Origin of the sequence: Amycolatopsis sp. 195334CR (assembly GCF_017309385.1) — a bacterium.
In the GTDB taxonomy this organism is placed as follows: Bacteria; Actinomycetota; Actinomycetes; order Mycobacteriales; family Pseudonocardiaceae; genus Amycolatopsis.
Window position 1 is genome coordinate 1,803,322 of the sequence record NZ_JAFJMJ010000001.1, and the last position, 111,271, is coordinate 1,914,592.

Below are 111,271 nucleotides of genomic sequence, written 5' to 3' on the forward strand. Positions count from 1 at the left end.
CATGTCGTTTTCCGCGGGCAGTTCCAGCTTCGGCAGCGCGGCCTCGATCTGGTCGCGGGTCGGCTCCAGCCACGGCGGCAGCTTGAGCGCGCGGCCCAGCTCCAGCAGCGGCTCGTCGATCGAGAAGCCGGGCTCATCGGTGGCCATCTCCAGCAGCGTGCCGCCCGGCTCGCGGAAGTAGATCGAGCGGAAGTACTGGCGGTCCAGGATCGAGGTGACGTTGACCCCGCGGTCGACCAGTTCCTCGCGCCAGGCCACCTGGGTCTGCTCGTCGGGCACCCGCCAGGCGACGTGGTGCACCGTGCCGGAGGCGACCAGGCCGCGCGGCGCGTCCGGCGTGACCAGCACGTCGACCAGCGCACCCGGGCCACCGTCACCGGCGGCGAAGCGGAACCGGTTGCCGTCCTGCTCGGTGAAGCTCAGGCCGATGCCGTCGGTCAGCATCTCCGCGGTCGCGTCCTCTTTGGACACCGAGAGGGTGACCGAGTGCAGGCCGCGGATGGCGTGCTCGGCGGGCACCAGCGGGGTGTCCCACGGGTCGCGGGGGTCGCCCTGCGGGTGCGCGACCAGCGCGAGCTTGAGCCCGTCCGGGTCGGCGAAGGTCAGCACGTCCTCGTTGTCGCGGTTGGTCACCCGGCTGGTCCGCAGGCCGGTGCCCTCCAGGTGCTGCCTCCACCAGCCGATCGAGTTCTCCGGCACGGAGAACGAGGTGGTGGTCGCCTGGCCGGTGCCGTGCCGTCCGCCGGGCGCGTCCTTCCACGGGAAGAAGGTCATCAGCGTGCCGGGCTTGCCGGACTGGTCGCCGTAGTAGAGGTGGTAGGTGCCGGGGTCGTCGAAGTTGACCGTGGTCTTCACCAGCCGCAGGCCGAGGGTGCGGAGGTAGAAGTCGGCGTTGCGCTGGGGGTCTCCGCCGATGGCGGTCACGTGGTGGAGGCCGCTGGTCTTGATGGACATCGCTACTCCTCGGGAAGCGGGGGTGCACTCAAGCTAACCGGTAAACCTCTCGCGCGCAAGATATATTCCGGCGAGAGATCTGGGGTACACTGGCGCCCGTGACGCGACCGGATCCGAGTACCGACGACGACGAGATCGTGACCTGGTGGGGCCTGGTGATCGAGGGCTACCTGGCCACGCAGAACAAGTTGATGGGCGAGATCGCCGAGCGCTTCGGCCTGGCGCCCGCCTCGTTCGACATCCTGCTGCGGCTGGTGCGTTCCCCGGAGAACCGGATGCCGATGACCCGGCTGGCCGGTGAGGCGGCGTTGTCCAGCGGCGGGTTCACGAAGGTGGCCGACCGCCTGGTGGCGGCCGACCTGATCTGCCGCGTCCCCTCCCCGGACGACCGGCGGGTCACCTACGCGGTGCTCACCGACCACGGCCTTTCGGTGGCGCTGGAAGCACGCCGGGCCTGTGCCGAGATCCTGCGGAAGATCGTGCTGGCCCCGCTCGGCACGGAGGCGTCGACCTCACTGGCCGACGCCATGCGCACCCTTCGGACGCACAACTCCTAGGCGCTGAGCGCCTCCGCGCGAGCCGCGGCCTCGGTGCGGATGCCGACCGCTACCCAGACGACGAAGGCCCACACGACCAGCGAAGAGAGCAGGTCGGTGAAGATCGTGGCGAACCAGAAGGCCGGGATGTCGGGCACGCCGAAGAGGAAGTGGCCCAGGCTCGCCAGCCCCGAGAGCGAGAAGACCAGCAGGTAGGCGTTCGCCGCCCAGTACCGGCGTCGCTGGTAGGCGACGAACGCGAGCAGGGCGAAGGCCGCGAAGAGGAACCACCCGGCGCCGACGAAGATGCGTGTGGCCAGGAGGCTCATCCCTTCGACCGGCGGGTAGTCCTCGGCGCGGATGGTGTTGTGCGCGTAGTGCAGGCCCGTGGTGAGCAGGCTCCCCAGCAGGACCCAGCGCAGGATCCGGAACCCGCGTTCGTGCCGGACATCCATGGCCGCCTCCCAGATTTGATAGATCGCTCTAGCGCCGAGAGTAGGCGGCCGAATGGGCCTGGCACAAGGGCCGGGGACGCTCCCGGTCAGCGAGCCGGGCGCCCAAACCAGGACACCACCCAGACTCCCCCTTCCCCATCCCGGTCCAAAGCCAAAACACGGCGAAGACCCCGATGTCAAGGCATCTTTCCCGCCTTGACATCGGGGTCTTCGCCGTAGTCACACTGAAAAACCGGGGTGGGGGGTTCAGCGTTGGCGGCCGTAGAGGCGCATGGTGATCGGGCCGAAGATGGCGATCAGCACCGCACACGAGCCGAACACCCACAGCAGGTCCGAGCCGGCGACCGTGCCGTGCATCAGGCCGCGCACCGAGCTGACCAGGTGCGTCACCGGGTTCACCTCGACCACCGCGCGCAGCCAGGACGGCATGGTGGCCGGGTCGACGTAGATATTGCTGCCGAAGGTCAACGGCATCAGCACCATCATGCTCCAGCCCATCACCGACTTCGACGTGGACAGCTTCAGCCCGAACATCGTCCACACCCACGACAGGCTGAACGAGAACACCAGCAGCATGGCCACCGCGGCGACCACGCCGACAAACCCGCCGTCCGGCCGGAAACCCAGCAGCAGCCCCAGAAGAATGGTGATGGTGGCCCCGAGCAGGTACCGGACGGCGTCCCCGAACAGGGCACCGACGATCACCGACGGCCGCCAGATCGGCAGCGAGCGGAACCGGTCGAAGATGCCCTTCGAGATGTCCTCGTTGATCCCGATCCCGGTGTACATGGTGATCATCACGACGCTCTGCACCAGGATGCCCGGCAGGAAGAACTGCAGGTAGTTCTCGGTCGACCCGGCCAGCGCACCACCGAACAGGTAGGTGAACATCAGCGTCATCATGATCGGGAACGCGGTCACGTCGAACAACTGGTCCGGCACGTGCTTGATCTTCAGCAACGCACGCCAGCCGAAGGTGAACGAGGTGGACAGCGCGCTCGGCTTCGGCGGCCGCTCGCGGGTCGCCAGCGCCTTGAGCAGTGCGTCGTCGACCACCTGGGAACTGGTGGCCTGCGCGGACGTCGTGGTCATGCCACGCTCCCCTCGAGCTCGTCCTCGGCTTCTTCGGCGGTGTGCCCGGTCAGCGCCAGGAACACCTCGTCCAGGCTCGGCTGCCCGAGCGAGTAGGCGGCCACCCGCACCCCGGCGGCGGGCAGTTCGGCCAGCGCCGCGGCCACCTTGTCCGGGTCGGGCACGCGCACGGTCAGCGCCACCGGGTCGGAATCCAGCTCGACCGGCACGTCGAGCACCCGCCCGAGCACCCGGCCCGCTTCCTCGCGCATTTCCGGTTCGCTCACGCGGACGTGCAGCGCGCCGGTGCCGACCGAGGCCTTGAGCTGCCCCGAAGTGCCCTCGGCGATGATCTTGCCGCGGTCGATCACCGCGATCCGGTCGGCCAGCTGGTCGGCCTCCTCCAGGTACTGCGTGGTCAGCAGCACCGTGGTGCCACCGGCGACCAGCGCGCGCACGATGTCCCACACCTGGTTGCGGCTGCGCGGGTCGAGCCCGGTGGTCGGCTCGTCGAGGAACATCAGGTCCGGCGCGATGACGATGCTCGCGGCGATGTCGATCCGCCGCCGCATGCCGCCGGAGTACGTCTTCACCAGCCGCTCGGCGGCCTCCTCCAGCCCGAACGCCTCGAGCAGCTCGCCCGCCCGCTTCTTCGCCCCCGGCCGGGAGAACCCGAGCAACCTGGCCAGCAGCACCAGGTTCTCCAGCCCGGACAGGTCCTCGTCGACCGAGGCGAACTGACCGGTCAGGCTGACCCGCCTGCGGACCGCGTCCGCCTCGGTGGCCAGGTCGTGCCCGAACACCCGCGCCGTGCCGCCGTCCGGTTTGAGCAGGGTGGCGAGCATGCGGATGGTGGTGGTCTTGCCCGCGCCGTTCGGCCCGAGGAAGCCGTAGACCCGGCCCTCGGGCACGGCCAGGTCGACCCCGTCCACCGCTCTCGTCTTGCCGAACGTCTTCACCAGGCCGTTGGCCTCGATCGCCAAATCCATCGAACCCCCATCGGGTAGAGCGCCGAAATCGATCATGAAGTTCCACGCAGCAGGTCGGCGAACAACTGCTCGAGCCGTTCCTGCCAGGCGGCAAGGACGGTAGCGCGCACCCCCGACAATTTCGCCGGAATTGTCTGGGTCAGCTCCACGTAGGTGGCGAGTTCGGGGTCGTGGACGAGGCGCCAGCGCACCAGCCCGGCGTTCTCCCCGTCGTGCCGCCACCGGTAGGTCAGGTCCCGCGGCGCGTCCACCGCCACGACCTGTCCGGCGGGCACCGGGCCGATGGTGAACGGTAACGGCGGCTCCTGCCCGATTTCAACCGTTTTCCCCCCGCTGAGCGCGGCCCACACGGTGTCGAACGGGCGCCACACCACGTCGAGCACGAAGCGCACCCCGTCCTCGGTCTCCTCGCCCCGCGCCAGTTCGAATTCCCGCAGGTAGGACTGCATGAGCGGGCGGTGGTCGAGCGGTTCCTCGGTGCGCCCGTCGAGCCGCGCCACCATCGCCGCGAGGCACACGTCCCAGCCCGCCGCGGTACGCGCCGCGGTGAACCGCGCCCCGGCGTCGACGGTGTGCGTGAAAACCAGCACGCAACCGGCTTCCGCGGGCAAAAGCTCGAACCGGAGCACGTCGGAGTTCCAGCGGAAGGCGTGGACCTTCGGTGGGTCGTATTCGAGCACCTCACCGTAAGTCGTTTCTTCCTCACCTTCGAAGGCGAATTCCATCTTCGCGCCCGGCTTGGGTTCGGCGGTGATCAGCGCCGGGAACCAGTGCGCCATTTCGGCGGGTTCGCTGATCGCGCGCCAGACTTTCGCGGGCGAGTGCCGGAGCGTGCGTTCGAACCGCAGCACGGGCTTGCCCTCGACGGTGTTCAGTTCGGATTTCACGACGGGTCCTCCATGGTGTCCAGGTGTCGTTCGAGCGCGTCGAGGCGCGACTCCCACAACGCGCGGTAGGGCGCGAGCCAGGCGTCGATCTCGGCGAGCGGCTCGGGGCACAGCCGGTACCACCGCCGCTGCGCGTCCTGGCGCACTTCGACGAGACCCGCCTCGCGCAGCACCTTCAGATGCTTCGACACCGTGGGCTGGGTGAGCGTCAGCCGGTCGACCAGGTCCCCGACCGGGCGTTCCCCGGCGCGGAGCAGGTCGAGGATCTCGCGGCGCCGGGGCTCGGCCAGCACTTCGAACGTAGTTGCCACCCGGGCAATATAGCCGACGAGGCATTTGCGATGTCAAGGCGCGGCCCCGCAAGCTGGACTGCACAACCTGCGGGGCCTCGGCCGAGTAAGCGCCCGGGCACAAACTCAACCTGTGATCGGGATACCCGCCACCGGGGCTGATCACACACAAGGACTCGCGAACCGCCGGGGTGGCGGACAGAATGGGGCGATGGCCGACCTGAAACCACGCAGCCGGGACGTCACCGACGGAATGGAACGAGCGGCCGCGCGCGGCATGTTGCGTGCCGTCGGCATGGGGGACGAGGACTTCGCGAAACCGCAGATCGGCATCGCGTCCTCGTGGAACGAGATCACCCCGTGCAACCTCTCCCTGCAACGGCTGGCGCAGGCGAGCAAGCAGGGCGTGCACGCCGGCGGTGGCTTCCCGATGGAGTTCGGCACCATCTCGGTGTCCGACGGGATCTCCATGGGGCACGAGGGAATGCACTTCTCGCTGGTGTCCCGCGAGGTGATCGCCGATTCGGTGGAGACGGTGATGCAGGCCGAGCGGCTGGACGGCTCGGTGCTGCTGGCCGGGTGCGACAAGAGCCTGCCGGGCATGCTGATGGCCGCCGCCCGGCTCGACGTGGCCTCGGTGTTCCTCTACGCGGGGTCGATCCTGCCCGGCACGGTGGACGGCCGCGAGGTCACCATCATCGACGCCTTCGAGGCGGTCGGCGCGTGTGCGCGCGGGCTGATCTCCCGGGAGGAGGTCGACAAGATCGAGCGCGCGATCTGCCCCGGTGAGGGCGCGTGCGGTGGCATGTACACGGCGAACACGATGGCGTGCGCGGCCGAGGCGCTGGGCATGTCGCTGCCGGGTTCGGCGAGCCCGCCGTCGGTGGACCGCCGCCGCGACCGGTTCGCGCGCGAGAGCGGTGAGGCCGTGGTCGGCTTGCTCGGCGCGGGGATCACCGCGCGGCAGATCCTCACGCGCGAGGCCTTCGAGAACGCGATCGCCGTGGTGATGGCACTGGGCGGGTCGACGAACGCGGTGCTGCACCTGCTGGCCATCGCGCACGAGGCCGAGGTCGAGCTGACCCTGGACGACTTCACCCGGATCGGCGACCGGGTCCCGCACCTGGCCGACGTGAAACCGTTCGGGCGGCACGTGATGACCGCGGTGGACCGGGTCGGCGGGGTGCCGGTGGTGATGAAGGCGCTGCTGGACGCGGATCTGCTGCACGGTGACTGCCTGACCGTGACCGGGAAGACGCTGGCCGAGAACCTGGCCGAACTGGCGCCGCCGGAGTTGGACGGCGAGGTGGTGCGCAAGCTGTCCGACCCGATCCACCCGACCGGCGGGCTCACCATCCTGCACGGCAGCCTCGCCCCGGAGGGCGCGGTGGTGAAGAGCGCGGGCTTCGACTCGACGCGTTTCGAAGGCACCGCAAGGGTTTTCGACGGCGAGCAGGCCGCGATGGACGCGCTGCCGACGCTGCAACCCGGTGACGTGGTGGTGATCCGGTACGAGGGGCCGCGTGGCGGGCCGGGCATGCGGGAGATGCTCGCGGTGACCGGCGCGATCAAGGGCGCCGGGCTGGGCAAGGACGTCCTGCTGCTCACCGATGGCCGGTTTTCCGGTGGTACCACGGGTTTGTGCGTCGGGCACGTGGCACCGGAGGCGGCGCACGGCGGGCCGATCGCGTTCGTCGCCGACGGGGACCCGATCGTGCTGGACCTGACCACGCGCACGCTGGACGTGGTCGTGGCCCCGGACGAACTCGCGCGACGGCAGGAAGGCTGGACGCCACCGGTGGGGCACCGAACCGGGGTGCTCGGGAAGTACGCGCGCCTGGTCGGCTCGGCCGCCCAGGGTGCCGTCTGCTCCTAGCGAGTGCGGTGAATGTGGCTTTCACTGCGGATTTCGCTGTGAAAGCCACATTCACCGCATCGGTCAGGCGCCGTGGAGTTCCAGGATCCGGCTGACTTCGGCGGCCAGCCGGTCCCGTCCGGCGGCCAGGTAGGCACAGGGGTCGTGCATCGACGGGTTCCGGTGCCGGTACTCCATCACCCCGTCCGCGAACACCCGCCGCACCAGGTCGGCGCAGGTCAGGCGCATCACCCCGGCGCGCACCGCGGCGGCCAGCTCCTCGTCCGTCCCCACCGGACAGTCGGCCAGCGCCAGTGGAACCCCGGTTCGCTGGCGCAGCCGGGAAATCAGGTCCAGGTCGGGCTGGCCGTCCCGCGCGCCGACGGCCAGCGTGTCCACCCCGGTGGCCGCCGCGAACTCGCCGGCGTTCACCGGGTCGACCCGGCCGCCGAGCCCAGCCTCCACCCAGACCCCGTTGCGGTGGCAGTACTCCACCACCTCCCGGGTCACCGCCAAGTCCGAAGTGGACACCCGGAACAACACCGAACCGAAGCCCAGTTCGACCACCTCGGTCATCCGCGACAACGAGTCCACGTGGTCGAAGTGCAGCGCCACCGGCACGGTCGCCGACTTCGCCGCGGCCAGCGCCGCGGCCGCGATCGGGGCCAGCGCGCCGTGGTACCGCACCGCGGCCCGGCTGATCTGCAGCAGCACCGGCGAGCGCACCGCCTGCGCCCCGTCGATCACCGCGCTCAGCTGCTCCAGCTGGATGACGTCGAACGCGACCCGCCCCGGCCGCAGGATTTCACGCGCCGATACCAGCGGCATCCGTCACCTGCCAGGCGAGCAGCCCCGCGCCGAGGCAACCGGCGCGATCCCCGAGTTCGGCCATCCGCAGTTCCGGCGCCCGCTGGAAGGTCAGGTACCCCGTCAGCGCCTCGCGCACCGGATCGACCAGGAACTCCCCCGCGCTGAACAACCCGCCCCCGAGCACCACCACCTCCGGCGCGAGCACCGTGGTGAGCAACCGGAGTCCGCGCGCGAGCGCGTCCACCGCCTCGTCGAAGACCGCCTTCGCATCCGGGTCACCGGCTCGCGCCGCGTCGACCACACCACGCGCGCCTTCGTCGGGCCGCCCGGTCCGTTCGGCGAACCGCCGCCCGATCGCCGAAGCCGACGCGACCGCCTCCAGGCATCCGACCGCCCCGCACGCGCACGGCACCCCGTGCCCGACGTCGGCGTGCCCGATCTCCCCCGCGTAACCCCCCGACGCGTACGGCTTGCCGTCGATCATGATCGCCACCGCGATCCCGGTGCCCACCGGGAGGAACGCGGAGTTGGCCACCCCGCGCGCGGCGCCGACGGTCGCCTCGGCGAGCCCGCCCGCGCGCACGTCGTGGTCGAAGGCGACCGGCACGCCCAGCCGTTCGGCGAGGATCGCCTCGAACGGCACGTCCCGCCAGCTCAGGTTGGACGAGTAGTGCGCCACGCCCCCGTCGACGATGCCCGGCACGACCACGCCGACCCCGGCCGGCTTGCCGCCGCCGGTCAGCTCCGCGGTCAGCGCCACCACCTGCTCGGCGACCGCCGCCGCGGTGGTGTGCCCGCCGAGCGCCCGCGCCGTCGGCTGCCGCAGCACCTTCAGTTCGGCCAGGTCACGGTCGAGCAGGGCGGCCTTGATCGCCGTCCCGCCGATGTCCAGTGCCACCACCGCAGAATCCATGCGCTGATTCTGCCGCCTCGCCGATCATGCCGGGAGTGGGCGTCGCCCCTCGATCAGCACCGCGATCCCGTCCAGCACCCTGGCCAGGCCGAACTCGAAGGCCTGGCCGAAATCGGCGACGCCGGGCTGCGTCGCCATCAGCGCGGAGAGCTGGGGATGGGTCGCGTCGGCCACCACGTCCCGCGAGATGTCGCGGCCGGTGCTCTCCCACCAGTCGGCGAGTTCGACGCCGGAGGCCCGCCGCGCCTCCAGGTCGTTGGCCATCAGCAGGCCGACCCCGCTGGTGTAGTTGGTCACGGTCATCACCAGCTGGAACTTCTCCACCGGGGTCAGGTCGTACCCGTCGAACGAGGCCAGCGCCCACTCCACCTCGCTGGACATGTTCTGCAGCAGCACCGTCCGCGGGCTGGTGACGAACGGCAGCACCCACGGGTACCGCTGGTAGAGCGCCCAGTCGTTGCGCGCCACCGCGGTCATCCGCTCCCGCCAGCCGGTCAGCTCCGGGGTGCGCGCCGACCCGCGCGCGATCACCTCTTCGACCATGTGCAGGAGCAGTTCCTCCTTGTCGGCCACGTACCGGTAGAGCGACATCGTGCCCGCGCCGAGTTCCGCGGCGATCCGGCGCATCGACAACGCCCCCGCGCCCTCGGCGTCGGCCACGTCGATGGCCGCCTGCACGATCGCCGCGACGGTCAGCGACCGCTCGGGATCGGCGGGCGCGGCCCTGGTCACCGTCGCGCCCGCGGCCACCCGCGCGCGGTACGCCTTGGCCTGGCAGGACCGCGAGCAGTACCGCGGCCGACGACCGCGCGCGGGCACCGCCAGTGGCTCACCACATTCCACACAGGTCATTTCCGCACACCCCAATCTCGTGACGAAAAGATACCACAGCACCGTGACGAAAACAGCTGCGTGACGTATCTACCAGCGGAAATGCTGCTTGCCTGACCGATTTCGGCATGCGTATCTTGTACGCAACCGCATCGCGTACACCGTATTCCGAGGGGACCAGAAATGACCGCCAAAGCCAGCCGCAAGGACTGGTTCGGCCTAGCCGTACTCGTGCTGGCCTGCCTGCTCGTGTCGATGGACATGAGCGTGCTGCTCTACGCGATCCCGTTCCTCAGCGAGGACCTGACGCCGAGCAGCACCCAACTGCTGTGGATCATCGACATCTACGGCTTCCTGCTGGCCGGGCTGCTGATCACGATGGGCTCGCTCGGCGACCGGATCGGCAGGCGGCGCCTGCTGCTCTCCGGCGCGGCCCTGTTCGGCCTGGCCTCGGTCGCCGCCGCCTTCTCCACCAGCCCCGAACTGCTGATCACCGCCCGCGCGCTGCTCGGCGTCGCCGGCGCCACGCTGGCACCGTCCACATTGGCCTTGATCAGGAACATGTTCACCGATCCCGATCAGCGCCGGGCCGCGATCGGCATATGGACCGGCGGCTTCGCCGGCGGCGTGATGATCGGCCCGATCGTCGGCGGCTTCCTGCTGGAGCACTTCTGGTGGGGTTCGGTGTTCCTGATCAACGTGCCGGTGATGGTGCTGCTGCTGGTGCTCGCGCCGCTGGTGCTGCCCGAGTTCACCGATCCGCGGCCGGGCCGGTTCGACCTGGTCAGCGCCGGTCTCTCGCTGGCCGCGGTACTGCCGATCATCTACGGCATCAAGGAGTTCGCGGCCGGGGCGAGCGGCTGGGAGGCGGCCGCGTCGCTGGCCGCCGGACTGGTCGTCGGCGTGGTCTTCGTGCACCGGCAACGCGCGCAGGAGGATCCGATGATCGACCTGCGCCTGTTCGCCAACCGCCGGTTCAGCACCGCCATCGGCACCACCACGGTGACCCAGTTCGCGATGATGGGCCTGGCCTACTTCAGCACCCAGTACCTGCAGTCGGTGCTCGGGTTCAGCCCGCTCGAGGCGGCGCTGTGGACCCTGCCGACGATGGTCGGCATGTTCATCGGGCTGGCGCTCGGCGGCACGCTCGCCACCCGCGTCCGCCCGGCCTACCTGATGGGTGGCGGGCTGGCGATCGGCGCGTCGGGGTATGTGGTGTTCAGCTTCTCCACCCCGGACAGCGGGCTGCCGCTGCTGCTCACCGGCGGTGGGCTGATGACGCTCGGCGTGGGCATCGTGACCGTGCTGGCCACCGAGGTGGTGCTGGCCACCGCGCCGCCGGAGCGCGCGGGCGCGGCCTCGGCGCTGTCCGAGACCAGCACCGAATTCGGTGGGGCGCTGGGCATGGCCGTGCTGGGCACGATCGGCGCGGCGGTCTACCGGTCCGCTGTGGACGTTCCGGCCGGGTTGCCGCCGGAGGCCGCGGCGGCCGCGCACGACACGCTCGGCGGCGCGGTCGCCGTCGCCGCCAACTTGCCGCCCGGACTGGCCCCCGGATTCCTGCGCGACGCCTACGAAGCGTTCACCGACGGCATGAGCGTGACCATGCTGATCGGCGCGGGTGTGCTGCTGGCCGCCGCCGCACTGGTCGCGGTGCTGCTGCGCCAGGTCAGCCTGTCACGAGTCGAAGTCCACGGTTAACGCGTCGGCCGCCGGGAAGGTCTGGCAGGTGAGCACGAAGCCCGCGTCCACTTCGGACGGTTCGAGGGCGAAGTTGCGCCGCATGTCGGCCTTCCCGTCGGTCACCTTCGCCCGGCAGGTGCCGCACACCCCGCCCTTGCAGGCGAACGGCAGGTCCGGCCGCAACCGCTGCGCACCGTCCAGAATGGACTCCTCGCGGGACAGCGGCACGGTGGTGGCGCGGCCGTCCAGCACGATGGTCACGTCGCTGCTGGGCCCCTCGATGCTGGCGTCCGGGTGCCGGACCGGCGCCGGCGGCAGGTCGTCCACGTAGAACAGCTCCTGGTGCACGCGCTCCCGCGGCACACCCCGGCGTTCCAGCACGTCCTGCGCGTCGGTGACCATGCCGTACGGACCGCACAGCCACCAGTGGTCCACCTGCTCGGCCACCATCAGCCGGTCGATCAGCGCGCTCAGCTTCTCCCCGTCCAGCCGCCCGCTGAACAACTCCGCCTCACGCGGTTCCCTGGACAGCACGTGCACCAGTTCCAGCCGCTCGCGGTAGCGGTCCTTCAGATCGGCCAGTTCGTCGGCGAACATCACCGTGTCGCTGCGGCGGTTGCCGTAGAGCAGGGTCGCCGAGGACGACGGGTCGGCCAGCACCGAGGCCACGATGGACAGGATGGGCGTGATGCCGGAACCCGCCGCGATCAGCACGTGGTGCGCGGCCTGGTCCAGGTCCGGGGTGAAGTTCCCGGTCGGCGGCAGCACCTCGACGGTGTCCCCGGCGGCCACCTCGTGCACCAGCCAGCTGGAGAACACCCCGCCCGGCACCTCGCGCACACCGATCCGCGGCTTCGCGCCCGCCGCCGCGCAGATCGAGTACGACCGCCGTTCCTCGCGGTCGTCCACGATCCGCCGCAGGGTCAGCGACTGCCCCGGCCGGAAGGCGTACTCCTCGGCCAGTTCCGCGGGCACGTCGAAGGTGACCGCCACGGCGTCGGCACACAACCGCTCGACCCCGGCCACCCGCAGCGAGTGGAACTCCGAGCGCCGGCGGGTTTTCGTCGTCGTCACTCAGATCTCCTTGAAGTGCTCGAAGGGTTCGGCGCAGGCGCGGCAGCGGTTCAGCGCCTTGCACGCGGTGCCGCTGAACTCCGACAGGCGCTCGGTGTCGGCGGAACCGCAGTGCGGGCAGGTGACCAGCAGGCGCGGTGCGCTCAGCGTCAACGGGATCGGGCCGGACGGCCGGACCGGCGCGTCACCGGGCGGCGCGATGCCCGCTTCGGCGAGCTTGCGGCGGCCGGATTCGCTGATCCAGTCGGTGGTCCACGCCGGGTGCAGCACGGTGCGCACCTCGACCTCGCGGTACCCGGCCCGCCGCAACGCGTGTTCCAGGTCGTCGCGCATGGTGTCCATGGCCGGGCAGCCGGTGTAGGTGGGCGTGATCGCCACCGTCACCCGTCCGTCCTCTTCGGACACCTCACGCAGCACGCCCAGCTCGGCCAGCGTCACCATCGGCAACTCGGGATCGGTGACCGTCTCGGCCACCGAGCGCGCGTCCAGCATGGTGTTCACCAGGTGGCCCCGGGATTCGCGCGGGCCACGCTCTGCATTTCGGCGAGCAGCGAGTCCAGCTCGGCGGTGTGCGAACCGTCCCGGCCACCCCCTTCGGCCTCGGCCACCACCGGGAGTCGCAGCGTGGCAGCGGAAAGCACCTGCGCGAGCACGTCGTCGAACTCCGCGCGCACGCCGGATTCCGCGCCCGCGAAGAGTTCCGCGGTGTACGGCCACACCGCGTCCAGACCGGCCTGCATCTTCTCGTGCGACAGCTCGGTCCCGTCGCCGAGGCGGACCGTCCACTGTGCCGCGTAGTCGCGGTGGTAGACCAGTTCCTTGATCGCCTTGGCCGCGATCGCCGCGAGCACCTGGTCGGGTGACGAGGTCAGGCGCTGGAACACCGCCAGCCGCCAGGTGCTGAACACCAGCAGCCTGGCCACCGAGAAGGCGAAGTTCCCATTGGCCAGTTCGACCAGGCGGACGTTGCGGAACTCGTGGCTGTCGCGGAGGAACGCGAGGTCGTCCTCACCGCGCCCGGTGCCGTCGGCCTTGCCCGCGCGGGCCAGCAGCAACCGCGCCTGGCCGAGCAGGTCGAGGCCGATGTTCGCGAGTGCGACCTCGTCCTCCAGCTCGGGCGCGTTCGTGCACCACTCCTGCAGCCGGTGCGACATGACCAGCGCGTCGTCCCCGAGCATCAGGCAGTGCGCGGCCAGCTCCCCGGCGTCCAGCCCGTCGGGCACCGTGGTGTCCACTCCGGACAGCGGATCGTCGAAACCGGTGCCGAACGCCCAGCGGGAGTCGTCCGAGCCCTCGGTGAGCGCTTCGTAGGCGTTGTCAAAGGACATCAGGCACTCACATGTGGGGGACGTTGTCGGGGATGTCGTAGAAGGTCGGGTGCCGGTACACCTTGTCGCCGCTGGGCGCGAAGAACGGGTCCTTCTCGTCCGGGCTGGACGCGGTGATGTCGGCGGCCTTGACCACCCAGATGCTCACACCCTCGTTGCGGCGGGTGTACAGGTCGCGCGCGTGCCGCACGGCCATCTCGTCGTCGGCGGCGTGCAGCGAGCCCACGTGCACGTGGTTGAGCCCGCGCTTGCCCCGAACGAACACCTCGTACAGCGGCCAGTCGTGCTGCATCACGCCGCCCCCTTCGCTTTCTTCGCCGCGTGCGCGGCGGCTGCCTCGCGCACCCAGGCGCCTTCCTCCTGCGCCCTGCGCCGCCGCTCGATCCGCTCGGCGTTGCACGGGCCGTTGCCCGAGATCACCCGCTTCAGCTCGGACCAGTCGATCTCGCCGAAGTCGTAGTGCCCGCGCTCGGCGTTCCACTTGAGATCGTCGTCGGGGAAGGTCACCCCGAGCGCCTCGGCCTGCGGCACCGACATGTCCACGAACCGCTGGCGCAGTTCGTCGTTGGTGTGGCGCTTGATCTTCCAGGCCATCGACTGCGCGGTGTTCGGCGAATCGGCGTCCGGCGGGCCGAACATCATCAGCGACGGCCACCACCAGCGGTTCACCGCGTCCTGCACCATCTCGCGCTGCGCCTCGGTGCCGCGCATCATGGTCATCAGCAGTTCGTAGCCCTGCCGCTGGTGGAAGGACTCCTCCTTGCAGATCCGGATCATCGCCCGCGCGTAGGGCCCGTAGGAACTGCGGCACAGCGGGACCTGGTTGCAGATCGCCGCGCCGTCCACCAGCCAGCCGATCACACCGACGTCGGCGAAGGTCAGCGTCGGGTAGTTGAAGATCGACGAGTACTTCTGCTTGCCGCTGATCAGCTTGTCGGTCAGGTCGGCGCGGTCGGCACCCAGCGTGGTCGACGCCGAGTACAGGTACAGCCCGTGCCCGGCCTCGTCCTGCACCTTGGCCAGCAGGATCGCCTTGCGGCGCAGCGAGGGCGCCCGGGTGATCCAGTTGCCCTCCGGCTGCATGCCGATGATCTCCGAATGCGCGTGCTGCGCGATCTGCCGGATCATCGTCCTGCGATAGCCCTCGGGCATCCAGTCCCGCGGCTCGATCCGCTGGTCGCGCTCGATGGTGTGCTCGAAGTGGGCCTGGAGGTCCGCTTCGGACAGTTCGGCGAGGGTGGTCACTTCGCCTCCTTCTCCACCAGCGTGAGCACGTCGTACCTGGCGACCGACGTACCGTCCTGTTTGGTCACATCCGCATCCCACCGCACTTCGCCGTATTCGGCATTTTCGCGCGGGGTGATCTGCTTGGCGGTCAGCGTCACGGTGAGCGCGTCACCGGGGAACACCGGCGTCAGGAAACGCAGGTTCTCCAGGCCGTAGTTGGCCAGCACCGGGCCGGGCTCCGGGGAGACGAACAGCCCGGCGGCGAACGACACGATCAGGTACCCGTGCGCGACCCGCCCGCCGAAGAACGGGTTCGCCGCGGCGGCCTCCTCGTCCATGTGCGCGTAGAACGTGTCCCCGGTGAACTCGGCGAAGTGCTCGATGTCCGCCAGCGTGACGGTCCGCGGCCCGGCGGTCACCGAGTCACCGATCTTCAGCTCCGCCAACGACTTCCGGAACGGGTGCACCTCGGCGGCGGCCCGGTCCGCACCCTCGACCCAGCGGTTGGTCACCGCGGCGAGCACCTTCGGGCTGCCCTGCACGGCGGTCCGCTGCAGGTGGTGCAGCACGCCGCGCATGCCGCCCATCTCCTCGCCACCACCGGCGCGGCCGGGACCACCGTGCACCAGCTGCGGCATCGGCGAGCCGTGCCCGGTGGACTCCTTGGCGTCGTCGGCGTCGAGCACGAGCAGCCTGCCGTGCCACGGCGCGACCCCGATGACCACCTCGCGGGCGAAGGCCGCGTCGCCGGTCACCACCGAACCGGCCAGGCTGCCCTGGCCGCGCGCGGCGAGGTCGATCAGCTGGTCGGTGGAGGTGAACGGGATCAGCGTGGACACCGGGCCGAACGCCTCGACCTCGTGCGGCTCGGCGCGGTCGGCGTCGTCGGCGCGCAGCAGCACCGGCGAGATGAACGCACCCCGCTCGGCGTCCGCGTCCACCACGTCGACGCGCTCGGGGTCACCGAACACGATGCGACCGGCGTCGAGCAGGGACTTCAGCGACCGGCGCACTTCCTCGCGCTGCTCCAGGCTGGCCAGCGCGCCCATCCGCACGCCCTCGCTGGTCGGGTTGCCGACGGTCACCTTGGCCAGCCGCTCACTCGCGGCCTGCGCGACGTCGTCGATCAGCTCGGCGGGCACGAAGGCGCGGCGGATCGCGGTGCACTTCTGCCCGGCCTTGACCGTCATCTCGGTGCACAACTGCTTGACGAAGAGGTCGAACTCGGTGGTGCCCGGCTTGGCGTCGGGGCCGAGCACGGACAGGTTCAGCGAGTCGGCCTCGGCGTTGAACCGGACCGAGTTCCGCACGATCGCCGGGTGCGCGCGCAGGTGCTGCGCGGTCGAGGCCGAACCGGTGAACGAGACCAGGTCCTGCCCGGTGACGTGGTCGAGCAGGTCACCGACGCTGCCCGCGACGAACTGCAGCGAGCCCTCCGGCAGCAGCCCGGACTCGATGATCAGCTCGACCAGCCGCGCGGTCAGGTACGCGGTCTGGCTGGCCGGTTTGACCAGGCTCGGCACCCCGGCGATGAAGGCGGGCGCGAACTTCTCCAGCGGCCCCCACACCGGGAAGTTGAACGCGTTGATCTGCACCGCGACGCCCCGCAGCGGGGTGGCGATGTGCTGGCCGGCGAAGGTGCCGCCCTTGCTCAGCGGCTCCACCGCGCCGTCCACGTAGACGGTGTCGTTCGGCAGCTCGCGCTTGGCCTTGCTGGCGTAGCTGAGCAGCACGCCCATCCCGCCGTCGACGTCGAACTTCGAGTCGCCGAGCGTGGCGCCGGTGCGCGCGGAGAGCGCGTACAGCTCGTCGCGGTGCTCGCGCAGGTGCAGCCCGAGCGCCTTGAGCAGGTTCGCGCGCTGGTGGAAGGTCAGCTCGCGCAGCGCCGGGCCACCCACGCGGCGGCCGTGCGCGAGCGCGGCGCCCATATCCACCCCGGCCGAGGAGATCCGGGCGACCTCGTCGCCGGTGACCGCGTCGTGCAGCGGGACGCCCTCCGCGTCCGGCGTGTGCCAACCACCGGAGACGTAGCTGCGCAGCAGTGCCATCGAGTCCGACCTCCCGGAATTACCAACCGTACGTTCAGTAAGTACTGTAACCGGGCGAGCCGGTGAACACCAGGCCGCTCACCAGCGCAGCGGCAGGTGGAGCAGGCCGTTGATGAAGTTCGACGTCAGGTGCTTCGCCTGCCCACCCAGCTCCACCTGCGGCAGCGCGCGGAGGAACTCGGTGAAGAAGATCCTCATCTGCAACCGGCCGAAGTGCGCGCCGAGGCACAGGTGCGGGCCCTGTCCGAAGGCCAGGTGGTCGTTCGGCTCGCGGGTGAGGTCGAAGGTGAACGGATCGCGGAACGCGCGTTCGTCGTAGTGCGCCGACGCGTGGTAGACGACCACCTTGTCGCCCTCGCGGATGAGCTGCCCGCCCAGTTCGACGTCCCGGCTCGCGGTCCGGCGGAAGCTGAGCACGGGCGGGTGCCAGCGCAGCATCTCCTCGATCGCGCTCGGCAGCAGTTCGGGGTGGGCACGCAGCCGCGCGTACTGCTCGGGGTGTTCGACCAGGGCGAGCACGCCGCCGGGCAACGCGCTGCGCACGGTGTCGTTGCCCGCGATCACCACCAGGAAGAAGAACATCTCCAGCTCGGCGCCGTCGAGGTCGGCGCGGACGAGCGCGGTCATCAGGTCGTCGCCCGGTTCGGCCCGCTTGCGCTCGGCGAGCTGCCGCGCGTAGGCGAACATGTCCGCCAGCATCGCCGGTGACCGCGGGTTCAGCGGTTTGCCGTCGTCACCGAGGATCACCTCGGCGTGTTCGGGGTCCTGGTAACCGATCACCCGGTTGGTCCAGTGCAGCAGCAGTGCCCGGTCCTCGGCGGGCACGCCGAGCAGATCGGCCAGGTTGAGCAGCGGGAAGTCGTCGGTCACCTCGACCGGCAGATCGCATTCACCCTTGGCCGCGACCGCGCCGATCAGCGTGCGCGCGCGGTCGGCGATCCGCTCGGCCGAGCGTTCGAGCCGCCGCCGGGTGAACACCGCGGCGACCACCTTGCGCAGCCGGTTGTGCTCCGGCGCGTCCATGTTCAGGATCATCCGGCGGATGAACGCCAGGTCGTCCGGCTCGGGATCGCGGATCTGGGTGGCCCCGAGCCACGACGAGAAGACCTCCGGCGCGCGCAGCACGTGCTTGACGTCGGCGTGCCTGGTCACCGCCCAGTAGCCGGGACCGGCGGGCCAGCCCAGCACCTCCGGCTCCTCCTGCCAGGCGACCGGTGCGGTGTCCCGCAGCTCGCGGAAGGCGTCGTGCGGCAGGCCGCCGGCGAAAACCGTCGGATCGAACACGTCCGGCATGGTTGTCAGCTCCAGTCGTGGAAACCCTTGCCCGTCTTGCGCCCCAGCTCACCGCGATCGACTTTTTCCCGCAGAAGCCGCGGTGGCGCGAAGCGGTCCCCCAGCTTGCTCGCCAAGTATTCGGCGATGGCCAGCCGCACGTCGAGGCCGACCAGATCGGTGGAGCGCAGCGGGCCCATCGGGTGGCGGTAACCCAGCTCCATCGCGCGGTCGATCGACTCCGCGTCGGCCACGCCCTCCTCCAGCATGCGGATGGCTTCGAGGCCGAGCATCACGCCGAGCCTGCTGGTCGCGAAGCCCGGCGAGTCCCGCACCACGACCTCGCTCTTGCCGAGCCGGCCGACCCAGTCGAGCACCTGGTCGCGCACCGCGGCGGCGGTCTCCGGCCCGAGCACCACCTCGACCAGCTTCGAGGCGGGCACCGGGTTGAAGAAGTGCATGCCGGCGAACCGGTCCGGCTTGGTCAGCGCGGCGGCCAGTTCGGTGATCGAGAGCGAACTGGTGTTGGTGGCCAGCACGGTGTCCGGGCCGACCACCCGTTCGGCGGCGGTCAGCACGTCGAGCTTGAGCTTGACCACCTCCGGCACGGCCTCAACCACCAGCGCGGCGTCGGACGGCAGCTCCTCGATCGCCGTACCCACCCTCACCCGTTCGATGACCTGTTCCGGCGTGCCCTCGAGCTTGCCCCGCTCGGCGGTGGCACGCAGCCCGGCGAGCACGCGTTCGTGTGCCGCCTCGGCCGCCTCGGAGTCGCCTTCCACGACGAACACCCGCGCCCCGGTCGCGGCGAACACCTGCGCGATCCCGGCGCCCATCCGGCCCCCGCCGATCACCCCGATCGCTTCCACCCGCACCTCCGCACTTGACACCCACACCGGCCGGAAACATTATTAACCGTCCATTCGGTCAGTTAGCAAGAGTAGGGAGCCGATGGATTCCACCGCCGCCCACCGGATGTTCGAGGCCGACGAAGCGTCGCGAGCACTGGGCATCGAACTCGTCGAAGCCGCCGACGGCCACGCCGTCGCGCGGATGAAGGTCACCTCGGCGATGGTCAACGGGCACGACATCGCCCACGGCGGCTACCTCTTCCTGCTCGCCGACACCACGTTCGCCTGCGCCTGCAACAGCCACGGCCCGGTGACCGTCGCGGCGGGCGCGGAGATCAACTTCGTGGCCTCGGCCCGGCTCGGTGACGAACTCACCGCGACCGCCGCCGAGCGCACCACGTACGGGCGCAACGGGATCTACGACGTGACCGTGTGCCGGGCGGACGGCGCGGTGATCGCGGAGTTCCGCGGCCGCAGCCGCGTGATCGGACAGAAGGACCAGTCGTGAACAGAACCGAGCTCCAGGCCGTCCAGTTGGAACGTCTGCAGTGGACACTCGAGCACGCGTACCGCAACGTGCCGCTCTACACCAGGAAGTTCGACCAGGCCGGGGTCAAGCCGCAGGACTGCCGCACGCTGGCCGACCTGGCGAAGTTCCCCTTCACCACGAAGAACGACCTGCGGGACAACTACCCGTTCGGCATGTTCGCCGTGCCGCAGGACCAGGTCCGCCGCATCCACGCCTCCAGCGGGACCACCGGCAAGCCGACCGTGGTCGGCTACACCGAGCGCGACATCGACACCTGGGCCACCGTGATGGCCCGCTCGATCGAGGCGGCGGGCGGCCGTCCGGGTGACAAGGTGCATGTGGCCTACGGTTACGGCCTGTTCACCGGCGGCCTCGGCGCGCACTACGGCGCGGAGAAGCTCGGCTGCACGGTGATCCCGGCGTCCGGCGGCATGACCGCGCGGCAGGTGCAGCTGATCACCGACTTCCGGCCCGAGATCATCATGGTCACCCCGACCTACCTGCTCACCCTGCTCGACGAGTTCGAGCGGCAGGGCGTCGACCCGCGGTCCACCTCGATCCGGGTGGGCATCTTCGGCGCCGAGCCGTGGACCGAGCAGATGCGCGCGGAGATCGAAGAGCGGATGAACATCCACGCGGTCGACATCTACGGGCTGTCCGAGGTGATGGGGCCCGGCGTGGCGCAGGAGTGCGTGGAGACCAAGGACGGGCTGCACATCTGGGAGGACCACTTCTACCCCGAGGTGATCGACCCGATCGACGAGGACGTGCTGGGCGAGGGCGAGCGCGGGGAACTGCTGTTCACCTCGCTGACCAAGGAGGCGCTGCCGATCATCCGGTACCGCACGCGGGACCTGACCCGGCTCCTGCCGGGCACCGCGCGGCCGGAGTTCCGGCGGATGGAGAAGGTCACCGGGCGCACCGATGACATGATCATCCTGCGCGGGGTCAACCTGTTCCCCACCCAGATCGAGGAGATCGTGCTGCGTGCCGAGGCGCTGGCCCCGCACTTCCAGCTGGTGCTGACCCGGCCGGAGCGGATGGACCACCTGACCGTGCGGGTGGAGGCGCGCGAGGGCGCCACCACCGAGCAGCGCGCGGAGGCGGCCGCCGACCTGGTGCGCCAGGTGAAGGACCGGGTGGGGGTGACCGTCGGGGTGTCGGTGGTCGATCCGGACACGTTGGAGCGTTCGATGGGCAAGATGCGGCGCGTGGTCGACCGGCGAGAGCGGGCATGACCACGGCGAAACCGGGCCGCCGGGGCCGGCCGGGCTACGACCTGGAGTCGCTGCTGACCGTCGCGGTGAAGCTGTTCAACGAGCGCGGCTACGACGGCACCAGCATGGAGGATCTGTCCAAGAAGCTGGGCATCACCAAGTCGGCGATCTACCACCACGTGCCGAGCAAGGAGGAGATGCTCCGGCTCGCCGTGGACCGGGCGCTCGACGGGCTGTTCGCGGTCGCCGACGAGGTGGCCGCCGGGGACGGCCGCGCGATCGACCGGCTGGAGCGGCTGGTGCGCGGGAGTGTGGCGGTGCTGGTCGAGCGGCTGCCGTTCGTCACGCTGCTGCTTCGGGTGCGCGGCAACACGAAGGTGGAACGAGCCGCGCTGGCCCGCCGCCGCGAGTTCGACCGGATCGTCACGGACCTGGTGAAGGCCGCCGAAGCCGAAGGGGACGTGCGGCCGGACGTGGATCCGGCGGTGACCAGCCGCCTGCTGTTCGGCATGGTCAACTCGCTGATCGAGTGGTACCGCCCGCGGGGTGGTGCCTCCGGCGAGGAACTCGCGGACGCCATCTGCAAGATCGCCTTCACCGGCCTGCGACAGCCCTAGCCAGGTGCCGTAAAGGTGGCTTTCACAGCCGAACGTGCCGTGAAAGCCACATTCACGGCGTCGGCGGGTGGAGCCGGGGGATGATGTTCCGGTGGAGATAGCCGCTCAGATCGTCGGGCTCATCGTGGCCGTGCTCGTGGTGACCGCGATCGCGCGCCGGTTCGACTGGTCCGAGCCGTTGTGCCTGGTGCTCGCGGGCGTCGGCGCCTCGTTCGTGCCCGGTGTGCCCGACTACGAACTGCACCCCGAGGTGGTCCTGCTCGGGCTGCTGCCCCCGTTGCTCTACGCCACCGCGATCCGCACGTCGCTGGTCGACATCCGGCGCAACCGCGGGCCGATCGGGTTGCTGTCGGTCGGGCTGGTCGCGTTCACCACGATCGGGGTCGGGCTGGTCACCTGGCTGGTCATCCCCGGCCTGCCGCTGGCCGCCGGGCTGGCGCTGGGCGCGGTGGTCGCGCCGCCGGACGCGGTGGCCGCCACCGCCGTCGCCCGCCGGGTCGGCATGCCCCGCCGGATCGTGCGCATCCTCGAAGGCGAGAGCCTGCTCAACGACGCGTCGGCGCTGGTCGCCCTGCGCACCGCGATCGCGGCGATCGCCGGTTCGGTGTCCCTGCTGGAGGTCGGCGGCGACTTCCTGCTCGCCGCCGGTGGCGGGGTGCTGGTCGGCCTGATCGCCGGGAAGGTCGCCTACCTGCTGCGCGCGCGGATGGAAGACCCCGTGCTGGACACCGCGACCTCGCTGGTGGTCCCGTTCGCCGCGTACCTGGCCGCCGAGGAGATCCACGGTTCCGGGGTGCTGGCCGTGGTGATCGCCGGGTTGATGCTCGGCAACCACGAACCCCGCATGCTCTCCGGCTCGTCCCGGCTGGCGAACCGGCTGAACTGGCGGACCGTGCAGTTCCTGCTGGAGAACCTGGTCTTCCTGCTGATCGGCCTCCAGCTGCGGCGCATCCTGGAGGCAGCGGGCCGGTCCGAGCTGGGCATCGGCGCGCTGGTCGGGGTGTGCGCGGCGGTGCTCGCGGCCACCGTGTTGACCCGCATCGCCTGGATGTTCGCCATCGGCGGCATCCGACGGCTTCTGCGGGGAAAAGCCTGGCCGTGGTCGTACTCGGCGGTGATCTCCTGGGCCGGGATGCGCGGGGTGGTCACGCTGGCCGCCGCGTTCGTGCTGCCCGCCGACACCCCGCACCGGGCGGTGCTGGTGCTCGCCGCGTTCGTGGTGGTGGCGGGCACGCTGCTGCTCCAGGGCATGACCCTGCCCAAGCTGGTCCGGTGGCTCGGGCTGCCGCCGCCCGATCCCGCCGAGGACGCGCTCCAGGAGGCGGCCCTGCTGCACGACATGACCCGCGCCGCGCTCGACGAGCTGGAGAAGGTGCGGCGCCCGGAGGATCCGCCGGAGGTGGTCGAGCGGCTGCGCGACCGGTTGAGCCACCGGTCGGATTCGGCCTGGGAGCAGCTCGGGCGGCAGAGCGAGCTGACCGAGACCCCGAGCGACGTGTACACGCGGTTGCGCCGGGAGATGCTGGAGGCCGAGCGGGTCGTGCTGCTCGAAGCGCGCTCCTCGGGCCGCGTCGACGACGACGTCCTGCGGCGTGTACTGGAGGCGCTCGACATCGAGGAGTCCATGCTCACCGAACCGGAAGACGTCGACCTGGACGAGGAGCGCGAGTTGAGCACACCGGCCGCCACCGCGGGGAGTTGCAAGCACCTGGCCAAGGCCCCCGACGACACCCGACCCGAAACCCCGGACGGCTGCGAAGAATGCCTCCGCGACGGTGGCACGTGGGTGCACCTCCGGCTGTGCCTGGAGTGCGGGCACGTCGGCTGCTGCGACTCGTCGGTGGGCAAGCACGCGACCGCCCACTTCCACGACACGCGGCACCCGGTCATGCGCAGCTACGAGCCCGGCGAAACCTGGCGCTGGTGCTTCGTCGACGCGAATCTGGGCTAGTTAGGCTGGACTCGGTGAAATCATGATCGATAGCTTGGCGACCGCCCTGATCATCGCGACCCTGGTGGGGGCGGTGTGGGCGCTGGTGCACGTGCTGCGCGACCGGCCGCCGAACCGGCCGCTCTACGGTGCGCTCGCGGTGATCGAGGTGGCGCTGCTGGTGCAGACCGTCGCCGGGATCGTGAACTTCGCGAACACCGACCGGCCGGTGAACGGACCCGAGTTCATCGCCTACCTGGTCGGAATCCTGGTGATCCTGCCGATCGCGGTGCTGTGGTCGATGACCGAGCGCACCCGGTGGGGTACCGGCGTGCTGATCGTGGCCTGCCTGGCGCTGCCGGTGATGATCGTGCGGATGCAGCAGATCTGGGAGTTGCGCGGTGCCTGAGACCCAGCCGACCACCAGCACCGGGCCCGGGCGGGTGCTGGTGGCCGTGTACGCGATCTTCGCCATCGGCGCGACCTCGCGCTCGGTGGTCCAGATCGCCACCCGGTTCGACGAGGCGCCGCTGGCCTACGCCCTGTCGGCGGTGGCCGCGGTGGTGTACATCCTGGCCACCTTCGGCCTGGCCAGGGGCAGCCGCGGCGGGCGGAAGGTGGCCACCGCGTCGTGCCTGTTCGAACTGGCAGGCGTGCTGGCGATCGGTACGTTCAGCCTGGTGGACGCGGAAGCCTTCCCGCATGCGACGGTCTGGTCCGCGTACGGGAAGGGCTACCTTTTCATCCCGCTGGTGCTGCCGGTGCTGGGCCTGCTCTGGATCCGCCGGACCCGCGCCGCCTGAAGCCGCGCCCGGCCGCGCGAGCGGCAACCCTCCACGTCGGACCCCAGCTACGAGTGGGCTGGGTCCTGATGCCCCCAGTTACGAGTGGGCCGGGTCCTGATGCGAATGATCCGCCGTCCCCGCGGGTGAGTCCGTGCGCTCGGCTGGTCTCTGCTCCGCGGCCTGCTGCTGCCGCGGCTGCTGCTCCACCTCGTGGTGGTGCGCCTCGGCGAGTTCGTAGTCATGCCGGCACCGGCGGCCGAACCGCCGGGCTCCGCCCGTCATGACCCCCGCCCCTTGTTCCCGGTGACCGTCCTCATGACGCCTCCTTCGCCGCGCCGATTTTACGCCCGCCCGGCCCGCCGGCGCGCGTTCATTTCGCGGTGGATTACCCGGCCGGGAATCGGTAAACCCGCGCCGCTGTTGCACCGGTCAGGAAAGCACCGGAGGCGAATCATGATCGAATTGGCCGAGCGCCTGCTCGCCGAGCACCGCACCATCGCCGTGGTCGGGCTGAGCACCAATCCCGAGAAGGCCGCGCATTCCGTGCCCGCCGCGATGCGGGCGGCCGGGTTCCGCGTGCTCGGCGTGCACCCCAGCGCGCCCGAACTCCTCGGTGAGCCCGCCTATCGCGAACTGGCCGAAATCCCAGAACCGATCGACATCGTGAACGTGTTCCGCCCGGCCGCCGAAGCACCCGAGATCGCGCGGCAGGCGGTGGCCATCGGCGCCAAGGCCTTGTGGCTGCAACAGGGAATCGTCTCCCCCGAAGCACGCCGGATCGCCGAAGAGGGTGGCCTCGATTACGTCGAGGACCAGTGCATGGCCGTGGTCCGCGCCCTCTCCGGTGCCAGGAAGAACTAGGCGACCCTCCGCTTCGCCGCCGGCGGCTGGTGCCGGTCGCTCTTCGCCCGGCGACGCGGGCGGGACGACTCCGCGTCCTCACTGGCGGTGAAGAGCTCGGCGTCCTCCCGCACGTGGCTGCCGGGCTCCGGCGCCCGCCACCGGCCGAAGCCGAGCAGGAGCGTGCACAGCACCCCGAGCAGCAGCGGCACGTGCCCGCTGAGCCGGTACCAGCCGACCTGCCCACCCAGAACGTCCACAATGGACAGGAACACCAGCACGCCGGCGAAGCTGAGCAGCAGCGGCAACTGCGTCCGCGCGCGGAACGGCCGGGCCGCCACGAACAGCAGCCCGACCGCGATGGCGAAGTTGAACGCCGCCGTCTCGTGCTGCAGGTGCCCGCCGTGCGCGGCCCCGGTGATGCCCGGCATCGGCATCAGCAACTGCGAGACCACCACCGAGAACTGGCACACCGCGACCAGCACCAGCGCCCACCGCAGCCGGTCCACCCCCGGTTTCACGGCCACCCTGGCGTACACCCGCTCCGGCACCGCGGGCGGTTCGCCCACCGGCGCCAGCCTGGCCAGGCGGGTGATCCCCGCCGCCGCCTCCCACCAGGCGGCGCACTCGGCGCACCCGTCGACGTGTGCTTCCAATTCGGTCATCGGCACGCCCGGATCCTCACCGTCCAGCGTCGCCGAAATCCCCTCGCGAACGGTCGAACACTCCATGGCTGTTCAGTCGTCGGCCGACCCGGGAAAGTTCCCGGATAGCGACACGTAGTGGCAAAATGGTTCCACCACCGCATAGGGTGATCCCTTGTGGATGACGACGAGATCACCCGCCAGGCGTTCCGCGCGGCCGGCGGCGACCGGCGCGCCGCCGAGCAGTTCGTCGCCGCCACCCGGCACCAGCTGCACCGCCTGCTGAGCTACCTGTCCGACCCCGGCTCCGCCGAGGACCTGGTCCAGGAGACCTACCTGCGTGCCTTCGCCGCGCTGCCGCGGTTCGCCGGGCGCTCCCCCGCGCGGATGTGGCTGCTGGCCATCGCGAAGCGGGTGGCCGCCGACCACCTGCGCGGCAACCGCCGCCGCCCGCGCACCACGCCGCTCGAGGAGTCGGGCACCGAGGCCGTGAAGACGCCGGACCACGGCAGGCTGGTCATCCTCCAGCAGCTGATCGGCGAACTGGACGAGGACCGGCGCGAGGCGTTCGTGCTCACCCAGATCACCGGGCTGTCCTACGCCGAGGCCGCGGAGCTCTGCGAGTGCGCGGTCGGCACCATCCGGTCCAGGGTGTTCCGCGCCAGGGACGACCTGACCGCGGCGATGGCGCAGGGCGAAGGCGGACGTCGATCGGCCACCAGCGGCTGGTGACCCGGGGTGATGTTCCGTTCACCCACATGTGGACAAAGCCTGTGGATAACTCCGGCGGCCAGTTGTGCACAACGGCCGGCTCAGGGTGTGCACAACACGATCGGGGTGTCCAGTGACGGCCGCTCCAGCACCTCCACGCTGTGCCACCCGCGTGGCGGCCTGCCCTCCGCGAGCGCGCGTTCGACCCGTTCCGCCCGCCGCACGTGCCGGGTGAACGAGCGCGCGCCCAGCACCCGCCCCCGGGCCAGCTGACCGGCCGCGGCCTCACCCGGTGTGGTGTGCACCCACAGCAGGTGACGGCTGCGCCCCGCGAGCACGGCCATCACGATCAGCATCACCCGGGTGCTCGCCCTGGTCGCGGGCTCGTGGGCGACCACGGCCCGGCCACGGCGCAGGGAGAACAGCAGGATCCGCGACCGGTGCCCGAGGTGCACCAGCGGGCGGTACCAGCGGTAGCGCACCCACGACGGCAGCACCCGGCTGAACCAGGCCCGCACCTGGTCGGAGTCGAGCAGCGCGGCCCCCGCCTGGTTCTCCGCGCGGGCGAGCAGCGTGCTCTTGCCCGCACCGGGAATTCCGGCGACCACCACCAGCCCGTGGACCGGCACCGGCAGTTCCACCCTCGCCCGACGCATGCGCGGGCAACGAGCCGCCTGCCCGGATCGTTCCGTACGCCCGTGTTCGACCACGTGGAAAGTTTCCACCAAGCGTCGCGAACCGGTTACGCACCGGCGACCGAGGTGCAATGCGGATCCGGCACCGTCACAGGGCCCATCCACGTCCCCACCTGGAGGAACCGTGATCCGCTGGACCGTCCCGGCCGTCGCGACCGCACTGGCCGCCACCGCCCTCACCGTGACGATCACCACGCCCGCCGGTGCCACCCCGCCGAACATCCCGAGCAAGGCCACCGCGCAGTCCGAGCTGAACGCGCTGACCGTGGCCACCGAGGGCAGCCTGAGCGGGTACTCGCGCGACCTGTTCCCCCACTGGTCCACCGTGTCCGGCAGCTGCAACACGCGGGAGACGGTGCTCAAGCGGGACGGGCAGAACGTGGTCCAGGACTCGTCGTGCGCCGCGGTCTCGGGCAGCTGGTTCAGCCCGTACGACGGCGCCACCTGGACGAACGCGGCCGATGTGGACATCGACCACATCGTGCCGCTGGCCGAGGCGTGGCGCTCCGGCGCCAACTCGTGGACCACCAGCAAGCGCCAGCAGTTCGCGAACGACCTCACCCGGCCGCAGCTGATCGCCGTCACCGACAACGTCAACCAGTCCAAAGGCGACCAGGACCCGGCGTCCTGGCAGCCGTCCGTGTCCTCGTACCGCTGCACCTACGCCAAGATGTGGATCCGCTCGAAGTACTACTGGGGCCTGCGCGCGCAGTCGGCCGAGAAGAGCGCGCTGCAGTCGATGGTGAACACCTGCTCCTCGTAATACTGTGACGTGCGTCACATGAAACCCGCGTGATGAGCGTCTGGTCCGTGCGTCACACACGTACCGGACCAGACGCGCTCGGGGGCGCGCCTGGCACGGGAAATCGTTTCCCGCAGCACGGGTGGAGGTGCCGGATGCACAGGTGGTACGGAAGTTCGAAGGTGCACCGGTGCCGCCTGTCCTCCGCACCGGAGGGCATCGCGTGGGCCGAGTTCGCCGCCTCGGTGCAGGTGTCCACCGCCGGGCTGGCCGCGATCGAACCGGCCGCGCCCGGCCAGGCCGACCGGGCCGCCCGCCTCACCCTGGTCAGCTCGCCGACCAGCAAGATCACCCAGGCCGACCTGCCGCCGGTGCGCGTGTCCATTGAGGAGTCGGACGAGTTCGTCGGCTTCTACGTGCTGGAGCACTCACCGTGGTGGATCACCACCGGCGGGCAGGAGATCATGCACGCCCCCGGCGAGCTGCTGATCGCCGCGCCGGGGCCGCTGCGCGCGATCAGCCGCGCCCGCGGCCTGGCCACCGGGCTGTGGGTGGCCGCGAACCGCCTCACCGTGTCCCGCCGCGAGCTGGACCGGCTGCGCACCCGGCCGACGCCGCTGCCGCCCGCGCTGCGCACCCTGCTCACCACCGCCGCCGACAGCCTGGCCGAATACGGCGAACTCGACGTGCTCGGCGCGGAGAACTACCTGACCGGCCTCGGCGACCTGGTGGTGCGCTCGCTGCTCGGGATGACCGCCGCGCCCGAGCCGCGGCAGGCCCGCAAGCAGCAGATCCGCCAGTACATCCACGACCGCCTCGACGACCCGCGGCTGGACGTGGACTCGATCGCCGCCGCCCACCACATCTCCCGCAGCGCGCTGTACCAGATCTTCGAGGACGAGGACGGGGTCGCCGGTTACGTCCGGCGACGCCGCCTCGTCCGGGCGAAGGAAATGCTCGCGGACCCGAACCGGACGAACGAAACCATCGGCGCGATCGCCCGTCAGGCCGGATTCACCAGCCACGCCCATTTCAGCCGCGTCTTCACCCGCACCTTCGGCGCGAAGCCGAGTGAATTCCGCGGCGGGTAAGCGGCCTTATCAGGCGGAGAACCGCACCGGCGGCAGTGCTTCCGGCTCCACGATCCCGAGCCGGAATGCGCGGCCGACGGCGTCGCACCGGTTTCGCGCGGACAGCTTCTTCAGTATGGACTTCACGTGCGTGCGCACGGTTTCCACGGAAATGTTCAGCGTCTCGCCGATGGTCCGGTTGTCCAATCCCTCGGCCATCAGCCGCAGCAGTTGCGACTCGCGCACGGTGAGCGGGCTGACGTGCGGCCGGGAGGTCGGCGCCGAGGTGGCGGCGGTGAACCCCGGGCGCAGCCGCGGCGAGAGGTAGTTCTGCCCGTGCACGGCCCGGCGCAGGCCGGTGGCCAGCACTTCGGCCGGGCTGGCGCTGTCCAGCACCACGGTGGCGCCGGCCCGGACGGCCTCGCTGACCCGCACCGGGACGGGGCGGTCGCCGCCGGGATCGAGCATGACCACGATGCCGCGGGTGGACCGGCGCCGGGCGAACACCTGCACGAAGCCCAGGTGCGGATAGGCCTTCTCGTGCACCCAGAACAATCCGTCACCAACGCGCTGGGCCAAACGGGTGGCGGCTTCCAGATCGGTGGCGGAATGCACCACCACCCGGCCGAAGATTTGTTCCAGCGCCCTGGCCATTCCCTCGCGGATCAGCGGGACCGGGCTGACCACAACGGCCGCGGGCACCTCCATTCGCGGCGCCTGGCGCTCGTCGAAGACCGGAAAAGGACGCATTTGCAGCGAGCGTCGCACCCCATTGGCGGCGTTGTGCCCCTGTTCGCTACCTCTGTCCGCCGGTTGCCCCTCGGTGACGTACGACATCTGTTTCCTCCTCGGCGGCGGCGCGGAGAAAAATTTCTCCGGCGAGTTCCTGCCACTGTAGACACCCGTATATCGATTACTTTGCCCAGTTGTGCGGCACTATTGCGGGTTTGCGCAGTCGGCGAGACTTTTTGCCCAGGGGTACAAAATGTTTGTCCATCCGTCCACTTCGGGCGGTACCGGGCAGATCGGACGCATAATGGCGGTGGGGTAGGGAGGTGGGAGATGACGCACCCCTCTTCCGGCGACGGCGCCCCGGTCAGCGCGGTCTACGCGCTCGAGTTCAACTCCGCCAAGGGACCGGTGGAGGGGGACGTCGAGCAGGTGGCCGCCCTGCTGATCGGCCGCGCCAGGGTGGAAGGGGTGTTGTGGGGGCTCAAGCCCAGTTCGGCTCGGATGAGGGTGCGAGCCGGCCTGGGCACGGCGATCGGCTCGGGCAACTACGACCTCGACCGCTGCATCTGGCACGTCAACCCGGACGACGAGGACAGCGAATGGCTGCTGCTCTCGCTGTGCGGTACCGCCGAGCGGACCGTGCTGGTCGACCGGCGGCGGCTGATCGTGCCCGCCGGGCAACTGATGGTGAGCACCTCCTCGATCGCCCACTCCATAGTCCACAATGGACCCAATGAGTGGTGGGCGATCCGGGTGGACGCCGCCGCGGTGCACCTGCCGCACCGCGCGGTCGAGGAGCTGCTGTTCCGGCCGTTGCCGATCGGGGAGGTCCTCACCCGGCTGGTGGTCAACACGCTGCCGGAGCACCCGGCCGACGAACCCGGCGACGAGATCGACGCGGCCGGGTTCGACCACTACCTGACCGGGCTGGCCGAGCTGCTGCTGCGCTCGGTCGGCCCGCGGCTCGGCGCCGCCAGGAGCGGCACCACCCGGCGGCTCGAGGTGGAGCAGTTCATCCTGCGCCACCTCGCCGACCCCGGGCTGTCGGTGAGCTCGGTGGCCAGCGCGCACGCGGTCTCGCGGCGGCGGCTCTACCAGCTGTTCGAGGACACCGGCGAGGGCGGTGGCATCGCCGAGTTCATCCGGCAGTCGCGGATGGAGCGGGCGCGGGAGCTGCTGGCCGACCCGGCGCACCGCGAGGACTCGATCGCCCAGATCGCCGCCCGCTGCGGTTTTGTCAACGCCGCGCACTTCACCAGGCTGTTCCGCGACGCCACCGGCCTCCCACCCGGCGAATACCGCCGCCGACGCCTCGCGGGTGACTAAGCTCGCGCTGGTGGGCAAAACGCTACGTGACTTCGGTGCCGGGGCCGGTCTGCTGGCCAGGGGCTTCGGCCTGATCTTCAGCAACGGCAAACTGTTCCTGCTCGGTGCCGTCCCGGCGCTGCTGACCAGCCTGCTGCTCTTCGGCGGCATCCTGGCGCTCGCGCTGAACGCGGACGACCTGATCACCTGGGCCACCCCGTTCGCCGACGACTGGTCCCAGACCTGGCAGACGATCCTCCGGGTGGCCGCCGGGGTGTCGATCGTGGTCGCCGCGGTGGCCATCTCGCTGCTGCTCTTCTCCGGCCTCACGCTGATCATCGGCGGCCCGTTCTACGAGGCGATCGCCGAGCACGTCGAAGACCACGAACTCGGCGGCGTGCCCGACGCGCACCAGGTCGGCTGGGGCCGCGCCGCCTGGATCGGCCTGCGCGACACCGTGCTGCTGATCCTGCTGGCCATCCTGTTCGGCATCCCGCTGTTCCTGGCCGGCTTCATCCCGGTGCTCGGCCAGACCGTGGTGCCGGTCCTCGCCGCGCTGGTCGGCGCCTGGCTGCTGGCGCTGGAGCTGACCGCGATCCCGTTCACCCGGCGCGGGCTCACCCTCAAGACCCGCCGCCGCACGCTCGGGCGCAAGCGTGCGATGACGCTCGGCTTCGCGACCCCGGCCTACCTGCTCTGCCTGATCCCGCTCGCCGGCATCGTGGTGCTGCCCGCGGCGATGGCGGGCGGCACCCTGCTCGCCCACCGCGCGCGGGAGTTCAGCACCGGTTCAGCATCTCCGACAGCGCCGTCTTCTCCCGTTCGGTGATCGTCAGCCCGTAGTGGTGCTTGACCTCGATCCAGTCCCCGGCGTAGGTGCACCAGTAGGAGACCAGCGGCGGCTTCCACTCGTCCGGCGCCTTGTCGCTCTTCTGCTGGTTGACGTTGTCGGTGACGGTCAGCAGCTGCGGGCGCTCCAGGTCGTTGGCGAACGCCTCGCGCTGCTCCTTGGTCCACGACCGCGCGCCGCTGACCCAGCTGTGCCCGAGCGGCACCATGTGATCGATGTCCACATCGGACGCCTTGGTCCAGGTCTCCCCGTCGTACGGGCTGGTCCACGAGCCGGAACTGGGCGCGCAGTCCGACCCGGCCTTGACGTCCTTGCCGTCGCGCTTGAGCACCAGCTCGCGGGTGTTGCAGTTGTTCTCGTGCGCGGACCAGTGCGGGTACTGCTCGCGGTCGTACCCGGCCATGCTGCCGCGCTCACCGATCACCAGCTGGTCGAGCAACTGCCGCGGCGGCCCGGCGTCCCCCGCCGGCTGCGCGGGCTCGGTCCGCACCGGGGCGGCGCACGCCGAGACGAAGACCAACAACACCAGCAACACCCACCGCGACCTCATCACGGCCTGGAGTATGCGGCCGGGACCCGCCCCGGCGGTACCGACGCGCCGGGTCAGATCCGCGCAGCGAGCCGGGTGCCCTGCTCGATCGCCCGTTTGGCGTCCAGCTCGGCGGCCACTTCGGCGCCGCCGATCAGGTGCACCGGTAGGCCATCCAGCTGATCGGCCAGTTCCCGCACCGGTTCCTGCCCGGCGCAGACCACCACGGTGTCCACGTCGAGCACCCGCGGCCGTTCGCGCTTGGGCCCGAAGGTCAGGTGCAGGCCCGCGTCGTCGATCCGCTCGTAGTTGACCCCGGTGAGCTGCTCGACGCCCTTGGCCTTCAACGCCGCCCGGTGCACCCAGCCGCTGGTCTTGCCCAGCCCCTTGCCGATGCGTTCGGCCTTGCGCTGCAACAGGTACACCTGGCGCGGTGACGGCTCCGGACGCGCTTCGGTGAGCCCGCCACCGTCCACGCCCCACTCCGCGCGCCACTCGTCGAGGTTCAGCGCGGGCGAGGACGCGTGCGTGAGGAACTCGCTGACGTCCACCCCGATGCCACCGGCCCCGATCACCGCGACCCTGTCCCCCACCGGTTTCCCATGTCGCACGACGTCCACATAGGACAGAACCTTGGGGTGGTCGATGCCGGGGATGGCGGGCACCCTCGGGGTCACGCCGGTGGCCAGCACGACCTCGTCGAACCGGGTCAGCTCGGCCGCGGTGGCGCGGGTGCCCAGGTGCAGCTTCACCCCGGACAGGTCCAGCTGGCGCCGGTAGTACCGGATCGTCTCGGCGAACTCCTCCTTGCCGGGGATCAGCCTGGCGATGCCGAACTGGCCGCCGATCTCGTCGTCCGCCTCGAACAGCTCGACCCGGTGCCCGCGCTGCCCCAGGGTGACCGCGGCGGACAACCCGGCGGGACCGGCGCCGACCACCGCCACGTGCTTGCCGCGCCGCGTGGGCAGCAGCACCAGCTCGGTCTCGCGCCCGGCCCGCGGGTTGACCATGCACGAGACCTTCTTGTGCACGAAGGCGTGGTCGAGGCAGGCCTGGTTGCAGGCGATGCAGGTGTTGATCTCGTCGCTCAGCCCGGCCTCGGCCTTGCGCACCCACTCCGGATCGGCGAGCAGCGGCCGGGCCATCGACACCAGGTCCGCGTCCCCGCGCGCGAGCACTTCCTCGGCCACCTGCGGCATGTTGATCCGGTTCGAGGTGACCACCGGGATGTCCACGTGCGGCTTGAACTTCGCGGTGATGCCGGTGAACGCCGCGCGCGGCACGGAGGTGACGATGGTCGGCACGCGTGCCTCGTGCCAGCCGATCCCGGTGTTGATGATGGTCGCCCCGGCCGCCTCGACCTCCTTGCCCAGCGCGACGATCTCGTCCCAGGTCTGCCCGCCCTCGACGAACTCGGCCATGGACAGGCGGTAGACGATGATGAAGTCGGGCCCGACCGCGGCACGCACGCGGCGCACGATCTCCACCGCGATCCGGCGCCGGTTCTCCGCCGGGCCGCCCCAGCGATCGGTGCGCTTGTTGGTGCGCGGCGCGAGGAACTGGTTGATGAAGTAACCCTCGGAGCCCATGATCTCGACGCCGTCGTACCCGGCTTCCCGCGCCAGCGCGGCGCAGCGGGCGAAGTCGTCGATCTGGCGCCGGATCCCGCGATCGGAGAGCGCGCGCGGCCGGAACGGGTTGATCGGCGCCTTGATCGCCGAGGCCGACACGCTCAGCGGGTGGTAGGCGTACCGGCCGGCGTGCAGGATCTGCAGCGCGATCTTGCCGCCCGCCTCGTGCACCGCGCCGGTGATCCGGCGGTGTCCGCGCGCCTCGGCGTGCGTGGTCAGCTTGGACGCGAACGGCAGCAGCCAGCCCTCGCGGTTCGGCGCGTAACCGCCGGTGATCATCAGGCCGACGCCACCGCGGGCGCGTTCGGCGAAGTACTCGGCGAGCTTGCCGGTGTCGCGCGCCCGGTCCTCGAGCCCGGTGTGCATCGAGCCCATCACCACGCGGTTGCGCAGCGTGGTGAACCCGAGATCGAGCGGGGAGAGCAGGTTCGGGTACTCGCTCATCGGCCATCCCTTTCCAACGCCTCGGCGACCTCGTCGCACCATTCGACGAACGACTGCTCGGCGCGCACGCCGCCACGCAGCACGAGGTACTGGTGGAGGTCCTGGCCGGTGAGCCCGGCCGGGTCCGGGAAGTCGCGCTTCTCGATCTCGCGGTAGACGTCGAGGCGTTCGGCGTGCCGGTCGCGGTGGCGGCGCACCTCGGCCAGCACGGCGGCACCGTCACCGAGGCTGGCACCGCGGACCTTGACCGCCAGTTCGTCGCGCAGGATGGCGGGCTCCCCCGGTTCGGCCAGCCACCGCCGCAGCTCGGCGTGGCCCCGCTCGCTGACCCGGTAGACCTTCTTGTCCGGCCTGCCGTCCTGCGGGACCAGCTCGTTCGACAGCCAGCCCGCCTCGGTCATGCGCTTGAGCACCCGGTAGATCTGCTGGTGGGTGGCGCCCCAGAAGAAGCCGATCGACCGGTCGAACCGGCGGGCCAGCTCGTAGCCGGAGCCGTCCCGTTCGGTCAGCGAAACCAGGATCGCGTGTTCCAGGGCCATGGTTCCGAAGGCTAATATGCAACTGGGTGCATTGCAACTAGGTGCATAGTGTGGTGAGCAGCTCAGCCACCGCCTCGACGGCCGGTGACGCCCACTGGTCGCGGCGGCGCAGCAGCCACAGGTGGTAGCGCTGGATCGACGGCGGCCGGAGCTCGACGAGGCGTCCGGCTTCGAGTTCGGGGGCCACCGTGACGGTGGGCAGGAGGGCGAGGCCGAGGCCCGCCTCCACGCAGCGCTTGACCACCTCGACACCGCCGTAGCGCGGTGGGGCGTCGGCGACCATCTCGGCGAGTTCGTCGTTGTACCCGCAGCCGCGTTCGAGCAGGAGCACGCCGGCTTCGGTGAGTTCGGCGGCGGTGATCGGCCGGGTGCGCGGCAGCGGCGTGTCCGGCGGCGCGACGAGCGAAAGCCGCTGCCGCCCGAGGTCGACGGTGTCCACTGTGGAGTATCGGATGCCGGGTTCGAGGGCGAGCGCGAGATCGGCCTGCCGCTCCCCCAGCGCCTGGACGGCCGGGCGGGTGGCCGCGGGAACCAGGGTGAGGCGGACTTCGGGGAGTTGGCGGGTGATCTCGCGCAGCACGGGCGGCAGCCGGTAGGCACAGACGGACTCGGGTGCGTAGAGCCGCACGGGTCCGGCCGGGCGCTGCTCGGTGAGTTCGGCGAGCATGCGGTCTTCGAGGTCGAGCAGTTGCCGGGCGTGTTCGGCGAGGCGGCCGCCGGCGTGCGTGGGCGTGACCCCGGCGGCGTGACGGTCCAGCAGGCGGGCGCCGGTCAGCCGCTCCAGCGCCTGGACGTGCGCGGTGACGGTGGACTGGGCGAAGGTCAGCTCGCCGGCGGCGGTGGTGATGTTGCCGGTGCGCACCACGGCGAGAAAGCTGCGCAGGAGTCGGGTGTCCATCGGGTTCTCCGATCGTCTGCATCGGAAGTCATCGTTGGACATGATGGCAGGTGTGGCCGCAGGCTGGACGCATGACGAACATCGAGCGGTACACGGCCTTCGACGTAGACGGTGAAGGGGGCAACCCGGCGGGCGTGGTGCTGGACGCCGAGGGCCTGGACGAGGCGCGGATGCTGGAGATCGCCGCGGAACTCGGGTACTCCGAGACGGCGTTCCTGTTCCCGGGGAACCGGATCCGGTACTTCAGCCCGCTGGCCGAGGTCGCGTTCTGCGGGCACGCCACGATCGCGACGGCGGTCGCGCACGCGGAGCGGTTCGGCGTCGGGACGCTGGCCCTGCGGACCGCGGCGGGTGAGGTCGCGGTGGAGACGCGGCACGAGGACGGCAAGCTGCTCGCGACGTTGACCAGCGTCACGCCGTCCGTGCGGGAGGTGACTCCTTCCGTGTTGGGCGAGGCACTGGCGGCGCTGCGCTGGGACGCGTCCGATTTGGACCCGGCGCTGCCGCCGCGAGTGGGCTTCGCCGGTAACCACCACCTGGTGCTGGCGGTGTCGTCCCGGGAACGCCTGGCCGCGCTGGACTACGACTTCGAGGCGCTCGGCGCGTTGATGGCGCGGGAGGACTGGACCACCGTGCAACTGGTTTGGTCCGGCCCGGACGGTTACCACGCCAGGGACCCGTTCCCGCCGGGCGGCGTCTACGAGGACCCGGCGACCGGCGCCGCCGCGGCGGCGTTCGGTGCCTACCTGCGCGAGCAGGGCACCACCGGCCGGATCCGCATCCACCAGGGCGAGGACATGGGCAGGCCGAGCCTGTTGCTGGTGGACATCCCGGCGGACGGCGGCATCTCGGTCAGCGGGACGGCCACTCGCCTCTAGACCTCCAGTGTGGTCGAGGGTGCAGCATCGCGGCATGGACAGCACCGAGAACGCCTGGCTGAGCACGCTCCGCCCGGACGGTTCGCCGCACCTGACGCCGGTGTGGTTCGTGGTACTGGACGAGACCTGGTGGGTGTGCGCGAGCGAGCGTTCGGTGAAGGCGCGCAACATAGCGGCCGACCCGCGGGTGTCGATCGCGCTGGAGCACGGTGACCACCCGGTGGTCGCCGAGGGTTCGGCGAAGATCCACATCCGCCCCTTCCCCGGCGCCGTGGTCGACGCCTTCCAGGCCAAGTACGGCTGGGACATCACCACCCCGTTCGAGGGCGGTGGTGCTCGGGTGCTGTTCGAAATCCCGGTCTCGCGCTGGCTACTGAAGGGACAGGCGCAATGAGTGAATGGCAGCTGGAGGATCTGGACCTCGACGCCTACCTGGCGCGCATCGGGCACGCGCGCGTCGAGCCGTCGGCGGCGGCGTTGCGGTCGCTGCACGAGGCGCACGTGCGGTCCATCCCGTTCGAGAACCTCGACGTGCTCCTCGGTCCACATCCCGGGCTGCGGTTGAAAGTGATCGCCGACAAGCTGGTCCACCGACGACGCGGGGGGTACTGCTACGAGCACGGCCTGCTGTTCGCCGCGGCGCTGGAGCTGCTCGGCTTCGACGTGCGGCGCCGGATGGCGCGGGTGCAGCCCGACAAGAACGGGCCCCGGACCCACATGGTCGTGCTGGTGCGGGTGGCGGGCATCGACCACCTCGCCGACGTCGGCTTCGGTACCGGCTTGGTCACCCCGATGCCCCTGGTCGACGGGCACGAGCAGGACCAGAACGGCTGGCCGCACCGGATCACCCGCGAAGGTCCACTGTGGATCCTGTGGCGCCGGGAGCCCGAGGGCTGGACGCGCCTGCACGCCACCGACGACCTGCCCCAGCACCAGATCGACTACGACGTGTCGAACCACTACATCGCGACAAACCCGAAGTCGCCGTTCAGCGGGCAGCTGGTCGCGATGACGCGAGGTGACCACCTGAGCACCCGCCTGGTCGGCGACACCCTCACCACGGAACACGCCGGCGGCGACCAGACAAAACGGACGATCACCCCAGGTGACCTGCACAAAACCCTGCAGTCACTGGGCATCGACCTCCCGGAGGACCAGGTCACCACCCTGACCCCCTGACCCAGACACCCCCGAGCCGCGCCGATCACCCCAGCGCACACCCGCGAGGTCGCACCGGGTCTCCCCAACGAACATCCGCACCACCGCGAGGTCGCGCCGGTCACTGGGCTGGGCGGCGACAGGCCGCCCAGCGGCATGGCGCTGCCCAGCCCAGTGACCGGATCCCAAGCGACCTCGCCCGCCATGCCGGAGGCATGGCCAACAACAGAGAGCCGACAAGGGGACTCGAACCCCTGACCTGCTGTTTACAAGACAGCTGCTCTACCAACTGAGCTATGTCGGCCTGTGCTCCGGAGTATATAGATGTCACACGCACTGCTCGTCCAGGACGTCGGTCAGGCGGCTCCGCCTGCGGTACGCGGCCAGCTGCCGGTCCGCTCCGCCGCCGGTGGACCGCAGGCGCGCCAGCTGCTCCGACGCGAACTCCAGATCCCCCGTAGCGGTCAGCGTCGAGCGCAGGTTCGCCGCCAGCTCGTCCACGACCGTCCAGATCGGCACCAGTTCACCGCTCTCCGGGTGCAGGCACGAACCGCTGAGCCCGTCGCGCGCGGTGCGCCACAGGTTCGCCCGCAGCACCTCGTCCGGCGTGCTCACCGGTGTCCGGTCGGCCTCGATGTCGCGCAGCGCGAGGGTCACCAACCCCCGGATCAGCACCGCCGCCAGGGTGGCCTCCGCCGCTGACGCCGCCACGTCGCAGATCCGGAACTCCAGCGTCGGCTGGTTTTCGGACAACCGGACGTCCCAGTACAGCATCGCCCGGTCCATCATCGCGCCGCTGCGCAGCATCGCCGCCACGCTGTTCTCGTAGTGCTCCAGCGACACGAACATCGGCGGCGGCCCCGCCGACGGCCAGCGCGACCACAGCACGTGCCGCCAGCTGCGGTACCCGGTCACCGCCCCGCCATCGAACGGCGAATTCGCGGTGAGCGCCAGCAGCACCGGCAGCCACGCCCTGGTGTGGTTGCTGACCCGGACCGCCGTCTCGCGATCGGCTACGCCGATGTGCACGTGACACCCGCAGGTGGCACTCGATCGGGCGATCGCGCCGAACTGGTCGGCCATCCGCCGGTAACGCGGCTTCCGGGTGATCTGGTGCGAGGCCTCCGGCAGCAACGGGGTGCCGCTCGGCAGCAACCGCAGCCCGCGCTCGTGCGCACTGCCCGCCAGGTCGTCCCGCAGCTTGGTCAGGTTGCCGAGCAGCTCCTCCGCCGTCCGGCACACCACGGTGGCGGTCTCCACCTGCGAACTGATCAGCTCCTGCTGCAACTCGCCGCCGTGCTCAGCGGTCCCGCGCACCACCTCGGGCCCGCTCGGGACCAGCTGCCCGTCCGCGTCGACCAGGAAGAACTCCTCCTCGACGCCGAAGGTCAGTTCCTCGTCGCCCAGGGCCATCCAGTGCTCCTTCGCGGGGTCGCCGTGACCCGGCGGGAATACCCGGTTCGGGTGATCCATAACCAACGCGCGGAACGTGGTGGACGCCACTGTTCCGATCATGCAACGGTCAGACCTCCAACGTCGATGGTCCCCGGGAATGACCAGGGAGGTGGACGGGTAGATGAAGATCAACCAGCGTGGCCGGGCGGCGGACCGCAAACGCGGTTGGCAGCTTCTGGAGGCGCCGGCGAACGAGCGACCGCGCAGATCCGGCCGCCGGGTCGAACGCGGTTCCGAGCCGCGCAGCCGGGCCTGGCAGATCCTCGAGGCGGACACCGGCGAGCAGCCGGCGGTCGCGCAGGACAGCGCGATCGGGCCCGCCCTGCCGGACGACGCCAGGGTCAACTTCGTGCTCGACCTCGCCCTGCGCATCGGCGAGGTGCAGATGGCCAGCGGCGCGGGCGCCTCGGACGTCACCGCCACCATCCTGGCGCTGACCTCGGCACTCGGCCTGCCGCACTGCGAGGTCGACGTCATCTTCACCTCGATCACGGTGACCTGCCACCGCGGTTCCGAGCTCTCGCCGGTGACCGCGCTGCGCGTGGTGCGGGCCCGCGGCCTGGACTACAGCCGCCTCACCGACACCGAGAGCCTGGTGCAGCGGATCACCCGCGGCCGCGTCAGCGCCGAGGACGCCTACACCGAACTGCAGGTGATCACCACCCGGCCGCACCCGTACCCCCGCTGGATCTCCACCCTGGCCTGGGGCGGCATGGCCGCGTTCATCTCCCTGCTGATCGGCGGCGACTGGGCGACCGCGCTGATCGCCTTCGTGATCAGCTCGGTGATCGACCGGGTGGGCAGGCTGCTCAACCGGTTCGCCCTGCCGTTCTTCTTCCAGCAGGTGGTCGGCGGGTTCGTCGCGACGCTGGCCGCGGTGCTGGTGGTCAACACGAGCTGGCTGCCGATCGAGAGACCCACCATCGTGGTCGCCGCGGCGATCACCGTGCTGCTGTCCGGGCTGAGCACGGTGTCCGCGGTGCAGGACGCGATCACCGGGTACAACGTCACCGCCGCCGGGCGCACCACCGAGGTGGCGATGATGTCCGCCGGGCTGATCACCGGGGTGGCGCTCGCGCTGAACACCGCGCCGCTGTTCGCCATCGTGCAGAAGACCCCGCCGCCCGCGGTGTACAACAGCACCGCGCTCGACCTGCCGATCATGGTGATCGCCGGGGCCGGCGCGGCCGCCTGCTTCGCCCTGGCGAGCTACTCGCGGCTGCGGTCGCTGCTGATCGCCGCCGCGGCGGGCGCGGTCGGCAGCCTCGGGTACGGCGTGCTCGGCCTGTTCGGCGCGGACCAGATCACCGCCTCCGCGGTCGCGGCCACGCTGGTCGGTTTCTCCGGCGGGGTGCTGGCCCGGCGGTTGAAGGAGACCCCGCTGGTCATCGCGGTCTCCGGGATCACGCCGTTGCTGCCGGGGTTGTCCACCTACCGCGGGCTGTACGAGATGGGCGTGTCGCCGGGCGGTGAGCTGGGCACGCTGATGACCGCGGTGGCGGTCGGCCTGGCGCTGGCCGCGGGCGTGGTGCTCGGCGAGTACTTCGCGCAGCCGGTGCGCACCGGCCTGGGCAGGCTCGAACGGAAGCTGGCCGGCCCCCGGATGGCGGGCCCGCTGCGGCCCAAGTCCGGCCGCCTGGACTGAGTGGTCACCACCGGGAGTAATTCGGGGTCTCGACGGCCCAGCTTCCCGCTGGCCGCACCGCGTCAAGGCCCGAGTACGACTCGGTACGAGGGCCTCGGCGCGGCACGCCCGGCGGAAACCTGGATCCGCCGATACCCACGAATTACTCCCGGTGGCACCCACACGAAACCGCAAGCCGGGTGATCGGGCGGGACATGTCTCACGTTCTCGCCCGGTCCCCGCCGCGCGGGGCGCGATAGTCTGCGGTGCATGACCGAGCCTGTCAGCACGGCCGCCGAATTCGTCGTGGTGGCCAACCGGTTGCCGGTGGACCTCGACCGCTCCGCCGACGGGACGCAGCGCTGGACGGCGAGCCCCGGCGGGCTCGTGTCCGCGCTCGAACCGTTCCTCCGCTCGCGCAAGGGCGCCTGGGTCGGCTGGCCGGGCGTGCCGGACGTGGAGGTCGACGAGTTCTCCGACGACGGCTTGGTGCTGCACCCGGTCACGCTCAGTTCCGACGAGGTGGCCGACTACTACGAAGGCTTCTCCAACGCCACGCTGTGGCCCCTCTACCACGACGTGGTCGCCCGGCCGGTGTTCGACCGGTCGTGGTGGGACAGCTACGTCAAGGTCAACCGCCGGTTCGCCGAGGCCAGCGCGAAGGTGGCCGGCCAGGGCGCGGTCGTCTGGGTGCAGGACTACCAGCTGCAACTGGTCCCCAGCATGCTCCGCGAACTCCGGCCCGACCTGCGGATCGGCTTCTTCCTGCACATCCCGTTCCCGCCGGTCGAGCTGTTCATGCAGCTGCCGTGGCGCGCGGAGATCGTGCGCGGGCTGATCGGCGCCGACCTGGTCGGGTTCCACCGACCGGGTGGTGCGCAGAACTTCCTGTGGCTGGCCCGCCAGCTGATCGGGCTGGAGCCCAGCCGCGGCGCGGTCGGCGTGCGGTCGCGGCCCGGTGTGGTCCAGGTCGGTGACCGGACCGTGCGCGTCGGCGCGTTCCCGATCTCCATCGACGCCGCCGGGCTGGACAACCTCGCGCGCACCAGGAAGGTCGCCGAGCGCGCTGCGGAAATCCGCCGTGACCTGGGCAATCCCAAGACCGTGCTGCTCGGGGTTGACCGCCTCGACTACACCAAGGGCATCGATCTGCGCCTGCAGGCCTTCCACGAACTGCTGCAGGAGGACCGCGTCAAACCGGAGGACGTGGCGTTCATCCAGCTCGCCACGCCGAGCCGTGAACGGGTCGAGCACTACCAGCGCATGCGCGGTGAGATCGAGCAGATGGTCGGCCGGATCAACGGGGAGTTCGCCAGGGTCGGTCACCCGGTCGTGCACTATCTGCACCAATCCGTTGACCGAACGGAACTGGCCGCCTTCTTCTCCGCCGCCGACGTGATGGTGGTGACCCCCTTGCGGGACGGCATGAACCTGGTGTGCAAGGAGTACGTGGCCTGCCGCCACGACCTCGGCGGCACGCTGGTGCTGTCCGAGTTCGCCGGCGCGGCCGCCGAGTTGAGCAGCGCCTTCCTGGTCAACCCGCATGATCTCGACGGGGTTAAGAGCGCTTTGGCGGCTGCCATTACGCTCGACCCGGCCGAGGGAAGACGGAGAATGCGCGCGCTTCGACGTCAGGTCCTCACCCACGACGTCGACCGCTGGGCGCGCTCGTTCCTGGAAGCACTCGGGTCCGAGCCCTCCGCCTGAGAAACTCTCCCAACTCCCATACCCCACGTACTTGCTCCTAGGAGGAGTGTTGACCGCCGAGGCCCTGCCCGCCGAGCTGCGGCGTGCGATCGTGCAGATCGCGCGGACGCCGCGCTTGCTGGTCGCCTGCGACTACGACGGCACGCTGGCTCCGATCACGTCCAACCCGGACGAGGCCCGCCCACTTCCCGAATCGGTCGGTGCCCTGCGATCACTTGCCGGCCTGCACGAAACCACCACCGCGGTCATCTCCGGCCGCGCGCTGCGCGATCTCGCCACGCTGTCCCGGCTCCCGGCCGAAGTCCACCTGGTGGGCAGCCACGGCTCGGAGTTCGACATCGGTTTTGTGCACGCGCTCGACGCGAAGGCCCGCGAACTGCACCGCAGACTCGAAACCGAGCTGGAACAGCTGGTGCTCGATGTTCCAGGTGTTTCCCTGGAAGTGAAGCCGGCCAGCATCGCCGTGCACGTGCGCCGCGCCGAGTACGACGCCGGGCGCCGCGTGCTCGCCGATGTCCACAATGGACCATGCACCTGGCCGGGGGTGACCACCACCGACGGCAAGGAGGTGGTCGAGCTGGCGGTGGTGCAGACGGACAAGGGCCGGGCCCTGGACACCCTGCGCCACCAGGTGAACGCCACCGCCGCGGTGTTCCTCGGCGACGACGTCACCGACGAAAAGGCCTTCGCCCGGTTGTCCGGCCCCGACCTCGGGGTCAAGGTCGGTGACGGGGAAAGCCTTGCCGCCTACCGGGTTCCGGACACCGTCGACGTGGCGACCGTGCTCGCCTTCCTGCTCGAAGAGCGGCGCCACTGGCTCTACGGCGAGCAGGCACCGCCGATCGAGCGCATCTCCATGCTGGCCAGCGAGCGCTCGGTCGCGCTGCTCACCCCGGACGCCAAGCTGACCTGGCTGTGCCACCCCGGGCCCGACGCGCCCGCGGTGTTCGCCGACCTGCTCGGCGGCCCCGGGGCCGGCCACTTCTCGATCAAACCGCACCGCAACGGCCTGCCGCTGGGCCAGCGCTACCTGCCGAACACGATGACCGTGGAGACGCGCTGGTCGCGGCTGCTGGTCACGGACTACCTCGAACCGGACAGCCCGCAGCACCGCACCGACATCGTCCGGGTGATCTCCGGCGAGACCGCGGCGCAGGTGGTCTTCGCGCCGCGGCCCGAATTCGGCGGCGTGCCGGTGCGCCTGGTCACCGAGGAGGACGGGCTGCGGGTGCTGGGCACCTCGGAGCCGATCGTGCTGCGTGCGCCGGGCGTGCGCTGGGAGATCAACTCCGACGGCATGCACGACACCGCGGTCGCGCTGGTCGAGCCCCGCCCGGAGCGCCCGGTGATCCTCGAACTCCGTTGCGGCACCACGGATCTCGGCCCGCACGAACTGTCCGAAATGGACCGCCGGGCCCGGGCCGGGGCGTACTGGAGCGACTGGGCGGCCACCCTGAAGGTGCCGACCGTGCAGCCGGAACTGGTGTCGCGCTCGGCGCTGACCCTGCGCGGGCTGTGCAACACCGACAGCGGCGGCGTGCTCGCGGCGGCGACCACCTCGCTGCCGGAGGAGATCGGCGGCGTCCGCAACTGGGACTACCGCTACTGCTGGATCCGCGACGCCGCGATGACCGTGCGCGAACTGGTCTCGCTCGGCTCGCTGGACGAGGCCGACGGTTACCTGCGCTGGCTGCACGGGGTGCTGGCCACGCTGGCCGGCCCGGAGCGGCTCCACCCGCTGTACACCCTGTCCGGCAGCGTGATCGGTGCCGAAGCGGTGATCGAGTCGCTGCCCGGTTACGCCGGTTCGCGGCCGGTCCGCGTCGGCAACCTGGCGAACCACCAGGTGCAGCTGGACGTGTTCGGCCCGGTGGTCGAGCTGGTGGTCACCCTGGCCGAGACGCGCGGTGAGCTGCGCGACCAGGACTGGCAGATGGTGCGGGCGATGGCCGAGGCGGTCACCCGGCGCTGGAACGAGCCGGACCACGGCATCTGGGAGGAGCGCCACGTGCCGCGGCACCGGGTGTACTCCCGGGTGATGGGCTGGGTGACCATCGACCGCGCGATCAAGCTCGGCGAGATCTACGACCGGGAGATCCCGGCGGGCTGGCCGGAGCTGCGCGACACCATCGCCGCCGACGTGCTCGAGCACGGCTGGAACGACGAGGTGCAGGCGTTCACCACCGCCTACGACGGCACCGACCTGGACGCGGCCTCGCTCTTCGTCGGGCTGACCGGCCTGATCGACCCCAGCGACCAGCGGTTCCAGTCGACCGTGACGGCGATCGAGGCCGAGCTGCGCAGCGGCTCCACGGTCTACCGCTACCACCGCGACGACGGCCTGCCCGGCAGCGAGGGCGGCTTCCACATCTGCGCCGCGTGGCTGGTCGAGGCCTACCTGCTGACCGGCCGCCGCACCGAGGCCGAGGAGCTGTTCGAGCAGCTGGTCGACGCCGCGGGCCCGACCGGTCTGCTGCCCGAGCAGTACGACCCGATCGCCGAGCGCTCGCTGGGGAACCACCCGCAGGCGTACTCGCACATCGGGCTCATCCGGTGCGCGAACCTGCTCGCCCAGTGACGCGATAGGTCAGGTGGGTGATCGCGGTCGCCGACCGCGACTCCACCTGCGCCAGCTCCAGCGCCGGGACCCCGTCGAACAGGCGGGTCCCGGCGCCGAGCGTGAACGGCACGACGTGCAACCGCAGCTCGTCGACCAGCCCGGCGGTGAGGTACTGGTTGATGGTGGTCGCACCGCCGAGGATCAGCACGTCGCCGTCACCGGCCGCCGCGCGGGCCCGCGCCAGCGCGGACTCGATGCCGTCGGTGACGAAGTAGTAGGTGGTGCCGCCCCGCATCGGCTGCGGTTCGCGGGCGTGCCCGGTGAGCACGTAGACCGGCGCGTGGAACGGCGGGTCCTCGCCCCACCAGCCGTTCCACGGCCGGTCCCACTCGCCGCGCACGGGACCGAACATGTTGCGCCCCATGATGAACGCGCTGCCCGCCGCCAGTCTCTCGAGCTCCGCCCGGTTCTCGTCCGGTGTGTCGAACATCCAGGCGTGCAGGCGGTCGCCCGTGCCGTCCCCGCCGTCGGTGCCGAACGGGCGGTCCTCGGTCTGGTCGAGCCCGGCCGAGTACCCGTCCGCCGAAACGGTGATGTCGCAGATGAGCCTGCCCATGGTGGCCTCCTCGTGGCGATGAGCTTTGCCGCTCGTACCGGGGCAGACCCGGCCAGGCGGCAAAACTCATCGCTGCCTCAGCCGCCGGCCACCGAGGGGATGATCATCAGCTCGGTACCGGCGGAGAGCGGGGTGTCGGCACCGGCGAGCCGGCGGCACTCCTCGCCGTCGACGTAGAAGTTGACGTACCGCCGCAGCGCGCCCGACTCGTCCCGCAGCCGCCGTTCCAGCGCGGGGTAGCGGGCACGCAGCTCGTCGAGCACCGCGGTGATGGTGGCGCCGCCGACCTCCAGCACGGTCTGGTCGCCGGCGATCGGGCGCAGCATCGACGGCAGGTGGACCTTGGCCACCTAGATCACCGCGGCCCGCACGCAGAGCACGTCCGGCAGGTGCTCGACCACGCGCTGCCAGTTGTCGCCCTCGTCGGCGCTGGCCCAGACCTCGCCGGAGCGCGAGCCGAAGTACACCCCGGCCGGGTCGGCGTCGTCCACGCACATCGCGTCCCGCAGCACCGCCGAGTAGAAGCCGCTGTCCGGCAGCCCGCCGGACAGCTCGGTCCAGCTGCCGCCGCCGTCCTCGCTGCGGTACACCCGGCAGCGGCCGTCCGGCGGGAAGCGGTGCTCGTCGGCCTGCAGCGGGAAGTTGTAGACCACCTCGGGCTTGTGCGGGTGCACCACCATGGCGAAGCCGAAGTCCGACGGCAGCCCGTCGGCGATCGACTGCCAGCTCTTCGCGTGGTCGTCGCTGCGGTAGACGCCGTGGTGGTTCTGCGCGAACAGCGTGTCCGGGTGGGCCGGGTGCCGCGCCACCTTGTGCACGCACTGGCCGAACTCCGGGTACTCCTCCGGCAGGAACTTGACGTGGATGCCCTGGTTGGCCGGGTTCCAGGTGGCCCCGCCGTCGGTGGTGTCGTAGACGCCGCCGGTGGACATCGCCACGGTGACCCGCTGCGGCTCGGTCGGGTGGGGCAGCACGGTGTGGATGGCCATGCCGCCGAACCCGGGCGTCCACTGTGGACGATGGGGGTGGTCCCAGAGGCCGCGGACCAGCTCGAAGGACCGGCCGCCGTCGGCCGAGCGGAACAACGCGGACGGCTCGACCCCGGCGTAGACCACGTCCGGCTCGGGCGCGGGGGTGAGCTGCCAGACCCGCGCCAGCGCGGCGCCGGTGTCCTCCGGGAAGGCGATCGGCGCCCGCTCCGGCTCCTGCCAGGTGGCGCCGAGGTCGTCGCTGGTGGCCACGCCCGGCCCCCAGTGCTCACTGGTCACCCCGGCGAGCAGGCGGGGCGATCCGGAGCGGGTGTCGATCGCCAGCGCGTAGATGTCGGTCATCGGCAGGTGCGGGCCGGTGACCGTCCAGTCGGCGCGCGAGTTCGAGCTCCTCGCCAGCCAGAGCCCCTTGCGCGTGCCGATCGCGAGCAGCGCTTCCATCAGATGCCTCCCTGTGTGGTTCGGATCACAGCGGGAGAGCTTACGCGCGGGGACCGACAAAACCCGGGCGCCGGAGTTCGCCGGAAGCTAACCACGGCGCCCGGGTGCTGTCGAGCAATTTCACCCCAGCCTGAAACTGTGCTACGCGGAATACCCCTTTGGCGGAATGAGCGTCGCCAATTGGTTGAAGGTGAGCCAGTAGACGCCCTGGCTGAAACCGGCTGAATCGGCGATCTTCACCGTCATGTTGTCACTGTTGTAACCGGTCACGGTGAAGTAGTGGTAAACGGTGTAGTTGGGGTAGCCGGGCGGGTGGTTGTTCGCCGGGGCGACGATGTTCGCCACGATCGGGTAATTGTTGTTGATGTCCAGCACGATGTCGCGCCAGAGCAGGTCGCGCTGGGCCTGCGTCGGCGGGTCGTTGGGCATCTCCTTGGTCTCGTACCAGCCGGTGCCGAGGTTGTTGTTGAGCACCCTGGTGACCTGGCCGATGTGGTCGGTTCCGCCGGTGTGCGTGGGAAGTTGCTGGGCCAGGCTGGCCTGCGTCGGCGGGTTGGCCATGCGTGCGGACAGCGCCATCCTGGTCGCCGCCGGACCGCACCAGTAGCCGGTCTGCTGCCATTCGTGCCGCACGTTGAGTTCGACGACGGCGGGCAGCTGGGAAATGTCGATCTCGGCCGTTTCGGCCGGGCGGGAAGCCGGCGCCGCGGGGGCGGCGTAGGCGAGTGCGGGAGCGGTGCTGATTCCGGCGACCACGGCGGTGAGGACAGCGAGAAGCCTTCGTCTCAACATTTCGGAGTTTCCTTCCCCAGTGCGTTGGCGGTTGGTTTCCGTCACACGGGAGAAATAGTCCGGAAAATTGTGACTCCTGTCAACGCCCGCCGTGGTCGCGCGGAAATCAGGCCGCGTATCCCTTCGGCGGGATCAGCGAGGCCAGCTGGTCGAAGGACAGCCAGTAGATCTGGTTGCCGCCGAAGTTGGCCGAGTCCGCGATGTGCACGGTCATGTTGTCGCTGTTGTAGCCGATCACGGTGAAGTAGTGGTAGATCGTCTCGTTCGGGTAGCCCGGCGGGTGGTTGTCGGGCGGGGCGACGATGTTGGCCACCACCGCGTAGCCGTTGTCGACGTCGTAGACGATGTCCTGCCAGAGCAGGTCCTTCTGCGCCTGCGTCGGCGGGTCGTTCGGCATCTCCTTGACCTCGTACCAGGTGGTGCCGAGGTTGGCGTTGAGCGCGTTCGCGATCTGGCTGATGTGGTCGGTGCCGTTCTCCGTGGTGCCCATCTGGGCGGCCAGGTCACCCTGGGACGGCAGGGTGCCGGTGCGCGCGGACATGGCGATCCGCGCCGCCGCCGGGCCGCACCAGTACCCCGTCTCCTGGACCTGGTACTGCACGTTGAGCGACTTGGCGCCGGCCACGTTGACGTCGGCGGGTGCCGGGTTCGCCGGCGCGGGGTTCGCCGCGAAGGCGGCACCCGGCAGGACGAGCGCACCAGCCGCGGCGACCCCGACGATCGCCCTGAAGAAACCTCTACGCTGCACTTGTTACTCCTTCCCCAGTTATTTCGTCGGTTATTTTCCGTCGAATAGCGGTCATCCTGGAGAAAGCGGGCAACTGAGCACAAGGGGTTTCAGGCAGGCCCGAAATACCCCGGCGCCGCCGAGCGTCCTTGTGCCCGGCCGGAGCCGCCACCACCGGCTCGGCTCTGGCCACCGCTACCGATTCCGGCCACCAGCCATCAGCCACCGGCTCCAGCACCGGCTCGGGCTCTAGCCACCGGCTCGGGCTCCGACCATCGGCTCAGGCTCCAGCACCCAGCTCGGGCACCGGCACCGGCACCGGCTCGGGCGCGGGCTCGGGCTCGGGCTCGGGCCACCGACTCCGGGCGCGGCGAGCGTCACGGACCGGGAGCGGGCTAGGCGCGAGCGTGCTCCGCCGCGGACAGGGCCACGCCGACATCGGCCACTTCCAGCACCCTGATGCCGGACGGGAACTTGCCCGAGTCCGGCGGCACCAGCGCGTGCGTGAAGCCGAGGCGAGCCGCTTCGGCGATGCGCTTGCCGACGTTCGAGACGCGCCGGATCTCCCCGGCCAGGCCGACCTCGCCGACCGCGACCAGCCGCGGCGACAGCGCCACGTCGGCCACCGAGGACGCGATCGCCAGCACCAGCGCGAGGTCCACCGCGGGCTCGGTGATCTTCATGCCGCCGACGGTGGCCAGGAAGACGTCCCGCTTGGCCAGCTGCATCCCGGCCCGGCGCTCCATCACCGCGAGCACCATCTGCACCCGGGACGCGTCCAGCCCGCTCACCGCGCGGCGCGGCTGCGGCAGGGTGGACTCGGCGACCAGCGACTGCACCTCGCTCATCAGCGGGCGCTTGCCCTCCATCGCCACCGTGATCGCGGTCCCCGACACCGGCTCGGTGGTGCGGTTCATGAACAGCCCGGACGGGTCGGGCACGCCGACGATGCCGTTCTCCCCCAGTTCGAAGCAGCCGATCTCGTCGGCGGCGCCGAACCGGTTCTTCACCCCGCGCACCATGCGCAGGGTGGAGTGGCGGTCGCCCTCGAACTGGAGCACCACGTCCACCAGGTGCTCCAGCACCCGCGGCCCGGCGATCGAGCCCTCCTTGGTGACGTGCCCCACCAGCACGATCGGCAGCCCGCGTTCCTTGGCCAGCGCGACCAGCCCCGCGGTGACGGCCCGCACCTGCGTGACCCCGCCGGGCGCGCCCTCGGCCTGCGGGGACGACATGGTCTGGACCGAGTCGACGATCAGCACGCCGGGCTTCACGTCGTCGACGTGGCCGATGATGGCGCCGAGATCGCTCTCCGCGGCGAGGAACATCTGCTCGTGCACGTTCCCGGTGCGTTCGGCGCGCAGGCGCACCTGCCCCGCCGACTCCTCGCCGGTGACGTACAGGGACGGGTGCTCGCCGGTCTTCCCCGCCGCCCACTGGTAGGCGACTTCGAGCAGCAGGGTCGACTTGCCGACACCGGGCTCGCCGGCGAGCAGGATGACCGCGCCGGGCACCAGTCCCCCGCCGAGCACGCGGTCCAGTTCGGGCACCCCGGTCTGGCGGGCCCTGGCGGCCTCGACGTCGACCTGGCCGATCGGCCGCGCGGGCGCGCTGGGCGCCCCGGCGACCACCCGCGCGATCGCCGGGCGGGCGTCACCGCGTTCCTCGATGGTGCCCCAGGCCTGGCACTCCGGGCACCGGCCGACCCACTTGGCCGCCTCGTACCCGCATTCACCGCAGCGGTACGAGGTGCCGCTCTTCTTAGCCACGAGCGGTCAGGCTAGTGAGCGGGTACGACAGTTTCGCGCTCAACCGCCGTGGTTGCCGTGTTCGCCATCGACCGGGCCGGCGTGGGAAGCGGGCGGGGCGCCGTGCTCCTGCGGGGCACCGGCGGGCGGCGCGGCCTGCTCGCCGTGCTCGGCACCGTGCTCACCCTCGCCGCCGTGCTCGAGGCGCGGCCGGGTGGAGCTGGCGATCGGCACGTCGACGACGACCGAACCGGCGTCGCGGAAGATGAGGGTGACCTTGAGGGTCTGGCCCGGGTAGATCGGCGCCTTGAGGCCGAGCAGGTTGATCACCGCATGCCCGACCGGGTGCTCCTCGACCGCGTCCGCGGGCGGCGGAACCGGTGCCTGCGAACCGGCGGGCGGCTGGTTCGCCCCGCTCGGCTGGTTGGCGCCACTCGGCTGGTTCGAACCACTGGGCTGGTTGGCACCGCTGGGCTGGTTGGCACCGCTGGGCTGGTTGGCACCGCTGGGCTGGTTCGAACCACTCGGCTGGTTCGCGCCGCTCGGCTGGTTCGGCTGCTGGGCACCGGACGGCGGCTGCGCCGGCGCACCCGGCTTCGGCTGGGCCGGCTCGTGCTCGTGCGGCAGGCTCGCCATCGGGCTGACGGTCAGCTTGCTGCCCGCGACAACCGCCTTGAAGCCCTGGATCTCGGCGTCCGTGGCCCCTTCGGCGGTCACGTCGACGAGCTCGTCGTCGGCGGGGCCGTTGTTCGCCACCACCAGTTCCACCGGCGCGTCGGCGCCGGCCGGGTAATACGCGGCCTCGCCGGGGAAGGTCAGCTTCGCGTCCCGGACCGCGAGCTTGCCGAGATCGGCGAAGCCGCCGGTGACGGCGGGCAGCTGGGTGTCGGTCTGGGTGATCTGACCGGCGCCGCAGCCCGCGAGCGCCAGTACCGCGCCAAGGCCGAGCGCGGCCACGCCGAGCACGCGTCGATTCTGCTGCCTCACGGTCTCGTGTCCCTCCTGCGCGTCCAGTTCCCCGCGAAGGGTAGCCCGGCCTCCCGCGCCCACCGGAACCCGGTGGCCGTTGTGCGCGGCGGATTCGAAGATCAATGGTCCACAGTGGAATTCGCGGGGACCGCGCCGCGATTTGCGGCTCACCTGCATGAGCATGGGAAATGCACGTTTGTCAACCCCCGTCCGGCCCACGATCCGGCCGCTGACCTGCGACGACGGAACTCGGGGCGCTAGATGGTGCCAGTCGAGCCGTGCTAGGATGGTGGTAGCGAAAGGGGCAGAGGACACATGGTTTTCAAGGTCGGAGAGACCGTCGTCTACCCGCACCACGGTGCCGCACTCATCGAAGCGATCGAGACCCGTGTGATCAAGGGCGAGGAGAAGAAATACCTCGTCCTCAAGGTCGCGCAAGGGGACCTCACCGTTCGCGTGCCCGCAGACAACGCCGAGATCGTCGGTGTGCGGGACGTCGTCGGGCAGGACGGTCTGAATCGCGTGTTCGACGTGCTGCGTGCGCCGCACACCGAGGAGCCCACGAACTGGTCTCGTCGGTACAAGGCCAACCTGGAGAAGCTCGCCTCCGGCGATGTGAACAAGGTGGCCGAAGTGGTGCGCGACCTCTGGCGGCGAGAGAAGGACCGTGGCTTGTCCGCCGGCGAGAAGCGGATGCTGGCCAAGGCACGGCAGATTCTGGTGAGTGAACTGGCATTGGCCGAGGGCACCGACGAAGGCAAGGCCGAGGTCCTGCTCGACGAGGTTCTGGAAACCGCGGCGGTCTGAGCGGCGGAACCACCGGACAGATCACGGCGATGAAGCATGTCGCTCTGCTCGTCGCGGACACCAGCCAGGGCGCACTCGCGTCCCTCCGTGGCGAAGCGTTGCTCACTCATGCGGTTCGTGGCCTGATCGATTCCGGTTGTGAAGATCTGACGATAGTGCTGGATTCGGACCGCCGGCTCGCCGAAAGCGAGTCGGCGGTTCGAGTCGTGCCCGGAGCCGTCCAGCGCTACCGGGTTTTTTCCGGGTGCGCGGATCGTAGCGAGTCCCTCCGCGGGGCCCTGCACGTGGTCGCCCCAACACGCTCCGAAGTCCTGGTGGTGCACGAGGCCACTCGTGCGCGCACCCCGGCGTCGCTGGTCAGGGCGGTGGTGGCGGCCGTGCGGGACGGCGCGCCCGCCGCGGTCCCGGTGCTGCCGATGACCGACACGGTCAAGCTCGTCGACCACACCGCGCGGATCACCGGCACCAGCGATCGCACGCGCCTGCGCACGCTGCAGACGCCGATGGCCTTCCACCCCGATCTCCGCGACGAACTCGCCGAGCACGGACCCGAGGGCCTGCTCGACCGCCTCGGTGCCGCCGTCCGGTTGGTCGACGGTCATCCCGACGCCGCACGCCTGGCGTCGGGGTTCGAACTCGCGCTCGCCGAAGCGGCGCTCGCCGAAGCCGGAGGTAAGCGGTGATCCCCAGGATCGGCCAGGGTGTGGACGTGCACCCGGTGGAAGCCGGCCGCGACTGCTGGGTCGCCGGTCTGCACTGGGAGGGCGTGGACGGCTGCGCCGGGCACTCCGACGGCGACGTCGCGGCCCACGCGCTCTGCGACGCCCTGCTCTCCGCCGCGGGGCTCGGGGATCTCGGCGCCGTTTTCGGCACCGGCGATCCGCGCTGGGCCGGCGCGCACGGCGTGGAACTGCTCGCCGAAGCCCGCCGGCGCGTGGAAGAGGCGGGGTTCTCCGTCGGCAACGCGGCGGTCCAGGTGATCGGCAACGCGCCGCGCATCGGCAAGCGCCGCGACGAGGCCCAGCGCGTGCTGTCCGAGGCCGCCGGTGGCCCGGTCAGCGTGGCGGGCACCACCTCGGATGGTCTTGGTCTCACCGGCCGTGGTGAGGGCATCGCGGCGATCGCCACCGCCCTGCTGATCCCGGTAGCCTGACGCCGTGACGATCACTGCGGCGATGTTCGACTTCTCGGGGACCGTCTTCCGGTTGGAGCAGGACGAGTCCTGGCTCGCCGAACTCACCGACGACGGCGGTGCCCCGCTCGACCTCGAAGCCCAGACCGAGCTGATGCGGCGGATGACCGCCCCGGTCGGGCAGGTGGCCGACTTCGACGACGAGCACCAGCACGCCTGGGAGAACCGGGACCTCGACGTCGACCTGCACCGCAAGGTCTACCTCGACGTGCTCCGCCAGTCCGGGGTGCCGAACCGCGAGCAGCGCGAGGCGCTGTACCGGCGGCTGATCGATCCCGCGATGTGGACGCCGTACCCGGACACCGAGGAGGCGCTGAAGGGGCTGGCCGGCCGCGGCACCAAGGTGGCCGTGATCAGCAACATCGCCTTCGACATCCGCCCGGCCTTCGCCGCCCGCGGCTGGGACGCCTACGTGGACGTCTTCGTGCTGTCCTTCGAGGTCGGGGCCATCAAACCGCAGCCGGAGATCTTCCAGGCCGCGCTCGACCAGCTGGGGGTCACCGGTCCGGAGGCGCTGATGATCGGCGACGCGGAGGAGGCCGACGGCGGGGCACGGGCGCTGGGCTGCGAGTTCGCGCTGGTCGAACCGCTGCCGACGAGCGAGCGCCCGGACGCGCTGCTGACCGCGTTGCGGGCGCACCAACTGCGCTGAAGCCGGATCGGTGCGGCCGACGTCACGGCGAGCCCGTACCATTTCCGCGTGGCCCTACACCTATACGACACGGCGTCCAGGAGTGCGCGGGAGTTCCAGCCCGCCCGCAGCGGAACGGCGTCGATCTACGTGTGTGGGGCGACCGTGCAGGGCATTCCGCACATCGGGCACGTCCGCGGCGCGCTGAACTACGACGTGCTGCGGCGCTGGCTTGTCCACAGTGGACTCGACGTGCTGTTCGTGCGCAACGTCACCGACATCGACGACAAGATCCTCACCAAGGCCGCGGCGAACGACAGGCCCTGGTGGGAGTGGGCAGCTACGCACGAGCGCGCCTTCGAGGACGCCTACACCGCGCTGGGCTGCCTGCCGCCGTCCATCGCGCCGCGGGCCACCGGCCACGTGACGCAGATGGTCGAGCTGATGCAGCGGCTGATCGAGCGCGGGCACGCCTACGCGGCCGGTGGAGACGTCTACTTCTCGGTGAAGTCGTTCGACGGCTACGGCGCGCTCTCCGGCCAGCAGCTCGACGACGTCCAGCAGGGCGAGAGCCTGGCCGAGGGCAAGCGCGACCCGCGCGACTTCACCCTGTGGAAGCGCGCGAAGCCCGGCGAGCCCTCGTGGCCGACGCCCTGGGGTGAGGGGCGGCCCGGCTGGCACCTCGAGTGCTCGGCGATGGCCACCGCCTACCTCGGCGGCGAGTTCGACATCCACGGCGGCGGCGTCGACCTGGTCTTCCCGCACCACGAGAACGAGCGCGCCCAGTCGAACGCGGCGGGTGACGGCTTCGCCCGGTTCTGGCTGCACAACGCCTGGGTGACCATGTCCGGCGAGAAGATGTCGAAGTCGCTGGGCAACGTGGTCGCCATTCCGGAGATGCTGCGGAAGTACCGGGCCGTGGAGCTGCGCTACTACCTGGTGCAGCCGCACTACCGGTCGACCATCGAGTACTCCGACGCGGCGGTTTCCGAGGCCGCGCAGGGCTATCGCCGGATCGAGCAGTTCCTCCGGCGGGTGGCCGGCGCGGCGGGTGCGGTCGAGCCGGGGGCACTGCCCGCGGAGTTCACCGCGGCGCTCGACGACGACCTGTCCACCCCGCAGGCGTTCGCCGTGATGCACAACACCGTGCGCGACGGCAACGCGGCGCTGGACTCGGGCGATACCCACCGGGCGCTCGAACTCGCCGCTTCGGTGCGCGGGATGACCGCGGTGCTCGGGCTCGACCCGCTCGACCCGCACTGGGCGGCCGGCCGGGAGAGCCCGGCGGACCAGGCGCTGGCCGGGCTGGTCGGCGGGCTGCTGGAGACCAGGCAGCAGGCACGCAAGGACAAGGACTTCACGCTCGCGGATTCGGTGCGCGCGTGGTTGCTCAACGCGGGTGTCGCGGTGGAGGACACCCCCAACGGTCCACAGTGGACCCTTAAGGACTCGTAGCAATGGCAGGCAACTCCCAGCGTCGCGGCGCGATTCGCAAGGAGGGCACCAAGAAGGGTGCCGTCAAGGGTTCCGGCGGCCAGCGGCGCAAGGGGCTCGAAGGCAAGGGCCCGACGCCCAAGGCCGAGATGCGCCCCGGGCACCCGAAGCAGCGGCGGGCCGCGGCGGCCGCGCGCGCGGCGAAGACGCGGGCCGAGAAGGCGGACGCGCCGGAGCTGATCGCCGGGCGCAACCCGGTGGTCGAGGCGCTGCGCGCGGACGTGCCGGCGACCGCGTTGTACGTGGCGCTCAACATCGACGCCGACGACCGCGTCACCGAGGCCGTGCGGCTGGCCGGTGACAAGGGCATCTCGATCCTGGAGATCCCGCGCGAGGAGCTGGACCGCAAGACCAACCGGGCCATGCACCAGGGCCTCGGGCTGCAGGTGCCGCCGTTCGAGTACGCGCACCCGGACGACCTGCTGGTCGCCGCCCGCGACTCCGGTGAGCCGCCGCTGCTGGTGGCGCTGGACGGGGTGACCGACCCGCGCAACCTGGGCGCGGTGATCCGCTCGGCGGCCGCGTTCGGCGCGCACGGCGTGGTGCTGCCGGGGCGGCGCAGCGCGGGCATGACCGCGGTGGCGTGGCGGACCAGTGCCGGGACGGCGGCGAAGCTGCCGGTGGCGATGGCCACGAACCTGACCCGGCAGCTGAAGTCGTGGGCCGCCGACGGCCTGATGATCGTCGGGCTGGACGCCGACGGCTCGATGGACATCGACGAGCTGAACCTGGCCACCGACCCGCTGGTGGTCGTGCTGGGCTCCGAGGGGCGCGGGCTGTCGCGGCTGGTGCGCGAGACGTGCGACGCGACGGTGTCGATCCCGATGGCGGCCGGGGTGGAATCGCTGAACGCCTCGGTGGCGGCCGGCGTGCTGCTGGCCGAGGTGGCCCGACTGCGGCGAGTGACCGGCCGGATCTGACGGCTAGCGCGGACTCCCCTCGGCTGGGTGGTTGCGATCGGGAGTCCGCCGGGGGTATTCGGTGGATCCAGGTTTCCGCGGGGCGTGCGGCCGGGAGACCTGCGTACCGGTGTTGTACTCGGGTCTTCCGGCCGTGCGTCCAGCGGGAAGCTGGGCCGCCGAGACCCCTGGCAGACTTCCGATCGTGACCACTAGGGTCACAGAACTGACACGTCACCAGGGGGAGCCGCTCGGCCATGTCGTTCGTTTCGCCACTGTTCCTGTGGTACTTCATGCCCGCGGTGCTGGTCGCCGTGCTGGTGTGCCCGCGGAGCTGGCGGAACGGCATCATCGCGGTCGGCAGCCTGATCTTCTACGCCAGCGGCGCCGGGGTGTTCACCCTGCTGCTGCTGGCGTGCATGGTGCTGAACTTCCTCGCCGGGCCGCACCTCGAGCCCAACGAGTGGGATCGCAGCGGCGACGCGCGCCGTCGGGTGTTGTTGCTCTGCGTGATCGGCTTCAACGTCGGCATGCTGGTGGTGTGGAAGTACGCGGGGTTCGCCACCGAGCAGATCGCGTGGTTCGCGCAGGCGCTCGGCGGTGACTTCCCGATCGTCCAGCTGGCGCTGCCGATCGGGATCTCGTTCTACACCTTCCACCACATCTCGTACGTGGTCGACATCTACCGCGGTGAGCGGCAGGCGCTGCGTAATCCCGTGTCGTTCGCGACGTACATCTCGATGTTCCCGCAGTTGGTGGCCGGGCCGATCGTGCGGTACCGGGAGATCGCCGACCAGCTGCCGCAGCACCGCTCGCACCGGCTGGACGACATCGCGGCGGGCTTCCCGCGGTTCGCGCTGGGGTTGTGCAAGAAGACGATCATCGCGGACTCGATCAGCCCGATGGTCGACGCGTGCTTCTCCACGCCGCCGGGCGACATGACCTTCGCGGTGGCGTGGCTGGGCGCGCTGGGGTACACGCTGCAGTTGTTCTTCGACTTCTCCGGGTACTCGGACATGGCGATCGGGCTGGGGCGGATGCTCGGGTTCCGGTTGCCGGAGAACTTCGCGCGGCCGTATTCGTCGGTCACTATCACCGAGTTCTGGCGGCGGTGGCACATGTCGCTGTCCCGGTGGTTCCGGGACTACGTCTACATCCCCCTGGGCGGCAACCGCGGTGGCGCGGGGAAGACGTATCGCAACCTGTGCATCGTCTTCGTACTGACCGGCTTCTGGCACGGCGCGGACTGGACTTTCCTGGTGTGGGGCGCGTTCCACGGAGCGCTGCTGATCATCGAACGCGCCTTCGGCTGGGACCAGGCCCCCTCGGCTGGCCTCGCCATGATCGCGCGACGGGCGTTGACCTTCGTGCTGGTGGTGTTCGGCTGGGTGTTCTTCAAGTCGGCCGATCTGACCAGGGCGCTCAACATGATCGGGCACATGCTGATGCCTGATTTCAATGGTTTGACGGACGTGGTGGAGTCGGCCCTGACGAACCAGCGGTTGGTGCTGTTGCTGATCGCCCTGGTGGTGGTGTTCCTCCCGGCGCATCCGGTGACGGGTCCGCTGCTGGAGTCCTCGCGGAGCAAACCAGCCACGGGGCTGCGAATCGCCGTGATGACGGTGGGGCTGGTGTACGCCTCGATTTTGGTGGCGACGGGGACCTTCAGCCCGTTCTTGTATTACCAGTTCTGACAGAGCGTCACGATCAGTTACGCTGAGCTCAATGCTCGCGTGCGCTGGCTCGCGAGTTGGCGTCGGTTACTTAGACTGGGGAGGGACGCTGACGTGGAGGAGCTCGAGATGGCGGAGTTGGGGAAGCGCGAGCAGGTCAACGGGCTGCCGCGCGCCCGCGCTGCCGCGCAGCTGAAGCGCAAGTACGAAGAGGGCAAGAGCATTCGCGTCCTCGCCGAGGAAGCTGAGCTCCCCTACCGGGTGGTGCGCGAACTCCTGGCGGAATCCGGGACGCGGATCCGCCACAGCCCCGTGACGCGCCAGACAAAGGACGACCGGCGCACGGATGCGCACCAGTTGCTGGATCGAGTTCCCGGTTCCCGGCTGGACGAAGCCGCGGCCTTCCTCCGCGAACTCGCCGAACCGGAACAAGTCGACCAACCCCGGCGACGCTTCCGGACGGTCGGCGTTTTCGACGGTGAACCAGACCTCGGCAGGCGTGCCAAGGAAATAACCCGCCGCGAACTCGGTGGCAGGTCGAACAGAACAGCGTGATCATCCTGGACACCGGCCCGGTGGTCGCCATGAGCAACCGCCGGGACGATGATCATCAACGTTGTACCCGTTTGCTCACCACGACGCTGGAACCATTGGTCCTGCCCGAACCACTGATCACGGAAATCGGCTACATGCTCGGCTCCCGCGCGGGCGCGCAGGCCGAAGCCGATTTTCTCCGCGACATCGCGGACGGCATCTACACCGTGGAGTCCCTGCATCGAGCCGATGTCGGACGGGCGGCGGATCTGGTCGAGCAGTACGCGGATCTACCGCTGGGCACAGCTGATGCCTGCGTGGTCGCATTGGCGGAAAGGCTTGGCGTAACACGCATAGCGACACTCGATGAACGACATTTTTCCGTGGTCAGGCCCAAGCACGTGCGGTCATTCGACCTGCTCCCCTAATCCCCTTTGCGGAAGTGGTCGATGAGGCGCGAGTAGCTGTCGTTGGCGTGGCCGGCTTCGATGGCGTCCGACACCAGACGTTGGGTGTAGGCGGCGAATTCCGTGTTGATGCCCCGTGCCTTGCTTTCCCGGACCAGGTCTTCGACCGACGGCAGATGGTGTTGCAGCGCACCGAATTCCAGGGCGTGCGAACCAGAGTCCACTTCGGAGGCCAAGGACGGTAGGTAGCCCAACAGGGCCGACATCGAGGGGGAAGCCTTCGAAAGGAAATCCGTGACCGGGATTCCGGCGTCCGTCAGCAGGGCCGCGGCGTGCAGGAAGCCGTTCAGGGTGCCCCACATGGTGTCGTGGACGGCCATGCCGAACAAGGTGGGGGCACCCGGGTCGGCGGACACCAGGGTTCCCCGGCCGCCCAGTAACGACAGCTCCGCCGAGTGAGCACTGTGGACGGAGGCCGCCCCGCCGTAGAAGATCACGGCGTCCGGGTGTCCGATGCCTGGGGCGATGGTCATGATCTGGCCGTGCAGGTACTCCACACCCGCCGAGGCAGCCCAGTCCGCGACAGCACGGGCTTCGTCCGAAGTGCCGTCCGTCAGGTTCAGCACCGCCCGCCCTCGCAGGTCGCCGGCTGACTCCAGCAGTGCGCGGGCGACCGAGTTGCCCTTCACGCTGACCACGATCAAGCCACCACCGGCCACGGCCTCCCGCACGCTGGAAGCCTCGACGGCACCGGCGGGTGCCTTGCCCGGCGTGCGGTTCCACACCGTGGTCGGGTGACCACCTGCCACGAACGCGGCCGCCAACGCATGGCCCATTTCGCCGAGGCCCAGCACTACGGTCATCTCAACCATCCTCTCTGTCCTGTTCAGCGACCGTATGACCTCGACCAAACTCGAAGTAAAGGACCAGTTTGCCCCGGGGGCTGGTTGCCCGCCCCACACCGGGGTGAGAGGATCCGGGTCCCGCCTGTCGACCGGCACCGGAAAGGAATTCCCGAGTTATGCCCGACCGCGTCGACGACTCACCCCCGCTGGACTTCGCGCTCTACGGCCTGAGCGACTCCTGGCAGGGCGCGCGCTGGCTGTCCGCTTTGGAGGGCAAGCCCGGTGCTCCACTGTGGGCAGCCTGGCTCGGCCACTTCTCCCACGACGCCGCCGTCTTCACCGGCTCGGCCGCCCGCACCCGCCACGACGAGCTCCACACCGCCCCCGGCGCGGACCGGCTCAGCCAGGTGGCCTTCACCGCCGCCTTCGCGATGTCCAACTTCACCCTGCCCAGCGCACCCGACCAGCGCCCCGAGAACGTCCTGGACGCCGTCGTCGCCGAGGTCGAGCACGCCGCCGCGAACCACACCCGCTGGGAGAACGCCTCCTGGGAACTCGACGGCGAGATCCTCGCCGCGAAGGTCTGGCGGTTCGCCGGCGCCTGGTGCGCCTTCACCGACACGCTGACCGATGAGTACCTGCTGGCCTACGGCATCGGCGTCGAACCGGACGACCTCGAGTTCGGCAAGGTCACCGACACCCAGCAGTACGGCTTCTCCCGCCGCCAGCGCCTCGGCCCGGCCGCGCTCGCCGAGATCAAGAAGCCGAATCTGCCGCGTCCGGCGCAACTGCACGAGGACCACCGGAAGCTCGTTTCCTGACCACCCGCGCGACCACCATCGCGAACCCGGTCAGCACGGCGACCGCGCCGACCCCGATGCCCGCGGTGACGGCCCAGGTCAGCGGGCCGGGCAGGACGTCGGGCTGCCGCGGCTCGGCGAGCCCGGCGGCGACGAAGGCGCCCGCCTGCGGCAGCGTGCGTTCGGTGCCGTCGGCGCCACGCTCGGCGACCACCCGGCCACGCACCGCGGACATCGGCAGCGCCGCGCGTTCCGGCGTTTCGGAGAACGCCCGTGAATCGAACGCATTACCGCGGTTGTCTCCGAGCAGGAACACCGAATTAGGCGGGATGGTCACCGTAAAGGGAAATGTGCCGCGATCCGGTCCGAGGTACTCCTCGTACACCGGAATGCCGTTCACGACCAGCTCGTCCCGTTCACCGCAGCAGACCACCACGTCACCGCCGAGCCCGATCACCCGGCTGACCAGCTGCCCCTCGCGCTGCCACGCACCGGCGTCCACCACGACCACGTCACCGCGGTGCACCTCGGCCGGTTCTCCCAGCAACAGCAGGCTTCCCGGGGTATACGCGGCGCCCATCGACCGGTCGGCCACCGCGGTCTGCACCGCCTGGTCCGAACCATCCAGCGCGGCGGTGATGCGCGGGTGCAGAAAGCCGAACGCGACCAGGAAACCGCCGATGATCAGCAACGGCAGCAGGATGAACGGAGCGCCCCGCCACCACCACGGCCGGGCCTGTATTTCGGACAATTCTTCACCAACCACCGGCACCGAATTCACCCCACTCGCCAAGATCGCCAGCGAGAAAATATCGGTGTTCGGAAAAAAACGGTGTGGTCGCGACAGAACCGTAGCAAAAGTCTCAGCTGGCGCTCAGAAGGTTGCTTGCCCTACTCACCTATGCGCGCACGGACATTGTTCAACCGGCCAAAGCTCAGCCGGTCCGCGCGAAACCTGCGAGAATTGGGCGAAACGGCATACGGCACGGTGAGTCCTCTGACCTCGATCACGATCGGCATCGGAATGGCGACCCTCGGTGCGCCGCGCGTGCACACCGTCGCGGTCACCGAAGAAGGCGGGGTACTGGCGGCGGCCATGGTCCCGCTGCCCGCCCCGCTCCACGACCGGACCGGCCGCGGTGAACACGACCCGCGCACCTGGTGGCCGGCGGTGGAACGCGCGCTCTGCCAGGTCACCGCGGATCTCCCGCGCGCCGAGATCGGCGCGGTGGCGGTGACGGCCACCGCGGGCACGATCGTGCCGGTCAACCGACGGGGCCTGCCCGCCGGACCGGCGCTGCTGCCCGACGACCGGCGCGGCGCGGAGTTCAACCGGCGCGCGGCCGAGCTCGGCGCGCGGCGCTGGCAGGCGCTCGGCCTCGACGTACCACCGACCGCCGCGCTCGGCCGCCTCGCCTGGCTCGCCACGAACGCGCGTGAGGCGGCGGGGATCCGGCATGTGCCAGAGGTGATCGGCACGCAGTTGACCGGCAAGCGCGTCGCGGTGGATTCCGCGCACGCACTGGGAACCGGCTACGACCCGCTTGCCGGTGAGTGGGCGTGCGAGGTGCTCGACGCGCTGAACGTGCCGCGGAAGTGGTTGCCCGCGGTGGTACCGCCGGCGACCGTGCTCGGCACCGTCTCCCGCACCAGCGCCGCGTTGACCGGGCTGCCGAAGGGTTGTCCGGTGGTGGCGGGCATGACCTCGGACTGCGCGGGCGCGATCGCCGCGGGCGCGGTCTCCCCCGGCCGGTTCGCCACCCGGCTCGACCGGATGTATGTCCTCAAAGGAGTGACCGCGACCCTGGTGCCGGACCCCGGCGGGCTGGTGCACAGCCACCGGTTCCCCATTGACTGGTGGATGCCGGGAGCGGTGGCGAGCACGGGCGGCGAGGCGCTGCCGGACATCGCACGGCTGGACGCAGCGGCCGCCGACCGCGGACCGGCGGAGCTGGTGGTGTACCGGAAGCCCTTCGACACCAAGGAAACGCGCGAATTCACCAGCGCGGAACCGGCCGACGAGGTGGAGTTGCACCGCGCGCGGCTGGAGGGCGCGGCCTTTGTCGAGAAGCTGGTGCTGGACCACTTGCGACGGCTGGGCATCGCGCCCGTGGAGCCGCTGCTGGCCACCGGGCCGGCCACGGAAAGTCTACTGTGGACGCAGATCAGGGCGACCGCGACCGGCCTGGCGATCCGGCTGGCATCGCACGGGGAACCGGCTTACGGCGCGGCGGTGCTGGCCGCCGCCGGAGCGCGGAAAGGCGCCCTCCGGGTCGACAGCAGTGGCACGCTGGTCGAACCGGTGGCGGCCGAACAAGATGCGCTTTCGGCCTCGTACCACCGGTTCTGCAGCGAACTACACGAGCGTGGCTGGATCGACGACGAACTTCACGCGGTCACGACGACCTGACCGGCGAAGGCTTCGGTGACGGGGCCGCAGATTCAGCGGCTTCCTCCGGCTCGGCCGGTCCGAGCTGCTTGACCGCTTCGAGCACCGCGCTCTGGGCGGCGCTGATCCGTTCGGTGACCCTGCGGCGCAGGTCCAGCGCGAGCCTGCGGTCCTCGGTGGCGTCGGCGAGCTTCTTTTCCGCGTCAGCCAGCAGGGCCGACGCGCGCGCCTTGACCTCCGCCTCGTGCTTCTCCAGCGCGGCCTCGGCTTCGGACTTGCGGGCGAGCAGTTCCTCCGCCGCCTTCTGGTCGGCCTCGTCGCGGCGGCCCTGTGCCTCGGCGTCGAGCTTGCGGCGGTCTTCGGCGGCCGCCTCGTTGAGCTTTTCGATCTCGGCACGGCCGTCGGCGAGCAGCTGCTCGTGCTCGGCGGTGCGCTCCTTGGCCAACTGCTCGGCGGCGCGGCGGGCGTCACGCGAGTACTTGTCGGCCTCTTCCCTGGTGGCGGCGGCGTCCTCGTCCGCCTTGGCGCGCAGCTCGGCGATCTCCTCCTCGGCGAGCTGCATCATCATGCGGACGCGCTCGGCCATCGCGGAGGCCCCGGTGGGGCTCGCGGTCAGCCTGGCGAGGCCGTCTTTTGCTTCAGCGAGTTCTTTTTGCGCGTAGCTGAGCGCCTTGGACAACTCGGCGACCGAGGCCAGCGCCTCATCACGTCCTCGCGACGCGGCTTTCAGGTCGGTGGACATGCGCGAAATGCGCTCGTCAACCTGACGCTGGTTGTATCCGCGGCGAGTCATCTCGAACTGGGCGGGGCCGGGAGCCGGAGCCGGGGCGGTCTTGTCGGCAGCAACCATTCGTGCACTGTAGTGATGGGAGGGCTCACAGCCCATACCGCCAAATGGGGTATCGGCTACTGTTGCCGGGCGGCCAACGAGCGGAGGGGTTCGTGCGCGCCATACTCGACGACATCGCGGCCCATTGGCACGTCTACGCGACGATGCCGCTCATCGCCGCGCTCATCGGATATGTCACCAAACGCGTGGCCATCAAAATGATGTTCAAGCCACTCGAATTCCGCGGGATCCGGCCATTCTTCGGCTGGCAGGGCGTCATCCCGGCGAATGCGCGGCGCATGGCCACCACCGCGGTCGAACTGCTCACCGGCCACCTGGTCGACCCGCGTGAGCTCTTCGCCAGGCTCGACCCGGACCGGATGGTCGCCGAGTTGGAGGAGCCGCTGCTGCGCGCGGTGGAGGACGTCACCCGCGAAGTGATGGAACAGCACCAGCCCCGGTTGTGGGAACTGCTGCCGGCCAGGGCGCAGCGCCTGCTGCTCGACCGGATCCGCGCGCAGGCACCCAAGGTCGTCGCGCGGCTGCTGCGCGAGGTCTCCGCGAACATCGACGACGTGCTCGACGTCAACGCCATGCTGATCGAGGCGATGGTCCGCGACAAGGCGCTCACCGTGCGACTCATCGAGGAGGTGGCCCAGCCGGAGCTGCGCTTCATCGCCCGCTCGGGTGTCTACTTCGGATTCGTCATCGGCCTGGTGCAGTTCGCCGCCTGGGCGGTGACCAAGGAACCGTTGATCATGCCGCTGTTCGGTTTCCTCACCGGGTTCGTCACCGACTGGCTGGCACTGAAGATGATCTTCCTGCCGCGCGAGGAGAAGCGGTTCCTGTTCTTCCGCTGGCAGGGCCTGTTCCAGAAGCGCCGCCGCCAGGTCGCCCAGGACTACGGCACGCTGATCGCCGACGAGGTGCTGACCGTGTCGAACGTGCTGGAGGCGGTGCTCACCGGCCCCAAGTCGGACCGGCTGTTCGCGCTCATCCAGCGCGAGGTCCAGCGCACCATCGACGAGCAGGCCAGCATCGCCAAACCGCTCGTCGCGCTGACCGTCGGCGGCAAGGAGTACCAGGAGCTCAAGCGCGCGGCCGCGGCGAAGGCGATCGAGCACCTGCCGGAAACCGTGCGGCACGTGGAGAAGTACGCCACCGAGGCGCTCGACGTGCGCAACACGATCGTGGACAAGATGCGGCAGCTGAGCCCGCTGGAGTTCGAGGGCATCCTGCGCCCGGCGTTCCGGCAGGACGAGTGGAAGCTGATCGCCGTGGGCGCGGTGATCGGGGGAATCGTCGGTGAACTGCAGGTGCTCCTGCTGCTGCACTGATCCCCGCCCGCTACCGTGCACCCCGGAACGGCGACAAGGGGGAACACGGTGGACGCGGTGCTGGCCGATCTCGCCGAGCACTGGCCGCTCTACGCGCTGATCCCGTTCATCGCCGCGCTGATCGGTTACGTGACCAAGCGCGTGGCCATCGAGATGATGTTCCGGCCGCTGGAGTTCGTCGGGCTCCGGCCGTTCCTCGGCTGGCAGGGCGTGGTGCCCAAGCACGGCGGGCGGATGGCCGCGGTGGCCACCGACCTGCTCACCGCGAACCTGCTCGACCTCAAGGAGATCGTCGACCGGATCGACCCGGACCAGATCGCCGGCGAGATCGAGCAGCCGCTGCTGCGCGCGGTCGACGAGATCGCCCGCGACGTGCTCGCCGAGTACCACCCGCGGATGTGGGAGGCCCTGCCCACCATGGCGCAGGAGCTGATCATCAAGCAGATGCAGGCGTCGTCACCGCGGGTGGTGCGCGAGCTGATGCTGGAGATCCGCGAGAACCTCGACGAGTTCCTCGACGTCAAGCACATGACCGTGCAGCACCTGACCAGGGACAAGGCCCTGCTGGTGCGGTTGATCCGGGAGACCTCGCGCCCGGAGATGGCGTTCATCGCGCGCACCGGCATCTACTTCGGCTTCGGCCTCGGCGTGGTGCAGGCGATCGTCTGGGCGCTGACCAAGGAACCGTGGGTGCTGCCGATCTTCGGCGGCTGCATCGGGCTGTTCACCGACTGGCTGGCGATCAAGCTGATCTTCGTGCCGCGCGAGCCGGTGCGGGTGCTGCCGAGGGTGACCCTGCAGGGCAAGTTCCAGCGGCGGCGGGCCGAGGTGGCGCGCCAGTACGGCGAGCTGATCGCGCACGAGGTGCTGACCGTGCACAACCTGGTCGACGCGATCCTGCGCGGACCGCGGTCGGACCGGCTGGTGGCGCTGGTGCAGCGGATGGTGGCCAAGGCGATCGACGAGCAGACCAGCATGGCCAAGCCGATGGTGGCGATGACCATCGGACCGCGGCGGCTGACCGAGATGAAGCAGGCCGCCGCCGCGCGCGCGGTGCGGCGGCTGCCCGAGACCGTCCGGTACGCCGAGGGCTACCTGACCAGGGCGATGGACGTGGCGCACATGGTCGAGGAGCGCATGCTCAACCTCACGCCGAAGGAGTACGAGAACCTGCTGCGGCCGGCGTTCCGCCAGGACGAGTGGAAGCTGATCGCGGTCGGCGGGGTGATCGGCTTCCTGGTCGGCGAACTGCAGGTCCTGCTCATGCTCCACTGAGTACGGTGGGGGCGTGTCCCGACGACCCCAGCAGCTGCCCGCGGTGCACGAAGCGTGGCTGCCCCGCGAACACGCCCTCTACCGGCCGCGCCACAGCGGCCGCCAGCGGACGGCGCTGATCTGCGCGCTCGCGTTCTTCGTCACCCCGACTCTGCTCTGGGTGTTCGGCGCGCGGCCCGCCGAGATCGAGAACCACAGCCTCAAGTCCTTCCCCAGCTTCTCCGACGGCTGGGGCCTGGTCACCGACCTGCCGGAATGGGCCACCGACCAGCTGATCTTCCGCAGCGGCGCGATCCAGGCGGCGGACGGGATCAGCCGGGCGCTGTTCGGCGAATCGGCCCCGCTGGACCAGGGCGGCGCGCCGAAGTCGGGGCCGCTGCCGGGCAGCCCGCCGCCGCCCGCCGGGCCGCAGCCGCCGGTCGGGCCGGGCGGTCCGACCAACGGCGACGCCGGGTTCCGGCAGGTCGTCGAGGGTTCGGACGGCTGGCTGTACTACGGCTACGACGCCGAGGCGAAGTGCGCGCCGACGCGGACCATCGACGAGACCGCGGGCCAGCTGGCCAAGCTGCGGGACGCGGTGGAGAGCTCCGGGCGCCAGTTCGTGCTGGTGGTGGCGCCGGACAAGACCACGATGGTGCCGCAGCACCTGCCGTCGAGCTATCCCGGCAAGGACTGCGTCACCAGTGCGACGCCGGAACTGTGGCGGCGGGTCGTCGGGCAGGCGGGCGCGATCGACCTGCAGCCGTACCTCCACGACGCGCAGCGGAAGATGAACCACCCGATCTACCCGTCGAACGACTCGCACTGGTCGGACGAGGGCGCGATCGTGCTGTCGCGGCAGGTGGCCGAGGCCATCCGGCCCGGGGTGACCCGGCTCTGGCAGACCCCGCCGGTGGCGCCCTACACCATCGACGCCGATCTCCCGCCGCTGCTCGGCAAGCGCGCGCCGAAGACGAACACCAAGTTCGAGCTGCGCCCGGACGGCATCGACGACCGCGCCGGGGAGTCGGTGGAGACCATGGAGGAACCGCAGCGCCGCACGCAGCGCCCGCTGCCCGGCATGGTCACCAAGAAGACGCTGCTCTACGGCGACTCGTTCATCAAGGTCAGCTCGCGCTACCTGAGCGCCGCGTTCAGCGACGTGACCATGCTCGCGTACCACAACCAGCGCAACGACACCGCGAGCGCGGTGAAGGCCTTCGCCGACTCCGAGGTGGTGGTGCTGGAGGTGGTCGAGCGCGGGGTGGCCGCCGGGAACCTGCCCTTCCTGCAGGACGGGTTCATCGACTCGGTGCGGACACAGCTGGCCGCTCGGCCGATTCGCTGACCGTGCGCCGGGCCCGGCCGCGCACGAACGAGATGATCCGGCAGACCAGGTAGATCAGGAACGAGATCGCGGTGACGAAGGCGCTGGCCGGGGCGCCGGGCGCGAGCGAGAGCACGATGCCGCCGAGCGCCGCCACCTCGGCGAAGACGATGGCCAGCACGGTCGCGCGCAGCGGGCTGGCGGTCACCCGCGCGGCCGCCGCGGCCGGGGTCACCATCAGCGCGACCACCAGCAGCGCGCCGACGATCTGCACGCCGATCGCGGTGGCGATGCCGACCAGCACGGCGAAGACCACGGACAACGCGTGCACCGGGACCCCGCGCGCGAGCGCGACCGAGCGGTCCACACTGGCGAACAGCAGCGGCCGGTAGATCACCGCGAGCACGGCCAGCACCACCGCCGCGGCGATCACCAGCACGGTGGCGTCGACCGAGTCCACGGACATGATCTGCCCGGTCAGGATGCCCATCTTGTTGGCCGCGCGGCCGGGGTAGATCCACAGGAACAACACGCCGAGGCCGAGCCCGAAGGACAGGATCGCGCCGATCACCGAGTCGCGTTCGGACTCGCGGCCGCCGAGCAGGCCGAGCAGCAGCGCGGCGGCGACGGCACCGGCGAGCGCGCCGTACTCCACCCCGACACCGAGCAGCAGCGCGCCGGCGGCACCGGTGAAGGCGAGTTCCGCGGTGCCGTGCACGGCGAAGGACATCCGCCGCATCACGATCAGCGGGCCGAGCAACCCGGCGACCACGCCGAGCACGGCGGCGGCGAGCAGACCGCTCTGCACAAACGGCAGGCCGAGCAGCCGCTCGGTGAGCGTGAAGTCGAACAGCTTGTCCATTCAGGACACCTGGTCGGTGAGGTGGTGGGGTTCGTCCTCGCAGAGCGCGCTCTGCGCACCGGCGACGTGGATCTGGCCGCCGACCCGCAGCACCTCGATGTGCGTGCGGTACAGCTCGGACAGCGTCGCCGAGCTCATCACCTCGTCCGGGGTGCCGATGCGGAACTGCCCGTTCACCAGGTACAGCACCCTGTCCACATAGGACAGGATGGGGTTGATCTCGTGCGTGACGAAAAGGACGGCGGTGTCCGCGCGGCGGCGCCGCTCGTCGATCAGGCCGCTGACCACGCGCTGGTGCGCGAGGTCGAGGGAGAGCAGCGGTTCGTCGCAGAGCAGCACCTCGGGGTCGCCGATCAGCGCCTGCGCCACGCGGAGCCGTTGCTGCTCACCGCCGGAAAGCCTGCCCACCGGCGAATTCGCGTACGACTCGGCGCCGACGGACTCCAGCGCGTCGGCGATCCGGCGGCGGCGCTTCGACAGTCCGAAGAGGCCGGTGCCCCAGCGGTGTCCGTCCAGGCCGAGGCCGACCAGGTCGGTGCCGCGCAGGGTCAGGCCCTCGTCCAGCGCGCGCTGCTGGGGGATGTAGCCGATGTTGGGGTTGCTGCCGCCGGGCGCGTGCCCGGCCACGCGGACCGTGCCCGCGGTCAGCCCCTGCTGGCCGAGCAGCACCCGCAGCAGGCTCGTCTTGCCCGAACCGTTGGGGCCGAGCACGGCGAGGAACTCCCCCGGCTGGACCTCGAGGTCCAAGCCGGACCAGAGCGTGCGGTCGCCGAAGCTCAGCCGCGCCCCGGAGATCTCGACGGCGGTCCGGCTCATTTGCCCAACGCCGCGGCCAGGTCGTTCACCTCTTGGGTCATCCAGGCAATGTAGTCGGTGACGCCGGCGGGCAGCGTCTCGGTCACGTCGACCACCGGCACGCCGGCGCCCTTCGCGGTGGTCACCAGCTGCTCGGTGGCCGGGGTGGTGGTCTGCGCGTTGTTGATCACCGCGTTCACCTGCTTCCCGGTGACCAGCTGGTTCATCGCGTCCTGCGCGGCGGCGGGCACCTCGGACTCCTCCTCGATCGCCTTGGCGAACTCCGGCGGGGTGGCGTCGGCGACCTTCGCGGTCTCCAGGAGGTAGTGCGCGATCGGCTCGGTGGCGACCACCTTGCGGTCCGGGTGGGCGGTGCCGATCTGCTCGGCCTGCTTGACCAGTTCGTCGAGCTTGCCCTTGAACTGGGTGGCGTTCGCGGTGAACGTGGCGGCGTCGGCGGGCTGGAGCTCACCGAGCTGGGTGGCGATCTGGTCGGCGACCTTGCTGACGGTGGGGAGGTCGTACCAGACGTGCTCGTTGACCTCGCCGTGCTCGTGGGCGTGGCCCTCGTGACCGGCTTCGCCTTCGTGCCCGGCTTCGCCTTCGTGACCGGGTTCGGCGTGGCCTTCGTGGCCCGGTTCCGCGTGGCCTTCGTGGCCCGGCTCGGCAGGGGCCGGTTCCTGACCGGCCTCGGCGCCGTGGCCGCTGACGTCGAAGGCGTTCACCTTGCGCGCGTCCGGGGCCTGGTCAGCCATCTGGGTGAAAAACTCGTCGTAGCCACCGCCGTTGGCCAACAGCAGCTTGGCGCCGGTGACGTCGGCCGCGTCCTCCGGGGTGGACTGGTAGGAGTGCGGATCGCCGCTCGGGTCGTCGATGATCGCCTTCACCGACACCTTGTCCCCGCCGACCGCGCTGACCACGCTGCCCCAGACGTTGGTCGACACCACCACCGGCACCTTGCCGTCGGTGGAGGCGGCCTGCTCGCCGTTCCCGCAGGCCACCGCCCCGAAGGCGAGCGCGGCGACGGCCGTGGTGGTGGCGGCCAGGCGGTACGGGCGGCGAGAGGTCATGGCTGGTTCTCCTGAACGGGGCGGTCCGGGCACCGCCAGTAGCTAATGGAAACCGTTGTCGAATTCACTTTACCCCATCGGGTGAGGCGACCAGATCAACTGTGACCAGGCACCCGCTTCACCATCGGGAACTGAACCGTTACGGTGACCGGATGGGTCGTCCAATTCGCACCAGGCGGCAGGCGACGCTGGCGTCACTGGCCGCGGAGTTGGGTGTGTCCAGGACCACGGTGTCCAACGCCTACAACCGGCCCGATCAGCTCTCCCCCGAGCTGCGCCGCCGCGTGCTGGAAACCGCGCGCCGGCTGGGTTATCCCGGGCCGGACCCGGTGGCGCGCTCGCTGCGCACGCGCAAGGCGGGCGCGGTCGGGCTGCTGCTCACCGAGAACCTCTCCTACGCCTTCCGCGACCCCGCCGCCATAGGAGTCCTCGAAGGACTCGCGCTGGCCTGCGAGGACGCGGGCGTCGGCCTGCACCTGGTGCCCGCGAGCCCCGGCCGCGAGGACGTGGCCGCCGTGCACCGCGCCGGCGTCGACGGTTTTGTCGTCTACTCCGTGCCCGACGACGACCCGCACCTCGCCGCCGTGCTGCAGCGGCCGGTGCCCACGGTGATCGTCGACCAGCCGCGGGTGGAGGGCGTGGACCGGGTCGGCCCGGACGACGCGGCCGCCATCACCGGCATGGCCAACCACCTGGTCGAACTGGGCCACCGCCAGGTCGGCGTGCTGTGCATGCGGCTGGCCCGCGAGCGCAACGACGACTTCGCCTCGGTGCAGCGGCAGCGGGAGGCGCACTTCCACGTGCAGCGCACCCGGCTGGCCGCGCTGGCGAAGGCCTTCGAAGCGGTCGGCGTGGACTGGGCGAGCGTGCCGGTGGTCGAGCGCTTCGACCACACGGTGGACGACGGCGCCTCCGCGGCCCGGCAGTTGCTGGACGCGTATCCGCAGGTCACCGCGCTGGTCTGCACCTCGGACATCCTGGCGCTCGGCGCGCTCGCCGAAGCCGACCGCCGCGGCCTGCGGGTGCCCGCCGAGCTGACGGTGACCGGGTTCGACGGCATCGCCGAGGCCGAGCGGCACGGGCTGACCACCGTGCACCAGCCCGTGCTGGACAAGGGGAAGGCGGCCGGGAAGCTGCTGCTGGCCACCGCCGAGCACGGGGCACCGCGGGTGATCACGCTGCCGACGGAGCTGAAGGTCCGGTCGACCTCAGCCCCGCCGCGCACCGCCGAGCAGATGTGGTTCGGCCCCTAGGCGCTTCGCCCCAGCTGGTTCATCAGGCGGGTGGTCTCGTCGGCGTCGTCCGAGGAGGGCACGCCGGGCTCGAACAGGCCTTCCACCCCTTCATGACCGAACGGTCGTACGTATTCCTGGACGCGGTGCACCAGCTCGGCGTCCAGCGCGGGCGGCACCCCGAGCGCGGTGGCCAGGTCCCAGCTGTGCGCGACGATCTCGGTCAGGAAGAACGTGTCGAGCATGGTCCGCAACGGCACCCGGCCGACCGGCGCGGCGACCTCCGCGGTGAAATCGGCCTTCGCCAGCGCGTCCTCGAGCGACCGGCGCGCCTCCCGCCAGGCCGCCACCGGATCGGCCTCGCGCGACTGCTCCCCCGCCTGCGGGAAGTCGGCGCCCAGTGCCAGTTCGCGACCCAGCCGCACCACGGCGATGACGTGCGCGACCAGGTCGGCGATGGCCCACTTGTCGCACGGGGTCGGGCGCTCCCAGCCGTCCGCGGGCACGGCGGTGAGCAGTGCTTCGAACCGGTCCAGCGCGAGCTCGGTGGTCATCTCTTCTCCTTCGTCCGACGGGCTTTCCCACCCGACGAACGGCTCGCCCCCGGACCGACACCACCCTCAACGGAGCGCTCCGCGCCGCATAAACTCTCGGCAATGTCCATCGATGCCGACACGATGATCGACTGGTTCGCCACCCACGCCCGCGACCTGCCGTGGCGGCACGCCGAGTGCACCGGCTGGGGCGTGCTGGTCAGCGAGATCATGCTGCAGCAGACCCCGGTCGCCAGGGTCGAGCCGATCTGGCACGAGTGGATGGCGCGCTGGCCGCTGCCGTCCTCGCTGGCCGCCGCCTCGCAGGGCGAGGTGCTGCGGGCCTGGGGCAAGCTCGGTTACCCGCGTCGCGCGCTGCGGCTGCACGCCGCGGCCGGGGTGATCGCCACCGAGCACGGCGACGTTGTTCCGTCCGATGTGGACACACTGCTGGCGCTGCCCGGCATCGGCGCCTACACCGCCCGCGCGGTGGCCACCTTCGCCTACGGCAAGCGCGCCCCGGTGGTGGACACCAACGTCCGCCGGGTGGTGGCCCGCGCGGTGCACGGGGCGGGCGACGCCGGTCCGCCGTCCACCACCCGCGACCTGGCCGACGTCGAAGCCCTGCTGCCGCCGGAAGAAGATCGCGCGGCCAAGCTGTCCGCCGCGCTGATGGAACTCGGCGCGTTGATCTGCACCGCGCGCACGCCGCGATGCGCTGATTGCCCGGTGTACGCCGAATGCGCGTGGCAGCGCGCGGGCCGTCCGGCCTACGCCGGCCCGGCGAAGGCCGTGCAGAAGTTCGCCGGCACCGACCGGCAGGTTCGCGGCCTGCTGCTGGACGTGCTGCGCGGCACCGAAGGCCCGGTCGAGAAGGCGCGGCTGGACCTGGCCTGGGCGCAGGCCGGGCAACGCGACCGCTGCCTGGATTCGCTGCTGGTGGACGGCCTGGTCGAGCAAACGGCCGACGGGCTGTTCGCCCTGCCCGGTGAACATTGATCTTTAGGGCAGGTTCTCACATTTCCAGACCAAAGTTGGTTATCTATTGTCTGTGCGTCAGCGGGCGGTTACGGTTCCGGAGCGCACCCTGCGATGAACACCTGCGCATAACCGAATGACCGCCAGAAACCGATCTGGGCCGGTGGGCCTCGCGTACCGCCGCGCCCTGTCCGAGGGAGATCGAATGGCCGGAAAACCGGGTTTCGACCGACGAACAGCGCTCAAGGGCGGCCTGACCGTGACCGCGGTCGGTGCGTTCGGCAGCTGGACGGCACACGCCGCCAACGCCGAACTCGCCGCGGGCGCGGCGCCGGAACCGACGATCTACAGCACCGCTGACTGGGGCGCCCGACCGCCGAGCGGCGCGATCACCATCGAGAACCACAAACCGACCTACATCGTGGTGCACCACACCGTCGATCCCGGCAACACCGACGACTTCTCCAAGGAACGCGCGTTCGCCATCTCCAAGGCGATCCAGAACTTCCACATGGACAGCCGGGGCTGGATCGACACCGGGCAGCAGTTCACCAACAGCCGCGGCGGCTACATCACCGAGGGTAGGCACGAGAGCCTGAAAACCCTGCGCGGCGGCACGAAGCACGTCCAGGGCGCCAACGTCGGCGGGCACAACAGCCAGGTCATCGGCATCGAGAACGAGGGCCTCTACGTCGACGTCGACGTGCCGAAGGCGCTGTGGGACTCGCTGGTGAAGCTGGTCGCGTACATGGCAAGCCAGTACGGCATCGGCACCGCGAACATCAAGGGGCACCGGGACTTCAACTCCACCGAATGCCCCGGTGGCGTGCTCTACGGGCGGCTGCCCGAACTCCGCACGGCGGTGGGCAACGCGCTCGGCACGCCGATCGAGCAGCCGCTGGAGTGGCCGCTGCTCAAACCGGGCGAGACCGGGCCGCGGGTGCTCGCCGCGCAGCACCTGCTGCGTGACTCCGGCGCCCGCGCCGTGCCCACCGACGGCGTGTTCGGACAGTCCACAAAGGACGCAGTGACCGGACTGGTGGCGGCGCGCGGGATCGAAGCACACCAGTGCACCGCTTCGGCCCACGCCGACGAGACCGGGTTCTTCGGCGCGGACATCTGGCCGCTGCTGGCGCGTCCGGTGAAGCCGGGCACCGACAGCGAGGCCGCCCGCGCGGCCGCGGTGCTCACCGACGCGGCGGGTGCCCGCTCCGCCGGCGCCACCGAACTCTCCACGCAGGCCTGGAAAGAACTGCTCAACGGCTGAGCACTTCGGACAGGAACGCCTCGACCGCGCCCCGGTACGCCCGGGGCGCGGCGAGGTGCACCACGTGGTGCGCGCCCGGCACCTCGACGTGCCTGCCGTCCGCCGCGCGCGCCGCGACCTGCGCCTGCTGACCGGGCGGCATCGAGCCCCGGCCGCCCTCGACCACCAGCAGCGGGCACTTGATCGAGTCCACAATGGACCAGTAGTCGCGCTCGCCCCATTCGGCCGCGATCCGGTACAGGTCCTCGAGGTCCGCCGCGAGGTGGAAGCCGTCCTCGCGCTCGACCACGCATTCGGTGAAGTAGTCGCCGAGGTCGCCGAAGAAGGCGCGGACGTGCGCGAGCGATTCGAACGGGACCGGCCACGAGTCGAAGTACGAGCGCCACTGGTCCACCGTCTTGCCGACCTGGTCCGGCGCCATGTCCTCGGAGACCACCGCGCGCACCAGCTCCGGCGCGGCCGCCGCGGCACCCCAGGCGTGCAACCCGCCCATGGAGTGGCCGATCAGGATCGCGGGTCCCTCGTCCAGGTGGCGGATGGTGTCGAGCACGTCGTCGACGAAGCGTTCCGTCCGCCAGGGACCGGTCCTCGCGGCCCGCCCGTGCCCGGCGGCGTCCAGCGCGACCACGTGCCCGTACGGCTTGAGCCACTGCGCGACCGTCCACCAGGTCCGCGCGCGGCCCATCAGGCCGTGGAGCAGCAGGATCGGCGGGCCGTCGCCACCGAAGTCAACAACAGTGTCACGCTGGTCCATCTATGCTCCCGCCCATGCGCCGCCACCTCGTCCTCTGCGGTCTGGTGCCGCTCATTATCGGCTGCACCCCCGACCGTCCCGGTGCACCACCGGCCGCCGCGCCCGGCACGGCGTCGCCGGGTGCGCCGGGTGCGGGTGATCCCGCGTACCCGAACGACGGCAACGGCGGGTACGACGCGCTCGGGTACGACGTCTCGATCGGCTACGACCCGGCCTCGAAGCGGCTCGACGGCGATTCCACCGTCACCGCGAAGGCCACGCAGGACCTGAGCCGGTTCAACCTGGACCTGCGCGGGTTGGACGTGGCCTCGGTGGAGGTCGACGGGCAGCAGGCCTCGTTCACCCGCGAAGGCGAGTTCGAGCTGGTGATCACCCCGGCGCAAACGCTTGCAACTGGGCAGACGTTCAAGGCGCGGGTGCGGTACTCCGGTGAGCCGGGCAGTGGTGAGGAGGGCCTCGGGGCCGGTGGCTGGCACCCGTCGCCGTCCGGTGGGGCCTACGTGGTCGGGCAGCCGCACTCGGCCGCGTACTGGTATCCGGTGAACGAGACGCCGCGGGACAAGGCCACCTTCCGGGTGACCGCGCGCGTGCCGGAGGGCTGGTCGGTGGTGTCGGGCGGGGTCGAGGAGAGCACCACGACGGCCAACGGCCAGACCACCTCCACCTGGCGGGACGACACCCCGGCCGCGAGCTACCTGACCACCGTCGCGATCGACCGCTTCACCTTCGACCGGAGCACGCTGCCCGACGGGAAACCGCTGGTGAACGCGTTTGCGCCGGGTGCGGAGAGCAAGCGGGAGGTGGCCGCGCGCACGGCCGAGGCGGTCGAGTTCCTGGCATCGCGCTTCGGCCCGTACCCGCAGACCGCGACCGGCGGCATCTACACCGACGACCGGATCGGGTACTCGCTGGAGACGCAGGGGCGGCCGACCTACGCGAACTGGGCCGATCTGGAGACGGTGGTGCACGAGCTGGCGCACCAGTGGTACGGGAACTCGGTGTCGGTCCGGGACTGGTCAGATGTCTGCCTGAACGAATGCGTGGCGAGTTACAGCCAGTGGCTGTGGGCGGAGGCCAAGGAGGAGGCCGATCTGGACGACCGGTACCGCTCGACGGTGGAGCGGACCAGGGAGAGCACGCGGCTGTGGTCGGCGAAACTGCACGAAGCGCCCGCGGGCGCCGAGTTCGACGGGGTGTACGACAAGGGCATCCTGGCCATGCACGCCCTGCGGCGGACCATCGGCGAGGAGCCGTTCGCGGCGGTGCTGCGGGAGTGGCCGGGGCTGCACAAGGACGGGAACGCCACCTGGCGGGAGTTCGAAGGCTTCATCAGCGCGAAAGCGGGCCGGACGGACCTCGGCCCCTTCTTCGACGCCTGGTTCCGCGGCACCGACCTACCCCCCGACGAGTTCCTCCACCCCGGCTCCCTGCGCCCCTGATTCGCGGCGACCGTCGTGCAGTGAATGTGGCTTTCACTGCGGAATCGGCAGTGAAAGCCACATTCACTGCACCAAGCAGGACGAGGAGGCGGCGGAAGCCGGGGTGGCCCGCCACGACGTAGGCTGGCCCCATGGCAGTGGTGAAGATCAACGCAATCGAGGTCCCCGAGGGCGCCGGCCCCGAGCTGGAGAAGCGGTTCATGGCGCGCCTCCACGCGGTCGACGGGCAGCCCGGCTTCATCTCGTTCGAGTTGCTGCGGCCGGTCGCCGGGGACAACCGGTACTTCGTCTACTCCAAGTGGGAGACCGAGGAGCACTTCCGGGCGTGGGCCGACGGCCCGGCCAAGGAGGCCCACGGCGGCCAGCGCAAGCCGGTGGCCAGTGGCGCCAGCCTGCTCGAGTTCGAGGTCGTGCTGAGCACCGTGGACAGCACCGACCAGTGACCGCGGAGATCGACCGCGCCGCCGAGTGGATCGGCGGCGCGGACGCGGTGCTGGTCTGCGCGGGCGCGGGCATGGGCGTCGACTCCGGGCTGCCCGACTACCGCGGTGACGAGGGCTTCTGGCGCGCCTACCCGCCGTACGCCCGCCTCGGCCTGAGCTTCGCCGAGTTGGCCGACCCCGGCCACTTCGGCGCGGATCCCGAACTGGCCTGGGGGTTCTTCGGCCACCGGCTGGACCTGTACCGGAACACCGTGCCGCACCGGGGGTTCGGGCTGCTGCGCGGGTGGCACGCGAGCACCAGGGTGTTCACCTCCAATGTGGACGGTCAGTTCCAGCGGGCGGGCTGGCCCGAGGACCACGTCGGCGAGGTGCACGGCTCGATCCACCACCTGCAGTGCTTCACCGGCTGCTCGGACCGGATCTGGTCCGCCGACGGCATCGAGGTCCAGGTCGACCCGGACACCATGCGGGCGCACCCGCCGCTACCCGCCTGTCCCGATTGCGGTGGCCTCGCGCGCCCGAACATCCTGATGTTCGACGACTTCGGCTGGCTCCCCCACCGCAGCGACGGCCCGCTCGAAGCGCTCACCGCCTGGCGCCGCAAGCACCGCGACCTGGTGGTCGTCGAACTGGGCGCGGGGCAGGCCGTGCCGACCGTGCGCCGCTACGCCGAGCTCGCCAGCGCGGCCACCGGCAAGCTGATCCGGATCAACCCGCGCGAGGCCGAGGTGCGGCACGGGCGCGGGATCTCGCTGCCGCTCCCGTCGCTGGAAGCGTTGTCCCTCATCGACTCCGCGCTCACACCGGCACGGTGAGCTGGGCGTAGACCGCGTCGTGGTCGCTGGCCGCGACGTCGAACACCTGGAAGTCGCGCACGGCCACCCGGTCGTCGACCAGGATGTGGTCGATGGTCACCGGCGGCGGGAACAGCTTGCCCGGCCAGGTCGGCCGGAACCCCTTGCCCAGCTCGTCCGCCGCGTCGGCGTACCCGGCGTCGATCAGCTCGCGGAACGACGCGTGGTCGAAGGTGGCGTTGAAGTCACCGGCCAGGATCCGCACCGGCAGGTCGGCCGTCGGCTCGGGCAGTCCGGCCAGCTCGGCCTTCCAGTCCACGGGTGACTCCACCGGCGGCATCGGGTGCACCGCGACGATCTCCACGCCGCTGCCGTCCCCGAACTCGACCCGCGCGCTCGGCTGGCGCAGCTTCGACGGCCCGGCCAGCTGCGCCTCGGTCAGCGGGTACTTCGACACCAGCCCGGACCCGGCGCCCCCGCGGATCGGGTGCAGCACCCGGTGCGGCAGCAGGGTGAACAAGCCCGCGCGGTCGAGGTCCTCCACCATCGCCGGGCTCAGCTCCAGCAGGCTCAGCACCTCGACCTGGTTGGCCCGCACCAGTTCCACAATGGACTGCGCCTCGGCCCGGCCGACGAACAGGTTCGACGCCATCACGCGCAGGTCCCGCCCGGTCACCGCGGGCTGCTCCTCGGCGACGAACCGCGGCACCAGCACCGAGACCAGGGCGGCCACCAGCAGCAGCACCACCGCGCCGGTCTTCCACCGCCGCAGCACCAGCGCGAGCACACCGAGCAGCAGCCCGGCCGCGGTCAGGTAGGGCGTCAGCGCGAGTGCGGCCGTGGTGTAGGCGTTGCCGTCGATGCCGAACAGGCGCATCGCGACCAGCACCACGAACGGCACGGTGGCCAGCACCAGCAGTCCGGTCACCACGCGCGCACCCGGGCTCACCTTGCGTGGCGGTGCCTCCTGCTGAGCGATCATGCCGCCAGTATGCCCAAATCCGCTGACAGACCTTGACAGCGCGCTGTGCGCGGTCTGCCAGGGCACCCGGTCATCTTGGGATCAAGCGCGACACGTGAAGGAGGAGAACATGTCGCACGCGATCCGGGCCGAGGGCCTGGTGAAGACCTACGGGGAGACGAAGGCGCTGGCCGGGGTGGACCTGGAGGTGCCGACCGGCAAGGTGGTCGGGGTGCTTGGGCCCAACGGCGCGGGCAAGACCACCGCCGTCCGCATCCTCGCCACGCTGATCCAGCCCGACGCCGGGTACGCCGAGGTCGGCGGGTTCGACGTGGTGAAGGACCCGGTGCGGGTCCGCGGCCTGATCGGCCTGACCGGGCAGTACGCCTCGGTGGACGAGGACCTGTCCGGCACCGAGAACCTGGTGCTGATCGGGCGGTTGCTGGAGTTCAGCCGAGCCGACGCGCGAGCACGGGCCAAGGAGCTGCTGGAGCAGTTCGAGCTGACCGACGCCGCGACCCGGCCGATCCGGACCTACTCCGGCGGCATGCGGCGGCGGCTGGACCTGGCCGCCAGCCTGGTCGGCCGGCCGCGGGTGCTGTACCTGGACGAGCCGACCACCGGACTGGACCCGCACGCCCGCAACGAGGTGTGGGGCGTGGTCCGCGGGCTGATCGCCGACGGCGCCACGGTGCTGCTGACCACGCAGTACCTGGAGGAGGCCGATCAGCTGGCCGACACGATCACCGTGTTCGACCACGGCCGGGTGGTGGCGAACGGCCGTTCCGACGAGCTGAAGCGGCGCGTCGGCGGACAGACGCTCCAGGTGCGCCCGACCGCGGTCGCCGACCTGGACCTGGTCGAGCGCATCCTCGGCGAGCTGACCGGCGCCCGGCCGCACCGCGACACCGCCACCGGCCTGCTCACCGCGCCGGTCGCCGACCCGATGTTGCTGTCCACTTTGGTCCGCAGGCTGGACGAAGCCGGCGTGACCGCCGACGAACTGGCGTTGCGCCTGCCCAGCCTGGACGAGGTGTTCCTGGCGCTGACCGGGCACACCGCCGAGGAGACCACCGAACGAGAAGGGAGCCTGGTGTGACCACGATGACCGCGCCACCGCGGTACGTCAGCCCGGCCAGGAGCGTGCGCCACGGGTTCACCCTGGCCTGGCGCGGTGTGCTGAAGGTGCGCAAGAACCCCGAGCAGCTGGCCGACGTGGTGCTGATGCCGATCGTCTTCCTGGCCATGTTCGTCTACCTGTTCGGCGGGGCCATCTCCGGCGACACCGGCACCTACCTGACCATGGTGGTGCCCGGGGTGATGGTGATGAACATCATGCAGGTGGCGCTGACCATCGGCGTGCACATGAACACCGACGTGTCCAAGGGCCTCTACGACCGGTTCCGCAGCATGCCGATCGCGCGGTCCGCCCCGCTGTTCGGCGCGGTGCTGGCCGACGTGGTGCGGTACCTGGTCTGCCTGGTGGTGCTGCTGGTGGTGGCCACCCTGATGGGCTACCGGATCAGCACCGATCCGGCGTCCCTGCTGGCCGCTTCCGCGCTGGTGGTGTTGTTCGGGCTGTGCTTCTGCTGGATCTCGGTTTTCGTCGGCATGGTGATGCGCACCCCGGGCGCGGTGCAGGGGCTGATGTTCGTCTTCATCATGCCGTTGACCTTCGGCAGCAACGTCTTCGTGCCGTCGGAGACGATGCCCGGCTGGCTGCAGGCGTGGACCGACATCAGCCCGGTGAGCCTGCTCTCCGACGCCCTGCGAGGCCTGCTCAACGGCGGCGCGGTGGCCGGCCCACTGGTCGGCGCGCTGGCCTGGATGGCCGCGGTGCTGGCGGTGTTCTTCCCGCTCGCCATGCGCTCCTACCGCAAGCGCGTCACCTAGTCGGAATCGCCTACCTGCGCGAGCAGTTCCGCGACTGCCTCCTCTTTGGACAGTCGGGAACCGCGCAGGTAGGCGGTTTCGTAGGCCGACTCACCCAACATCGCGGTCAGGTCCTCGACGACCTCGGTCAGCTCGGGCTCACCGAGGTCGAAGATTCCGCGCAGCGCCTCGCTGAGGCCGAGCATGGTCGCCGCGCCGGGGGCGTCGCCTTCGCGGTGGCGCACCAGTGCCAGCACCTCCGCGTTGCGGGCCAGGTCCGCCATGTCCCGCCGGGTGGTCGAGGCCTTGGCCGAGATGGCGATCTGCCGCCGCGCCTCGTCGAACCGGCCTTCGGACAGGGCCAGCGCGGAGAGCCCGCGGCTGGTCCACTCCACCGTGGTGCTCGGCGGGAACGGACCGTCCATCGGCCGGGCCGCCAGCTCGGCCAGCACCTCGCGGGCGAGCGCGAAATCGCCGCTCCGGCGGGCCAGCTCGGCCTTGCCGTACAACTTGAAGATGGCCAGCTCGTCGTGCGCGTAGTCGGTCTGGAGCCGCTCCAGCTCGGCCATGTCCGCCCACGCGCCGACCAGATCGCCCGCCCTCGCCCGCTCCATCGCCAGCCGCCAGACCTGCTGGCCCATCTCCTCGACCAGGTCCAGCTCGCGCGCCATCTCGTAACCGCGGCGGTAGGCCTCGATCGCGCCCTCGTTGTCCCCGCGCAACGACCGGTCCTCGGCCACCATGCCCCAGGCCATGCTCATGCCCCAGCGGTCCCCGAGCGCTTCGAACTCGCTCAGCGCCCCGGCCCTGGCCACGTTGGCGCCCTCCCGGTCCCCGCGATCACCCAGCACGAACCCGTGCACCCACTGCCCGGAGGCGCGGGCCCACTTGTCGCCGCTGTTGCGGGCCCGGTCGATCTCGCGGTCCGCCAGCTCGCGGTCGCCGGTCATGAACGAGACCATCGGCAACGCGATCGCCAGCATCGGGAACCGTTCCGCGGCACCGCTGTCCACGCAGTCGTTGACCAGCTGCCGGAAGTCCGGGCCGCTCCCGCCGTCGCCCAGTATCACCTCGGTCATGCCGTGGATCAGCCGGAAGGTGGCGCCGGCGTAGCGGGGGATGGCGTCCCCGAAGGCGATCATCTCGCCGGCGATCTCGACCGCCTGCGGGTGCTGGCCGCGCACCATCCAGATCCAGAGCATGGCCAGCGCCAGCCGGTGCGCCGGATCGGGCTCGTGCTCGCGGATCGCCCAGCGCAGCGCGGTCATCATGTTGTCGTACTCGGCGTCGAAGACGGCGATCGCTTCGATCTGCTCCGGGGTGCGGGTGCGCGGCTCCTGCCGCTCGGCCAGCTCGACGAAGTAGTCCACGTACCGGCGCGTGTAGGTCCTCCGCTCGTCCGCCTCGGCCAGCCGCTCGTCGGCGTAGGCGCGGATGGTCTCCAGCATCCGGTAGCGCGGCTGGCCCGCCTCGTCCGGTCGCGCGTCCACAATGGACTTCTCGACCAGCGAGCCGAGCACGTAGAGCACGTCGGCGTCGCAGACCCGTTCGATGGCCTCGATGGTGGCGCCGGCGGAGAACACCGACAGCCGCCGGGCGAGCACGCGTTCCGGCTCGTCGAGCAGGTCCCAGCTCCACTCGACCACCGCGCGCAGCGTGCGCTGGCGCGGCAGGGCGCTGCGGCTGCCCGAGGTGAGCAGCCGGAACCGGTCGTCGAGGCGCTGGGCGATCTGCGTCGCGGTCATCGAGCGCAGGCGGGCGGCGGCCAGTTCGAGCGCGAGCGGCATGCCGTCGAGGCGGTGGCAGATCTCCACCACCGCGGCGGTGTTCGACTCGTCGAGGGTGAACGCCGGGCTGACCGCGGTGGCGCGATCGGTGAACAGGCGCACGGCCGCGGCCCGCGCGGCGGGGATCTCACGGCTGGGCAGGCCCAGCGGGCCGAGCGGGCACAGCACCTCGCCGGTGATCGCCAGCGCTTCACGGCTGGTGGTCAGCACGCGCAGGCCGGGCACGCGCGCCAGCAGGTCGCTGGTGAAGTCGGCGACGGCCTCGATGACGTGCTCGCAGTTGTCCAGCAGGAGCAGGCACGGGCGGTGGCCGAGCACCTCGGCGACCTGGTCGAGCGCGTCGGGCAGGGCCAGGTCGAGCGAGGCGCTGTCGATCACGCGGCGTTCGCGGATGCCGAGCGCGGCGGTGACGGCGGCGGGCACGTCGGCCGCGTTGCGCACGCCGGCCAGCGGCACGAACCAGGCGCGGCCGTGTTCGGCCTCGGGGTGCCGCACGGCGGCCTCGGTGGCGAGCCGCGTCTTGCCCGCGCCACCCGGTCCGACCAGCGTGACCAGGCGGTGCTCGGCGAGGCGGGCGGCGATGGTGGCCAGCTCGTCGTCACGCCCGACGAAGCTGGTCAGGCGGGCGGGGAACGCGGCGGGATGGGCCGCGGCCACGGCCTGGACCGGCTTCGGCAGATCCCCGCGCAACACGGCCAGGTGCGTTTCGGTCAGTTCGGGCGAGGGGTCCACGCCCAGCTCGTCGGCGAGCGTCTGGCGCACGTTCTCGAAGACGGCGAGGGCTTCGGACTGGCGCCCGGCCATGGACAACGCGCGCATGCGCAACGCGGCCAGGCGCTCGCGGAGCGGATGGCGGTCGGCGGCGGCTTCCAGGTCGGCGAGGACCTCGGCGTGCCTGCCGACGGCGAGTTCGGCGTCGAACCAGTCCTCGTGGGCGGCGGTGCGCAGGTCGTCGAGGCGGGCGGCGGGCGCGTGCGCGAACCCGGCGTCGAGGATGTCGGCGAGCGCGGGTCCCTGCCAGAGCGCGAGTGCGGCGCTGAGCTGCGCGGCCGCCTTCTCCGGACGGCCCGCCTTCAGCTCGGCGCGCCCCTGCGCGGCGAGGGTCTCGAAGCGGGCGGCATCGACGTCGGCGGCCAGCTGGTAACCACCGCCCGCCGAGGTGAGCACGCCGGTTTCGGGCAGGGCCTTGCGGAGGCGGGAGACCAGCGACTGGAGCGCGTTGGCCGCATCGGCGGGCGGTTCGCCGCCCCAGAGGTCGGCGGCCAGCGCCTCCGCGGTGACCACCCGGCCGGCGGCGAGCGCCAGCCGGGCCAGGAGCATGCGGAGGCGCGCACCGCCGAGCGTGACCGGCGGTCCTTGGTCCGCGTGCACGCGGACCGGGCCGAGGAGTACTACGCGCACCACCCCAGCCTTCCAGACGAGCCGTGGTGCGCGCCGCCGCATTGATCCCGGAGAAGCGAAAGCGCCCCCGGAGCGGGCTGCTCCGGGGGCGCTTCCTTGGCGTTGCTTTACTCGCCGTCGTTCTCCTGGTGGTCGTCACCGGCAGCCGAAGCGCCGATGCTCACCGGCGGGGAGTCCGGCACGCTGGACGGCCGAGCCTCACCGCGGAAGGTGAACTTGGCCTGGTCGTCCTTCTCGCCTTCTTCGCCGTTCCAGCCCTCGACGTCGACCACGATGATCTGACCGGCCTCGACCTCGCCGAACAGGATCTTCTCGGACAGCTGGTCCTCGATCTCCCGCTGGATGGTGCGACGCAGCGGCCGGGCGCCGAGCACCGGGTCGAACCCGCGCTTGGCCAGCAGCGACTTCGCCTTCTCGGTCAGCTCGATGTCCATGTCCTTGGACTTCAGCTGCGTCTCGACCCGCGCGATCATCAGGTCGACCATCTGGATGATCTGGTCCTTGGTCAGCTGGTGGAAGACGATGATGTCGTCGATCCGGTTCAGGAACTCCGGCCGGAAGTGCTTCTTCATCTCCTCGTTGACCTTCTGCTTCATCTTCTCGTACTTCGACGAAACGTCGTTGCCGGAAGTGAAGCCGAGGCTCACCGACTTCGAGATGTCCTGCGTCCCGAGGTTCGAGGTGAAGATCAGCACGGTGTTCTTGAAGTCGACGGTACGGCCCTGGCCGTCGGTCAGGCGGCCGTCCTCCAGCACCTGCAGGAGCGTGTTGTAGATCTCCTGGTGCGCCTTCTCGATCTCGTCGAACAGCACCACCGAGAACGGCTTGCGCCGCACCTTCTCGGTCAGCTGGCCACCCTCTTCGTAGCCGACGTAGCCCGGAGGGGCACCGAACAGCCGCGAAGCGGTGTAGCGGTCGTGGAACTCACCCATGTCGATCTGGATGAGCGCGTCGTCCTCGCCGAACAGGAAGTTCGCCAGCGCCTTGGACAGCTCGGTCTTACCGACACCGGACGGGCCGGCGAAGATGAACGAGCCGGACGGGCGCTTCGGGTCCTTCAGGCCGGCGCGGGTGCGGCGGATCGCCTGGGACACGGCCTTGACCGCGTCCTCCTGGCCGATGATCCGCTTGTGCAGCTCCTCCTCCATGCGGAGGAGCCGGGTGGTCTCCTCCTCGGTGAGCTTGAACACCGGGATACCGGTCCAGTTGGCCAGGACCTCGGCGATCTGCTCGTCGTCGACCTCCGCGACGACGTCCAGGTCACCGTCCTTCCACTGCTTCTCCCGCTCGGACTTCTGGCCCAGCAGGGTCTTCTCCTCGTCGCGCAGGCGCGCGGCGCGCTCGAAGTCCTGCGCGTCGATGGCCGATTCCTTGTCCCGGCGCACGTCGGCGATCTTCTCGTCGAACTCGCGCAGGTCCGGCGGCGCGGTCATCCGGCGGATGCGCATCCGGGCGCCGGCCTCGTCGATCAGGTCGATCGCCTTGTCCGGCAGGAACCGGTCGTTGATGTACCGGTCGGCCAGGGTGGAGGCGGCGACCAGCGCCGAGTCGGTGATCGAGACGCGGTGGTGCGCCTCGTACCGGTCGCGCAGGCCCTTGAGGATCTCGATGGTGTGCTCGAGCGAGGGCTCGCCGACCTGGATCGGCTGGAAGCGGCGCTCCAGCGCCGGGTCCTTCTCGACGTACTTGCGGTACTCCTCGAGCGTGGTGGCACCGATGGTCTGCAGCTCACCACGGGCCAGCATCGGCTTGAGGATGGACGCCGCGTCGATCGCGCCCTCGGCGGCACCCGCACCGACCAGGGTGTGGATCTCGTCGATGAACAGGATGATGTCGCCGCGGGTCTTGATCTCCTTGAGCACCTTCTTCAGGCGCTCTTCGAAGTCACCGCGGTACCGGGAGCCGGCGACCAGCGAGCCGAGGTCGAGGGTGTAGAGCTGCTTGTCCTTCAGCGTCTCCGGGACCTCGCCCTTGACGATGTTCTGCGCGAGCCCCTCGACGACGGCGGTCTTGCCGACGCCGGGCTCCCCGATCAGCACCGGGTTGTTCTTGGTGCGGCGGGAGAGCACCTGCATCACGCGCTCGATCTCCTTGCCGCGCCCGATCACCGGGTCCAGCTTGCCCTCGCGGGCGGAGGAGGTCAGGTTGCGGCCGAACTGGTCGAGCACCAGCGAGGACGACGGAGTGCCCTCGCCGCGGCCGCCACCGGCCTCGGCGGGCTCCTTGCCCTGGTAACCCGACAGCAGCTGCAGTACCTGCTGGCGCACCCGGTTGAGGTCCGCGCCGAGCTTGACCAGCACCTGCGCGGCCACGCCCTCGCCCTCGCGGATCAGGCCGAGCAGGATGTGCTCCGTGCCGATGTAGTTGTGGCCGAGCTGCAGTGCCTCGCGCAGCGAGAGCTCCAGCACCTTCTTCGCCCGAGGCGTGAAGGGGATGTGCCCGCTGGGCGCCTGCTGCCCCTGGCCGATGATTTCCTCGACTTGCTGGCGAACGCCCTCCAGGGCGATTCCCAGCGACTCGAGCGCCTTGGCGGCGACACCCTCACCCTCGTGGATGAGACCCAGGAGGATGTGCTCGGTGCCGATGTAGTTGTGGTTGAGCATCCTGGCCTCTTCTTGGGCCAGGACGACCACCCGCCTCGCGCGGTCGGTGAACCTCTCGAACATTCCCACTCCCTCGACTGCTGCGCCGGCGGTGAGTACCCACCGATTCCTTCCACGATGAGTTCAGCACCGTAAGACCACTGTAGTAGCCATGCGGTCGCGCTGGCGTACCACTACGTCAGTTGGTGCCTCAGTCAGTCGGCATACCCGGCCGCCATCGGGCCGGGCTCGAATCCAGACGTTTCCGCTGATGGTTGACGTGTGGTCCAACGTCGCAGGTCGCCGTGGGATTCCGGGCGCGGCGCGCTGTCCGCTCAGCGCGAACAACCCGAAGACGGGTGTTCGTCCCACTTTCGGGGAACAGGAGTGGCGTGGATCCGGACCGCCTGTAAGGTAAGGCACGCCTAATCACCCGATCAGCCCACGCAGGAGGCTCGATGTCGTTCGGCGGCCCCGGCGAGCGGACGCGGGTGGCGGTCGGCGGGCTGGCGGAGTCGCTCCGCCGGGTCGACGGGCTGCAGGACCGGGCCGGCATCCGGTTCGACCTGCCGACCGGGCCGGACCGCGGGCAGTGGCAGCGCTGCGAGGAGCTGCTGGCGCGCCCGGCGTTGTTCACCGACTGGCACGACCTGCTCAGCGACTGGCTGCGCGCGCAGCACGGTTCGGCGCCGAAGCGGACGGCGGCCGGGTACGTGATGTCGTGGTACCTGCACGTTCCCGCGTACGCCGCCGCGCTCCTGTTCCACCACGAGCGCCGGGTGCCCTCGCTGCGCGCGGGCGAATTGGCCTTCAAGCTCTCCGGCGACCGGCCGCACCCGGACGGCATCGCGGTGCTCGGCACCGAGTTCTACTGCCTGCCCAGCGACCCCGGCTCGGTGCTGCCGGAGGCGACCGTGGTGGCCGACGAGCACGAACTGGTCGCCGTGCTCCGCGCCCGCTACATCGCGCACGCCGCCCGGTTCGTCCGCGCCTACCGCGAGGTGAGCCCGCTCGGCCCGCGCACGCTGTGGGCCGCGGCCACCGACGCGCTGGACAACTCGCTGTGGTGGGCGGGCAGGCACGGCGGGGACGAAGGCGCGGGCGTGGCCGACGCGGCGCTGGTGCTCGACGCCACCTACGCGCCGCTGACGTCGGCCTCGACCCTGCGGATGACCGAACAGCGCGAGTGGGCGCGGCGGCGGGAAAGCTGCTGCTTCTCGTACCTGCTCCCGGCCGAAGCCGAATGCGCCGGCTGCCCGCGCACCTGCGCCCGCTCGTCGTAGAACATCCGTTATGCCAGGGGTTTCCAGGACGGGTCGCGGCCGGTGAGGCCCAGCAGGCGGTCCAGCACCGGCGCCGACGCGGGAACGGGCACCTCCGGGCCGTACACCTTCATCTGCCGCGCGGTCTCCGCGTTCGCCGCGACGTCGGTGTACAAGGCGGCGACCACCTCGGGCTCCGGTTCGAACGGGCGGCCGGTGGCGCGGGCCAGGTCCCAGCCGTGGACCACGAACTCGCCGAACACCATTCCGTAGAGCATCGGGGCCGGGAGTTCCGCGCCGCCGAAGTCGGCCATGCCCTCCCGCGCACCGGGACGGCCCAGCGCTTCGACGAGGTCAGCGGCTTGCTTGTCCAGCCGGGCGGCCCAGTCGTCACCCAGTTCGACCCCGGCCTCACCGGCCCCGGCTTCGGGCGGCGCCGAGCGGCGCGCACCGGCGAGCAGGAATGGTCCCCAGTACAAAAGGTGCCTCAGCAGCGCCCGGACGTCGTAGTCGGCGCAGGGCGTCGGCGCGCCCAGTTCGCCCGGTTCGATAGCGCGGACGATCCCGGTGAACCGATCGGCCGCGAGCGGAAGTAGTTCTGGCATGCGCCGATTAGCTCACACCCGGTGGCCGCCGTCTTGAACAAACGCGACAAGGTTGGCCGTTCGAGTTGACCACCCATCAAGGGTGAATACGGTGTCCGCGATTCTCGATCCAATAGGGCGGCAACCAGCGAATTGGGCGGTCCGGTGGTGCCCACTAAGTGGCGCAACGCACTCCGCCGAGGCGGTGCAGGCGGCCAATTCCGCAGTACGACATGGGACAGGGGCACCGGCGTTCTCGCCGATGCCCCTGTCTGCAGGAAGAGCCGGGTAATGCTCAGTTCTTCTTGTGGTAGGCCTCGACAACCTCGGACGGGATGCGCCCGCGGTCGGAAACCTGATAGCCGTTCTTGCGCGCCCAGGCGCGGATGGCCTGGTTCTGCTCGCGGTCGACGGTGGCCGGGCGGGCAACGGCCTTGGTGGCCGGACGGCCACCGGAGCGCTTGCGGCCACCGGCGCGGCGGGCGTGCTCGACGTACTGGGCGAGCGCGTCGCGCAGTTCCTCGGCATTGTCGGCCGACAGATCGATCTGGTAGCTCACACCGTCCAGACCGAACTCGACCGTCTCTTCGGCTTCCGAACCGTCCAGGTCGTCCACAAGTGAGACAAGGACCTTCTGCGCCATTGGTTTCCTCCTGCTTGGGGCTAGCTCGCAACTTGGTCAGTAAAGATCGGTGTGGGGCCACAAGCCCCGTGACAGGAGCTGTCGGTTAAGACATTAATACTCGCTCTCGCGAGTAAACGCAAATCTCGATTGGGTTATTCGGGTCGAACCAGCGGGAACAGGATGGTCTCCCGGATACCGAGCCCGGTCAGCGCCATCAGCAAGCGATCGATACCCATTCCCACTCCCCCGCTCGGCGGCATTCCGTACTCAAGGGCGCGAAGGAAATCCTCATCCAGCCGCATGGCCTCACTATCACCGGCGGCGGCCAGCTGGGACTGCGCCACGAGCCTTTGCCGTTCGACCACCGGATCGACCAACTCGGAGTACCCGGTCGCCAGTTCGAATCCCCGAACGTAGAGGTCCCACTTCTCGGCCACCCCCGGCTGCGAGCGGTGCTGCCTGGTCAGCGGGGAGGTCTCCACCGGGAAATCCCGGACGAAAGTCGGGGCGTGCAGGTGATCGCCGACGAAGTGTTCCCACAGTTCCTCGATCAGTTTGCCGTGGCCGAGTTTGGGATCGAACTCCAGATCGTGCGCGGTGGCGAAGGCGCGCAACTTCTCCACCGAGGTCTCCGGGGTTACTTCCTCACCGAGTGCCTCCGACAACGAGCCATACATTGTCAGGGAGGTCCACTCGCCGGACAGGTCGTACTCGCTGCCGTCGGAAAGGGTCACCACCTGGGTGCCGAAGACCGCCTCGGCGGCTTCCTGCACCAACTCCCTGGTCATCACCGCATTGGTGTCGTAAGTGGCGTACGCCTCGTAGTACTCCAGCATGGCGAACTCGGGCGAATGGGATGAGTCGCTGCCCTCGTTCCGGAAGTTGCGGTTGATCTCGAAGACCTTCTCGATCCCGCCGACCACGCAGCGCTTGAGGTACAGCTCCGGCGCGATGCGCAGGTAGAGCTCCATGTCGAAGGCATTGGACCGGGTGACGAACGGCCGGGCCGCCGCGCCGCCGTGCAGCGTCTGCAGCATCGGCGTCTCCACCTCGGTGAATCCGCGCCGGTGGAAGGAATCACGCAGGGAACGCATTACCCCGGCGCGGGTTTCCACCACTTCCCTGGCCTTCGGGCGCACGATCAGATCGACGTAACGCTGCCGGATGCGGGTTTCCTCGGCCAGTTCCTTGTGCGCGACCGGCAGCGGCCGCAGCGCCTTCGAGGTCAGCTGCCAGCCGTCGGCCATCACCGACAGCTCACCGCGCTTCGAGGTGATCACCTCACCGGTGACGAACACGTGGTCACCGAGGTCCACATCGGACTTCCAGGCGGCCAGCGCCTGCTCGCCGACCTTGGCCAGGCTGATCATCGCCTGCAGTTCGGCGCCGCCCTCGCGCAGGCTGGCGAAGCACAGTTTCCCGGTGTTCCGCATGAACATCACGCGGCCGGTCACGCCGACGCGGACCCCGGTCGCGGTGTCCGCGGGAAGGCCGTCGTGCGCGGCGCGGATTTCGGCGAGGCCGTGCGTGCGCGGGACCTCGACGGGATAGGGCTCGACGCCCTCGGCGAGAATCCGCTCCCGCTTCTCCCGCCGGACGCGCATCTGTTCGGGCAGGTCGTCTTCACTCGTAACGGATGCGGGGTTCTCGCTCATGCGCACAGGGTACGAACCCGCTGATCGGCTACGCCAACCGGATTACCGAAAATGGCAATCCGGTGACCGGCGAACGCGTCCGGTTTCCGCGGTGCCGGAAACCGGACATACTCAGCGTTCGGACTGTTCCTGGAGCAGCGCGTCCAGCCGGGCCGCGTCCACCGTCTCGGCCACCGGGAACCCGGCCGCGTCCAGCCCCTGCTGGATCACCGGCAGCGAGCCGTTGAGCAGGCCGGACCCGTCCGGCACCTCGGCCGGGTCCTGGCCCCGCACCAGCTCCCGGTTGTCCGCGTCGACGAAGACCACCCGCGGCCGGAAAGCGGCCGCCTCGGCGTTGTCCAGCTGCGCGTAGGAGATGACGATGACCAGGTCACCGGGGTGCACGTGGTGCGCGGCGGCACCGTTGATGCCGATGATGCCGGAGCCGCGCTCCCCGGCGATGACGTAGGTCTCCAGCCGGGCGCCGTTGGTCACGTCGACCACGCACACCTGCTCGCCCGCCAGCAGGTCGGCGGCCTCCATCAGGTCCTCGTCGACGGTGAGCGAGCCCACGTAGTGCAGGTCCGCCTGGGTCACCGTGGCCCGGTGGATCTTGGACTTGAGCATCGTCCGGTACATGTCGCTGTACTACTCCCCGGTCGGGATGCCGTGCTCGGCGGCCGCACCGAGCAGGACGGATACGTTGTCGATCAGGCGCGTGCGGCCCACGCGTGCGGCGATCAGCAACCGTGCTTCCCCATCGACGGGGGCCGGGCCGAGATCGTTCCCGCGGAGTTCCAGGTAGTCCACGTCGACCGACGGCACGGCGGCGAGCGTGGCGCGTGCCGCGTCGAGCACCGCCTCGGCGCCACCGACGCCGGCGTGCGCTCCCGCGGTCAGCGCCTTCGACAGCACCACCGCGTCGGCGCGTTCACCTTCGCTGAGGTAGGCGTTGCGCGAGGACAGGGCCATGCCGTCGGCCTCCCGCACCGTGGGCACGCCGATCACCTTGGTCTCGAAGTCCAGTTCCGCGACCATCTTCTTGATCAGGACCAGTTGCTGGTAGTCCTTTTCGCCGAAGAACGCGTAGTCCGGACGGACGATGTTGAACAGTTTCGCCACCACGGTCAGCACGCCGGCGAAGTGGCCGGGCCGGGCGGCGCCCTCCAGTTCGTCCCCCAGCGGTCCGGGGTGGACGGTCACCTGCGCGCCGGGGCGGTACAGGTCGGCGGCGGTGGGTGTGAAGGCGAACTCCGCCCGCACCTCACCGAGCACCTCCAGGTCCCGCTCCAGCGGGCGCGGGTAGGCGTCGAAGTCCTCGTTCTCGCCGAACTGCAGCGGGTTCACGAAGATGGACGCGCCGACCACGGTGTTCGGCAGGCGCTTGGCCCGGCGCAGCAGTTCGCGGTGCCCGGCGTGCAGCGCGCCCATGGTCGGCACCAGCGCCACCTGGTGGCCCACCTGGCGCAACGCCCTGGTGACCCGGCGCAGGTCTGCCGGGCGCTGGTAGCTGTTCAACCCGCCCCGGGTGAACTTGGGCGCGGTTTTCGGTGTGGTCATTCAGGAATCAGCCCCTCGGGCGTGGTCGTCGAGCAGGCCGGTCAGGTCCGCCGCGGTATCCGTGGCCAGCAGTCCGGCACCCGCCGCGCGGGCCGCCGTGCGACGGGCCAGCGCGGTGTAGGAGGCCGACACCTCGGGCGCGCGTTCGGCGAGCACCCGCAGGTGCGACCGAACGGTCCCGGCGTCTCCCCTGGCCACCGGACCGGTCAGCGCGCGATCGCCCTGACGGAGCACATTGTCCAATGCCGCGGAAAGCAGCGGGCCGAGGACCCGCTCGGCGTCCGCGATCCCGGCGCCGCGCAGCAGTTCCGCGCAGTCGGCGACCAGCGTGACCAGGTGGTTCGCCCCGTGCGCCAGCGCGGCGTGGTAGAGCGGGCGGGCGGGTTCCGGGATGCGCACCGGCTCGCCGCCCATCTCCATCACCAGCGCCTCGCCGACGTTCCACGCCGCGTCGTCGCCGGTGGCGGCGGTCACGCCGACGCAGCAGTGCGCCATCCGCTCGATGTCCTCCTCGCGCCCGGTGAAGGTCATCACCGGGTGCAGCGCCAGCGGCAGCGCGCCGGCCTTCTCGGCGGGTGCGAGGATCTCCACCCCGTGCGCGCCAGAGGTGTGCACCACGATCTGGCCGGGGCGCAGGGAATCGGTGGCCACCAGGCCGCGGACCATGCCGGCCAGCGCGTCGTCCGGCAATGCCAGCAGCACCAGGTCGGCGCTGCGCACCACCTCGTCCGGCGGCAGCAGCGGCACCCCGGGCAGCAGGCGCTCGGCGCGGCGCACGGACGCGGCGGACAGTCCGGAAGCGGCGACCACGGTGTGCCCGGCCCTGGTCAGCGCGGCCCCGAGCACGCTGCCGACGCGGCCGGCCGAAACCACTCCGACGGCGAGCCTGGCCGGCCGATCCATGGCGCGGCTATCTCCGACGCTCATAGCGGTCATGCTCCCTCATGCGTTCCGGTCCCGCCTCATCGCGCCCGGCCTCGGCAACTGGGCGAGATTAGCCGCCGCCCGGAGCGGTGTCGGCAGGGAGGTGATGAGCTTCACCCGCTCCGGTTCCCCTCGCGCGGGGCGTTCCGCCTGGACAACCGGACCGCCTCGGCCCGGGACGCCCGCATCGTGGTGATCAGCTCGTCCTGGTGGGTGGCGGCGTCCGCGGGCGCCGTTCCGGTGGCCATCGCGCGGCGCAGGAACGCCAGTTCGGTGACCGCGGACTGGTAGGCGCCGACCGCCCGCGCCGCCGCCCGGCCGGACTCCTTGGCCGCCTGGCGGCGCCACTTCCGCCGGCCGGGCAGGCTGGCCAGCAGGTCCACTTCGGACGGTGCGATCCAGCGCGCGTTGGCCATCGCGGGCAGTGCCGCGGCGACGATCCGCTGTTCGCGGCGGCGGTGCCAGACCACCAGCATCATCACCCCGATGAACATCGGCACCATGATCAGGAAGTAGATGTTGAGGAAGGCATCGGCACCGCCGATGGTGGCCGCGCCGTTCCAGAGCGCGTGCAGCGCGACCGCGGCCAGGTAACCGCCGAGCGGGGCCAGCACGCGGACCGCGCGGACGGTCGAACGCGCGGCCAGGCCGATGCCGAGCCCGGTGAACACGGCGAACAGCGGGTGGGTGAACGGCGAGAGCACCCCGCGCAGGATGAACGCGGCGAGCACGCCGGGGTGCGAGCCGTCCCCGAAGCCGTTCTCCGCGAAGGCGCGGCCGAAGTAGTAGATGTTCTCGGTGAAGGCGAACCCGGCGGCGGAGAAGCCGGCGTAGACGATGCCGTCCACGACGCCGTCGAACTCCTTGCGGCGGCGCATCAGCACGATCAGCACGATCGCCGCCTTGGCCGCCTCCTCCACCAGCGGGGCGGAGACGACCGCGCTGAACGTGCTGCCGTTGCCGCTGCCGAGCAGCAGGTCGCCGACGGTCTCCGCGGTGTTGTTGATCAGCAGCGCGGTGGCGGTGGCCACGAAGGCGCCCCAGGCGAAGGTGACCAGCAGGAGGCCGGCGGGTTCGGGTTCCCAGCGGTCCACCCAGAGGAAGGCGGCGACCACCACGCCGACCGGTACCAGGGCGGCCACCACGCCGATGACCACGGCGAGCACGCCGACGCGGGAGGTCAGCACGCCGAAGAGGACCAGCCCGCACAGGGCGAGCACGATCAGGCCCAGCACCGGGAGCAGCACGGTGACCCGGCGCGGCCGGTGCCGTCGCTGAATCGTCGAAGTGGCGATCACGGTCTGCAGACCATACGCAGGTCTCCTCGGCGCAGCGCCCCGTCCTCCGCCCGGCGGACACGGGAGTGACTCCGGACGCGGGTACCGGGCGGGGGCGGCGTGCTGTGAATGTGGCTTTCACAGCGGAATGTGCAGTGAAAGTGGCTTTCACCGCGCGGGGCGGAGGCGGGCGAGCACGGCGGCGAGCGCGGCGCGGCGGCGAGCGCGGCGCGGCAGCGTGCGCGGGGCGGCGCACGGGCAAAGGGCGCAGGGCGATGGCGGCGAGCGGGCAGGCGGCGTGCTGTGAATGTGGCTTTACAGCGGAATGCAGTGAATGGCTTACGGTGGCGGGGCGGCGGGCGGGCGGAGGCGCGGCGGGCGCCGCGCGGGGCAGCAGCGGGGCGCGGCGGGGGCGCCGTGGCGTGGCGGGCGTGGGACGCGGATGTGGCTTCGGGGGCGTAGTCCGCTCCGAGAGCCACATTCGTGTCGCCGGGCTGGGGTCAGTCTTCGGCTCGGCGGCGTCGGCGGGGGGTGCTGCCGGTGGCGCCGTGGGCGGCGAGCAGTTCGTTCACCGAGCGGCCCGCGGCGTGCGTGCCCTCCGGCTCCTTCTCGGCCTCCGGCTTCGAGTGGCCGCCGGTGTGGCGCGAGCCGTTCGCCGGGGCGGCCTCGGCGAGGCGTTCCCACGACGGCGGCTCACCCTCGGCGCGACGCCTGCGCCCACCACCGTTCGCGGGCTCGGCACTCGCGGCGGGCTTCGGCAGCGGCAGGCTCGCCGACGACTGGTACCCACCGCCCTCGTCGTCCCGGCGGCGACGGCCACCGGGGCGGCCTTCGCTCTGGATGGCCCGCACGGACGGCGGCAGCGTCGGGTTCTGCTTCTCCGCGGCGGGCTCGGCCGGACGGCGCGCGGGACGGGCAGGCTCGGCGGGCTTCGGCCGCTCCTGGGGCTGCTGCGCCGGCTGCTTCGACGCCGCCGGCCGCACGGCTTCGAACTCACCGGTCTCGGCCCGACGACGGCCACCGCTGCGCTGGACACCGCCGTTGTGCTGCGTGCCCCCGTTGCGCGCGGCGCCCCCGTTCCGGCGGCCCGAGTCCCAGGCGGGCTCGGCCGCCCAGTCGAGGTCGAACTCCTTCGACAGCTCGGTCGGCCGCCCGGTGGGCGGTACGATCGGCCTCGGCACGCGCGGCGGCCGGCTCGGCGCCGCGGGCTTGGCTTCGGCGGCCTGGGCCCGCGCGGCTGGCTGACGCGGCGGCGTGATGCCGGACGTCGCGTCAGGTCTCGCGACGCGGGCGCGCCTCGGCTGACGCGGCGGGCGGCACCGGCGCAGCGGGCGGCGGTACTCTGCGTGGCGGGCGGCACCGGCGCGGCAACGGCGCGGCGGGCGGCACCCGGCGCTTCGACGGCGGTGGGGTCACGCCTGGTCCAGCTCGGCCTGTTGCCTGGCGGCGGGCGGACTCGCCCCTACCTTCGCGTCGCACGGCAGTGGCGTGGAGCCGACGTTGTCGGCCGGGCGCACGCGACGGGTCGGCGGGCCGGCCTCCTCGGCGGGCGGCCGCGGCGGCTGCTGCGACGGCGGGTTGAGCACGTTCGGCAGGCTCTGCGAACTCTCACCCGGCTTCTGCACCATCTCCGCGTCGATGATCCGGCGACGGCGTTCCGGCGTGACCACCTTGCGCTCGACCACCCGCTCGATCAGCTCGGTCGGCCGGTCGTTCGGGTCTTCGGCAGCAGGCTTCGCGGCGGCGATCTGGGCCGGCTTCACCGTCGAACTCGATGCCTGCACCAGGCGCTGGTCCTCGTTGAGCGAGCGCATCCTGGTCGCCTGTGCGGTCAGCGCGACCTGCTCGAACAGCACCTCACCGCCGAACAGCGACTGCAGGCTCTCCCGCAGCGCGATCACCTCGGCGCGCAGCGCGTCCAGCTCCTCGCGCGAATCCTCCTGCGCCCGCTCCCGGCTCTCCGCCTCGATCTCCAGCTCGAACTCGCGGCGCGCGGCGACCTCCCGCTCCAGCTCCAGCTCGTAGACCGCCTGCGCCTGCGCCACCTCGTCCTCGGTGGCCGTCACCTGCTTGCGGTACTTGGCGGCGATGAAGGCACCGATCAGCGCGGCCCACAGGGCGGCGATGATGCCGAGACGCAGCCAGCGGAGGTCCTGGGCGAGCACGAGAGCGGCGGTCGCGGCGACCACGAGGGCAAAGCCGACTACGAGCCACGGCCTACCCGAACGGCGGCCGCGCGAGTCGTCACCCACGCCAGTCATGCTCAATACCGTACCTTCTAGTAACCCGACCGAGACCCATTCGGTACTTCGAGCGGTGACTTCTGTGCGTTAACCGGTAGGCCGTCCGGGATGATCGGAATCACGCGACTCCGGCGCGCGGCAGCAGTGCTCCAGCCAGAGCGCGGCACCGATGAGCAAGGCCGCGCACACCGCTCCCCCGACCGCACCAGGCGTGTCACCAGCGGCGGCGGCGTTGTCACCGCCGCGCGGAACAAGGTACGCCAAGGCGCCGATCCACGCACCCACCATCAGCGAGCCGAGCAGCGAGGACGCCTTGGCCAGCGCCACCGCACGGGCGATCGCGATGGCGTCCAGTACCCGACCGGCGCGGATGCGACTACGCAGGGTGAACCCCAGGATGCCCTCGACCGCGGCCAGGATCAGCAGCGGCAACCCGGCGAGCAGCGGGAACCGCGGTAGTTCGCCGTAGAAGAGTTCGAACAGGCCGAAGCCGAGGACGAGGCCGATCAGCCCGGCGACGACGAGCTCGCGAGGCCTGGTGAATTGCATTACGCCACGGTACCCAGCCGCGTCTGGTTGGCTTGACTCTCCAGTGACTGGAGGCTTCAGCATGGCTGCCGTGCACCCCGCGTTCACCATCGGCGAGCTGGCCCGGCGCACGGGCCTGCCGGTGAAGACCATCCGCTTCTACTCCGACGAGGGCCTGCTGCCGCCGACCGGCCGCACCCACGCCGGATACCGGCTCTACGACGCCCACGCGATGGCCCGGCTCGAACTGGTCAAGACCCTGCGTGAGCTGGGGCTCGGCCTGCCGGACGTGGAACGCGCGCTGGCCGGGCAGACCAGCGTGGCCGAGCTCGCGGCGGTACACGTGGACGCGCTCGACGAGCAGATCCGGCGGCTGCGGTTGCGGCGGTCGGTGCTGCGCGCGGTCGCGAAACGGGGATCCGAACTGGAGGAAGTGAAACTGATGAGCAAACTCGCCTCGATGTCCGACGAGCAGCGCCGACGGCTGATCGACGAGTTCTGGGACGAGATGGTCGCGGGCCTCGACGTCCACCAGGAGTTCTACGACCGGATGCGGTCGGCGAAACCGGACCTGCCCGAGGATCCGTCGGCCGAGCAGCTGGAAGCCTGGATCGAACTCGCCGAACTCGTCCAGGACGCGAGCTTCCGCGCGCTGATCCGCGAGATGAGCGAGAACCATTCCGCCGCGCGCGAACGGGGCGAGTCGATGGCGCCGGCCGACCAACCGGACTACACCGCCTTGTTCAACCGGGCGCACGAGGCGCTGGCATCCGGCCTAACGCCGGATTCCCCGGAAGGACGAGCCGCGGCGGACGAACTGTTCAACGCGGGCGCCGGGGACCGGGACGCGTCGGACGTGTCATATCGGCGTGAAGTCCTTGATCGATTCGCTCAAGGTGGTGATCCCCGCGCTGAGCGGTACTGGCAGCTCCTCGCGATCATCAACGGCTGGCCGCCGATTCCCACGCAGGCACCCGCCGTGCAGTGGCTCACCGACGCGATGCGGGCGGCGATCGGCTAGCGCAGGACGAGGTCCGGGCGGCGGTGCACGCCCTGGTCGGGCAGCGCGGCGAGCAGGTCCGCGATCGGGCCGTGGCCGGGCAGCACCGCGTCCGGCTCGATCTCGAGCCACGGGATCAGCACGCTCGCGCGGTCCGGCGTGCCCGGGTGCGGGAGCAGCAGTTCGGGGTCGGCGGAGGACACCCCGTCGACGGTCACCACGTCGACGTCCAGCGTGCGCGGGCCCCAGCGCCGCTCCCGCACCCGGCCCGCCGCGCGTTCCAGGTCCTGCCCGGCCCGCAGCCACGCCCAGTGGTCGCGGGCCGGGTCGTCGACCACGCACACCGCGTTCAGGAAGTCCGGCTGGTCCTCGACGCCCCACGCCTTCGTCTCGTACACCGACGACACCGCGACCGGCCGCAACGCGGTGACCACCGAGGCCAGGAACCCGAGCCGGTCACCGAGGTTCGAGCCGAGCGAGAGCACCGCGCGGCTCATCCGCGCGCCCCCCGCCGCGACCGGCGGATGGTCACCGCCACGTCGTCGAAGGTGAGCGGGATCGGCGCCGACGGCTTGTGCACGGTCACCTCGGCCGCGTGCAGCCGCGAGTCCTTCATCACCTCGTCGGCGATCTTGCCGCCGACGCTCTCGATCAGGTCGTACGGCTCACCGGCCACGATGTCCGCGGCCAGCTGCGCCAGTTCGCCGTAGTGCACGGTCTTCGTCAGGTCGTCGGTCGCGGCGGCCTCGTCCAGGTCGAGCCACACGGTGAGGTCGATGACGAACTCCTGCCCATCGCGCTTCTCGTGCTCGAACACCCCGTGCCGGCCGAACACGCGCAGCCCGGTCAGCGTGATCCGATCGGTCATCCCCGCCTCCAAGCCGAAGCTACGGTCACGGCGTCCAGCGAGGCACCGACCTCGTGCACCCGCACGCCCCAGGCACCGGCCGCGGCGGCCAGCGCGGACACCGCGGCGGTCGCGTGCTCACGGCCAGCCGGCGGCCGCGGCTCCCCGGCCGAGGACAGCAGCCGCCCGAGGAAACGCTTGCGCGACGCCCCGACCAGCACCGGGAACCCGAGCGACAGCACCGAGTCCAGTCCGTGCAGCAGGGCCCAGTCGTGCTCGGCCTGCTTGGCGAAACCGAGGCCGGGGTCCAGCACGATCGCGTCCTCGGCCACCCCGGCGGCCAGCGCGGCGTCCACCCGTTCCGACAACTCCGCGCGCACCTCGGCGACCACGTCGGCGTAGACGGCCAGCTTGGTCATCTCCCGGCTGTGCCCGCGCCAGTGCATCAGCACCCACGGCACCTCGGCGGCCGCGGCCACCTTCGCCATGTCCGGATCGGCGAGCCCGCCGGAGACGTCGTTGATGATCCGCGCCCCGGCGTCCACCGCGGCCGCGGCGACCGCGGCCCGCGTGGTGTCCACCGAGAGCACCATGCCCTCTTCGGCGAGCGCGCGGATCACCGGCAGCACGCGCTGGATCTCGGTCGGCGCGTCCACCCTGGACGCACCCGGCCTGGTCGACTCCCCGCCGACGTCGATCACGTCCGCGCCCCGCGCCCACATCTCGCGGGCGTGCGCGAGCGCGGCGTCCAGGTCGAGGTAGCGGCCGCCGTCGGAGAACGAGTCCGGGGTGACGTTCAGCACGCCCATCACCGCGCACCGGTCCGGTGCCGGGAGGTTCACCGGCGGCCCTTGATCAGGTCCAGCGCCTCGGCCCGCGAGGTGGCGGACGACTTGAAGATGCCGCGCACCGCCGAAGTGGTGGTGCGCGCGCCCGGCTTGCGGATCCCGCGCATCGCCATGCACAGGTGCTCGGCCTCGACCACCACGATCACCCCGCGCGGCTCCAGCTTGCGGTGCAGCGCGTCGGCGATCTGCGAGGTCAGCCGCTCCTGCACCTGCGGGCGCTTGGCGTAGAGGTCCACCAGCCTGGCCAGCTTCGACAGCCCGGTCACCTTGCCGTGGCTGTTCGGGATGTACCCGACGTGCGCCACCCCGTGGAACGGCACCAGGTGGTGCTCGCAGGTGCTGTACATCGGGATGTCGGTGACCAGGACCAGCTCTTCGTGGCTCTCGTCGAAGGTGCGGTCCAGCACCTGGTCCGGATTGCTGTACAGCCCGGCGAACATCTCGTGGTACGCCCGCGCCACCCGGGCAGGCGTCTCTAGCAGACCTTCGCGGTCCGGGTCCTCGCCGCACGCGAGCAGCAGCTCGCGCACGGCCTTCTCCGCACGATCCTGATCGAACACCGGTCCATCATCGCTGACCCGGTCCTCAGCGGCGCTGCTGGCCGTCCTGATCGTCACCCTCGGGCCGCTGACCACCCTGGTCGGGCGGCGGCGGCTGGTCGGCCGGGCGCCACGGCTGGGCGGGCTGACCACCCGGCGAGGTGGCCGGGGTCCACCCGGGAGGCGCGCCGTAGTGCGGCGGGCCGGCCGGGTTCTGCCCGCTGCCCGGTTGGTACGGCGGCTGACCGCCGTACGGCTGGGGCTGCGGCCAGTGCGCCGTGCCGTTCGGGGCGTTGTGCGGCCGGGCACCGTTCGGGTAACCACCGGGGGGCGGCGGGGCGAACGGGTTCGGGTTCGGCGGCGGCTCGGGCGCGCCGTGCGGCGGCCCACCGGGCAGGTCACCGCCGCCGGGCGCGGTACCGACCGGGGTCGGCGCCGGGCGCACCACCGGCTTCTCCTGCGGCGGGGGCCACGGCTCACCGCGCTCGATGGCCAGCTCACCCGGGGTCTTGATCGGCGGCTTGTCCGACGGGGTGCGCTCACCGAACTCGTTGAACACGGTGATGTGCGGCCGCTTCTCCACCGTGGCGAAGATGCGCTCCAGGTCCTTGCGCTGCAGGGTTTCCTTCTCCAGCAGCTCGATCACCAGCTCGTCGAGCACGTCGCGGTAGGTGTTGAGCACCTCCCACGCCTCGGTGTGCGCGGTCTCGATGAGCTTGCGGACCTCTTCGTCGATCTCGTGCGCGACCTCGAGCGAGTAGTCCGCCTGACGACCCGCCGACCGGCCGAGGAACGGGTCGCCCTGCTCCTGGCCGTACTTGACCGCACCGAGGCGCGCGCTCATGCCGCCGTACCGTGACCATCGCGCGGGCGATCTTGGTGGCCTGCTCGATGTCGGAGGAGGCACCGGTGGTCGGCTCGTGGAAGACCAGTTCCTCCGCGGTCCGGCCACCCATCGCGAAGACCAGGCGGCCGATCATCTCGGAGCGGGTCATCAGCTCCTTGTCGTCCTCGGGCACCAGCAACGCGTGCCCGCCGGTCCGCCCGCGGGGCAGGATGGTCAGCTTGTAGACCGGCTCGATGTCCGGCATCGCCCACGCGGCGAGCGCGTGCCCGCCCTCGTGGTAGGCGGTGATCTTCTTCTCCTTCTCGGAGATGATCCGGCTCTTGCGGGCGGGCCCGCCGATCACCCGGTCCACCGACTCCTCGAGCGCGGCGTCGGTGATCACGTGCCCGTTCTGCCGGGCGGTGAGCAGGGCGGCCTCGTTGATCACGTTGGCCAGGTCGGCACCGGACATGCCGACCGTGCGCTTGGCCAGCGCTTCCAGGTCGGTGCCCTGCGCGATCGGCTTGCCCTTGGAGTGCACGGCCAGGATCGCGCGGCGGCCGCGCATGTCCGGCGCGGACACCGGGATCTGGCGGTCGAACCGGCCGGGGCGCAGCAGCGCCGGGTCCAGGATGTCCGGGCGGTTGGTGGCGGCGATCAGGATGATGCCGCCGCGCGCGTCGAAGCCGTCCATCTCGACCAGCAGCTGGTTCAGCGTCTGCTCGCGCTCGTCGTGGCCACCGCCGAGGCCGGCGCCGCGCTGGCGGCCGACCGCGTCGATCTCGTCGACGAAGATGATGCACGGCGCGTTCTGCTTGGCCTGCTCGAACAGGTCGCGAACGCGGGAGGCACCGACACCGACGAACATCTCCACGAAGTCCGAACCGGAGATCGTGTAGAACGGCACGCCGGCCTCACCGGCCACCGCGCGGGCCAGCAGCGTCTTACCGGTACCGGGCGGGCCGTAGAGCAGCACGCCCTTCGGGATCTTCGCGCCGAGCGCCTGGTAGCGCGCCGGGTTCTGCAGGAAGTCCTTGATCTCGTACAGCTCTTCGACGGCCTCGTCGGCGCCGGCCACGTCACCGAAGGTGGTCTTCGGCATGTCCTTGTTGAGCTGCTTGGCCTTCGACTTGCCGAAGTTGAGGACGCGGTTCCCGCCGCCCTGGGCGTTGTTCATCATCCACATCAGCAACAACAGCAGCAGCGCCAGCGGGATCATGTAGATCAGCAGCTGGGTGAAGATCGAGTCCTGGCTGACCGTGGTGGCGAACTTGATCGGCTGGCCGTTGTTCTTGGCCTCGATCAGGCCGTTGTAGATCTCGTCCCCGGCCTCGGCCGGGTACTGCGTGCGGATCTGCGTGACCTGCTTGCCGTCGACCTCGATCGGGTTGGCCAGGGTCAGCTTGAGCTGCTGTTCCTTGTCCTCGAGGTTCGCTTCCTTGACGTTCCCGCTGGTGACCTGGGCCATCGCCTGGGAGGTCGGGGTCTGCGTGTAGGCGCGATCGCTGTCGAAGATCGTGGAGAACACGAAGTAGAGCAGCACGAGGGCGAGGATCCACAGCAGTGGGTTCTTGAGCAGGCGCTTCCGGTCCATATGACTCGGCCGTGGTTGGCCTCAGCCCTCCCTGATTAGGCGGTTTGTGTGACATCCGCCGTCACGATCTTGACAAGTTCAGCGGCGCACGGGGCTACGCGTCCCACCAGGGTACCGCCCACCTCGGACGGGCACCTGTGCGAGCCTCCCGCAGGTCAACGGATGTGCGTACGTGTGTGTTCCCTACCGGGTCTCACCCAGTGCGGCCACCATCTCACCGAGGCGGCTGCGCAGTGTCTTCGGGTCGGCGGGGGCCACCGTCACCCATTCGCTCCCGTCGCGACCGGGCCGGGAAAGGCTGAGGTAACGCCCGGTGCTGGTGTCGAACCAGGCGAGCACGGGCGACCGGCGGCGGGTGCCCATCGAGTTCCGCGTGTTCGCCGCGAGCTGACCACCGCGGATGCGCGGCTGCCCGGACAGCAGGGCGTAGGCCTCACGCGGATCGGTGGGGCGCTCGGACAGCGAGGGGCGGCGGCGTTCGCGGCCCTTGCCCGCGGCCTCGCCCTCCTTCGCCGCGCCGGAGAGCACCGGCCGCTTCGGCGGCGTGCGCATGGCTTCGTGCAACGGCAGCGTGATGGACGCCTCGGTGCCACGCGGACCGGCGGGCAGCAGGTCGACCACCGAGGAGACCAGGCTCTCCGGGTAGGCGGGCCGCAGCCAGATGCCGTCGTTGTCCTGCACCGCGACCACCGCGTCCCGGCCGTCCGACGCGGCGAGCACGCCGACCGGCGGCGCCTGGAAGTCGGGGATGTGCAGCGCGTCGATGCTGCTGGTCGGCCGGGCCAGCAGGGTGAGCCAGTCCTCGATGTGCGGTTCGAGCCTGCCGTGCCCGTCGCGCACGCCGCGGGCCTTCAGTTCGGCGTTGGCCCGCTGCCGCAGCGCGATCCGCTCGTCCTCGCTGTCGCCGTGCGAGCGGACCCGCAGCGGGTACGGGAGTTCCCCGATGTTCATCGCCTCCCAGAGGAAGTCGAACGCCATCGGCGTGAAGAACTCCTGTGCGGGCACTTGCTCCTCCTCCGGTACGGAAGCGATCAGATGCGGGCGGCGCCCGCGTCGCTGGCGGCGCCCGCGAGCATCTCACCGAGGCGGCTGCGCAGGGTCGCCGCGTCCGCCGGGGCGATGGTGATCCAGTCGCGGCCGTCGCGGCCGCGGGTGGCCTGGGTGAAGTAGCGGCCCGACTCGGTGTCGAACCAGCTCAGCACCGGCGTGCGCACCTTGCCGCCGGTGCGGTTGCGGGCGTTCGCGCCGATCTGGCCGCCGCGCAGGCGGGGCTGCGCGTGCAGCCGGGCCAGTGCCTTGCGGTCCTCGTCGGCGCTCGACCGGCCGTCGGCCCCGGCCGGACCGCGGCGCTGCATGAAGTCCACGCCCGAACCGGAGATCAACTGCTCCAGCGGCACGGTGATGGACTTCTCACTGCCACGCGGGGCGGGCGGCAGCAGGCTGACGATCGCGCTGGCCAGCCCGTCGGCCGGGGTCTGGTGCAGGTGCAGACCTCGGTGGTCCTGCACGGCGAGCAGCCCCTGCGCGCCGAGCGCCGAGGCCACCGCGAGGATCGGCTCGATGCCGGGGTTCGGCAGGTGCACCGAGTCCAGGCTCAGTTCCGGGCCGGAGAGCACGCCGAACCAGTCTTCGATGTACGGCTCGGGGCGGCCGCGGCTGTCGGCCACCCCGCGCTGCACCAGCCCGGTCAGCACCTGCTGCCGGAGCGTGGCCCGCTCGTCGACGGTGTCGCCGTGCGAGCGGGCCTTCAGCGGATACGGCAACTCGGCGTTGCCGAAGGACTCCCACAGGAAGTCGAGCTCCAGCGGAGTCAGCAGCTCCGCCTGCGCCATTAACGGTCCTCGTCGTCGGTCCAAGCACCGATCACCGGCGGCGGCGTGGCCTCGTTCGCGCCGAACGCGTCGTCGGGGTCGGGCTCGATCAGGAAGGAGGCGTGGGTGTGCTCCTCTTCCTCCTGGGCCTGGGCACCGTGGGCCCCGCCCATGCCACCCATGCCGCCCATGCCCATTGGGGGCGCGCCCTGGCCACCGATCGTGCCGCCCGGCGAGACCACGCCCGTGTTCTGCGGGGCGGCGCTGGCGGCGCTGTTCGGCGCCTGCTGCGCGGCGGCACCGGTCTCCGAAGCGGCGGACTTGGTGGCACCACTGCGGTTCCCGCTGCCCAGCGCGCGGCCACCGGCGAGCCTGGCGGTACGTTGAGCCTCCGCGGCACCGAGCGCCGAGCGGGCTGCCTGCCGGTGCGGCGGGCGGCGGCGTGTCGGGGCGGCACCGGCACCCACGCCGGTCCCGACGCCCACGCCCTGGCCCGGCGCGTAACCGGCCTGCGTGGTGGCCGAGCTGACCGAGGCACCGGGCGCGGCGGCGGACGAGCTGTTGCCCAGCCCGGGCGCCCCGCTGCCGGCGTAGTCACCGCTGTAACCGCCGTACGGGCCGGTCACCGAGGCACCGCCGACCGAGGGCACGCCACCGCTGACGCCGGTCAGGCCGAGCCCCGACGGGCCGTTGCCGCTGAACGGCTTGAGCCCGAGCGACTCCGGGCCGAAGCTCGGCGTGGCGCTGTCCACCTCGGACATCGCCTGGGTGTAGCGGTTGAAGAAGGCGACCTGCTGGGCCTTGACCTCGTCCGCGGCGTCCGACTGGGCCTTCATGTCGGCGACCATCGCGGCCGGACCGCCGGCCAGCATGGCCTCGGTCTGCTTCTGCGGGTCGAACTGCTTCGGGGCGGGCATCTTCTTCACCTCGGCCGCCGCGGCGGCCTGCTGCGCCAGCCGGGTGGACATGGTGCTGGCCGCTTCCGAGGCGGTGGAGCTGGAGTTGGCGATGGCCACCAGGGTGCCCTGCGCGGCGCCGGCGCCCTGGCCGACCCAGGCCGCGCCGAGTTCGCTGATCGCGTTGTACAGGTCGTTGGCCGCCTGGGTCAGGTCCTTGCTGTGCTGGCTCCAGACCTGGCTGGTGGCCTCGGCCGTGCCGGGGTCGTTGTTCACCGTGGCGCCTTCGTAGAGCTGCTGGCTCTCCTGCGCCTGCCAGTTCGGCGGGTTGGTGATCGCGCGGTCGGCGCCCATGTCGGGGCCGTCGGACCGGCCGCGGGCGCTCTCCACGATGTCGACGGTCGACGAGTTGTCCCCGAGTGGGACGTTCGACCCATCCTGCGGTGCCATGCTCGGTTACCCCCTGAGTCTCACGCGCGGCCGTTGAGCGCGTTGACGGTGTCGTGCTCGAAGTCCTGGTAGTGCTTCATCGCGGCGAGGATGCCCTGCTCCGCCTGCTCGTACTGGTAGAGCAGGTTCTGCAGCGCGGTGGCGTAGGAGTCACCGCCACCCTGGGCGCGGTCGGACACCTTCGCGGCGATGGCCTGGCCCACCGGGTTCGCCCCGAGCTTCGGCGGTTCGGCGAGCGTGCCCGCCCCGCTGAGCAGCGCTTCCACGGCGTCCTTGCCCGTGCGGATCTTGTTCAGCACGGTCTGCGCGGCGTCGGGGTCTACCCCCACCTGGCCGGTGGCCGCGGCGTTGCGGAAGGCGGCGGCGTCCGCCAAGCTGCTGTTCCCCATCCTGCCTCTCCTGTCCCCAGGTCCAGGTCGCGTCCACGCCGCGACCAGATCCGTCCTTCGCATAGGTTAACGCAACCGATGCGGACCTATGACGCGTTCTCCCGCAAGAAGGTTCCCGCTTTCCCGCCGGTCAGGACGAGTAGACCTTCGGGTCCAGTGTGCCGATGTAGGGCAGGTCGCGGTACCGCTCGGCGTAGTCGAGGCCGTAGCCCACGACGAACTCGTTCGGGATGTCGAATCCGATGTACTTGACCGGTACGTCCACCTTCACCGCCTCCGGCTTCCGCAGCAGGGAGCACACCTGCAGCGAGGCCGGGTTGCGGCTGGCGAGGTTCTTCAGCAGCCAGGACAGGGTCAGGCCCGAGTCGACGATGTCCTCGACGATGAGCACCTCCCGCCCGGCGATGTCGCGGTCGAGGTCCTTGAGGATGCGCACCACGCCCGACGACGAGGTCGCCGATCCGTAGGAGGACACCGCCATGAACTCCAGCTGTGCCGGCACCGGCAGCGCGCGGGCGAAGTCGGTCATGAACATGACCGCGCCCTTGAGCACCCCGACCAGCAGGAGGTCCGTGCCACCGGGTGGGTAGTCGGCGGCGACCTGCTCGGCCAGTTCGGTGATCTTGTCGTTGATCTGCTGCTCGGTGATGAGCACGGAGGCGATGTCGCCTTCGTACACGGGTGTCCCCTTTAACTCTTGATCTGTCCGGGTGGGAGCACGGTCAGCCTGCCATGCGCCCTCCCGGCCACCAAGTCGCCGGGTAACCAAACACCGCCCTGTCCCCGCCAGGCACCGACCAAGTCGTCGACGGAGCGCAGGTGGGCGTCGGTGAGATCGCGCACACCGGACTCGATCAGCCATCGCCGCAGCGCACGGCGCCGCAGTGGCGCGGGAGCGCCGAGCAGCGGCTCGATCTCCAGCACGGGGCCGTTGCGGGCGGCCAGCAGCACCTCGTCGGCGAGCTGGTCCAGCGCCTCGGAATCCTCCCTGAGTTGCTTCGCGGTACGGGCCAGCGCGGCGGCGACCCCGCCGGAGAGCACGTCCTCCAGCAACGGCAGGACCTCGCGGCGAAGCCGGACCCGGGTGAACCGCGGATCGGTGTTGTGCGGGTCGGACCACGGTTCGACACCGAGCGCCGCGCAGGCGGCTTCGGTCGCCGAGCGCGGCAGGTCGAGCAGCGGACGGCCCCAGGGCGGGTCGAGCGGGCGCATCCCGGACACCGACCGCGGGCCGGACCCGCGGCCCAGCCCGAGCAGCACGGTCTCGGCCTGGTCGTCACGGGTGTGCCCGAGCAGGACCAGCGCGTCCGGCATGGCCTTGGCGAGGGCGGCGTACCTCGCCTTGCGCGCGGCCGCCTCCGGTCCCCCGGGTCCGGTCACCTCGACCGGCAGCACGGTCGCCTCGTCCACGCCGAGCTTGAGCGCGGTCGCCGCCGCGTGCTCGGCCACCTCGGCGGAGGCGTCCTGCAGTCCGTGGTCGACCACCAGCGCGCGCACCCGCACGCCCAGGCGGTGACCGGTGAAGGCGGCGGCCTCGGCGAGCGCGAGCGAATCCGCGCCGCCGGAGACCGCGACGCCGAGTTCGCCCGAGGTCAGCCCGGAGGTCCTTCCGGCCTGGCCGAAGAACTCCCGCACAGCGCGGCGCACCCGCGCCACGGCGGGATCCGGCTTCACCGGCCCATGCGGCGCAGCCAGGCGTCCGGATCGGCGATCTCGGCCCGGCTGGGCAGGGTGTTCGGCGAGGTCCAGACCGCGTTGAAGCCGTCCATGCCCGCCTTGGCGACCACGTGCTTGGTGAACGCGGCGCCCTCGGCGTACTGGCGGATCTTCGCGTCGAGGCCGAGCAGGCTGCGCAGGAGGCGGTCGAGCAGGCCGCCGCCCTTGCGCCGCTCGGTGAACCGGCCGCGGATGGTGGCCACGCTCGGCACCACGGCCGGGCCGACCGCGTCCATCACGTAGTCCGCGTGCCCTTCGAGCAGGGTCGACAGCGCGAGCAGCCGGTCGAACACGGCCCGCTGCTGCGGGGACTGGAACAGCTCGGCCAGGTTCCGCTTGTTCTTCACGTCCTTGATCGTGTCCGGCAGCCTGCCCAGCAGGTCACCGAGGCCGTCGGCGTCGGCGAGGCCGCCGACCAGCCGTTCCACCTCGTCGGCGAAGTAGTCGCGCAGCCAGGTGACCGCGGTGAACTGCAGCCGGTGCGTGACCTCGTGCAGGCAGACCCACATCCGGAAGTCGCGGGCGGGCACGTTCATCGCGCGCTGGGCGGCGACCACGTTGGGCGCGACCAGCAGCAGCTGGCCTGCCTTGTCCGGCCCTCCGAACGGGTCGTACTGGCCGAGCACCCGGGACGCCAGGAACGAGAGGACCACGCCGGTCTGCACCCCGGCGCCCGCCGCGAGCACCGGCGCGAACGGGGTGTTCTCCCTGGCCAGCGCCTTGTGCGTGAGCGCGTCCAGCCCGGCGGCGGCGGAGCGGACCCAGGCCGGCCGGTCGACCACCTCGCCGGGCAGCAGCGGCAGCCCGGTGCCGAGGCCGGTGAGCTCGCGGACGTGCTCCTCGGCGGGGATGGTCAGCTCGCGGAGTTCGGTGACCGCGGTGTCCGCCTCCTCGCGCGGCACCACCGGCCCGCTGCGGACCAGGAAGGCACCGGTGGAAGCGGCCAGGGACCAGTCGACCACCGGTCTGGTGCGGTCCGTTTCGCCAGCGGATTCCGGGGACTTCGAGGAGTCGACGGTCATACCTCGACGATACGGCTTATCGGCAACCACAACCGCGCAACTCGGCGACCACCACGTCCAGTGCGCTCCTGGCCGCGTCGGACTCCGAGCCGAGGGACATCAGGGTGAACACCAGCAGGTGGCCGTCCTTGTCCAGGACCACGCCGGCCAGCGTGTTCACCCCGGACAGCGTGCCGGTCTTCGCCCGCACCCAGCCCTTCCCGGCTTCCTCCGGGCCGGAGGTGTACCGGCTGACCAGGCGCCCGGTGCTGCCACCGGCCACCGACAGGTCGCCGAGCAACGGCCGCAGCTTGGCCGTCCGCGGGTCCTTGCCGTCCGGCGCGGCGGCCACCGCGAGCACCTCGGAGAGCACCTTCGCCGGGATCCGGTTGTTCACCGAGAGGCCGCTGCCGTCGGACAGCTCCACGCCGTCGAGGTTGAAGCCGTTCTTCTTCAGCACGTCGAGCGTGGCCTTGGCGCCGCCGTCGAAGGAGGCCTTCCCGCCGGTGGCCAGCGCGGTCTGCCGGGCGAGCGCGTCGCCCATCAGGTTGTCCGAGTGGTTCAGCACGTTGCTGATCAACTCGGCGAGCGGCGCGGACTTGATCTCGCCGAGCACCTTGGCGCCCTCGGGGGCCTTCGCGTTGCCACCGGCGGAGGCGCCGAGCTTGCTCGCGAACTTCTCCGCGAACGACTTCGCCGGCGTGCCGACGCGCATGGACTTCTCGTCGGTGGCGCTGGAGCGCCCGCCGTCGAGCATCACCGGCTCGACCGCGGCGGCGTAGGTGGACGGCGCGTCCTCGGGCGCCCAGCCGGGGCCGATCGTCTCGCCCGAGTAGACGCTCAGGTCCAGCTGGACCTGCTTGATCTTGCCGCCGGAGGCGTCCTTGACCTGCTTGACCAGGTCGTCGAGGTGCGCGGAACCGGGGTAGATGGAGTCCTTGCCCGCGGGCAGGGAGTTGATCGTCGGATCGCCGCCCGCCACCACGATCGCGGTGCTCGGGTCGGCGCCCTGCACCACCTTGGTGGAGATCTGGTGGCCGTGGTCCATCGCCAGCAGCGCGGCGGCGACGGTGAGCACCTTGGTGGTGGAGGCGGGGGTGAGCGGTTTGTTCGCGTCCTTGGCCCAGAGCTCGGTGCCGGTGGCGGGGTCGATCACGCTGCCGCTGAGCGTGCCGAGCGCGGCGGAGCCGGCGGGCCCTTCGAGCGCCGCCGCCACCCCAACGGGGGTCGGGCTCGGCGCGGAGGGGCCGGGCGGCTGGAGTTGGCGGTTCACCGCGAGGGCGGCGGGAGCCTCGCCGCGGGGTTTGTTGGGCGCCCACGGCAGTTCGAGGCGATTCGCCACGGACGGCTGAACGGCGGCGAACGCCCCGCCGCCGAGCAGCAGCAACACCACCAGCACGGCCGCGATCCACGGCCACTTCCTCCGGCGGCGGGGTTCGGTCTCGGTGGGTGCGGGCGGGGGCTCCTCGGCGCCGGTGGTCGCGGGAGCGGGATGCTGCTCACCGGACGGTTCGATGCGCATCGGCTGGGCATGGACCACGGCTGGTACGACGGGCACCTGGGGGCCGCGCTGGTCGGCCTCGGCCTGATGCGGCCAGGACTGCTGCGCTTCGGCCTGCTGGGGTGGCCGCTGCTGCTCGGCCCACGGCTGCCGTGCGTCGGCGGGGTGGGGGCGCTGCGGCCACTCGGCCTGCTGGTTCTGCTGAGAGGCCTGCTGCTCCGACGGCGCCTGCGGGGGCCGCGGCTGCTGCCGCTCGACCTGCTGGGGCTGCGGCCGCTCCGGCGGCGGCGCCTGCTGCGAGCGCTGGTCCAGCCACTGCGTCTGCTCGGTCTCCGGCGACGGCTGCTGCTGCGACGGCGACGGCTGCTGCGACGGCGACTGCGACGACGACGGCGAAGACTGCGGAGGCTGAGCCGATGGCTGCGACTGCCGGTACGGCTGCGTCGCCTGCTCCGGCGGGGTGTTCGGCTGGAACAGCGACCCCTGCGCCCGCAGCTGCTGCACCGGCCGCGTCGCCTGCGGGACCGAATCGGTGCGCACCCAGAGCGTGTCCTGTTCAGCCAGCGAAGGCGGTACGGCTTT

The 111,271-nt window shown here is 70.8% G+C and carries 111 protein-coding genes, 1 tRNA gene and 1 pseudogene (2 of these 113 running past the window's edge); 45 read left to right on the forward strand and 68 right to left on the reverse strand.

Annotation, left to right across the window (positions count from 1 at the left end; translation table 11 throughout):
- On the reverse strand, positions 1-954 hold the 5' portion of the coding sequence (locus JYK18_RS08785; protein WP_206801616.1) for a ring-cleaving dioxygenase. It extends 12 nt beyond the left edge of the window; the window shows 954 of its 966 coding nt (coding positions 1-954); its start codon is at positions 952-954; its stop codon lies beyond the left edge, outside the window.
- A gap of 98 nt (positions 955-1,052) precedes the next feature.
- Between JYK18_RS08785 and JYK18_RS08790 the strand changes: the two genes are divergently transcribed.
- Positions 1,053-1,511: a MarR family winged helix-turn-helix transcriptional regulator gene (locus tag JYK18_RS08790; protein WP_206801617.1), complete on the forward strand. Its 459-nt coding sequence runs from the start codon at positions 1,053-1,055 to the stop codon at positions 1,509-1,511.
- Here the strand turns inward: JYK18_RS08790 and JYK18_RS08795 are convergent.
- The 5 genes from JYK18_RS08795 to JYK18_RS08815 form a co-directional block, all read right to left on the reverse strand.
- Complete coding sequence (locus JYK18_RS08795; protein ID WP_206801618.1) at positions 1,508-1,945, reverse strand: hypothetical protein; 438 nt, start codon at positions 1,943-1,945, stop codon at positions 1,508-1,510. The genes JYK18_RS08790 and JYK18_RS08795 overlap by 4 nt on opposite strands.
- 246 nt (positions 1,946-2,191) lie before the next feature.
- Positions 2,192-3,037 (reverse strand): ABC transporter permease, encoded by an 846-nt coding sequence (locus JYK18_RS08800; protein WP_206801619.1) that lies wholly within the window; start codon positions 3,035-3,037, stop codon positions 2,192-2,194.
- A complete protein-coding gene (locus tag JYK18_RS08805) occupies positions 3,034-4,005 on the reverse strand; it encodes an ATP-binding cassette domain-containing protein (protein WP_206801620.1) in 972 nt (323 codons plus the stop codon). Before JYK18_RS08805 ends, JYK18_RS08800 begins: the two co-directional genes overlap by 4 nt.
- 32 nt (positions 4,006-4,037) lie before the next feature.
- Positions 4,038-4,892 (reverse strand): SRPBCC domain-containing protein, encoded by an 855-nt coding sequence (locus JYK18_RS08810; RefSeq protein ID WP_206801621.1) that lies wholly within the window; start codon positions 4,890-4,892, stop codon positions 4,038-4,040.
- Positions 4,889-5,203: a helix-turn-helix transcriptional regulator gene (locus JYK18_RS08815; RefSeq protein ID WP_206801622.1), complete on the reverse strand. Its 315-nt coding sequence runs from the start codon at positions 5,201-5,203 to the stop codon at positions 4,889-4,891. Before JYK18_RS08815 ends, JYK18_RS08810 begins: the two co-directional genes overlap by 4 nt.
- Positions 5,204-5,393: 190 nt before the next feature.
- Between JYK18_RS08815 and ilvD the strand changes: the two genes are divergently transcribed.
- On the forward strand, positions 5,394-7,058 hold the full coding sequence (gene ilvD / locus JYK18_RS08820) for a dihydroxy-acid dehydratase (protein ID WP_206801623.1): 1,665 nt from the start codon (positions 5,394-5,396) through the stop codon (positions 7,056-7,058).
- A gap of 63 nt (positions 7,059-7,121) precedes the next feature.
- Here the strand turns inward: ilvD and JYK18_RS08825 are convergent, their stop codons facing one another.
- From JYK18_RS08825 to JYK18_RS08835, 3 genes are read right to left on the reverse strand one after another with little or no spacing between them, the layout of a single operon-like run.
- Positions 7,122-7,865, reverse strand: coding sequence for a class II fructose-bisphosphate aldolase (locus tag JYK18_RS08825; RefSeq protein ID WP_206801624.1), 744 nt, complete (start codon positions 7,863-7,865; stop codon positions 7,122-7,124).
- Positions 7,843-8,760, reverse strand: a complete 918-nt coding sequence (locus JYK18_RS08830; RefSeq protein WP_206801625.1) for an ROK family protein — start codon at positions 8,758-8,760, stop codon at positions 7,843-7,845. Before JYK18_RS08830 ends, JYK18_RS08825 begins: the two co-directional genes overlap by 23 nt.
- A 24-nt stretch (positions 8,761-8,784) precedes the next feature.
- The gene (locus tag JYK18_RS08835) at positions 8,785-9,612 is read right to left on the reverse strand and encodes a TetR/AcrR family transcriptional regulator (RefSeq protein ID WP_206801626.1); all 828 of its coding nucleotides are present in this window, start codon (positions 9,610-9,612) and stop codon (positions 8,785-8,787) included.
- A gap of 162 nt (positions 9,613-9,774) precedes the next feature.
- On the opposite strand from JYK18_RS08835, the gene JYK18_RS08840 reads away from it, so the two are divergent.
- Entirely contained in the window at positions 9,775-11,292 is a 1,518-nt protein-coding gene (locus tag JYK18_RS08840; RefSeq protein WP_206801627.1) for an MFS transporter, read from the forward strand.
- On the opposite strand, the gene paaE is transcribed toward JYK18_RS08840, so the two are convergent.
- The 8 genes from paaE to JYK18_RS08880 all read right to left on the reverse strand — a co-directional run bounded on the left by paaE (position 11,269) and on the right by JYK18_RS08880 (position 19,092).
- Positions 11,269-12,348, reverse strand: a complete 1,080-nt coding sequence (gene paaE / locus JYK18_RS08845; RefSeq protein WP_206801628.1) for a 1,2-phenylacetyl-CoA epoxidase subunit PaaE — start codon at positions 12,346-12,348, stop codon at positions 11,269-11,271. The two genes, JYK18_RS08840 and paaE, sit on opposite strands and share 24 nt — an antisense overlap.
- The gene (gene paaD, locus JYK18_RS08850; protein WP_206804114.1) at positions 12,349-12,840 is read right to left on the reverse strand and encodes a 1,2-phenylacetyl-CoA epoxidase subunit PaaD; all 492 of its coding nucleotides are present in this window, start codon (positions 12,838-12,840) and stop codon (positions 12,349-12,351) included. It lies immediately after the preceding gene.
- A gap of 5 nt (positions 12,841-12,845) precedes the next feature.
- Entirely contained in the window at positions 12,846-13,676 is an 831-nt protein-coding gene (gene paaC, locus JYK18_RS08855; protein ID WP_206801629.1) for a 1,2-phenylacetyl-CoA epoxidase subunit PaaC, read from the reverse strand.
- Positions 13,677-13,683: 7 nt separating this feature from the next.
- Positions 13,684-13,968 carry a 1,2-phenylacetyl-CoA epoxidase subunit PaaB gene (paaB, locus tag JYK18_RS08860; protein ID WP_153028876.1) on the reverse strand — a complete coding sequence of 95 codons (285 nt, stop codon included), beginning with the start codon at positions 13,966-13,968 and terminating at the stop codon, positions 13,684-13,686.
- Positions 13,968-14,921: a 1,2-phenylacetyl-CoA epoxidase subunit PaaA gene (gene paaA / locus JYK18_RS08865; protein WP_307795831.1), complete on the reverse strand. Its 954-nt coding sequence runs from the start codon at positions 14,919-14,921 to the stop codon at positions 13,968-13,970. Before paaA ends, paaB begins: the two co-directional genes overlap by 1 nt.
- Entirely contained in the window at positions 14,918-16,951 is a 2,034-nt protein-coding gene (gene paaZ / locus JYK18_RS08870) for a phenylacetic acid degradation bifunctional protein PaaZ (protein ID WP_206801630.1), read from the reverse strand. The genes paaA and paaZ overlap by 4 nt, the downstream gene beginning before the upstream one ends.
- A gap of 78 nt (positions 16,952-17,029) precedes the next feature.
- Positions 17,030-18,244: a cytochrome P450 gene (locus tag JYK18_RS08875; protein ID WP_206801631.1), complete on the reverse strand. Its 1,215-nt coding sequence runs from the start codon at positions 18,242-18,244 to the stop codon at positions 17,030-17,032.
- A 5-nt stretch (positions 18,245-18,249) separates the two neighbouring features.
- Entirely contained in the window at positions 18,250-19,092 is an 843-nt protein-coding gene (locus tag JYK18_RS08880; protein WP_307795832.1) for a 3-hydroxyacyl-CoA dehydrogenase family protein, read from the reverse strand.
- Between the two features lie 106 nt (positions 19,093-19,198).
- Between JYK18_RS08880 and paaI the strand changes: the two genes are divergently transcribed.
- The 6 genes from paaI (at position 19,199) to JYK18_RS08910 (ending at position 24,170) form a co-directional block, all read left to right on the forward strand.
- Positions 19,199-19,582, forward strand: coding sequence for a hydroxyphenylacetyl-CoA thioesterase PaaI (gene paaI / locus JYK18_RS08885; RefSeq protein ID WP_206804117.1), 384 nt, complete (start codon positions 19,199-19,201; stop codon positions 19,580-19,582).
- Positions 19,579-20,841: a phenylacetate--CoA ligase PaaK gene (gene paaK, locus JYK18_RS08890; RefSeq protein ID WP_206801632.1), complete on the forward strand. Its 1,263-nt coding sequence runs from the start codon at positions 19,579-19,581 to the stop codon at positions 20,839-20,841. Before paaI ends, paaK begins: the two co-directional genes overlap by 4 nt.
- On the forward strand, positions 20,838-21,437 hold the full coding sequence (locus JYK18_RS08895) for a TetR/AcrR family transcriptional regulator (protein WP_206801633.1): 600 nt from the start codon (positions 20,838-20,840) through the stop codon (positions 21,435-21,437). Before paaK ends, JYK18_RS08895 begins: the two co-directional genes overlap by 4 nt.
- A 91-nt stretch (positions 21,438-21,528) precedes the next feature.
- The gene (locus JYK18_RS08900; RefSeq protein WP_206801634.1) at positions 21,529-23,388 is read left to right on the forward strand and encodes a Na+/H+ antiporter; all 1,860 of its coding nucleotides are present in this window, start codon (positions 21,529-21,531) and stop codon (positions 23,386-23,388) included.
- Positions 23,389-23,410: 22 nt separating this feature from the next.
- A complete protein-coding gene (locus JYK18_RS08905; protein ID WP_206801635.1) occupies positions 23,411-23,776 on the forward strand; it encodes a hypothetical protein in 366 nt (121 codons plus the stop codon).
- Entirely contained in the window at positions 23,769-24,170 is a 402-nt protein-coding gene (locus tag JYK18_RS08910) for a hypothetical protein (RefSeq protein ID WP_206801636.1), read from the forward strand. Before JYK18_RS08905 ends, JYK18_RS08910 begins: the two co-directional genes overlap by 8 nt.
- Positions 24,171-24,248: 78 nt before the next feature.
- On the opposite strand, the gene JYK18_RS08915 is transcribed toward JYK18_RS08910, so the two are convergent.
- Positions 24,249-24,434: a hypothetical protein gene (locus tag JYK18_RS08915; RefSeq protein ID WP_206801637.1), complete on the reverse strand. Its 186-nt coding sequence runs from the start codon at positions 24,432-24,434 to the stop codon at positions 24,249-24,251.
- Positions 24,435-24,605: 171 nt separating this feature from the next.
- Between JYK18_RS08915 and JYK18_RS08920 the strand changes: the two genes are divergently transcribed.
- Complete coding sequence (locus JYK18_RS08920) at positions 24,606-25,013, forward strand: CoA-binding protein (protein WP_206801638.1); 408 nt, start codon at positions 24,606-24,608, stop codon at positions 25,011-25,013.
- Here JYK18_RS08920 and JYK18_RS08925 read toward each other — a convergent pair.
- Positions 25,010-25,723 carry a zf-HC2 domain-containing protein gene (locus JYK18_RS08925; RefSeq protein WP_206801639.1) on the reverse strand — a complete coding sequence of 238 codons (714 nt, stop codon included), beginning with the start codon at positions 25,721-25,723 and terminating at the stop codon, positions 25,010-25,012. The two genes, JYK18_RS08920 and JYK18_RS08925, sit on opposite strands and share 4 nt — an antisense overlap.
- Before the next feature lie 90 nt (positions 25,724-25,813).
- Between JYK18_RS08925 and JYK18_RS08930 the strand changes: the two genes are divergently transcribed.
- Complete coding sequence (locus JYK18_RS08930; protein ID WP_206801640.1) at positions 25,814-26,368, forward strand: sigma-70 family RNA polymerase sigma factor; 555 nt, start codon at positions 25,814-25,816, stop codon at positions 26,366-26,368.
- An 80-nt stretch (positions 26,369-26,448) separates the two neighbouring features.
- On the opposite strand, the gene JYK18_RS08935 is transcribed toward JYK18_RS08930, so the two are convergent.
- Entirely contained in the window at positions 26,449-27,003 is a 555-nt protein-coding gene (locus JYK18_RS08935; protein WP_206801641.1) for an AAA family ATPase, read from the reverse strand.
- Positions 27,004-27,166: 163 nt separating this feature from the next.
- On the opposite strand from JYK18_RS08935, the gene JYK18_RS08940 reads away from it, so the two are divergent.
- Together JYK18_RS08940 and JYK18_RS08945 are read left to right on the forward strand one after the other, a co-directional pair.
- Positions 27,167-27,805 (forward strand): HNH endonuclease family protein, encoded by a 639-nt coding sequence (locus JYK18_RS08940; protein WP_374194999.1) that lies wholly within the window; start codon positions 27,167-27,169, stop codon positions 27,803-27,805.
- A 134-nt stretch (positions 27,806-27,939) separates the two neighbouring features.
- Positions 27,940-28,875, forward strand: coding sequence for a helix-turn-helix transcriptional regulator (locus JYK18_RS08945; RefSeq protein ID WP_206801642.1), 936 nt, complete (start codon positions 27,940-27,942; stop codon positions 28,873-28,875).
- A 9-nt stretch (positions 28,876-28,884) separates the two neighbouring features.
- Here the strand turns inward: JYK18_RS08945 and JYK18_RS08950 are convergent, their stop codons facing one another.
- A complete protein-coding gene (locus JYK18_RS08950) occupies positions 28,885-29,604 on the reverse strand; it encodes a response regulator transcription factor (protein WP_206801643.1) in 720 nt (239 codons plus the stop codon).
- Positions 29,605-29,916: 312 nt separating this feature from the next.
- On the opposite strand from JYK18_RS08950, the gene JYK18_RS08955 reads away from it, so the two are divergent.
- Both JYK18_RS08955 and JYK18_RS08960 read left to right on the forward strand, forming a co-directional pair.
- Positions 29,917-30,912, forward strand: coding sequence for an AraC family transcriptional regulator (locus tag JYK18_RS08955; protein ID WP_206801644.1), 996 nt, complete (start codon positions 29,917-29,919; stop codon positions 30,910-30,912).
- Positions 30,913-30,922: 10 nt separating this feature from the next.
- Positions 30,923-31,720 (forward strand): EI24 domain-containing protein, encoded by a 798-nt coding sequence (locus JYK18_RS08960; protein WP_206801645.1) that lies wholly within the window; start codon positions 30,923-30,925, stop codon positions 31,718-31,720.
- On the opposite strand, the gene JYK18_RS08965 is transcribed toward JYK18_RS08960, so the two are convergent.
- The 4 genes from JYK18_RS08965 to JYK18_RS08980 are packed head-to-tail and all read right to left on the reverse strand — an operon-like array spanning position 31,671 to position 35,782.
- Positions 31,671-32,291, reverse strand: a complete 621-nt coding sequence (locus JYK18_RS08965) for an HNH endonuclease family protein (RefSeq protein ID WP_206804119.1) — start codon at positions 32,289-32,291, stop codon at positions 31,671-31,673. The two genes, JYK18_RS08960 and JYK18_RS08965, sit on opposite strands and share 50 nt — an antisense overlap.
- Positions 32,292-32,344: 53 nt before the next feature.
- Positions 32,345-34,345 (reverse strand): NADPH-dependent 2,4-dienoyl-CoA reductase, encoded by a 2,001-nt coding sequence (locus JYK18_RS08970; RefSeq protein ID WP_206801646.1) that lies wholly within the window; start codon positions 34,343-34,345, stop codon positions 32,345-32,347.
- Positions 34,342-34,884 carry a PadR family transcriptional regulator gene (locus tag JYK18_RS08975; RefSeq protein WP_206801647.1) on the reverse strand — a complete coding sequence of 181 codons (543 nt, stop codon included), beginning with the start codon at positions 34,882-34,884 and terminating at the stop codon, positions 34,342-34,344. The genes JYK18_RS08970 and JYK18_RS08975 overlap by 4 nt, the downstream gene beginning before the upstream one ends.
- Before the next feature lie 37 nt (positions 34,885-34,921).
- Positions 34,922-35,782 (reverse strand): LysR family transcriptional regulator, encoded by an 861-nt coding sequence (locus JYK18_RS08980; RefSeq protein ID WP_206801648.1) that lies wholly within the window; start codon positions 35,780-35,782, stop codon positions 34,922-34,924.
- A gap of 71 nt (positions 35,783-35,853) precedes the next feature.
- On the opposite strand from JYK18_RS08980, the gene JYK18_RS08985 reads away from it, so the two are divergent.
- Genes JYK18_RS08985 through JYK18_RS08995 form a run of 3 tightly spaced genes read left to right on the forward strand, consistent with a single transcriptional unit; the run spans position 35,854 to position 37,839 of the window.
- Complete coding sequence (locus tag JYK18_RS08985; RefSeq protein WP_206801649.1) at positions 35,854-36,660, forward strand: PhzF family phenazine biosynthesis protein; 807 nt, start codon at positions 35,854-35,856, stop codon at positions 36,658-36,660.
- 34 nt (positions 36,661-36,694) lie between these two features.
- Entirely contained in the window at positions 36,695-37,054 is a 360-nt protein-coding gene (locus tag JYK18_RS08990; protein ID WP_206801650.1) for a pyridoxamine 5'-phosphate oxidase family protein, read from the forward strand.
- Positions 37,051-37,839, forward strand: a complete 789-nt coding sequence (locus JYK18_RS08995; RefSeq protein WP_206801651.1) for an arylamine N-acetyltransferase — start codon at positions 37,051-37,053, stop codon at positions 37,837-37,839. Before JYK18_RS08990 ends, JYK18_RS08995 begins: the two co-directional genes overlap by 4 nt.
- Before the next feature lie 210 nt (positions 37,840-38,049).
- Here the strand turns inward: JYK18_RS08995 and JYK18_RS09000 are convergent.
- Both JYK18_RS09000 and JYK18_RS09005 read right to left on the reverse strand, forming a co-directional pair.
- Positions 38,050-38,122, reverse strand: a tRNA-Thr gene (locus tag JYK18_RS09000).
- A gap of 23 nt (positions 38,123-38,145) precedes the next feature.
- The gene (locus JYK18_RS09005) at positions 38,146-39,231 is read right to left on the reverse strand and encodes a glutamate--cysteine ligase (RefSeq protein ID WP_206801652.1); all 1,086 of its coding nucleotides are present in this window, start codon (positions 39,229-39,231) and stop codon (positions 38,146-38,148) included.
- Positions 39,232-39,394: 163 nt separating this feature from the next.
- On the opposite strand from JYK18_RS09005, the gene JYK18_RS09010 reads away from it, so the two are divergent.
- The 3 genes from JYK18_RS09010 to otsB all read left to right on the forward strand — a co-directional run bounded on the left by JYK18_RS09010 (position 39,395) and on the right by otsB (position 45,182).
- The gene (locus JYK18_RS09010) at positions 39,395-40,918 is read left to right on the forward strand and encodes a threonine/serine exporter ThrE family protein (protein ID WP_206801653.1); all 1,524 of its coding nucleotides are present in this window, start codon (positions 39,395-39,397) and stop codon (positions 40,916-40,918) included.
- Positions 40,919-41,167: 249 nt separating this feature from the next.
- Complete coding sequence (locus JYK18_RS09015) at positions 41,168-42,604, forward strand: trehalose-6-phosphate synthase (RefSeq protein ID WP_206801654.1); 1,437 nt, start codon at positions 41,168-41,170, stop codon at positions 42,602-42,604.
- Positions 42,605-42,653: 49 nt separating this feature from the next.
- Positions 42,654-45,182 carry a trehalose-phosphatase gene (gene otsB / locus JYK18_RS09020; RefSeq protein WP_206801655.1) on the forward strand — a complete coding sequence of 843 codons (2,529 nt, stop codon included), beginning with the start codon at positions 42,654-42,656 and terminating at the stop codon, positions 45,180-45,182.
- Here otsB and JYK18_RS09025 read toward each other — a convergent pair.
- From JYK18_RS09025 to JYK18_RS09055, 7 genes are all read right to left on the reverse strand, one after another.
- Complete coding sequence (locus JYK18_RS09025; protein ID WP_206801656.1) at positions 45,151-45,780, reverse strand: dihydrofolate reductase family protein; 630 nt, start codon at positions 45,778-45,780, stop codon at positions 45,151-45,153. The genes otsB and JYK18_RS09025 overlap by 32 nt on opposite strands.
- Before the next feature lie 77 nt (positions 45,781-45,857).
- Positions 45,858-46,130 carry a ubiquitin-like small modifier protein 1 gene (locus JYK18_RS09030; RefSeq protein ID WP_307795833.1) on the reverse strand — a complete coding sequence of 91 codons (273 nt, stop codon included), beginning with the start codon at positions 46,128-46,130 and terminating at the stop codon, positions 45,858-45,860.
- A complete protein-coding gene (locus JYK18_RS09035; RefSeq protein WP_206801657.1) occupies positions 46,131-47,210 on the reverse strand; it encodes an exo-alpha-sialidase in 1,080 nt (359 codons plus the stop codon).
- 141 nt (positions 47,211-47,351) lie between these two features.
- The gene (locus tag JYK18_RS09040) at positions 47,352-48,002 is read right to left on the reverse strand and encodes a C39 family peptidase (protein WP_206801658.1); all 651 of its coding nucleotides are present in this window, start codon (positions 48,000-48,002) and stop codon (positions 47,352-47,354) included.
- A gap of 106 nt (positions 48,003-48,108) precedes the next feature.
- On the reverse strand, positions 48,109-48,750 hold the full coding sequence (locus JYK18_RS09045; RefSeq protein ID WP_206801659.1) for a C39 family peptidase: 642 nt from the start codon (positions 48,748-48,750) through the stop codon (positions 48,109-48,111).
- A 374-nt stretch (positions 48,751-49,124) separates the two neighbouring features.
- Positions 49,125-50,498, reverse strand: coding sequence for a DNA repair protein RadA (radA, locus tag JYK18_RS09050; protein WP_206801660.1), 1,374 nt, complete (start codon positions 50,496-50,498; stop codon positions 49,125-49,127).
- A 39-nt stretch (positions 50,499-50,537) separates the two neighbouring features.
- Entirely contained in the window at positions 50,538-51,464 is a 927-nt protein-coding gene (locus JYK18_RS09055; RefSeq protein WP_206801661.1) for a hypothetical protein, read from the reverse strand.
- Positions 51,465-51,761: 297 nt separating this feature from the next.
- On the opposite strand from JYK18_RS09055, the gene JYK18_RS09060 reads away from it, so the two are divergent.
- The 9 genes from JYK18_RS09060 (at position 51,762) to JYK18_RS09100 (ending at position 59,104) form a co-directional block, all read left to right on the forward strand.
- Positions 51,762-52,253 (forward strand): CarD family transcriptional regulator, encoded by a 492-nt coding sequence (locus tag JYK18_RS09060; RefSeq protein WP_020669809.1) that lies wholly within the window; start codon positions 51,762-51,764, stop codon positions 52,251-52,253.
- 29 nt (positions 52,254-52,282) lie between these two features.
- Positions 52,283-52,936: a 2-C-methyl-D-erythritol 4-phosphate cytidylyltransferase gene (locus JYK18_RS09065; protein WP_206801662.1), complete on the forward strand. Its 654-nt coding sequence runs from the start codon at positions 52,283-52,285 to the stop codon at positions 52,934-52,936.
- A complete protein-coding gene (gene ispF / locus JYK18_RS09070) occupies positions 52,933-53,406 on the forward strand; it encodes a 2-C-methyl-D-erythritol 2,4-cyclodiphosphate synthase (RefSeq protein WP_206801663.1) in 474 nt (157 codons plus the stop codon). Before JYK18_RS09065 ends, ispF begins: the two co-directional genes overlap by 4 nt.
- Positions 53,407-53,410: 4 nt before the next feature.
- Entirely contained in the window at positions 53,411-54,097 is a 687-nt protein-coding gene (locus tag JYK18_RS09075; protein ID WP_206801664.1) for an HAD family hydrolase, read from the forward strand.
- Between the two features lie 48 nt (positions 54,098-54,145).
- Positions 54,146-55,531, forward strand: a complete 1,386-nt coding sequence (gene cysS / locus JYK18_RS09080) for a cysteine--tRNA ligase (RefSeq protein WP_206801665.1) — start codon at positions 54,146-54,148, stop codon at positions 55,529-55,531.
- A gap of 2 nt (positions 55,532-55,533) precedes the next feature.
- A complete protein-coding gene (gene rlmB, locus JYK18_RS09085; RefSeq protein ID WP_206801666.1) occupies positions 55,534-56,490 on the forward strand; it encodes a 23S rRNA (guanosine(2251)-2'-O)-methyltransferase RlmB in 957 nt (318 codons plus the stop codon).
- A gap of 236 nt (positions 56,491-56,726) precedes the next feature.
- On the forward strand, positions 56,727-58,163 hold the full coding sequence (locus JYK18_RS09090) for an MBOAT family protein (protein WP_206801667.1): 1,437 nt from the start codon (positions 56,727-56,729) through the stop codon (positions 58,161-58,163).
- A 108-nt stretch (positions 58,164-58,271) separates the two neighbouring features.
- On the forward strand, positions 58,272-58,697 hold the full coding sequence (locus JYK18_RS09095; RefSeq protein WP_206801668.1) for a helix-turn-helix domain-containing protein: 426 nt from the start codon (positions 58,272-58,274) through the stop codon (positions 58,695-58,697).
- On the forward strand, positions 58,694-59,104 hold the full coding sequence (locus JYK18_RS09100; protein ID WP_206801669.1) for a type II toxin-antitoxin system VapC family toxin: 411 nt from the start codon (positions 58,694-58,696) through the stop codon (positions 59,102-59,104). The genes JYK18_RS09095 and JYK18_RS09100 overlap by 4 nt, the downstream gene beginning before the upstream one ends.
- Here JYK18_RS09100 and JYK18_RS09105 read toward each other — a convergent pair.
- Complete coding sequence (locus JYK18_RS09105) at positions 59,101-59,946, reverse strand: NAD(P)-dependent oxidoreductase (protein ID WP_206801670.1); 846 nt, start codon at positions 59,944-59,946, stop codon at positions 59,101-59,103. The genes JYK18_RS09100 and JYK18_RS09105 overlap by 4 nt on opposite strands.
- A 158-nt stretch (positions 59,947-60,104) precedes the next feature.
- Here JYK18_RS09105 and JYK18_RS09110 point away from each other — a divergent pair, with 158 nt between their 5' ends.
- Positions 60,105-60,749 carry a hypothetical protein gene (locus tag JYK18_RS09110; RefSeq protein WP_206801671.1) on the forward strand — a complete coding sequence of 215 codons (645 nt, stop codon included), beginning with the start codon at positions 60,105-60,107 and terminating at the stop codon, positions 60,747-60,749.
- Here the strand turns inward: JYK18_RS09110 and lepB are convergent.
- Positions 60,685-61,479: a signal peptidase I gene (gene lepB, locus JYK18_RS09115; protein ID WP_206801672.1), complete on the reverse strand. Its 795-nt coding sequence runs from the start codon at positions 61,477-61,479 to the stop codon at positions 60,685-60,687. The genes JYK18_RS09110 and lepB overlap by 65 nt on opposite strands.
- A gap of 213 nt (positions 61,480-61,692) precedes the next feature.
- On the opposite strand from lepB, the gene JYK18_RS09120 reads away from it, so the two are divergent.
- The gene (locus JYK18_RS09120; RefSeq protein ID WP_242579031.1) at positions 61,693-63,138 is read left to right on the forward strand and encodes an FGGY family carbohydrate kinase; all 1,446 of its coding nucleotides are present in this window, start codon (positions 61,693-61,695) and stop codon (positions 63,136-63,138) included.
- Here the strand turns inward: JYK18_RS09120 and JYK18_RS09125 are convergent.
- Positions 63,125-63,859, reverse strand: coding sequence for a cell division protein DivIVA (locus tag JYK18_RS09125; protein WP_242579033.1), 735 nt, complete (start codon positions 63,857-63,859; stop codon positions 63,125-63,127). The genes JYK18_RS09120 and JYK18_RS09125 overlap by 14 nt on opposite strands.
- Before the next feature lie 200 nt (positions 63,860-64,059).
- Here JYK18_RS09125 and JYK18_RS09130 point away from each other — a divergent pair, with 200 nt between their 5' ends.
- From JYK18_RS09130 to JYK18_RS09140, 3 genes are read left to right on the forward strand one after another with little or no spacing between them, the layout of a single operon-like run.
- Positions 64,060-65,283: a DUF445 domain-containing protein gene (locus JYK18_RS09130; RefSeq protein ID WP_374195000.1), complete on the forward strand. Its 1,224-nt coding sequence runs from the start codon at positions 64,060-64,062 to the stop codon at positions 65,281-65,283.
- Positions 65,284-65,331: 48 nt separating this feature from the next.
- A complete protein-coding gene (locus tag JYK18_RS09135; protein ID WP_206801676.1) occupies positions 65,332-66,558 on the forward strand; it encodes a DUF445 domain-containing protein in 1,227 nt (408 codons plus the stop codon).
- Between the two features lie 13 nt (positions 66,559-66,571).
- Complete coding sequence (locus tag JYK18_RS09140; RefSeq protein ID WP_206801677.1) at positions 66,572-67,885, forward strand: hypothetical protein; 1,314 nt, start codon at positions 66,572-66,574, stop codon at positions 67,883-67,885.
- Here JYK18_RS09140 and JYK18_RS09145 read toward each other — a convergent pair.
- From JYK18_RS09145 to JYK18_RS09155, 3 genes are read right to left on the reverse strand one after another with little or no spacing between them, the layout of a single operon-like run.
- Entirely contained in the window at positions 67,839-68,726 is an 888-nt protein-coding gene (locus JYK18_RS09145; RefSeq protein WP_206801678.1) for a metal ABC transporter permease, read from the reverse strand. The two genes, JYK18_RS09140 and JYK18_RS09145, sit on opposite strands and share 47 nt — an antisense overlap.
- Complete coding sequence (locus tag JYK18_RS09150) at positions 68,727-69,542, reverse strand: metal ABC transporter ATP-binding protein (protein WP_206801679.1); 816 nt, start codon at positions 69,540-69,542, stop codon at positions 68,727-68,729.
- Positions 69,539-70,591, reverse strand: a complete 1,053-nt coding sequence (locus tag JYK18_RS09155; RefSeq protein WP_206801680.1) for a metal ABC transporter solute-binding protein, Zn/Mn family — start codon at positions 70,589-70,591, stop codon at positions 69,539-69,541. The genes JYK18_RS09150 and JYK18_RS09155 overlap by 4 nt, the downstream gene beginning before the upstream one ends.
- A gap of 152 nt (positions 70,592-70,743) precedes the next feature.
- Here JYK18_RS09155 and JYK18_RS09160 point away from each other — a divergent pair, with 152 nt between their 5' ends.
- Complete coding sequence (locus JYK18_RS09160; protein ID WP_206801681.1) at positions 70,744-71,844, forward strand: LacI family DNA-binding transcriptional regulator; 1,101 nt, start codon at positions 70,744-70,746, stop codon at positions 71,842-71,844.
- Here JYK18_RS09160 and JYK18_RS09165 read toward each other — a convergent pair.
- Positions 71,841-72,377 (reverse strand): TIGR03086 family metal-binding protein, encoded by a 537-nt coding sequence (locus JYK18_RS09165; RefSeq protein ID WP_206801682.1) that lies wholly within the window; start codon positions 72,375-72,377, stop codon positions 71,841-71,843. The two genes, JYK18_RS09160 and JYK18_RS09165, sit on opposite strands and share 4 nt — an antisense overlap.
- A gap of 102 nt (positions 72,378-72,479) precedes the next feature.
- On the opposite strand from JYK18_RS09165, the gene JYK18_RS09170 reads away from it, so the two are divergent.
- Positions 72,480-73,355, forward strand: coding sequence for an A/G-specific adenine glycosylase (locus tag JYK18_RS09170; protein WP_206801683.1), 876 nt, complete (start codon positions 72,480-72,482; stop codon positions 73,353-73,355).
- 184 nt (positions 73,356-73,539) lie between these two features.
- The gene (locus JYK18_RS09175) at positions 73,540-74,601 is read left to right on the forward strand and encodes an N-acetylmuramoyl-L-alanine amidase (protein ID WP_206801684.1); all 1,062 of its coding nucleotides are present in this window, start codon (positions 73,540-73,542) and stop codon (positions 74,599-74,601) included.
- On the opposite strand, the gene JYK18_RS09180 is transcribed toward JYK18_RS09175, so the two are convergent.
- Positions 74,591-75,355, reverse strand: a complete 765-nt coding sequence (locus JYK18_RS09180) for an alpha/beta fold hydrolase (protein ID WP_206801685.1) — start codon at positions 75,353-75,355, stop codon at positions 74,591-74,593. The two genes, JYK18_RS09175 and JYK18_RS09180, sit on opposite strands and share 11 nt — an antisense overlap.
- A 14-nt stretch (positions 75,356-75,369) precedes the next feature.
- On the opposite strand from JYK18_RS09180, the gene JYK18_RS09185 reads away from it, so the two are divergent.
- The 3 genes from JYK18_RS09185 (at position 75,370) to JYK18_RS09195 (ending at position 78,052) form a co-directional block, all read left to right on the forward strand.
- Entirely contained in the window at positions 75,370-76,794 is a 1,425-nt protein-coding gene (locus JYK18_RS09185) for a M1 family metallopeptidase (protein ID WP_206801686.1), read from the forward strand.
- A 131-nt stretch (positions 76,795-76,925) separates the two neighbouring features.
- Positions 76,926-77,237, forward strand: a complete 312-nt coding sequence (locus JYK18_RS09190) for an antibiotic biosynthesis monooxygenase (RefSeq protein WP_206801687.1) — start codon at positions 76,926-76,928, stop codon at positions 77,235-77,237.
- Positions 77,234-78,052, forward strand: a complete 819-nt coding sequence (locus JYK18_RS09195) for a Sir2 family NAD-dependent protein deacetylase (RefSeq protein ID WP_307795834.1) — start codon at positions 77,234-77,236, stop codon at positions 78,050-78,052. Before JYK18_RS09190 ends, JYK18_RS09195 begins: the two co-directional genes overlap by 4 nt.
- Here the strand turns inward: JYK18_RS09195 and JYK18_RS09200 are convergent.
- Positions 78,036-79,013: an endonuclease/exonuclease/phosphatase family protein gene (locus JYK18_RS09200; RefSeq protein ID WP_206801688.1), complete on the reverse strand. Its 978-nt coding sequence runs from the start codon at positions 79,011-79,013 to the stop codon at positions 78,036-78,038. The genes JYK18_RS09195 and JYK18_RS09200 overlap by 17 nt on opposite strands.
- Before the next feature lie 109 nt (positions 79,014-79,122).
- On the opposite strand from JYK18_RS09200, the gene JYK18_RS09205 reads away from it, so the two are divergent.
- Together JYK18_RS09205 and JYK18_RS09210 are read left to right on the forward strand one after the other, a co-directional pair.
- Positions 79,123-80,091, forward strand: coding sequence for an ATP-binding cassette domain-containing protein (locus JYK18_RS09205; protein ID WP_206801689.1), 969 nt, complete (start codon positions 79,123-79,125; stop codon positions 80,089-80,091).
- A gap of 5 nt (positions 80,092-80,096) precedes the next feature.
- A complete protein-coding gene (locus tag JYK18_RS09210) occupies positions 80,097-80,885 on the forward strand; it encodes an ABC transporter permease (protein ID WP_206804122.1) in 789 nt (262 codons plus the stop codon).
- Here the strand turns inward: JYK18_RS09210 and JYK18_RS09215 are convergent.
- Positions 80,882-84,052 carry a BTAD domain-containing putative transcriptional regulator gene (locus JYK18_RS09215; RefSeq protein ID WP_206801690.1) on the reverse strand — a complete coding sequence of 1,057 codons (3,171 nt, stop codon included), beginning with the start codon at positions 84,050-84,052 and terminating at the stop codon, positions 80,882-80,884. The two genes, JYK18_RS09210 and JYK18_RS09215, sit on opposite strands and share 4 nt — an antisense overlap.
- 107 nt (positions 84,053-84,159) lie before the next feature.
- Complete coding sequence (locus tag JYK18_RS09220; RefSeq protein ID WP_206801691.1) at positions 84,160-86,718, reverse strand: ATP-dependent Clp protease ATP-binding subunit; 2,559 nt, start codon at positions 86,716-86,718, stop codon at positions 84,160-84,162.
- Positions 86,719-87,092: 374 nt separating this feature from the next.
- On the opposite strand from JYK18_RS09220, the gene JYK18_RS09225 reads away from it, so the two are divergent.
- A complete protein-coding gene (locus JYK18_RS09225; protein ID WP_206801692.1) occupies positions 87,093-87,917 on the forward strand; it encodes a (2Fe-2S)-binding protein in 825 nt (274 codons plus the stop codon).
- 8 nt (positions 87,918-87,925) lie between these two features.
- Here the strand turns inward: JYK18_RS09225 and JYK18_RS09230 are convergent, their stop codons facing one another.
- The 10 genes from JYK18_RS09230 to JYK18_RS09270 all read right to left on the reverse strand — a co-directional run bounded on the left by JYK18_RS09230 (position 87,926) and on the right by JYK18_RS09270 (position 97,292).
- A complete protein-coding gene (locus JYK18_RS09230) occupies positions 87,926-88,501 on the reverse strand; it encodes a TIGR03086 family metal-binding protein (RefSeq protein ID WP_206801693.1) in 576 nt (191 codons plus the stop codon).
- 274 nt (positions 88,502-88,775) lie between these two features.
- Positions 88,776-89,123 carry an Lsr2 family protein gene (locus tag JYK18_RS09235; protein ID WP_153028816.1) on the reverse strand — a complete coding sequence of 116 codons (348 nt, stop codon included), beginning with the start codon at positions 89,121-89,123 and terminating at the stop codon, positions 88,776-88,778.
- Between the two features lie 134 nt (positions 89,124-89,257).
- Positions 89,258-90,760 carry a lysine--tRNA ligase gene (gene lysS / locus JYK18_RS09240; RefSeq protein ID WP_206801694.1) on the reverse strand — a complete coding sequence of 501 codons (1,503 nt, stop codon included), beginning with the start codon at positions 90,758-90,760 and terminating at the stop codon, positions 89,258-89,260.
- Between the two features lie 111 nt (positions 90,761-90,871).
- Entirely contained in the window at positions 90,872-91,378 is a 507-nt protein-coding gene (gene panD / locus JYK18_RS09245; RefSeq protein WP_206801695.1) for an aspartate 1-decarboxylase, read from the reverse strand.
- A 9-nt stretch (positions 91,379-91,387) separates the two neighbouring features.
- Positions 91,388-92,299 carry a pantoate--beta-alanine ligase gene (gene panC / locus JYK18_RS09250; RefSeq protein WP_206801696.1) on the reverse strand — a complete coding sequence of 304 codons (912 nt, stop codon included), beginning with the start codon at positions 92,297-92,299 and terminating at the stop codon, positions 91,388-91,390.
- Entirely contained in the window at positions 92,300-93,202 is a 903-nt protein-coding gene (locus JYK18_RS09255; RefSeq protein WP_206804123.1) for a Rossmann-like and DUF2520 domain-containing protein, read from the reverse strand.
- A 134-nt stretch (positions 93,203-93,336) separates the two neighbouring features.
- Entirely contained in the window at positions 93,337-94,470 is a 1,134-nt protein-coding gene (locus JYK18_RS09260) for a PrsW family intramembrane metalloprotease (protein ID WP_206804124.1), read from the reverse strand.
- A gap of 530 nt (positions 94,471-95,000) precedes the next feature.
- The gene (locus JYK18_RS46555) at positions 95,001-95,681 is read right to left on the reverse strand and encodes a hypothetical protein (protein ID WP_242579035.1); all 681 of its coding nucleotides are present in this window, start codon (positions 95,679-95,681) and stop codon (positions 95,001-95,003) included.
- A gap of 231 nt (positions 95,682-95,912) precedes the next feature.
- Positions 95,913-96,761 carry a DUF6779 domain-containing protein gene (locus JYK18_RS46560; RefSeq protein WP_242579037.1) on the reverse strand — a complete coding sequence of 283 codons (849 nt, stop codon included), beginning with the start codon at positions 96,759-96,761 and terminating at the stop codon, positions 95,913-95,915.
- 69 nt (positions 96,762-96,830) lie between these two features.
- Positions 96,831-97,292 (reverse strand): DUF3180 domain-containing protein, encoded by a 462-nt coding sequence (locus tag JYK18_RS09270; RefSeq protein WP_206801697.1) that lies wholly within the window; start codon positions 97,290-97,292, stop codon positions 96,831-96,833.
- 61 nt (positions 97,293-97,353) lie between these two features.
- Between JYK18_RS09270 and JYK18_RS09275 the strand changes: the two genes are divergently transcribed.
- Positions 97,354-98,292 carry a MerR family transcriptional regulator gene (locus tag JYK18_RS09275; protein ID WP_206801698.1) on the forward strand — a complete coding sequence of 313 codons (939 nt, stop codon included), beginning with the start codon at positions 97,354-97,356 and terminating at the stop codon, positions 98,290-98,292.
- Here the strand turns inward: JYK18_RS09275 and folK are convergent.
- The 13 genes and pseudogenes from folK to dacB form a co-directional block, all read right to left on the reverse strand.
- Complete coding sequence (gene folK / locus JYK18_RS09280) at positions 98,289-98,768, reverse strand: 2-amino-4-hydroxy-6-hydroxymethyldihydropteridine diphosphokinase (protein ID WP_206801699.1); 480 nt, start codon at positions 98,766-98,768, stop codon at positions 98,289-98,291. The two genes, JYK18_RS09275 and folK, sit on opposite strands and share 4 nt — an antisense overlap.
- Positions 98,765-99,139, reverse strand: coding sequence for a dihydroneopterin aldolase (gene folB, locus JYK18_RS09285; RefSeq protein ID WP_206801700.1), 375 nt, complete (start codon positions 99,137-99,139; stop codon positions 98,765-98,767). The genes folK and folB overlap by 4 nt, the downstream gene beginning before the upstream one ends.
- On the reverse strand, positions 99,136-99,927 hold the full coding sequence (gene folP, locus JYK18_RS09290) for a dihydropteroate synthase (RefSeq protein ID WP_206804126.1): 792 nt from the start codon (positions 99,925-99,927) through the stop codon (positions 99,136-99,138). Before folP ends, folB begins: the two co-directional genes overlap by 4 nt.
- 29 nt (positions 99,928-99,956) lie before the next feature.
- The gene (gene folE, locus JYK18_RS09295) at positions 99,957-100,577 is read right to left on the reverse strand and encodes a GTP cyclohydrolase I FolE (protein ID WP_206804125.1); all 621 of its coding nucleotides are present in this window, start codon (positions 100,575-100,577) and stop codon (positions 99,957-99,959) included.
- Positions 100,552-102,925: pseudogene (gene ftsH / locus JYK18_RS09300) on the reverse strand (ATP-dependent zinc metalloprotease FtsH). Before ftsH ends, folE begins: the two are co-directional and overlap by 26 nt.
- Before the next feature lie 183 nt (positions 102,926-103,108).
- A complete protein-coding gene (locus JYK18_RS09305; protein ID WP_206804127.1) occupies positions 103,109-103,903 on the reverse strand; it encodes an ESX secretion-associated protein EspG in 795 nt (264 codons plus the stop codon).
- Between the two features lie 53 nt (positions 103,904-103,956).
- Positions 103,957-104,757 (reverse strand): ESX secretion-associated protein EspG, encoded by an 801-nt coding sequence (locus JYK18_RS09310; RefSeq protein ID WP_206801701.1) that lies wholly within the window; start codon positions 104,755-104,757, stop codon positions 103,957-103,959.
- Complete coding sequence (locus JYK18_RS09315; protein WP_206801702.1) at positions 104,757-106,082, reverse strand: WXG100 family type VII secretion target; 1,326 nt, start codon at positions 106,080-106,082, stop codon at positions 104,757-104,759. Before JYK18_RS09315 ends, JYK18_RS09310 begins: the two co-directional genes overlap by 1 nt.
- A 20-nt stretch (positions 106,083-106,102) precedes the next feature.
- The gene (locus tag JYK18_RS09320; RefSeq protein ID WP_153028804.1) at positions 106,103-106,471 is read right to left on the reverse strand and encodes a hypothetical protein; all 369 of its coding nucleotides are present in this window, start codon (positions 106,469-106,471) and stop codon (positions 106,103-106,105) included.
- Between the two features lie 130 nt (positions 106,472-106,601).
- Positions 106,602-107,150, reverse strand: a complete 549-nt coding sequence (hpt, locus tag JYK18_RS09325) for a hypoxanthine phosphoribosyltransferase (RefSeq protein ID WP_153028803.1) — start codon at positions 107,148-107,150, stop codon at positions 106,602-106,604.
- Positions 107,151-107,161: 11 nt separating this feature from the next.
- Positions 107,162-108,145 carry a tRNA lysidine(34) synthetase TilS gene (tilS, locus tag JYK18_RS09330; protein WP_307795837.1) on the reverse strand — a complete coding sequence of 328 codons (984 nt, stop codon included), beginning with the start codon at positions 108,143-108,145 and terminating at the stop codon, positions 107,162-107,164.
- On the reverse strand, positions 108,142-109,209 hold the full coding sequence (locus JYK18_RS09335; protein ID WP_206801703.1) for a zinc-dependent metalloprotease: 1,068 nt from the start codon (positions 109,207-109,209) through the stop codon (positions 108,142-108,144). Before JYK18_RS09335 ends, tilS begins: the two co-directional genes overlap by 4 nt.
- Positions 109,210-109,225: 16 nt before the next feature.
- Positions 109,226-111,271: the 3' portion of a D-alanyl-D-alanine carboxypeptidase/D-alanyl-D-alanine-endopeptidase gene (dacB, locus tag JYK18_RS09340; protein WP_307795838.1), read on the reverse strand. Its footprint extends 84 nt past the window's final position; 2,046 of the gene's 2,130 nt are visible here — the last part of the coding sequence; its start codon lies beyond the right edge, outside the window; its stop codon occupies positions 109,226-109,228.

Coding starts and splice junctions, on each gene's coding strand:
- JYK18_RS08800 (WP_206801619.1), bottom strand. CDS start 3,037: ATGACCACGACGTCCGCGCAGGCCACCAGTTCCCAGGTGGTCGACGAC.
- JYK18_RS09040 (WP_206801658.1), bottom strand. CDS start 48,002: ATGTTGAGACGAAGGCTTCTCGCTGTCCTCACCGCCGTGGTCGCCGGA.
- JYK18_RS08795 (WP_206801618.1), bottom strand. CDS start 1,945: ATGGATGTCCGGCACGAACGCGGGTTCCGGATCCTGCGCTGGGTCCTG.
- JYK18_RS09220 (WP_206801691.1), bottom strand. CDS start 86,718: ATGTTCGAGAGGTTCACCGACCGCGCGAGGCGGGTGGTCGTCCTGGCC.
- JYK18_RS09190 (WP_206801687.1), top strand. CDS start 76,926: ATGGCAGTGGTGAAGATCAACGCAATCGAGGTCCCCGAGGGCGCCGGC.
- rlmB (WP_206801666.1), top strand. CDS start 55,534: ATGGCAGGCAACTCCCAGCGTCGCGGCGCGATTCGCAAGGAGGGCACC.
- JYK18_RS09335 (WP_206801703.1), bottom strand. CDS start 109,209: ATGACCGTCGACTCCTCGAAGTCCCCGGAATCCGCTGGCGAAACGGAC.
- JYK18_RS09210 (WP_206804122.1), top strand. CDS start 80,097: ATGACCGCGCCACCGCGGTACGTCAGCCCGGCCAGGAGCGTGCGCCAC.
- JYK18_RS09305 (WP_206804127.1), bottom strand. CDS start 103,903: ATGGCGTTCGACTTCCTCTGGGAGGCGATGAACATCGGGGAACTCCCG.
- JYK18_RS09230 (WP_206801693.1), bottom strand. CDS start 88,501: ATGCCAGAACTACTTCCGCTCGCGGCCGATCGGTTCACCGGGATCGTC.
- JYK18_RS09275 (WP_206801698.1), top strand. CDS start 97,354: ATGGCTGCCGTGCACCCCGCGTTCACCATCGGCGAGCTGGCCCGGCGC.
- JYK18_RS08975 (WP_206801647.1), bottom strand. CDS start 34,884: ATGGCCCTGGAACACGCGATCCTGGTTTCGCTGACCGAACGGGACGGC.
- JYK18_RS09035 (WP_206801657.1), bottom strand. CDS start 47,210: ATGGAAGCGCTGCTCGCGATCGGCACGCGCAAGGGGCTCTGGCTGGCG.
- JYK18_RS09025 (WP_206801656.1), bottom strand. CDS start 45,780: ATGGGCAGGCTCATCTGCGACATCACCGTTTCGGCGGACGGGTACTCG.
- JYK18_RS08920 (WP_206801638.1), top strand. CDS start 24,606: ATGATCGAATTGGCCGAGCGCCTGCTCGCCGAGCACCGCACCATCGCC.
- JYK18_RS08875 (WP_206801631.1), bottom strand. CDS start 18,244: ATGCCGGACGTGTTCGATCCGACGGTTTTCGCCGGCGGCCTGCCGCAC.
- JYK18_RS08830 (WP_206801625.1), bottom strand. CDS start 8,760: ATGGATTCTGCGGTGGTGGCACTGGACATCGGCGGGACGGCGATCAAG.
- JYK18_RS09175 (WP_206801684.1), top strand. CDS start 73,540: ATGGCCGGAAAACCGGGTTTCGACCGACGAACAGCGCTCAAGGGCGGC.
- JYK18_RS08980 (WP_206801648.1), bottom strand. CDS start 35,782: ATGGACACCCGACTCCTGCGCAGCTTTCTCGCCGTGGTGCGCACCGGC.
- JYK18_RS09310 (WP_206801701.1), bottom strand. CDS start 104,757: ATGGCGCAGGCGGAGCTGCTGACTCCGCTGGAGCTCGACTTCCTGTGG.
- JYK18_RS08915 (WP_206801637.1), bottom strand. CDS start 24,434: ATGACGGGCGGAGCCCGGCGGTTCGGCCGCCGGTGCCGGCATGACTAC.
- JYK18_RS08995 (WP_206801651.1), top strand. CDS start 37,051: ATGAGTGAATGGCAGCTGGAGGATCTGGACCTCGACGCCTACCTGGCG.
- JYK18_RS09110 (WP_206801671.1), top strand. CDS start 60,105: ATGCCCGACCGCGTCGACGACTCACCCCCGCTGGACTTCGCGCTCTAC.
- JYK18_RS09165 (WP_206801682.1), bottom strand. CDS start 72,377: ATGACCACCGAGCTCGCGCTGGACCGGTTCGAAGCACTGCTCACCGCC.
- JYK18_RS09205 (WP_206801689.1), top strand. CDS start 79,123: ATGTCGCACGCGATCCGGGCCGAGGGCCTGGTGAAGACCTACGGGGAG.
- JYK18_RS09015 (WP_206801654.1), top strand. CDS start 41,168: ATGACCGAGCCTGTCAGCACGGCCGCCGAATTCGTCGTGGTGGCCAAC.
- JYK18_RS08895 (WP_206801633.1), top strand. CDS start 20,838: ATGACCACGGCGAAACCGGGCCGCCGGGGCCGGCCGGGCTACGACCTG.
- JYK18_RS09200 (WP_206801688.1), bottom strand. CDS start 79,013: ATGATCGCTCAGCAGGAGGCACCGCCACGCAAGGTGAGCCCGGGTGCG.
- JYK18_RS08965 (WP_206804119.1), bottom strand. CDS start 32,291: ATGAGGTCGCGGTGGGTGTTGCTGGTGTTGTTGGTCTTCGTCTCGGCG.
- JYK18_RS08935 (WP_206801641.1), bottom strand. CDS start 27,003: ATGCGTCGGGCGAGGGTGGAACTGCCGGTGCCGGTCCACGGGCTGGTG.
- JYK18_RS09155 (WP_206801680.1), bottom strand. CDS start 70,591: ATGACCTCTCGCCGCCCGTACCGCCTGGCCGCCACCACCACGGCCGTC.
- JYK18_RS09150 (WP_206801679.1), bottom strand. CDS start 69,542: ATGAGCCGGACCGCCGTCGAGATCTCCGGGGCGCGGCTGAGCTTCGGC.
- JYK18_RS09180 (WP_206801685.1), bottom strand. CDS start 75,355: ATGGACCAGCGTGACACTGTTGTTGACTTCGGTGGCGACGGCCCGCCG.
- JYK18_RS09320 (WP_153028804.1), bottom strand. CDS start 106,471: ATGGGGAACAGCAGCTTGGCGGACGCCGCCGCCTTCCGCAACGCCGCG.
- JYK18_RS08840 (WP_206801627.1), top strand. CDS start 9,775: ATGACCGCCAAAGCCAGCCGCAAGGACTGGTTCGGCCTAGCCGTACTC.
- JYK18_RS09225 (WP_206801692.1), top strand. CDS start 87,093: ATGTCGTTCGGCGGCCCCGGCGAGCGGACGCGGGTGGCGGTCGGCGGG.
- JYK18_RS09185 (WP_206801686.1), top strand. CDS start 75,370: ATGCGCCGCCACCTCGTCCTCTGCGGTCTGGTGCCGCTCATTATCGGC.
- JYK18_RS08805 (WP_206801620.1), bottom strand. CDS start 4,005: ATGGATTTGGCGATCGAGGCCAACGGCCTGGTGAAGACGTTCGGCAAG.
- paaZ (WP_206801630.1), bottom strand. CDS start 16,951: ATGGCACTGCTGCGCAGCTACGTCTCCGGTGGTTGGCACACGCCGGAC.
- JYK18_RS09145 (WP_206801678.1), bottom strand. CDS start 68,726: ATGGACAAGCTGTTCGACTTCACGCTCACCGAGCGGCTGCTCGGCCTG.
- JYK18_RS09060 (WP_020669809.1), top strand. CDS start 51,762: ATGGTTTTCAAGGTCGGAGAGACCGTCGTCTACCCGCACCACGGTGCC.
- panC (WP_206801696.1), bottom strand. CDS start 92,299: ATGACCACACCGAAAACCGCGCCCAAGTTCACCCGGGGCGGGTTGAAC.
- JYK18_RS08955 (WP_206801644.1), top strand. CDS start 29,917: ATGACGCACCCCTCTTCCGGCGACGGCGCCCCGGTCAGCGCGGTCTAC.
- paaB (WP_153028876.1), bottom strand. CDS start 13,968: ATGCAGCACGACTGGCCGCTGTACGAGGTGTTCGTTCGGGGCAAGCGC.
- folB (WP_206801700.1), bottom strand. CDS start 99,139: ATGACCGATCGGATCACGCTGACCGGGCTGCGCGTGTTCGGCCGGCAC.
- JYK18_RS09105 (WP_206801670.1), bottom strand. CDS start 59,946: ATGACCGTAGTGCTGGGCCTCGGCGAAATGGGCCATGCGTTGGCGGCC.
- JYK18_RS08905 (WP_206801635.1), top strand. CDS start 23,411: ATGATCGATAGCTTGGCGACCGCCCTGATCATCGCGACCCTGGTGGGG.
- JYK18_RS08925 (WP_206801639.1), bottom strand. CDS start 25,723: ATGGAGTGTTCGACCGTTCGCGAGGGGATTTCGGCGACGCTGGACGGT.
- JYK18_RS09255 (WP_206804123.1), bottom strand. CDS start 93,202: ATGGATCGGCCGGCCAGGCTCGCCGTCGGAGTGGTTTCGGCCGGCCGC.
- JYK18_RS09160 (WP_206801681.1), top strand. CDS start 70,744: ATGGGTCGTCCAATTCGCACCAGGCGGCAGGCGACGCTGGCGTCACTG.
- JYK18_RS09270 (WP_206801697.1), bottom strand. CDS start 97,292: ATGCAATTCACCAGGCCTCGCGAGCTCGTCGTCGCCGGGCTGATCGGC.
- ilvD (WP_206801623.1), top strand. CDS start 5,394: ATGGCCGACCTGAAACCACGCAGCCGGGACGTCACCGACGGAATGGAA.
- JYK18_RS08950 (WP_206801643.1), bottom strand. CDS start 29,604: ATGCGTCCTTTTCCGGTCTTCGACGAGCGCCAGGCGCCGCGAATGGAG.
- folP (WP_206804126.1), bottom strand. CDS start 99,927: ATGGGCGTGCTGAACGTCACCCCGGACTCGTTCTCCGACGGCGGCCGC.
- paaI (WP_206804117.1), top strand. CDS start 19,199: ATGTTCGAGGCCGACGAAGCGTCGCGAGCACTGGGCATCGAACTCGTC.
- folK (WP_206801699.1), bottom strand. CDS start 98,768: ATGAGCCGCGCGGTGCTCTCGCTCGGCTCGAACCTCGGTGACCGGCTC.
- JYK18_RS09315 (WP_206801702.1), bottom strand. CDS start 106,082: ATGGCACCGCAGGATGGGTCGAACGTCCCACTCGGGGACAACTCGTCG.
- JYK18_RS08825 (WP_206801624.1), bottom strand. CDS start 7,865: ATGCCGCTGGTATCGGCGCGTGAAATCCTGCGGCCGGGGCGGGTCGCG.
- JYK18_RS09065 (WP_206801662.1), top strand. CDS start 52,283: ATGAAGCATGTCGCTCTGCTCGTCGCGGACACCAGCCAGGGCGCACTC.
- JYK18_RS08945 (WP_206801642.1), top strand. CDS start 27,940: ATGCACAGGTGGTACGGAAGTTCGAAGGTGCACCGGTGCCGCCTGTCC.
- JYK18_RS46560 (WP_242579037.1), bottom strand. CDS start 96,761: ATGACTGGCGTGGGTGACGACTCGCGCGGCCGCCGTTCGGGTAGGCCG.
- JYK18_RS09090 (WP_206801667.1), top strand. CDS start 56,727: ATGTCGTTCGTTTCGCCACTGTTCCTGTGGTACTTCATGCCCGCGGTG.
- panD (WP_206801695.1), bottom strand. CDS start 91,378: ATGTACCGGACGATGCTCAAGTCCAAGATCCACCGGGCCACGGTGACC.
- JYK18_RS08990 (WP_206801650.1), top strand. CDS start 36,695: ATGGACAGCACCGAGAACGCCTGGCTGAGCACGCTCCGCCCGGACGGT.
- JYK18_RS09005 (WP_206801652.1), bottom strand. CDS start 39,231: ATGGCCCTGGGCGACGAGGAACTGACCTTCGGCGTCGAGGAGGAGTTC.
- JYK18_RS09125 (WP_242579033.1), bottom strand. CDS start 63,859: ATGTCCACCGACCTGAAAGCCGCGTCGCGAGGACGTGATGAGGCGCTG.
- JYK18_RS09170 (WP_206801683.1), top strand. CDS start 72,480: ATGTCCATCGATGCCGACACGATGATCGACTGGTTCGCCACCCACGCC.
- JYK18_RS08985 (WP_206801649.1), top strand. CDS start 35,854: ATGACGAACATCGAGCGGTACACGGCCTTCGACGTAGACGGTGAAGGG.
- JYK18_RS09095 (WP_206801668.1), top strand. CDS start 58,272: ATGGCGGAGTTGGGGAAGCGCGAGCAGGTCAACGGGCTGCCGCGCGCC.
- JYK18_RS09010 (WP_206801653.1), top strand. CDS start 39,395: ATGAAGATCAACCAGCGTGGCCGGGCGGCGGACCGCAAACGCGGTTGG.
- paaC (WP_206801629.1), bottom strand. CDS start 13,676: ATGTCCTTTGACAACGCCTACGAAGCGCTCACCGAGGGCTCGGACGAC.
- JYK18_RS08835 (WP_206801626.1), bottom strand. CDS start 9,612: ATGACCTGTGTGGAATGTGGTGAGCCACTGGCGGTGCCCGCGCGCGGT.
- paaD (WP_206804114.1), bottom strand. CDS start 12,840: ATGCTGGACGCGCGCTCGGTGGCCGAGACGGTCACCGATCCCGAGTTG.
- JYK18_RS09235 (WP_153028816.1), bottom strand. CDS start 89,123: ATGGCGCAGAAGGTCCTTGTCTCACTTGTGGACGACCTGGACGGTTCG.
- lysS (WP_206801694.1), bottom strand. CDS start 90,760: ATGAGCGAGAACCCCGCATCCGTTACGAGTGAAGACGACCTGCCCGAA.
- JYK18_RS08970 (WP_206801646.1), bottom strand. CDS start 34,345: ATGAGCGAGTACCCGAACCTGCTCTCCCCGCTCGATCTCGGGTTCACC.